General features: G+C 41.1%; 96 protein-coding genes (1 of these 96 running past the window's edge). 46 read left to right on the plus strand and 50 right to left on the minus strand.

The features are described 5' to 3' along the window. A partial coding sequence (locus L4C37_RS12580; RefSeq protein ID WP_429768789.1) for a PepSY domain-containing protein occupies positions 1-742 on the plus strand: 742 nt, incomplete at its 5' end. Positions 743-867: 125 nt separating this feature from the next. Here the strand turns inward: L4C37_RS12580 and L4C37_RS12585 are convergent. Together L4C37_RS12585 and L4C37_RS12590 are read right to left on the minus strand one after the other, a co-directional pair. Beyond that, entirely contained in the window at positions 868-1,797 is a 930-nt protein-coding gene (locus tag L4C37_RS12585) for a LysR family transcriptional regulator (RefSeq protein ID WP_273293752.1), read from the minus strand. A 152-nt stretch (positions 1,798-1,949) separates the two neighbouring features. Further along, on the minus strand, positions 1,950-2,198 hold the full coding sequence (locus L4C37_RS12590; RefSeq protein ID WP_137372134.1) for a hypothetical protein: 249 nt from the start codon (positions 2,196-2,198) through the stop codon (positions 1,950-1,952). 301 nt (positions 2,199-2,499) lie between these two features. On the opposite strand from L4C37_RS12590, the gene L4C37_RS12595 reads away from it, so the two are divergent. Then, positions 2,500-3,267, plus strand: a complete 768-nt coding sequence (locus L4C37_RS12595) for a recombinase A (protein ID WP_429768910.1) — start codon at positions 2,500-2,502, stop codon at positions 3,265-3,267. A gap of 32 nt (positions 3,268-3,299) precedes the next feature. Here L4C37_RS12595 and L4C37_RS12600 read toward each other — a convergent pair whose 3' ends face one another. Then, positions 3,300-4,115: a response regulator transcription factor gene (locus L4C37_RS12600; RefSeq protein WP_273293754.1), complete on the minus strand. Its 816-nt coding sequence runs from the start codon at positions 4,113-4,115 to the stop codon at positions 3,300-3,302. A gap of 297 nt (positions 4,116-4,412) precedes the next feature. Here L4C37_RS12600 and L4C37_RS12605 point away from each other — a divergent pair, with 297 nt between their 5' ends. From L4C37_RS12605 to L4C37_RS12615, 3 genes are all read left to right on the plus strand, one after another. Then, entirely contained in the window at positions 4,413-5,348 is a 936-nt protein-coding gene (locus L4C37_RS12605; protein ID WP_429768791.1) for a DUF3187 family protein, read from the plus strand. Positions 5,349-5,476: 128 nt separating this feature from the next. Continuing rightward, on the plus strand, positions 5,477-6,517 hold the full coding sequence (locus L4C37_RS12610) for a porin family protein (RefSeq protein WP_429768792.1): 1,041 nt from the start codon (positions 5,477-5,479) through the stop codon (positions 6,515-6,517). 219 nt (positions 6,518-6,736) lie between these two features. Continuing rightward, positions 6,737-7,030 carry a hypothetical protein gene (locus L4C37_RS12615; protein WP_137372138.1) on the plus strand — a complete coding sequence of 98 codons (294 nt, stop codon included), beginning with the start codon at positions 6,737-6,739 and terminating at the stop codon, positions 7,028-7,030. A gap of 129 nt (positions 7,031-7,159) precedes the next feature. Here L4C37_RS12615 and L4C37_RS12620 read toward each other — a convergent pair whose 3' ends face one another. From L4C37_RS12620 to L4C37_RS12630, 3 genes are all read right to left on the minus strand, one after another. Further along, a complete protein-coding gene (locus L4C37_RS12620) occupies positions 7,160-9,295 on the minus strand; it encodes a bifunctional diguanylate cyclase/phosphodiesterase (RefSeq protein WP_429768793.1) in 2,136 nt (711 codons plus the stop codon). Positions 9,296-9,324: 29 nt separating this feature from the next. Continuing rightward, positions 9,325-10,320 carry a phosphate/phosphite/phosphonate ABC transporter substrate-binding protein gene (locus L4C37_RS12625; protein WP_429768795.1) on the minus strand — a complete coding sequence of 332 codons (996 nt, stop codon included), beginning with the start codon at positions 10,318-10,320 and terminating at the stop codon, positions 9,325-9,327. A gap of 433 nt (positions 10,321-10,753) precedes the next feature. Further along, positions 10,754-12,319, minus strand: a complete 1,566-nt coding sequence (locus L4C37_RS12630) for an arylsulfatase (protein ID WP_137372141.1) — start codon at positions 12,317-12,319, stop codon at positions 10,754-10,756. A 357-nt stretch (positions 12,320-12,676) separates the two neighbouring features. Between L4C37_RS12630 and L4C37_RS12635 the strand changes: the two genes are divergently transcribed. The 10 genes from L4C37_RS12635 (at position 12,677) to L4C37_RS12680 (ending at position 25,582) form a co-directional block, all read left to right on the plus strand. After that, on the plus strand, positions 12,677-14,224 hold the full coding sequence (locus L4C37_RS12635; protein WP_429768796.1) for an arylsulfatase: 1,548 nt from the start codon (positions 12,677-12,679) through the stop codon (positions 14,222-14,224). Positions 14,225-14,532: 308 nt separating this feature from the next. Then, the gene (locus tag L4C37_RS12640; protein WP_429768797.1) at positions 14,533-16,845 is read left to right on the plus strand and encodes a tetratricopeptide repeat protein; all 2,313 of its coding nucleotides are present in this window, start codon (positions 14,533-14,535) and stop codon (positions 16,843-16,845) included. Positions 16,846-17,069: 224 nt separating this feature from the next. After that, complete coding sequence (locus tag L4C37_RS12645; RefSeq protein WP_429768798.1) at positions 17,070-18,095, plus strand: AAA family ATPase; 1,026 nt, start codon at positions 17,070-17,072, stop codon at positions 18,093-18,095. A gap of 6 nt (positions 18,096-18,101) precedes the next feature. Then, positions 18,102-19,196, plus strand: coding sequence for a DUF58 domain-containing protein (locus tag L4C37_RS12650; protein WP_429768799.1), 1,095 nt, complete (start codon positions 18,102-18,104; stop codon positions 19,194-19,196). After that, on the plus strand, positions 19,196-19,738 hold the full coding sequence (locus tag L4C37_RS12655) for a DUF4381 domain-containing protein (protein ID WP_429768800.1): 543 nt from the start codon (positions 19,196-19,198) through the stop codon (positions 19,736-19,738). Before L4C37_RS12650 ends, L4C37_RS12655 begins: the two co-directional genes overlap by 1 nt. A gap of 61 nt (positions 19,739-19,799) precedes the next feature. After that, complete coding sequence (locus L4C37_RS12660) at positions 19,800-21,008, plus strand: VWA domain-containing protein (RefSeq protein ID WP_429768911.1); 1,209 nt, start codon at positions 19,800-19,802, stop codon at positions 21,006-21,008. Next, positions 21,001-22,725 carry a vWA domain-containing protein gene (locus L4C37_RS12665; protein WP_429768801.1) on the plus strand — a complete coding sequence of 575 codons (1,725 nt, stop codon included), beginning with the start codon at positions 21,001-21,003 and terminating at the stop codon, positions 22,723-22,725. The genes L4C37_RS12660 and L4C37_RS12665 overlap by 8 nt, the downstream gene beginning before the upstream one ends. Further along, positions 22,725-24,182 (plus strand): BatD family protein, encoded by a 1,458-nt coding sequence (locus L4C37_RS12670; RefSeq protein WP_429768802.1) that lies wholly within the window; start codon positions 22,725-22,727, stop codon positions 24,180-24,182. Before L4C37_RS12665 ends, L4C37_RS12670 begins: the two co-directional genes overlap by 1 nt. Positions 24,183-24,266: 84 nt before the next feature. Next, on the plus strand, positions 24,267-25,181 hold the full coding sequence (locus tag L4C37_RS12675) for a LysR family transcriptional regulator (RefSeq protein WP_137372149.1): 915 nt from the start codon (positions 24,267-24,269) through the stop codon (positions 25,179-25,181). 149 nt (positions 25,182-25,330) lie between these two features. Then, the gene (locus L4C37_RS12680) at positions 25,331-25,582 is read left to right on the plus strand and encodes a hypothetical protein (protein ID WP_273295230.1); all 252 of its coding nucleotides are present in this window, start codon (positions 25,331-25,333) and stop codon (positions 25,580-25,582) included. A 168-nt stretch (positions 25,583-25,750) separates the two neighbouring features. Here L4C37_RS12680 and L4C37_RS12685 read toward each other — a convergent pair whose 3' ends face one another. Both L4C37_RS12685 and L4C37_RS12690 read right to left on the minus strand, forming a co-directional pair. Further along, positions 25,751-27,442 (minus strand): alkaline phosphatase family protein, encoded by a 1,692-nt coding sequence (locus tag L4C37_RS12685; protein WP_429768912.1) that lies wholly within the window; start codon positions 27,440-27,442, stop codon positions 25,751-25,753. A 200-nt stretch (positions 27,443-27,642) separates the two neighbouring features. After that, complete coding sequence (locus tag L4C37_RS12690) at positions 27,643-28,314, minus strand: formylglycine-generating enzyme family protein (protein WP_240701698.1); 672 nt, start codon at positions 28,312-28,314, stop codon at positions 27,643-27,645. A gap of 303 nt (positions 28,315-28,617) precedes the next feature. Here L4C37_RS12690 and L4C37_RS12695 point away from each other — a divergent pair, with 303 nt between their 5' ends. Then, entirely contained in the window at positions 28,618-30,000 is a 1,383-nt protein-coding gene (locus L4C37_RS12695; protein WP_429768803.1) for an anaerobic sulfatase maturase, read from the plus strand. A 9-nt stretch (positions 30,001-30,009) separates the two neighbouring features. Beyond that, positions 30,010-31,092, plus strand: a complete 1,083-nt coding sequence (locus tag L4C37_RS12700; protein ID WP_429768913.1) for a HEAT repeat domain-containing protein — start codon at positions 30,010-30,012, stop codon at positions 31,090-31,092. 33 nt (positions 31,093-31,125) lie between these two features. On the opposite strand, the gene L4C37_RS12705 is transcribed toward L4C37_RS12700, so the two are convergent. Beyond that, entirely contained in the window at positions 31,126-31,257 is a 132-nt protein-coding gene (locus L4C37_RS12705) for a hypothetical protein (protein ID WP_429768804.1), read from the minus strand. Between the two features lie 113 nt (positions 31,258-31,370). Between L4C37_RS12705 and L4C37_RS12710 the strand changes: the two genes are divergently transcribed. Next, the gene (locus L4C37_RS12710) at positions 31,371-32,531 is read left to right on the plus strand and encodes an OmpP1/FadL family transporter (RefSeq protein WP_137372155.1); all 1,161 of its coding nucleotides are present in this window, start codon (positions 31,371-31,373) and stop codon (positions 32,529-32,531) included. 86 nt (positions 32,532-32,617) lie between these two features. Here the strand turns inward: L4C37_RS12710 and L4C37_RS12715 are convergent, their stop codons facing one another. The 5 genes from L4C37_RS12715 to L4C37_RS12735 form a co-directional block, all read right to left on the minus strand. After that, positions 32,618-34,183, minus strand: coding sequence for a GGDEF domain-containing protein (locus L4C37_RS12715; RefSeq protein ID WP_429768805.1), 1,566 nt, complete (start codon positions 34,181-34,183; stop codon positions 32,618-32,620). Between the two features lie 5 nt (positions 34,184-34,188). Beyond that, positions 34,189-35,259, minus strand: a complete 1,071-nt coding sequence (locus L4C37_RS12720; RefSeq protein WP_429768806.1) for a BMP family ABC transporter substrate-binding protein — start codon at positions 35,257-35,259, stop codon at positions 34,189-34,191. 238 nt (positions 35,260-35,497) lie between these two features. Next, positions 35,498-36,718 (minus strand): MFS transporter, encoded by a 1,221-nt coding sequence (locus tag L4C37_RS12725; RefSeq protein WP_429768807.1) that lies wholly within the window; start codon positions 36,716-36,718, stop codon positions 35,498-35,500. A gap of 332 nt (positions 36,719-37,050) precedes the next feature. Then, positions 37,051-39,012 (minus strand): TonB-dependent receptor domain-containing protein, encoded by a 1,962-nt coding sequence (locus L4C37_RS12730; protein ID WP_429768808.1) that lies wholly within the window; start codon positions 39,010-39,012, stop codon positions 37,051-37,053. Positions 39,013-39,021: 9 nt separating this feature from the next. Continuing rightward, complete coding sequence (locus L4C37_RS12735; RefSeq protein WP_429768809.1) at positions 39,022-40,698, minus strand: alpha/beta hydrolase-fold protein; 1,677 nt, start codon at positions 40,696-40,698, stop codon at positions 39,022-39,024. A gap of 116 nt (positions 40,699-40,814) precedes the next feature. On the opposite strand from L4C37_RS12735, the gene L4C37_RS12740 reads away from it, so the two are divergent. Continuing rightward, a complete protein-coding gene (locus L4C37_RS12740) occupies positions 40,815-41,816 on the plus strand; it encodes a helix-turn-helix domain-containing protein (RefSeq protein ID WP_429768810.1) in 1,002 nt (333 codons plus the stop codon). A gap of 224 nt (positions 41,817-42,040) precedes the next feature. Here L4C37_RS12740 and L4C37_RS12745 read toward each other — a convergent pair whose 3' ends face one another. The 3 genes from L4C37_RS12745 to L4C37_RS12755 all read right to left on the minus strand — a co-directional run bounded on the left by L4C37_RS12745 (position 42,041) and on the right by L4C37_RS12755 (position 45,284). Further along, on the minus strand, positions 42,041-43,960 hold the full coding sequence (locus L4C37_RS12745) for a monovalent cation:proton antiporter-2 (CPA2) family protein (protein ID WP_273295686.1): 1,920 nt from the start codon (positions 43,958-43,960) through the stop codon (positions 42,041-42,043). Then, the gene (locus L4C37_RS12750; RefSeq protein WP_429768811.1) at positions 43,957-44,577 is read right to left on the minus strand and encodes an NAD(P)H-dependent oxidoreductase; all 621 of its coding nucleotides are present in this window, start codon (positions 44,575-44,577) and stop codon (positions 43,957-43,959) included. The genes L4C37_RS12745 and L4C37_RS12750 overlap by 4 nt, the downstream gene beginning before the upstream one ends. Positions 44,578-44,675: 98 nt before the next feature. Then, positions 44,676-45,284 carry an HAD family hydrolase gene (locus L4C37_RS12755; RefSeq protein WP_429768812.1) on the minus strand — a complete coding sequence of 203 codons (609 nt, stop codon included), beginning with the start codon at positions 45,282-45,284 and terminating at the stop codon, positions 44,676-44,678. 100 nt (positions 45,285-45,384) lie between these two features. On the opposite strand from L4C37_RS12755, the gene L4C37_RS12760 reads away from it, so the two are divergent. Continuing rightward, entirely contained in the window at positions 45,385-46,464 is a 1,080-nt protein-coding gene (locus L4C37_RS12760; RefSeq protein ID WP_429768813.1) for a threonine aldolase family protein, read from the plus strand. Between the two features lie 128 nt (positions 46,465-46,592). Here L4C37_RS12760 and L4C37_RS12765 read toward each other — a convergent pair whose 3' ends face one another. Then, complete coding sequence (locus L4C37_RS12765; protein ID WP_257217071.1) at positions 46,593-46,718, minus strand: hypothetical protein; 126 nt, start codon at positions 46,716-46,718, stop codon at positions 46,593-46,595. Between the two features lie 228 nt (positions 46,719-46,946). Between L4C37_RS12765 and L4C37_RS12770 the strand changes: the two genes are divergently transcribed. Beyond that, positions 46,947-47,381, plus strand: a complete 435-nt coding sequence (locus L4C37_RS12770) for a YccF domain-containing protein (RefSeq protein WP_137372166.1) — start codon at positions 46,947-46,949, stop codon at positions 47,379-47,381. A gap of 102 nt (positions 47,382-47,483) precedes the next feature. Here L4C37_RS12770 and L4C37_RS12775 read toward each other — a convergent pair whose 3' ends face one another. Beyond that, on the minus strand, positions 47,484-48,122 hold the full coding sequence (locus tag L4C37_RS12775) for a DUF2057 family protein (protein WP_429768814.1): 639 nt from the start codon (positions 48,120-48,122) through the stop codon (positions 47,484-47,486). Between the two features lie 163 nt (positions 48,123-48,285). Between L4C37_RS12775 and L4C37_RS12780 the strand changes: the two genes are divergently transcribed. Together L4C37_RS12780 and L4C37_RS12785 are read left to right on the plus strand one after the other, a co-directional pair. Next, positions 48,286-48,909: an HD domain-containing protein gene (locus tag L4C37_RS12780; protein ID WP_372265366.1), complete on the plus strand. Its 624-nt coding sequence runs from the start codon at positions 48,286-48,288 to the stop codon at positions 48,907-48,909. A 154-nt stretch (positions 48,910-49,063) separates the two neighbouring features. Then, on the plus strand, positions 49,064-49,591 hold the full coding sequence (locus L4C37_RS12785; protein WP_429768815.1) for a DUF1294 domain-containing protein: 528 nt from the start codon (positions 49,064-49,066) through the stop codon (positions 49,589-49,591). Positions 49,592-49,689: 98 nt separating this feature from the next. Here L4C37_RS12785 and yiaY read toward each other — a convergent pair whose 3' ends face one another. Together yiaY and L4C37_RS12795 are read right to left on the minus strand one after the other, a co-directional pair. Next, positions 49,690-50,838, minus strand: a complete 1,149-nt coding sequence (gene yiaY, locus L4C37_RS12790; RefSeq protein WP_137372169.1) for an L-threonine dehydrogenase — start codon at positions 50,836-50,838, stop codon at positions 49,690-49,692. Between the two features lie 269 nt (positions 50,839-51,107). After that, positions 51,108-51,251, minus strand: coding sequence for a hypothetical protein (locus L4C37_RS12795; protein ID WP_273296678.1), 144 nt, complete (start codon positions 51,249-51,251; stop codon positions 51,108-51,110). Positions 51,252-51,499: 248 nt separating this feature from the next. On the opposite strand from L4C37_RS12795, the gene yjjG reads away from it, so the two are divergent. Then, entirely contained in the window at positions 51,500-52,177 is a 678-nt protein-coding gene (gene yjjG, locus L4C37_RS12800) for a pyrimidine 5'-nucleotidase (protein ID WP_273296679.1), read from the plus strand. A 104-nt stretch (positions 52,178-52,281) separates the two neighbouring features. On the opposite strand, the gene L4C37_RS12805 is transcribed toward yjjG, so the two are convergent. Continuing rightward, positions 52,282-54,444, minus strand: a complete 2,163-nt coding sequence (locus L4C37_RS12805) for a sensor domain-containing diguanylate cyclase (protein ID WP_429768816.1) — start codon at positions 54,442-54,444, stop codon at positions 52,282-52,284. 145 nt (positions 54,445-54,589) lie between these two features. On the opposite strand from L4C37_RS12805, the gene yddG reads away from it, so the two are divergent. Further along, positions 54,590-55,519, plus strand: coding sequence for an aromatic amino acid DMT transporter YddG (gene yddG, locus L4C37_RS12810; RefSeq protein ID WP_429768817.1), 930 nt, complete (start codon positions 54,590-54,592; stop codon positions 55,517-55,519). Between the two features lie 114 nt (positions 55,520-55,633). Here yddG and L4C37_RS12815 read toward each other — a convergent pair whose 3' ends face one another. After that, entirely contained in the window at positions 55,634-56,530 is an 897-nt protein-coding gene (locus tag L4C37_RS12815; RefSeq protein WP_273294951.1) for a cation diffusion facilitator family transporter, read from the minus strand. A gap of 178 nt (positions 56,531-56,708) precedes the next feature. Then, positions 56,709-57,587 carry a LysR family transcriptional regulator gene (locus L4C37_RS12820; protein ID WP_137372174.1) on the minus strand — a complete coding sequence of 293 codons (879 nt, stop codon included), beginning with the start codon at positions 57,585-57,587 and terminating at the stop codon, positions 56,709-56,711. A gap of 161 nt (positions 57,588-57,748) precedes the next feature. Here L4C37_RS12820 and L4C37_RS12825 point away from each other — a divergent pair, with 161 nt between their 5' ends. The 3 genes from L4C37_RS12825 (at position 57,749) to L4C37_RS12835 (ending at position 61,056) form a co-directional block, all read left to right on the plus strand. Beyond that, positions 57,749-58,348 carry a class I SAM-dependent DNA methyltransferase gene (locus L4C37_RS12825; RefSeq protein ID WP_273294963.1) on the plus strand — a complete coding sequence of 200 codons (600 nt, stop codon included), beginning with the start codon at positions 57,749-57,751 and terminating at the stop codon, positions 58,346-58,348. Between the two features lie 199 nt (positions 58,349-58,547). Next, positions 58,548-60,113, plus strand: a complete 1,566-nt coding sequence (locus L4C37_RS12830) for a YjjI family glycine radical enzyme (RefSeq protein WP_429768818.1) — start codon at positions 58,548-58,550, stop codon at positions 60,111-60,113. A gap of 52 nt (positions 60,114-60,165) precedes the next feature. Then, positions 60,166-61,056, plus strand: a complete 891-nt coding sequence (locus L4C37_RS12835) for a YjjW family glycine radical enzyme activase (RefSeq protein WP_429768819.1) — start codon at positions 60,166-60,168, stop codon at positions 61,054-61,056. 30 nt (positions 61,057-61,086) lie between these two features. Here L4C37_RS12835 and L4C37_RS12840 read toward each other — a convergent pair whose 3' ends face one another. Further along, positions 61,087-62,016 (minus strand): LysR family transcriptional regulator, encoded by a 930-nt coding sequence (locus tag L4C37_RS12840; RefSeq protein ID WP_273294955.1) that lies wholly within the window; start codon positions 62,014-62,016, stop codon positions 61,087-61,089. 218 nt (positions 62,017-62,234) lie between these two features. Further along, the gene (locus L4C37_RS12845; RefSeq protein WP_429768820.1) at positions 62,235-64,274 is read right to left on the minus strand and encodes an acetoacetate--CoA ligase; all 2,040 of its coding nucleotides are present in this window, start codon (positions 64,272-64,274) and stop codon (positions 62,235-62,237) included. Between the two features lie 242 nt (positions 64,275-64,516). Here L4C37_RS12845 and phhA point away from each other — a divergent pair, with 242 nt between their 5' ends. Together phhA and L4C37_RS12855 are read left to right on the plus strand one after the other, a co-directional pair. Then, entirely contained in the window at positions 64,517-65,311 is a 795-nt protein-coding gene (gene phhA / locus L4C37_RS12850) for a phenylalanine 4-monooxygenase (RefSeq protein ID WP_137372179.1), read from the plus strand. After that, a complete protein-coding gene (locus L4C37_RS12855; protein ID WP_273294959.1) occupies positions 65,301-65,630 on the plus strand; it encodes a 4a-hydroxytetrahydrobiopterin dehydratase in 330 nt (109 codons plus the stop codon). The genes phhA and L4C37_RS12855 overlap by 11 nt, the downstream gene beginning before the upstream one ends. Positions 65,631-65,686: 56 nt before the next feature. On the opposite strand, the gene L4C37_RS12860 is transcribed toward L4C37_RS12855, so the two are convergent. The 5 genes from L4C37_RS12860 to yccS form a co-directional block, all read right to left on the minus strand. Continuing rightward, on the minus strand, positions 65,687-68,194 hold the full coding sequence (locus tag L4C37_RS12860; protein WP_429768821.1) for a bifunctional diguanylate cyclase/phosphodiesterase: 2,508 nt from the start codon (positions 68,192-68,194) through the stop codon (positions 65,687-65,689). 336 nt (positions 68,195-68,530) lie between these two features. Continuing rightward, positions 68,531-69,790, minus strand: coding sequence for a hydroxymethylglutaryl-CoA reductase (locus tag L4C37_RS12865; RefSeq protein ID WP_429768822.1), 1,260 nt, complete (start codon positions 69,788-69,790; stop codon positions 68,531-68,533). A 224-nt stretch (positions 69,791-70,014) separates the two neighbouring features. Further along, entirely contained in the window at positions 70,015-70,335 is a 321-nt protein-coding gene (locus L4C37_RS12870) for a hypothetical protein (RefSeq protein WP_372265341.1), read from the minus strand. Between the two features lie 297 nt (positions 70,336-70,632). Further along, a complete protein-coding gene (locus L4C37_RS12875; protein ID WP_429768920.1) occupies positions 70,633-70,797 on the minus strand; it encodes a hypothetical protein in 165 nt (54 codons plus the stop codon). Between the two features lie 255 nt (positions 70,798-71,052). Next, positions 71,053-73,191 carry a YccS family putative transporter gene (yccS, locus tag L4C37_RS12880; protein WP_372265420.1) on the minus strand — a complete coding sequence of 713 codons (2,139 nt, stop codon included), beginning with the start codon at positions 73,189-73,191 and terminating at the stop codon, positions 71,053-71,055. Between the two features lie 207 nt (positions 73,192-73,398). Between yccS and helD the strand changes: the two genes are divergently transcribed. After that, entirely contained in the window at positions 73,399-75,489 is a 2,091-nt protein-coding gene (gene helD, locus L4C37_RS12885) for a DNA helicase IV (RefSeq protein WP_429768914.1), read from the plus strand. Positions 75,490-75,532: 43 nt separating this feature from the next. Further along, positions 75,533-75,889: a VOC family protein gene (locus L4C37_RS12890; protein WP_429768823.1), complete on the plus strand. Its 357-nt coding sequence runs from the start codon at positions 75,533-75,535 to the stop codon at positions 75,887-75,889. Positions 75,890-76,114: 225 nt separating this feature from the next. On the opposite strand, the gene L4C37_RS12895 is transcribed toward L4C37_RS12890, so the two are convergent. Beyond that, positions 76,115-77,353 (minus strand): L-lactate MFS transporter, encoded by a 1,239-nt coding sequence (locus L4C37_RS12895; RefSeq protein ID WP_137372185.1) that lies wholly within the window; start codon positions 77,351-77,353, stop codon positions 76,115-76,117. Positions 77,354-77,948: 595 nt separating this feature from the next. Here L4C37_RS12895 and L4C37_RS12900 point away from each other — a divergent pair. Beyond that, positions 77,949-78,317, plus strand: coding sequence for an NADH:ubiquinone oxidoreductase (locus L4C37_RS12900; protein WP_137372186.1), 369 nt, complete (start codon positions 77,949-77,951; stop codon positions 78,315-78,317). Between the two features lie 90 nt (positions 78,318-78,407). Here L4C37_RS12900 and L4C37_RS12905 read toward each other — a convergent pair whose 3' ends face one another. Then, positions 78,408-80,282: a PLP-dependent aminotransferase family protein gene (locus L4C37_RS12905; RefSeq protein ID WP_429768824.1), complete on the minus strand. Its 1,875-nt coding sequence runs from the start codon at positions 80,280-80,282 to the stop codon at positions 78,408-78,410. 515 nt (positions 80,283-80,797) lie between these two features. Between L4C37_RS12905 and L4C37_RS12910 the strand changes: the two genes are divergently transcribed. Then, on the plus strand, positions 80,798-82,690 hold the full coding sequence (locus tag L4C37_RS12910; protein WP_429768915.1) for a methyl-accepting chemotaxis protein: 1,893 nt from the start codon (positions 80,798-80,800) through the stop codon (positions 82,688-82,690). Positions 82,691-82,900: 210 nt separating this feature from the next. Here the strand turns inward: L4C37_RS12910 and L4C37_RS12915 are convergent, their stop codons facing one another. The 3 genes from L4C37_RS12915 to pdhA are packed head-to-tail and all read right to left on the minus strand — an operon-like array spanning position 82,901 to position 86,263. Beyond that, positions 82,901-84,163 carry a dihydrolipoamide acetyltransferase family protein gene (locus L4C37_RS12915; RefSeq protein WP_429768825.1) on the minus strand — a complete coding sequence of 421 codons (1,263 nt, stop codon included), beginning with the start codon at positions 84,161-84,163 and terminating at the stop codon, positions 82,901-82,903. Next, positions 84,160-85,143: an alpha-ketoacid dehydrogenase subunit beta gene (locus L4C37_RS12920; protein WP_273296394.1), complete on the minus strand. Its 984-nt coding sequence runs from the start codon at positions 85,141-85,143 to the stop codon at positions 84,160-84,162. Before L4C37_RS12920 ends, L4C37_RS12915 begins: the two co-directional genes overlap by 4 nt. Then, positions 85,136-86,263 carry a pyruvate dehydrogenase (acetyl-transferring) E1 component subunit alpha gene (gene pdhA / locus L4C37_RS12925; protein ID WP_429768826.1) on the minus strand — a complete coding sequence of 376 codons (1,128 nt, stop codon included), beginning with the start codon at positions 86,261-86,263 and terminating at the stop codon, positions 85,136-85,138. Before pdhA ends, L4C37_RS12920 begins: the two co-directional genes overlap by 8 nt. Positions 86,264-86,669: 406 nt before the next feature. Between pdhA and L4C37_RS12930 the strand changes: the two genes are divergently transcribed. Together L4C37_RS12930 and L4C37_RS12935 are read left to right on the plus strand one after the other, a co-directional pair. Then, positions 86,670-88,451, plus strand: coding sequence for a sensor domain-containing diguanylate cyclase (locus tag L4C37_RS12930; protein ID WP_429768827.1), 1,782 nt, complete (start codon positions 86,670-86,672; stop codon positions 88,449-88,451). Positions 88,452-88,539: 88 nt separating this feature from the next. Beyond that, positions 88,540-88,863, plus strand: coding sequence for a DOPA 4,5-dioxygenase family protein (locus L4C37_RS12935; protein ID WP_137372192.1), 324 nt, complete (start codon positions 88,540-88,542; stop codon positions 88,861-88,863). 109 nt (positions 88,864-88,972) lie between these two features. Here the strand turns inward: L4C37_RS12935 and L4C37_RS12940 are convergent, their stop codons facing one another. Beyond that, positions 88,973-89,917: a LysR family transcriptional regulator gene (locus tag L4C37_RS12940; protein ID WP_372265416.1), complete on the minus strand. Its 945-nt coding sequence runs from the start codon at positions 89,915-89,917 to the stop codon at positions 88,973-88,975. A 100-nt stretch (positions 89,918-90,017) separates the two neighbouring features. On the opposite strand from L4C37_RS12940, the gene L4C37_RS12945 reads away from it, so the two are divergent. Continuing rightward, the gene (locus L4C37_RS12945) at positions 90,018-91,370 is read left to right on the plus strand and encodes an MATE family efflux transporter (RefSeq protein ID WP_429768828.1); all 1,353 of its coding nucleotides are present in this window, start codon (positions 90,018-90,020) and stop codon (positions 91,368-91,370) included. A gap of 175 nt (positions 91,371-91,545) precedes the next feature. Beyond that, positions 91,546-93,483, plus strand: coding sequence for a tetratricopeptide repeat-containing diguanylate cyclase (locus tag L4C37_RS12950; protein ID WP_429768829.1), 1,938 nt, complete (start codon positions 91,546-91,548; stop codon positions 93,481-93,483). A gap of 99 nt (positions 93,484-93,582) precedes the next feature. Here L4C37_RS12950 and L4C37_RS12955 read toward each other — a convergent pair whose 3' ends face one another. Beyond that, entirely contained in the window at positions 93,583-94,476 is an 894-nt protein-coding gene (locus tag L4C37_RS12955; RefSeq protein ID WP_273295526.1) for a LysR family transcriptional regulator, read from the minus strand. 101 nt (positions 94,477-94,577) lie between these two features. Here L4C37_RS12955 and L4C37_RS12960 point away from each other — a divergent pair, with 101 nt between their 5' ends. Continuing rightward, positions 94,578-94,946: a DoxX family protein gene (locus L4C37_RS12960; RefSeq protein WP_372265320.1), complete on the plus strand. Its 369-nt coding sequence runs from the start codon at positions 94,578-94,580 to the stop codon at positions 94,944-94,946. Between the two features lie 150 nt (positions 94,947-95,096). Here L4C37_RS12960 and fruA read toward each other — a convergent pair whose 3' ends face one another. Genes fruA through fruB form a run of 3 tightly spaced genes read right to left on the minus strand, consistent with a single transcriptional unit; the run spans position 95,097 to position 98,997 of the window. Beyond that, a complete protein-coding gene (fruA, locus tag L4C37_RS12965; protein ID WP_429768830.1) occupies positions 95,097-96,860 on the minus strand; it encodes a PTS fructose transporter subunit IIBC in 1,764 nt (587 codons plus the stop codon). A 16-nt stretch (positions 96,861-96,876) separates the two neighbouring features. Beyond that, positions 96,877-97,854 carry a 1-phosphofructokinase gene (gene pfkB / locus L4C37_RS12970; RefSeq protein ID WP_429768831.1) on the minus strand — a complete coding sequence of 326 codons (978 nt, stop codon included), beginning with the start codon at positions 97,852-97,854 and terminating at the stop codon, positions 96,877-96,879. A 9-nt stretch (positions 97,855-97,863) separates the two neighbouring features. Beyond that, entirely contained in the window at positions 97,864-98,997 is a 1,134-nt protein-coding gene (fruB, locus tag L4C37_RS12975) for a fused PTS fructose transporter subunit IIA/HPr protein (protein WP_429768832.1), read from the minus strand. Between the two features lie 392 nt (positions 98,998-99,389). Between fruB and cra the strand changes: the two genes are divergently transcribed. Then, the gene (gene cra, locus L4C37_RS12980) at positions 99,390-100,391 is read left to right on the plus strand and encodes a catabolite repressor/activator (protein ID WP_273295518.1); all 1,002 of its coding nucleotides are present in this window, start codon (positions 99,390-99,392) and stop codon (positions 100,389-100,391) included. 38 nt (positions 100,392-100,429) lie between these two features. On the opposite strand, the gene L4C37_RS12985 is transcribed toward cra, so the two are convergent. Both L4C37_RS12985 and L4C37_RS12990 read right to left on the minus strand, forming a co-directional pair. Further along, entirely contained in the window at positions 100,430-100,948 is a 519-nt protein-coding gene (locus L4C37_RS12985) for an outer membrane beta-barrel protein (RefSeq protein ID WP_429768833.1), read from the minus strand. 196 nt (positions 100,949-101,144) lie between these two features. Beyond that, positions 101,145-101,699, minus strand: coding sequence for an outer membrane beta-barrel protein (locus tag L4C37_RS12990; RefSeq protein ID WP_167493990.1), 555 nt, complete (start codon positions 101,697-101,699; stop codon positions 101,145-101,147). A 569-nt stretch (positions 101,700-102,268) separates the two neighbouring features. On the opposite strand from L4C37_RS12990, the gene L4C37_RS12995 reads away from it, so the two are divergent. The 4 genes from L4C37_RS12995 to L4C37_RS13010 all read left to right on the plus strand — a co-directional run bounded on the left by L4C37_RS12995 (position 102,269) and on the right by L4C37_RS13010 (position 106,948). After that, positions 102,269-103,312, plus strand: coding sequence for a GMP reductase (locus tag L4C37_RS12995; protein WP_372265313.1), 1,044 nt, complete (start codon positions 102,269-102,271; stop codon positions 103,310-103,312). A 147-nt stretch (positions 103,313-103,459) separates the two neighbouring features. Continuing rightward, the gene (locus L4C37_RS13000) at positions 103,460-104,149 is read left to right on the plus strand and encodes a TnsA endonuclease N-terminal domain-containing protein (RefSeq protein WP_429768834.1); all 690 of its coding nucleotides are present in this window, start codon (positions 103,460-103,462) and stop codon (positions 104,147-104,149) included. After that, on the plus strand, positions 104,142-105,953 hold the full coding sequence (locus tag L4C37_RS13005) for a Mu transposase C-terminal domain-containing protein (RefSeq protein ID WP_429768835.1): 1,812 nt from the start codon (positions 104,142-104,144) through the stop codon (positions 105,951-105,953). The genes L4C37_RS13000 and L4C37_RS13005 overlap by 8 nt, the downstream gene beginning before the upstream one ends. An 11-nt stretch (positions 105,954-105,964) precedes the next feature. Next, positions 105,965-106,948: a TniB family NTP-binding protein gene (locus L4C37_RS13010; protein ID WP_429768836.1), complete on the plus strand. Its 984-nt coding sequence runs from the start codon at positions 105,965-105,967 to the stop codon at positions 106,946-106,948. A gap of 448 nt (positions 106,949-107,396) precedes the next feature. On the opposite strand, the gene L4C37_RS13015 is transcribed toward L4C37_RS13010, so the two are convergent. From L4C37_RS13015 to L4C37_RS13025, 3 genes are read right to left on the minus strand one after another with little or no spacing between them, the layout of a single operon-like run. Then, positions 107,397-107,660 (minus strand): hypothetical protein, encoded by a 264-nt coding sequence (locus L4C37_RS13015; RefSeq protein ID WP_429768837.1) that lies wholly within the window; start codon positions 107,658-107,660, stop codon positions 107,397-107,399. A gap of 2 nt (positions 107,661-107,662) precedes the next feature. Then, complete coding sequence (locus L4C37_RS13020; RefSeq protein WP_429768838.1) at positions 107,663-109,057, minus strand: DEAD/DEAH box helicase; 1,395 nt, start codon at positions 109,055-109,057, stop codon at positions 107,663-107,665. Further along, positions 109,051-109,599: a hypothetical protein gene (locus L4C37_RS13025; protein ID WP_429768839.1), complete on the minus strand. Its 549-nt coding sequence runs from the start codon at positions 109,597-109,599 to the stop codon at positions 109,051-109,053. The genes L4C37_RS13020 and L4C37_RS13025 overlap by 7 nt, the downstream gene beginning before the upstream one ends. Positions 109,600-109,693: 94 nt before the next feature. Between L4C37_RS13025 and L4C37_RS13030 the strand changes: the two genes are divergently transcribed. Next, on the plus strand, positions 109,694-109,900 hold the full coding sequence (locus L4C37_RS13030) for a helix-turn-helix domain-containing protein (RefSeq protein WP_171734093.1): 207 nt from the start codon (positions 109,694-109,696) through the stop codon (positions 109,898-109,900). 458 nt (positions 109,901-110,358) lie between these two features. Here the strand turns inward: L4C37_RS13030 and cas6f are convergent, their stop codons facing one another. From cas6f to L4C37_RS13050, 4 genes are read right to left on the minus strand one after another with little or no spacing between them, the layout of a single operon-like run. Then, positions 110,359-110,958: a type I-F CRISPR-associated endoribonuclease Cas6/Csy4 gene (cas6f, locus tag L4C37_RS13035; protein WP_429768840.1), complete on the minus strand. Its 600-nt coding sequence runs from the start codon at positions 110,956-110,958 to the stop codon at positions 110,359-110,361. A 2-nt stretch (positions 110,959-110,960) separates the two neighbouring features. Next, positions 110,961-112,022, minus strand: coding sequence for a type I-F CRISPR-associated protein Csy3 (gene csy3 / locus L4C37_RS13040; RefSeq protein ID WP_429768841.1), 1,062 nt, complete (start codon positions 112,020-112,022; stop codon positions 110,961-110,963). Then, complete coding sequence (locus tag L4C37_RS13045; protein WP_429768842.1) at positions 112,006-113,928, minus strand: type I-F CRISPR-associated protein Csy2; 1,923 nt, start codon at positions 113,926-113,928, stop codon at positions 112,006-112,008. The genes csy3 and L4C37_RS13045 overlap by 17 nt, the downstream gene beginning before the upstream one ends. Further along, positions 113,929-115,113 (minus strand): TniQ family protein, encoded by a 1,185-nt coding sequence (locus tag L4C37_RS13050; RefSeq protein WP_429768843.1) that lies wholly within the window; start codon positions 115,111-115,113, stop codon positions 113,929-113,931. A 188-nt stretch (positions 115,114-115,301) separates the two neighbouring features. Here L4C37_RS13050 and L4C37_RS13055 point away from each other — a divergent pair, with 188 nt between their 5' ends. Then, positions 115,302-115,343 carry the start of a sigma-54 interaction domain-containing protein gene (locus tag L4C37_RS13055; protein ID WP_429768844.1) on the plus strand. Its footprint extends 1,443 nt past the window's final position, so the window shows 42 of its 1,485 coding nt (coding positions 1-42); its start codon is at positions 115,302-115,304; its stop codon lies beyond the right edge, outside the window.

The following is a 115,343-nucleotide window of genomic DNA, read 5'->3' on the forward strand; positions in this document are numbered from 1 at the left end:
GGGCGGGAAGTTTGCTCAAGCTTGGAGCACTTTCCCTGCTCAAAAGTGGGATGATGTGCCGTTATCCAGCCAAACACATACCAGTTTGAACCATGGTTCTGAGGAAGAAGTGCCTTGGAATTTAGAACAAACCCCTTTACCTGAATCTCATGACCATTCTGCGGTGGGTGATGAACATAGTAGCCATGTCATGTTATCAAATACGGTGAATATCGACTGGCTGGTGGAGCAGAGTAATGCGCTTGGTTTTACGAATTACAAGCTGAACTTCCCACGATCTGAAACAGGAGTTTATACCTTAACAGCGAATACCATGAGTGGTGATATTACTGACCCGACCCAAGATAGAACCACGCATATTGATCAGTATTCTGGTGCAATTCTAGCGGACGTTACATGGGATGATTATAACCTTATGGCTAAAACCATGGCAGCTGGTATCGCGCTGCACCAGGGGGATGTGAGTATCTTCAATAAGGTGCTGAATGTTTTATTTTGCTTGGCTTTTATTTTGGTTTCTGTCACGGGAGCATTCATGTGGTGGGTGCGTCGCCCTGTAGGGAAGGGAACGATTGGTGCGCCAGCAAAGTTTGAACAAGATGGCATTTGGAAAGCGGGCTTAGTAAGTTTAATTATCATCTCACTGTTATTTCCATTGGGGGGACTGACTATAGTTTTCGTATTATTGGTTGATTGGCTGCTGATTAAACGCATCGAGAAGCTGAATTTGGTGATGAATTAGTTGAATCCTAAAACAGGAATTCATAATGAATAGTAAAAACTAAATAGAAAAGAAATAGTAAATAGAAATACAACAAATTGTCGATTACTAGTCAGGTTACTGGCTAGTAATCGTCAGCGATAATTTTATTCATCTGTAGCGAGTTTATCGCTCAAATGCTCCATTGCATAATCAATGAATACTCGCAGCCTAGCAGGCATGTACTTGGTCTGAGCGAACTGCATTGCAATGGCTCCGTGGTAATTACTTTTTATATTCCAGTCTGACAAAACTTGTACGACACTGCCTTCTTCAAGTGCATCTTGAATCACGAAGTCGTGGAAAATACCAATTCCTAATCCACTTTTAACACCGTTTAGACGCATTTGAGAGTGGTTAACAGCGTAACGCCCTTTAACCGCCACAGTATGAAATTCATCATCTTTTAAGAAATCCCAAATATGGTCTCGGTCGGTCTCTGCAAGGTATATACAGTCGTGCTGGATTAAATCGGTAGGGTGAGAAGGTATTGTATTGCTCTCTAAATATTCGGGACTAGCACATAAGACTAAATTGGTTTTACCTAATTCTTTAAGTACTAAGCTTTCATCTGGCTTATCAGTTAATCGAAAGGCTACATCAATTCCCTGCTTGAAAATGTCAATATCGCCGTCTGCTGCTCTTAGCTTGAGTTGAATTTCTGGGTATTGATTGAGGAAGGGCACAACAAATGGTTGAAGAACTGAGTTCAAAAAAGCTTCTGGTGCAGCAACTGTGAGTGACCCAGAAGGTTCACTGTGGTCTGAATTCGAAGATTCAATGGCTTGTTGCGCAGCATTCACCATTACTACGCTTTGCTCATACACACGTTGCCCTGCTTGGGTAATGATGAGCTTACGAGTCGTCCTCTCGAATAACTTTACAGACAAAGCATGTTCTAATCGTGTGATCAGCTTACTTAATGCAGAAGGTGTTACCCCGAGTTGTTTTGCGGCAGCCGTAAAACTGCCTTCATTAACTACTAAGATAAATGCAGCTAAGTCAGGAAGTAATGAGAGAAGTTTCGGGTTGATCATATAAACCTATTGCCGGTGCCTGAGAGCCATTCAATAAAAAAGCACTATCCTATTTATTGGGCAGTGCTTTACTTTTGGTACTTTGGTTATTATAGCAAAGTCATCATTAAGCTAGGGCAAAATACATTAATCAGTATGCCAGAGCTTGCAACTTAATGCTTACGGCTAGGACCGTTGCGTACTAGGTCTTTACCGTTTTCGAAGACTTCTTTTGAAATCCAACGAGCAAGTAAAACTTTATGGCTGCTATTAAATACTGCCACGAAGTGACGACCGTCTGAGTTATTTGTTGCCATACCTACGCCTTCGACACCTTCTAGCCCTAAACCGCCAGCTTCAACGGCAATAAGGAATTTTTCTAGTTCTTCTAGGTTATCAATTACATCTAGTTCGTCGTTCATATGGATACTCTTTTTGTTGTCATGCTCTGAAATAGGTTTGCGTTTGGAATGTACCAGCCGCATTGAAATCAGAGCAGTTTGTATTGTGTTTTCTATGGGGCGTACTTTACAGATCATGGCGCTTTATGGGAACTGTGTTCGAGTATTTATTCATGTCTGTTAGCTGAGTTATTTGTACTGTAGGTTTGGTTACTCCGTATCTAGCTTGTAAGATGAACGTGAATACATGCTGATTAGGATGAAAACAGCAATGAACCAAGACCAAAACCGAGTAAAAAAAGCCACTCGACTTGAAAGTGTTATGAATTCTGCCATGTGGCATTTAACCCAACGTGATATGACAGAAAGTGAGCTGTTGGTTAAGTTACGTGTGAAAACAGATAATGAAGAGTGGATAACTGAAACGCTCAGTAACTTGCGAGGTTACGGCTACCTTAAATCTGATCAAGATTTTGCCGAACAGTTTACAGAACAAGCTTTCGCTGGGGAGTTTGGGTCAAAGTACATTGTAGAAAAGCTCAAGAAGAAAGGCTTACAAGATTCAATCATTCATAATGCGATTGAAAAGGTTAAGCAGGCAAAAAGTATTGATGAACAAGCCATGTTGATAGAGAGAGTCAATAATTACTATCAAACCTTTACCATGAGTAAAGAGAAGGTTGTAGCAGCATTACAAAAACGCGGCTTTACTTATCAGCAGATAAAAGAAGCTTTAGCGCAGCACGAAAATGTTTCAGAGTTGAAATCGAACTTAGAAATAAAAGCAGAAAAGGCCGATTTAGAAAAAGAAGTCTTAAAATACGCGCGAAAAGGGAAAGGTCTTACGGTAATCAGGCAAGAACTTAGGATGCGTAAAATTGATATTGCGGATTTAGAAACCGTGGTAGAGAAGGCGATAAATGAAGACATAATTGATTTTTATTCATCATGCTTAGAGCAGCTACAGAAAAAAAATTATGACTTGACCAGCCACAAAGAACGTTCAAAAGCTTATGCAATGCTTACTCGTAAGGGCTTCTCGTCGGAAGAAGTGAAATTCGCTATTGCAGAAGCCCAAGAAGATAATTAAAGACGGAACTTGTCAGGATCGTGGAATACAAACTAGCTACCTTTAGCTTTAGCTGAAGGTTGTGAATTGGTGTCTTCAGCCATCCCCAAGCCATTTCTAAGTGCAAATTGAACTAGGTCGCTGTGGTTTTCCAACTCAAGTAAGTCAAGCATTCTGTATTTGTGGGATTCAATAGTACGTGAGCTTAGGTGTAGTTTGTCTGCGCATTGCTGGGCGGTAAGCCCTTGTGCAATCAAGGCTAAAACTGTGCTCTGCTTTTTGGTCAGCAGTAATAACTTATCAGCATCATTGACGAGCGAGGTTTCACTTTGTTTAAGGGAGCGAAATAGTGTGGAGTGTTGCCAATAGCAAAGCCACATTTCGCAAACAAGTTTTAGGCGTTGTAAATCTTCATCATTTAACCCTTCAGAGTTATCGAAGAAATTGGTAAACGAAAGTGCGCCCCAGCGCTGCCCAAAAAGCTGTAAAGGAATAATGCAATGCCAACGTCCCCCTTCTTTATACAGTTGCTTTAAAACGACGTTTTGGCTTTTTTCCAGTTCCAAGGTACTAAACGTGAGATGTGGCTTGGATGTTTTCAGTAACTTTAAATAGTCAGTATGGTTTTTTCCAAGGAAGTTCTTCTTATTGATTGGCGGGATGTTTTCACGAGCAGCAGAAGCGGTTTTTCCTTCTTCAAGGAGAACCATTGAATTTGGAAATAAGGTTAACCTATCAATATTAAACCAATTTAATACTTCAAAGCTGGTTTTAGACCACGTGGGGTTAAAGAGTCTTGGGTCACAGTTAATAAGTAAACTGGACTGATTCATAAGAAGTTGTTCAAAACTTAGTTTTTTACCGCTCATTTATTCCTCTTCACTGCCTGCATTTAGTATAACCAATGGTTCTTGGTCTATTTTCAACTTCACACACCTTACCTTGAGTTTCACATATCCTACTATGTTTGTGACGATAAGTGGCATATAAATAATAACGTTTATGAATTTCATTACTGCTTCATATATAAGCCTATCGAATAGGTTATGTGCTGATTGTATGTATTCACTAAGCAATTAATGCAGTAAATATACTGCATGAACTTTCACTTATTTTTAATAAAATATTCAGCTGGTCTTTTAAATTTTATATTTAGCTGAGCATATATGAAGCCATTTATAACCCTAATTCTACTGTCTATTTTGATACCAAGTATTCATGCCGCTCCTGTTTATACTTACGCACAATCCCCAATTCATTCGAATGTCCTTTCGACTCAATTAAGAAAAGCAGAGCCGAACCAAGTTGGTTCTGTTGAATTTAAGTCATCATATACAATCGCCAGTATTTGGGCGCACACCAGTGAGTACTCTCTTGATTATTATCAGAACCAGAGCAGCGTTGCTGTTGAATGGCAAATTTCGCCTATTTGGAAGGCGGAGATAGATTACCGAAGAGTAACTGCTAAAGATAATGGACTAGATAGTTTTGTCATGGGGTTTCACGATCTATTCGGAATTGGTCAAAATGGTCGAGATACCGTTCCTGAAGATCAATTTAGTATCTCTATTCCAGGCGCAGGGGTGCAGATAGATGACTTTGAAGGAGAGACTCTAACCAGTGCTATCACTTATTATAATGAGGTACTAATTTTATCGAGAGGCCCTTCTTCCCTTTCTGCTGGAGCGTCATTGTTTTGGAATAATGTAAGAGACGGGATGTTTGAAAGGAAAAGTTTTGAACAGGGTGCTCAGCTCAATTATAGCTATATCAATGCTCAAAACAGCGTTTTCGTCACGCTTGGAGCCGTGCATCGAAACTCTGATGAAGAGGTGACTTTAGAAAATAGAAGTCTAAGTTGGGCGGTAGGCTACGAATACCGTTTTAACAAAGCACACAGTGTGGTGATTGAGTCACTGAATTACCATGGCTGGGCAAGTAATGACCCTGACTTTTCAGAACCTTCCAATGAGCTTGTTCTTGGGTATCGATACCGCTTTTTACAACGAATCATGTTCGAAGCGTCGATGACAGAAAATATGAGAAATATGGATAACAGTACTGACATTGGTTTTACATTAGGCCTTCGAATGTCAATTTAAAGCTATTTAAATGCCAATAAGCAGTAAAATTACGGTACTGACATCTTTGTAAATGAATAACAATCACTGCCATCCAAAAGGAGGATGTATAAACCTCCCAAATACATGTTTAAAACAAGGTAGTGAAAATGAAAAAGACTCTCGTAGCTATTGCAATCGCAAGTATCTCTTCATCAGCATTTGCAGTAAGTACAAGCAGCCAAAACAGCATAAATGAAGATATGTTTGCATTTGATTCTATGCATAAAGACCAATTCTCTGTATCTGGTCTTTTTGGTGTAGGTGGCTACTACGATACTGGTTCAAAAGCATTTTACGATGATTGGGCTACAGGTCTTACTCTTGCGGTTAACTACCGTAACAATCGTTTCGTAGGTTACTTCGAAACAGATTTCATGCTGAACTACACAACTGATAACAACGTAACTGACGCGAATACTGCTGGTTGGGCTAACGGTATTGATTCTGGTCCTGCAACAGATGTTGATAAAGCTTGGTTAGGTTTTGACACAGGTGTTGGTATTGCTTCTTTCGGTTTCGAAAATGATACAGCTTTAGACAAAGTTGATGGTGCGGGTGATAACACTTACGAGTACGGTGCTTCTGCAAGCGATGCGTCTGATGCATTTAACGTTGTTAAATTTCAAGGTTCTGCTTCTTCAATTGCTTACGGAATTTCATACTTTGAAACGGATGACGACCACACTGACGCCGATAAAGGCGTGAATGGCTATGTTGGTTTTGAGCAAGGTGTTGTGAACATCTACGCAGGTTACGAAACCCGTGATGACGCTGATTACGACGTGTACACAGTGACAGGTAACGTAAAAGTGGGTGACATTAAAATCGGTGTGAATACATGGATTGAAGAAGGTAACACTGTAGTTAAAGGTCACGACGACTACGTTGAAGATGCAAAAAATACAGGTTACTACGTTTCTGCGGGTTACTCACTTAGTGAAGATCTAACATTAGCTGCTGGTTACGCTGCAAACTCTAAAGAAGCTCAAGGCAAGTCAGATGAAGACTTCTCATACATCAACATTGCCGCAATGTACCGTATTGCAGACAATGCAGACATGGGTATTGATATTAAGCAAGAGCTAGACGCTGGCTTTGATTACGATGAAGAAACTCATGTATTCGCAGCCGCTTATTACTACTTCTAAGTTTAATTTAGCCCGTTTATGAGGTTAAACAATTAAGAGGAAAACGGTACTAGCACGGCTCATCTTGTTTAAATGGAAGAGTCGTGAATTAGGTTTGGTAAGTTTGATTTACCAGCCCGTTCTCGAAGCTTTTCCTCTTGTTACACCCTGCATCCACAGTGAGTGAACTTATGGCCACTTTGTCTTTCGAAGTGGCCTTTTTATTAAAAGAGTTGTCACATGATTAAATCGATTACTGCTGAAGGTATTATTTACAACAACCCAGTTATTTTCGAATGCTTACCAAATAAAGATGGGTTATTTGAGTTAGTTATAAAGAAGGGAAGAGACAATAGAGCTGAGCCTCAGGCTCCAAAAGTTAAGCATTATGCGGATTCTCTCGACCAAGCTTGGAACATGATGAAGAAAGGAAATTACTACTTAGTACTAAGTGGAAGCCTAAGTGGTGTTCACCGAAAGTCACTAAGAGGAATTAACTCTCTTGATATTTGTTTTGAAGGGGAATTAGTATAGTTGGCTATTGGCTATTGGCTATTGGCTATTGAATTCGTCTGTTTAGGCAGCTCGATATTGAAATGAATGGGTTGATTAGTATCTTTTCGGTCTAGATAGTTAGCCAACCCACACGTTCATTTTTTGAGACTATTTCATGCTGGATGTGGTGAGCGTTTCGCTCTTTTCTTGTAAGTAATCTTTTTCGAAAAGATCGACAGCCATAGGTCTAGCAAAGAAATATCCTTGTCCATAATCGCAATCTTGTTCTAGTAAGAAATTAGCTTGTTCTTGAGTCTCAATTCCTTCTGCCACCACTCTAATACCTAATTGATGTGCCATTAAAATAATGGCAGAACATAGAGTGTGCGTATTGGTGTTCACTTCTGATCCTGAAATAAAGCTTCTATCGATTTTTAACCCGTCAACAGCAAGCTGTTGCAAGTACATAAGGGACGAAAATCCAGTGCCGAAGTCATCCAGCCATACTTCTACACCTAACTGCCTGAGTGAATCTAGGGTTTTCTTTGCACTTACCTTATTTTCCATTAACGTGGTTTCAGTTACCTCAATCTGTATTAGCTTCGAAGGTATCTGATATTTGTTAAGTTGTTCATCAATGAAATTAGAGACTTGTTGATCACGCAGTTGCCGCGCAGATACATTAAATGCTACGTGGAAGTTATCTAAGCAATGTTCTTTATTCCAAAGCGAAAGGTTACGGATGACTTCTTCAATTACCCACTCACCTAACCGAACAATCAGTCCGTTTGTTTCAGCAATTGGGATGAATTCATCAGGGCCAATAAAGCCTTTTTCAGGGTGAATCCATCGAAGTAAGGCTTCAGCACCAATGACTTCTCCTTTATTCAGGTCGATTTTGGGTTGAAACCACACCTGAAATTGAGAAAAATCAGACATTGCGAGCTGTAAGTCTTGTTCGATAATAACTCTGCGAAGTACTTTTTGTTCCATCTTCTTAGTGAAATGGCGGAATGTGTTTTTACCGCTGGCTTTCGCCGCATACATAGCAATATCTGCTTGTTTCACCAGTTCTTCTGCTGATAATTCATCCTCAGAAAGAAAAGCAATACCGATACTTGCACCAATAAAAACGGACTCATGTAGTTCATTAATCAGTATTGGTGTCGATAGCTCATGTAATAAGGCGTTGGCAATGGTTGAAGTGTCCTCAACACCGTTTACATTCGGGATACAAAGCAAAAATTCATCACCACCAATACGAGCAACTTGCTTATCGATGGGTTCTAGATTATTTAGGGCATTCAAACGCTCAATCACGGATAAAATTCGCTTGGCTACATGCCTTAAAAGGTCATCACCAGCTTGGTGCCCTAAGTTATCATTTACGTTTTTGAAGCCATCAAGATCTATAAAAAAGATAGCCGATTGAACGTTATCTTTTCTGCTGCTTTCGATTAAGCTTTCAATGTAAGTGATGAAGTTAAGACGGTTAGGCAGTTGTGTCAAAGGGTCGTTATAAGCCAAGAATTCTATACTATCACTTCGTTGTTTTAGCTTTTCATCCATTTCATTAAACGCCATGGCTAGCTCACCTAGCTCGTCGCTACGCTTGATGGTGTTATGATTTTGATATTCACCTAAACTGATGTGTCGCGATTGAGTTACCAGTTTTTTAATTGGGTCTACAAACTTATTAATTAAGAATGATAATAAAACTAAGCTAACACAGAAAATAATGATAAAAGCGGCTGTGAGGATTCTAGAGTTCAGATCGTGACTATTTTGCTTAATGTCTAGAACAAGGTTTTTGTGTTCAGTGATATCTCGCCTAACAGCCTCCAAAGACAAAACTAAAGCCACGCCACCCAATAATTTATTGTCTAGGCTTAATGGGTAGGCGAGTGTTAATGATTTTTCATCGATATAGAGGTATTCCTTTTGCTCCGTTAATATCGATGTTTGCAAATCTGGGCGGTTGATTGGCTTCCCATAGTCGCTATTTAGCCCACCGGAATGGAAGATATTCCCCTTAGTATCAAAAACAATGACTTCTTCAATACCTTTACTGTTCGAAATAGGTTCAATAAGGTATTGCACACCATCAAGATCGAAGAAATACATAGGTTCAACAAGAGAATAAGCCAGTGAATCAATAATAATGGTGGCTTGCTCTTGCGCATAAAGTACATATTTCTCTGAAATTATTTCAGATGTGGAGTTCAGAATATTATTTGTGTATTTATGTTTAATATATAGCTGTGACAGAGTAAGACATGTAATCGTGAGGATTATAAATGTCATACTACCTAAAATAATCCTGCCCTTTAATTTCATTTTTGTTTACTACTTGATGTATGACTGACTAAAGGAGTAATAAGCTCGAGTTTAGAACCAAGTTGATCAATGCTATTTCGATCTTGTGGTGTTAATACATCAAACTTACTTGTACTTTTAAATGCCATAAGCGCTTGTTTTCCAGTTGTATTGTTATGCGCATTAAACAGCGTGAGCATAATGGCTTTTTTCAAATCTTCATTTAGTTTTGAACGAGTAAGCATAATGGCACGTGGTTGTGGCTGACTTTTGTGGAAAATCACTAACTGAGATTTAATATTATTTGGAACTTCTTCTACCCAATCTAAGTTGCTGAATACAGACGCCGCCACAATTTTATTGTGAACCCATGACATCATATTTGTTTCATCACCATAGCGTGAAACTTCATCAGAAAAGAAAAAGCCGATAGAGCCAGGCGGTACGTTATCACGTGGCGAGGAAACTTTATGTAAGTCGTAGCCACTTTCAAGCAGTGTGATTGCAGGAATTAAAAAAGAGCTCGTTGAACGGTGATCCTCAAACACAATGATTTGACCTAATAAATCGTCAAAGCTATTGATGCCGCGATCTTTCCGAGTGAAGAAGATGGAATAGTACTCTTTACTTCCTCCTTTCCATTGGCGAGCAATCATATCCGCCAATTTTGCTTCTTTTAGCTCATAAGCTGAAAAGCTTGTTTCAGAAATTAAATCAACTTGTCCTGTTCTGAATAGCTCTTTCATTTGATCTAGGTTTTTTGCCACTTTCACTTCACCTGAAGTGATTCCATAGTCTTGCAAATGATCGGCTAGATAGTCGGCAAGCTGTTGTGAACGCTTAAAAGCTTTTTTCGGCTTCGAGCTAATAACGCCTAAAACAATACTTGAGCGTTGAGGTTCTATCGCGTGCTCTTCGTTAGCGTATGAGGATGAAGTCATCAGCAATAAAGGCGCTAAGGTGACACACACAAGCCCCGTAATACGAATAACTGCACTTAAAATCAGAGTCATATCTTCATCCTTACAAATAGAGTAGCGAAAATATACTTTATCACGACCATTTACTGTTCGTCATTCTATAAATGACACGTTTGCTACTAATTTATGACATCTATTGGCGTAGGAATAGGTGACTTTACAATGTAAATCAGTATTTCATTAAAGAAGGCTACACGCTGAGTTTAGAATTGGACACCATAACTATATCGACTACTAACCTTTATAATTGTAGTTAATTATGATTGGTTTGAGAAATGTAATTAAGAAGAGAAATGTAAGCATAGTGCAAAGTGGGCTAGACATAATAAATTTAGAAAAAAGATGAGGATAGAAGTGAAAAAAGCCACCCTATTAACGAATAACAGGGTGGATTATTTGGCTGGGAGTCCTAAAGTTCAATATTCATAATGATAATATTAACGATTGAACATTAGAGTATGACTCGTTATTTCATACCATCAACTTGCTGTTGTAACTGTTCTAGTTGCTGAAGCTTCGCTTTCAAACCAAGAGATTGAGAGCTGATTGAAGCTGGGTTCAACATAGTACCTGTTTGCATTGGGTACTGTGGCAATGTTTTGAAGAAATCGCCAAGAACGTCTTGAATAGGAACGAATAGCCACATGTTATCTGCCATCCAACGCATGTACATTGTAGATTCGTGCGGTGCTTTTTCAAATGGGTCAGCACGTAAGTGAATGATTTGAGGCCAGTTCGGCGTAAAACGTACGGCGTTAACAATGTTGCCTTCCATTACAGCAAAGTTAAGCTTCCAATCATTCCAGCGTACTGCATTGAGCTCACCGTTTGCTGTAAAGTAAAGTAGCGACTCACGTGGACCTTTATCTTCTTTACCTGCTAGGTAAGGCATGAAGTTGTAACCATCAATATGAACTTTGAACTCTTTACCGTTAGCTTTATAGCCTTTAGTCAATTGTTCTTTCACATCAGGAACACCAGCAGCTGCCAATAGTGTTGGTAGCCAGTCTTGGTGAGCCATCATTTCGTTCATTTTAGAACCAGGTTCAATCACACCAGGCCAGCGTACTAGTTGTGGTACACGCATACCACCTTCCCAAGTTGTGCCTTTTTCACCGTGGAATGGTGTAGCACCGCCATCCGGCCAAGTTGCGGTTTCTGCACCGTTATCTGTTGAATAGATAACGATAGTGTTGTCTGCAACCCCTAAGTCATCTAGCTTGTCTAGCAAAATACCAACTTGGTCATCATGCTCCAACATGCCATCTGCATAGATACTCACGCCAGATTTACCTTGGTATTTCTCTTGTAGACGAGTCCAAACGTGCATACGAGTTGTGTTGTGCCAAATAAAGAAAGGTTTATCTGCTTTAACCGCTTTTTCCATGAAGGCTAGAGAGGTTTCAAGGAACTCTTCGTCTGCATGTTCCATACGCTTACGCGTCATAGGACCCGTATCTTCAACTTTACCGTCTGAGTAAGATTTGATTACACCACGAGGACCGTAGTTTTTTCGAAATTCAGGGTCTTTAGGGTAGTAATACGTTTCTGGTTCTTCTTCTGCATTCAAGTGGTAAAGGTTACCGAAGAATTCATCAAAACCGTGGTTAGTTGGTAAGTGCTGATCTTGGTCACCTAGATGGTTCTTACCAAATTGTGCCGTCATGTAGCCTTCGTCTTTCAACAAGTCAGCAATGGTTGGAGCCCAGTCAGGAATACCGTGATCAGAGCCCGGCATGCCGATGGTCAGTAGACCGGTTCGGAAAGGTTCTTGACCTGTAATGAATGCTGAACGACCTGCAGTGCAAGATTGCTGACCGTAATGATCGGTGAAAAGTGCACCTTCATTCGCGATTCGATCAATATTTGGTGTCTCGTATCCCATCATGCCTTGGTTATAAGCACTGATGTTCCAGTAACCTACATCATCACCAAAAATGGCAAGAATGTTCGGTTTCTCTGCGGCAATGGCAGCGGTTGAAGAGGCAAGTAAGCCAACGCCAACTGCTATCTTGTTTAAGTGATTAGCCATAAGGACTCCATTGTCATTAAATGCTGTTGAAATAAACGCACATGCGTTCCTTGGCAAGTAATGTAATAAGAAGCCTGCTACCTGTCGTCTTATAGCCACTATAACCAAACGTTATAAAGTTCTATTCATCACACTGAAATAGTCGTTAGCCCTCGCTTAGACACAAGATCAAAGCCGTCTGATCTTGTTTACACTTTCATTCGTAGGGTTACTTGTGTCACAAATTTTTAATCTGATGGCATGTATCTCAATCTATGGAATTAAAAATATTATGTGTTTGGTTGAATAGTAATTGTCTGATTTTTGTTCTATAGGTTAATTGCAGGATGCTACTTACTTAGATAAACAGGGGCTTATATGATGTCAATGAAAGGTACCAACTATCGCTTAACTCTACTCGCAGCCATTTTAATTGGGGCATCGGGTAGCAGTATTGCAGCAGAGAAACCCAATATATTGGTGATCTGGGGCGATGATATTGGGCAATCGAACATTAGTGCGTACACCTTTGGCTTGATGGGGTATCAAACTCCGAATATAGACAGTATTGCTAAAGAGGGGATGATGTTTACGGATTATTATGGTGAACAATCTTGTACTGCGGGGCGTTCTACTTTTATTACAGGGCAGAGTGTTCTAAGAACTGGGCTGAGTAAAGTAGGTCTGCCAGGCGCTGATATTGGTTTACAAGCTGAAGATGCCACGATTGCAGAGCTGCTCAAGCCAATGGGATATATGACAGGGCAGTTTGGTAAAAACCACCTAGGGGATAAAGACGAATTTCTTCCAACAGCACACGGGTTTGACGAATTTTTTGGCAACCTTTACCACCTGAATGCTGAAGAAGAACCTGAGAATATTGACTACCCGCAAGATCCAGAGTTTCGTAAGAAGTTTGGTCCACGTGGTGTGATTAAGTCTTTTGCTGATGGAAAAATTGAAGATACGGGTCCACTCACTCGTAAACGAATGGAAACGGTGGATGATGAAACTGTGACAGCGGCTATCGATTTCATGGAGCGTGCTGTTAAAGCAGAGAAACCATTTTTTGTTTGGTGGAATGCCACCCGAATGCATTTCCGAACTCATGTCAAACCAGAGCTACAAGGCTTTACTGGTATTAGTGAATACGCTGACGGTATGGTTGAACATGATAATCACGTAGGGGCAATTCTTAAGTCGGTTGATGATCTCGGCATCAAAGATAACACCATTGTTTTCTATTCTACCGATAACGGTCCTCATATGAACTCGTGGCCAGATGCTGGTACAACGCCATTCCGAAGTGAGAAAAATACAAACTGGGAAGGCGCGTACCGTGTTCCTGCGATGGTTCGTTGGCCTGGTAATATCAAACCGGGGCAAGTTTCTAATGAAATCATGCACCATATGGATTGGTTGCCTACCTTTGTTGCCGCAGCGGGCGACGATAAAGTAAAAGAGAAGCTTTTAAAAGGGCACAGTGCTGCTGGTAAAGATTTCAAAGTTCACCTTGATGGTTATAACTTCTTACCTTATTTGAAAGGGGAAGAAACAGAAGGTCGCCGGGATGAGATTTTCTACTTTACCGATGATGGGGATTTAGCGGCACTTCGTTATAACAAGTGGAAAGCGGTATTCATGGAGCAGAGAGCGAAAGGGACATTACAAATTTGGGCTGAACCGTTTGTGACTTTAAGAGTGCCTAAACTGTTTAACTTAAGAATGGACCCGTATGAAGTAGCAGATGTGACCTCTAATACTTATTACGATTGGTTAATTGACCACGCCTATATGTTTGTACCTGCTCAAGCGTATGTCGCGAAATACCTTGCCACCTTTGAAGAGTTCCCACCTCGCCAAAAAGCCGCCAGCTTTGGGTTAGATCAGGTAATGGAAAAACTCCAAGAGCCGCATAGTAAGTAGCAACTATAAGGGCTCTTCGGAGCCCTTTTTATCTCCTTAAACGTATTTAAAGCCGAACTTTTCTTCTAGTTTCTTATCTCTGAAAAATGACGAGTTGAAAGAAAATGAATCTTAAAGTTCAAACTAGAACACAGATCTTATAGATAAATGAATTACCACCCTCAATTGTCATCAAATTAGCCTACGCTTTAGTAGTAACTTATTGTTATTTAAATAAGTTAGTTATCAAAAAGGTAAGTGTTTTATAAAAGTCTGCCATGCAGAATAATAAGAAAATCAAATAACAGCAGGAAGCAGGTAAGGGAATAATGACAAGGATAAGTCAGAATTTATTGGGTATGGAATCACTGCGAAAAGTATTGCTTATATTGCTTGCTACGTTGGCATTTCAACTGAAAGCGGAGGGTGAGTTTGTAGCTGCAGAAAGCTATGTAGGAAGTGAGCAATGTATTGATTGCCACGCGGAGGAATATGAGCAGTGGAAAGGCTCCGACCATGAAATGGCAATGAAACATGCGACAGAAGAAAGCGTGTTAGCCGATTTCAACAATGCGACATTTGAATTTGAAGGTAAAACGAATCGATTTTTTAAGAAAGGTGATGATTTCTGGGTCAATATTCAGGGATCCGATGGAAAGTTCCATGACTACCAAATTAATTACACTTTTGGCTACGACCCACTTCAACAATACATGGTTGAGTTTGAAGATGGACGAGTGCAGTTAATCCCATTTGCTTGGGATTCAAGACGTGCGGAAGCTGGTGGGCAGCGTTGGTACCACTTGTACCCAGAAATGAAGGTGACGGATGAATTCTATTGGACCAATACAGGGCAAAATTGGAATTTGATGTGTGCTGATTGCCATTCAACAAACTTAAAGAAAAACTACGACCTAGACCAGAATCGTTATAACTCTACTTGGTCTGAAATCAATGTTGGCTGTGAAGCTTGCCATGGCCCTGCAAATGAACATATGACCTGGGCAAAGGCTCAGAACCTTAGTGATACAAGCACAAGCACAAGCTCAAATTCACACGCTATTGCTCATTATGGTTTTGATCGTGACTTATCAAAAGCGGTGACTGAATGGGTCTATAAAGAAGGCTCATCTACCTTGCAGCCGGCGTCTATTGAGAAAACAGATCAAACGACTGTCTGCGCTCAATGTCATAGTCGCCGAACTCAACTGAATGAAGATCAAGCCCATGTTAATGGGCACCTGCTAGATAGCTATTTACTCAGCCTAATTACTCCAGAGCTTTATCATAATGACGGGCAGATTTTCGATGAAGATTATGTCTATGGATCATTCATGCAATCCAAAATGGCAGAAAAAGGCGTAACTTGTACCAATTGCCATAACCCCCATACTTCTAAGTTAGAAGTGCCAGAACAAGCCGTGTGTAGCCAATGTCACCTTGCTTCTGAATACACGCCAGAAAAGCACACGTTCCACACTGCTAACACTGAAGCCTCTCAATGTACGACTTGTCATATGCCAGAAACCACTTACATGGAAGTGGACCCAAGGCGCGACCACAGTTGGCAAATTCCAAGACCAGACTTAAGCAAAAATATAGGCACACCTAACGTGTGTACCAACTGTCATGAAGGCGAAACCAATGAGTGGGCAGATGAAAAGCTAGGTGAATGGTTCCCCAATTCAAAGTACCGAAATCAGCAGCACTTTTCTGTGGCTTTCTATGCGGCAGAAATCAATTACCGCGGCGCAGAAGATGCACTTTCTTACACCGCTCAAGATGCTAAGCAAAGTGACATTATTCGCGCATCTGCCTTACAACGGTTGGGCAGCTTTACTGGTCAAAATACGCTGGTTGCTGTAGGGCGGGCAGTGAAGCATGAAAATGAACTGATTCGTTTAGGCGCAATTCAAGGTTCTGCTGCATTTTCATTCAGCGATCGCTGGCAGATATTACAGCCATTACTCGATGATCCTGTGTTAGCCATACGTGCAGAAACGGCAGGAGCGCTTGCGAACAATTGGCGAGAAGCAAACCCAATGCAAAAAGAGCAGCTTGCTAAGCCATTGGATGAGTACATCATGATCCAAACGTTCAATGCCGATAGAGGGTTTGGACGGACTAACTTAGGCAATTTATATCGTGCCCAAGGCCATTACGATAAAGCGATAGAAAGCTATCAACATGCAATGATAGTAGAACCATATTTTGCCAATAGTTATGTCAATCTAGCCGATTTGTATCGCACACAAGGGCAAGAAAAACTTGCGTTGGGCACCATGAAGAAAGGCATTGTGGCTCAACCTAGCTCTGGTGCACTTCGCTACAGTGCAGGTTTATCATTGCTCAGACAAGGTAATAAAACCGGCGCTTCAAATTACATGCGTCAAGCAACCCAAGTTGAACCTCAGAATGCACAATATTGGTATGTGTATGGGTTATCTATGGAAACGATAAATGTGGATCAGGCAGCAGGCGCATTATTTAAAGCATTTGAATTGAGTGGCGATCCTCAGCAGCTATTTGCTCAGTGCGACATGCTTTTAAAATATAAAAAGCCAACAGCCAGTCAATGTATTCAACAGTTAGAACGCTACGCACCGCCTAATATTATTCAAAATCTAAAGCAGAGGTTATGACCTGAAATCGTAATACAGGCGATAACCGCAGGCATAGAAACTATAAGCATAGAAACTAAAACCATAAGCATAGAAATTCAGACCATAGGCATAGAGAGTATAACCAATAGTTATCAGGCGCTTTAGTAAGATTGAGAATACAACATTGGCTACCCACAGCTCGTATTTGGACTCATTCAGTGCGGGTTAACTGACCGTTTAATTTAGCGTAGTTTGGAGAACATATGAATCAGGCTCAGCAGGCAATTACATCCCTAATTACTCAAGTTGAACAGTCGGTGATAGGGCAAAGCCATGTCGTTCGTTCTTTGGTGATTGGGTTATTAACTAATGGTCATGTGTTATTAGAAGGGTTACCGGGCACAGCTAAAACCCGTTCAGTTAAATCCTTAGCTGATACGTTAAATACCTCATTTGGACGCATTCAATTCACACCAGACCTTTTGCCATCCGATGTAACCGGTACTGAAGTTTACCAGGAGCAAACGGATGAGTTTGGCAAAACAAAACCAAGTTTACACTTCCAACCCGGACCAATTTTTAACAGCATTGTATTGGCTGATGAAATTAACCGAGCACCAGCCAAGGTTCAGGCCGCGTTATTAGAAGCGATGGCAGAAGGCACCATAACTGTTGGCGATCAAACTCATCAATTGCCTGATCTGTTTATGGTGCTAGCCACCCAAAACCCTGTTGAACAAGAAGGGACGTATCCATTGCCAGAGGCTCAAATGGATCGTTTCATCATGAAGATCACGGTGGACTACCCGGAAGACGACGCTGAACTCGATATTATTCGTTTGGTTCGAAGTGAAGAGGTAAGCACGTATGAAGACTCTAAAGAACTATCTTCAGGTTCAAGCCAGCTAGAACATACCTCCATTCAGATTGAACCGGCACTTGTCCTTCAAGCTCGTAGAGAGCTTCCAACCATAGAAGTATCGGAGATTGTTGAGCGTTACATTGTCGGTCTTGTCATTGCGACCCGTAAACCAGAGCGTTACCCAGAATCTAACTTAGCCCGCTGGATAGAGGTTGGTTCAAGCCCAAGAGCGTCAATTGCACTTGATAAATGTGCTCGTGCTTATGCATGGTTACAAGGTCGTGATTATGTAGAACCCGATGATGTAAGAGCAATAGCACATTCAGTGTTAGGGCATAGACACACGCTCAGTTACGACGCTTTAGCGGATGGCGTGAGTCATCAGCAAGTGATTGATGAGTTGTTGGATCACGTTGTTATTGGGTAAGTCACTATGAACCATTCTACATTTCGTCATGCAAGAGCGAATCAATCAGCATCGCATAGGTCTGCATCCCTTCAAGATGAACGCATTCACTGTGAATACAAAGGGCTAGTTCGATTGCAGGCTCAAGCTGAGTCTTTTTCCCTATTGCCACAATTAAAAGCGGGTTCAGCTTTATCTGGTCGACATTCTTCCGTATTCAGAGGTCGTGGTCTTAACTTTGAAGAGCTACGTCATTATCAGCTTGGTGATGACATTCGTAACCTTGACTGGAAAGTGACCATGCGCACCGGTAAGCCTCATGTTCGGGCTTACACTGAAGAAAAAGATCGCAATGTGATTGTCTGTGTAGACCAGCGTTCCAGCATGTACTTTTCATCTGTCGAAGTGATGAAATCCGTTGTGGCAGCTGAACTGGCGTCACTCACTGCATGGCGAGTGCTTAAAGATAGCGACAGAGTGGGCTTTTTAATGGTGACGCCCACCCAAAACTATTGGATGAAACCAAGACGTTCACAAGCGGATCTTTTGCATCGGCTGAAGAAGCTTTCAGAGTTAAACCAAAGCCTCAGTGTTGATACGAAAGACAGTGAGCCTACTAGTTTTAGTCAATTTGTTACTTTGTTAGGTCGGCTGAAATTAAAAGAAGCCACCATCATTATTTTGAGTGATTGGAGCGGAGCAACGCAAGACGATTTAACGCACCTTAAACATCTGCAAAAGCATAATGATGTGCTGGGCGTGTTGATTTCAGACCAACTTGAAAGTGAATTTCCTAACCAAGCAGCCTCTTCATTTTTTGATCTTTCTCAAAGCGAATCGCTATCTCAAGGCAAATCATTATCTGCTTCAAAAAGCGAGCCAATTAGAAAATTTCAAGCGAAGGGAGGACCTGGTTGGGTGGTGGGTAACGGTGAGCTACAACTGAATTTGAATGATGGGAAAAAGCTGGATCTTGCCAATCAAGGGTTAACCGAGCACCAAAGGCTCAAGAAAGATAAGTTGATTCAGTTAATGGCAGCTAAGCGATTACCTTTAATTGAAGTTAATACTTCTGGTCAGCATGTAGAGCAATTCAAACAAGCGGTGGGAGGGCGACGTTAATGGAACATAAACCTCCTGGCACTTATATCTTACGAGAGTTAAATGATGTTGCAGTGCCTGAGCATGTGAGCTGGTTTCCTCAAACTCTAGGCTGGCAAATACTCGCATGCGCTATCGTAATTTATGCAATTTATCGAATGGTGAAATTGTTCCAGAGCTGGTGGGGAAATCGCTATCGCAGAGAAGCTTTAAGGTTAGTTTTGGAGGTAAAGCAATCTCTTTTACTGGATAGCATCACGATTGGAGAACGAACTCAGGTAGGGCAAGACTACTTTCAAATTATGAAAGCGGTAATGGTGTATCTACAACCAGAACTCGCGAATAAGCATGGCAAAGTTTTTCTAGCTGCTTTGGACTGCTTCATTTTGAAACCGACTTTTGAAGCAGAATTAGGATACAAATGGACGGTCTCTCTTCTACAAAAATCGAAGGCATTAACGGCAGCCGAATTGCTCGAATTAACGGCTTTATGCGAGTTATGGATTAGAGAACATTCTCTACAACACGCTTCTGTTACAAGTGAGGTAAAGCAAAATGGCTGATGCTTCTCTCATTCTTGAATCTACATTGTCAGATGGTGGGCTTGTTCTCGATACCAGCCGAATCCTTGGCTCTGCCATTACCTTGTCTCATCCTCTCTGGCTGATAATTCTACCGTTACCCATCATCATTTATTGGTTAATTCCAGCTTATAGAACGAAGCAATCCGCCATTAAAGTGCCGTTTTTTGATGTGCTAGTTAAGGCTATCGGTGAGGCTCCAACTGAAGGGGCAAGCCAACTAACTCCTAATTACTGGCAACGAATTATTCTTGTGCTTTCATGGGTATTGGTTGTATTCGCAATGACCAAACCAACGATTTTAGGTGAACCTCAAACAAGGGAGAATTTAGGTCGAGACATCATGGTTGTCGTTGATTTATCTGGCTCGATGGCAGAAGCCGATTTTACCTCTTTGCAAAAACCTAGTTTAAGCCGTGCAAACGCTGAACCTGTAAAATCCGATATGATTTCACGCTTAGATGCCGCCAAAGAAGTATTGGCTGACTTTGCCCAAACTCGAAAAGGTGACCGCTTAGGGTTAATCCTGTTCGGAGATGCGGCATTTGTACAAACCCCTTTTACTGCCGACCAAGAAGTATGGCTTGAGTTATTAAACCAAACTGATGTAGCCATGGCAGGGCAAAGTACCCACCTTGGTGATGCCATAGGCTTAGCGATTAAAGTCTTTGAAGAAAACCGTCAAGGTTCTAGTTCTATTGGAAATAGAAATAATAAAAATAAAACAAATAGTAAACAGGCTGAACTCTTTCCTGAAGTTGAGAAAGTCGTCATCGTTTTAACTGATGGTAATGACACGGGAAGCTATGTCGAGCCTATTGATGCGGCGAAAGTTGCTGCTGCAAAAGGGGTGCGAATTCATATGATTGCCATGGGTGATCCTGCCACTGTAGGTGAGCAAGCCTTAGATATGGAAATCATCGAGCGAGTAGCGGAAGAGTCTGGAGGCGTTGCTTTCCAAGCAATCGATAGAACAGCGCTTGATAACGCCTATCAAGCAATTGGTGAGCTAGAGCCACAGCTGTATGAAAGTACTACCTATCGACCTAAGAAAAGTATTCATCAGTATCCAATAATGCTGGTGGTGTGTTTGTACTTAATGGCTTTTAGTCTGGCGACTTTACGTCGTTACCGCACTAGACAGCACTCTCAAATCAGAACTGAAGAGAAAGCGGCAACAGAAACAGCGCAAGTAGGAAGTACACAAGCAGGAAGTAAGCAATCAGCGGAAATGGGAGAGTCGCATGTTTGATTCTCAGCTATGGCAACAGATCATATCGCAGTTTCATTTTGTGAGGCCTTTGTGGCTATTAGCTATCATTCCTTTGGCTATTGTTGCGTATTTACGTTGGAAACAAGAGTCATTAGCAGCAATGCATTTAGCGATACCAGAACACCTTCGTAAGGCTTTGACCATAGGTGATCTCGGCTGGAAAAAACAACTGCCTCTTAAGTTGCTAACCGTTTCAATGTTTCTGGCAATTATTGTGTGCGCGGGTCCTACTTGGACAAAAGAACCTTCACCGTTTGGGGAAGATAAAGCATCGCTACTAGTGATATTGGACTCAAGCCAATCAATGTTACAAAAGGATTTAGCACCAAGTCGTCTTGAGCGTTCAAAACAAAAAATTAGAGACTTAGTTACTCTAAGGCAAGGTGGAAAAACAGGGCTGATCGTTTTTTCTGGTAGTGCACATATCGCAATGCCGCTGACTAAAGATAACTCCGTTTTTGCACCATTCTTAGCGGCAATTCAGCCAGATATTATGCCAGTGGAAGGTAAGCAAGCTGAGGCTGCTTTGGCGCTTATTGGTGACCAATTAGGGAATGAACAAGCCGGAACAGTATTGCTGATCACTGATGGAGCAAACCCAGCAACCATCACTGCCTATGAACAATATTTTGAAGAGAGTCCGCATCAGCTTTTGGTCTTGGCTGCTGGTAATTCTAATGCCATAAGTGATAGCCCTATGGATTTGTCTTCATTGAAAGCTCTCGCATCCAAATCAGGTGGTCGATTAGTGGAGGTGACCGTTGATAACCAAGATATCCAATCATTAGATCGCAGTATTGAACGTCATATGCAGCTGAATAATGAGTCGGCAATGCCATGGAAAGACATGGGCTATTTTTTACTGTTTCCTATGGCAATTCTGATGCTGTTTTGGTTTAGAAAAGGTTGGTTAGTCCAGTGGTGTTTAGTTGGGGCTGTGTGTATTTCATCACTTCAACCTTCAACAGCTCTGGCTGAAACCGTGAGTTTAAAAGCAGAATCAGAACCTGTTGTAGTGGAGTCGACCTTATGGAACAAAATCAGCCAAGGTTGGTTGAATTTATGGTTAACCCCGGACCAACAAGGGCAATTGTATTTTGAACGCTTTGAGTACCTAGAAGCGGCAAAACGCTATGAGGACCCAATGCATAAGGGCATTGCTTATTACTATGCTTCTGAATACCAATTGGCGCACAGCTCCTTTCTTCAAGTGAAAAGTGATTTAGGTCTGTTTAACGCCGCTAATGCGCTTGCTAGGCAGCGTGAATATCTTGCAGCAAGAGACATCTACAAACTGATGCTGGAGCATGAACTAGATGAAAGCTTGAGCCCTTTAGTTGAAGAGAATTTACTTGTGATGCAAGGCATTATTGATGAAGTGAATCGCTTTAGTGAAAGCCAAGCGAATACGCCTGAAGGACCTGAAGACTCATTCGAACTAGGTGATAAACCTCAAACCGGTGATGGAGCGGAAGAACAAGTCGATTCTGCCATGATGAGAGAAGAGAAACTGAATGCTAATGAAATTCTGGGCAGCCAAGAGCTTGCAGACAAATGGTTACAACGCGTAGAAGCCGACCCTAAATACTTCTTACGAGCCAAATTTCAGCTTCAACTTCTTAGCCAAAGCCAAGGAGTGAAAGATACAAACGAAACCGATAAAGAAAATGAAACAAATATAGCGGGAGAGCAATAATGAACAACTTTATTCGTGTACTTGTTTATTTTGCGCTTTCTTTCGCTTCGGTATCGTCTTACGGGGCTGATATAGGTCAATTGCTGAAAAATGGTGATGTTGAAATTAAAGCTTGGTTAAGTGACTCTTCTCTTGTAAGTAAGGACAGTCACGTAGATAAAGACAACGAAGTTGATTTAGACAGTATCAATAAGAAGAAATCGTCAGCAAATTTTGCAGTGAATGAGCAAATTATTTTATATATCGAAGTCGCGACACCTCGTTGGTTTACTGGCGGCACGCGCATTTCTTCTATTGAAATTCCAAATGTTGTGGCTAAGCAGCGCAATCAGTTAGCCACTAACTTTACTGAACGCAGAGTCACCAAAGAAAAGGGCGCTCAGACTTGGTCTCATCAACGTTGGGAAATCACGTTATACCCGCAAGATGTTGGTCAATATTGGGTTCCTCAAACCGCAGTTCGCGTACAGGTGTCTGCACCTGATGGTTCAAATGTCACAGGCGAACTTTACACACAACCTCTTAATTTTAATGCTAAACGTCCCTCTGGATTACTAGCAAATGAGGATGTATGGGTTTCTGCGAGTGATTTAAAATTAGAGCAACAATGGAGTCAATCCAATCAGGAAGAAACTCTAAAAGTGGGTGATGCGATTACACGAACCGTGACCGTTTCAGGTTCCGATACTCTGGCCATGTTAATACCGACTTTAATCCCAACGGGATCCGATTCTGGCTACCAACATTACACGCAACCAAATCAGCTATCTGACACTCAAGTTCGGGGCAACTACCGTTCAACTCGTACTGAAGAGAGCGTGTATGTTTTGCAAGATGGTGGAGAGATTTACTTTCCTGCAGTAGATATCATGTGGTGGAATACCCAGACACAACAATTAGAAACTTTGAGTGTAGAAGGACGAACCTATCAAGTTCACCACACGGTACAGTCTTTCATCCAAGCGTATTGGCAATGGTTTGCTGTTGGAATCTGCGCTTTAATACTTCTTTTGATCTGTGTGATATTGATGGTTCGGTATTACCAAACTCATCCATTACCAAGCAAAGTCATGTTTTATCGTGCTTTGAAAGCTGGGAATAGCCCTAAAGCAAGGGTATTGCTGTTTCGTCAATTGAGACTAAAAACTGATCTTTTAGAATTAAAACAATATGAGCTTAATCCGCCGAGTAAAGGTGTCCATCAGAGTAAAGGTCTTCAGCAGAATGAAGCCAATATCCAATGGCAAGGTGATGCTCAAGAGTTCCAATCTAAATCAGTGAGCTTCAGCCTTGGTTGGAGAATTTGGCGAAAGATAAAAACACCAGGTGGAAGAGTCGGAATAGCAGATAATCGAAAGATAGAAAATCGCATCCGTCTCTTGTTTATGAAACATAAAATTTTACCTAGCCTTGATTCATTGAGGATGAGACTAGAAAAAGATCGAAATAAAGAGTAAAGATAAAACTCGGATTGTTTTTATTCCGAACATCAGTCTATGCCGCGAATACATCGCGAGAGTTAAATTGAGAAAAGACAATTAATGAAGAGTACTGAATTAAACTTAATCCCTATTTTTGTTGCCATTTATGAAGAAAAAAACTTATCTCAAGCCGCTGCGCGAATGGAGATAAGCCAACCTGCGGTGAGTAAGGCGCTCAAAAGGCTACGTGAAATTTATGATGACCACCTTTTCCATCGTAATGCTTCTGGTGTAGAACCCACAACATTCTCTCGTGATATTTACCCTGCCATGTCTGTGGCATTAAAGAGCTTCACATCCACCTTATCTGCTTCTAGAGATTTTGAACCAAAAACGTCAAACCGAATTTTTTCTGTGGCAGCGGTGTCTGTTGCGGGGTATTTCTTAATTCCGGAATTGATTAAACAAATGCGAAGTGAAGCGCCGAATGTCGCGTTGGAAGTTCACCCGCTATTTACTGAAGATCATGAAACTGACCTTCGTTTACAGCGCTATGACTTAGTGATTGATATGGCACCGCGCGGTCGTAACTTGCTGAAGTCAGAAGTGATTTATTCAGAGCATTTGAATGTGGTGTGTCGAAAAGATCACCCGAGACTGAAAGACTCATTGAGCCGTGAAGAGTTTTTTAATGAAGAGCATGTTGTTGTATCTCGTTGGCATAGCCGACGCAGTTTACTGACTGCTGATGATATTTCAGAAATTGAAAAACGTAAAATAGTGGTGCGTGCTGCTGGAGCTATAGAAATGCTTCCTATTGTAGGTAAAAGCGACATGATTGGTATTTTACCTAAGTCGACCATTGATTCTTTTGCGGATTTCTTTGATGTTAGATCGATCCCGTTACCCTTCGATCAAAGTGAACTTGATCTTTGCTCCATTTGGCACCCTAGCCGAACAGCAGAAAGTGGGCATAAGTGGTTAAGACAGCAAATTCAAAAGGTTTCGAAGAACCAAGTGATAGCCAGAAAGTGATTCTAGTCAGCGTGCTATCTGAGGCTTATTAGGAGCTTATGTAAGTTCTCCGATTTAGTGGAATGCTTAATAATTTTGCATGCATTATTACACTTTGTACGTATTATTCATTACTCTCGTATTATTAATAAATGAAGAAAAATCAAATAATGTTCTTAGTCTTATATTGTCACAACATTGGAAAAACGGAGTTCTCATTCTTTGAAACGGAAGATTTTGATGTTGAGGAAGGCTATACCGTTCGTGGTAAGTGGCCGAACACTCAAGCCTTTTTAGATTATTTACCTAAAGAGTTTCCAGATCTCACTGGTTTCAAAGTGATTGACTTAACGGGTGAAGGTCCCAAGGCTGAATCCTATTCTCAGCAGCAACTTCAAGAACTTGCCAACCAGTTAGTTTAGCAATAACAGAACCTGATTTTTCAACATGTAATCAGTTTTTTAGATAAAAAAGAGCAGCGAAATCGCTGCTCTTTTTATTTAACTGTATTCGGGTTCAATCAAGGGATCTCTGAATTATTCCTGACATATCCTATAGTTCAAAGCCACCAGCTCGTTATCAGTCATTTTCTAGTCATCAATCACTTCAGAAAGAACCTGGCCGACAGCACCGCTAGGCTGAGTAATCCCCAGTTTGTTAGATAGAGTTGGGGCAATATCGTATGGCGTGATTTCATGAGTGATCTTGTTTGCTTCAACATCGTAACCTGCAAAAATCACGGGCACATGCGTATCGTATCGCCAAGGTGAACCGTGAGTCGAAGCAATGGTTAAACCATCCATATCATTGATATAGGTTCTAGGAGCAAAAACCAGATACACATCACCAGAGCGCTGAGGATGGTAGTTGTTCTTAACCAGTTGCATCACTCGAGTATCGGGTAATTGGTTGTTTTGCACATCGGTACTGGTCACAGCAAACGCAACCCCTTTGATTTTTGATACTTCATCAGCAACTACAGTTTGAACCTTAGCCAAATCGACACCTTTTTTCGAGATTACGTCATGGTTAAGATAAACATAAGGCTGAGCGTATAAACGAATGGCTTCTTTACCTAATCCAAATTCTGATTGTAAACGGCTTATCAAGCTCTCATTCAATAAGGTATTTTTGTCGAAGTAATTGGCTTGATTGTAACCTAAAGCGTTAACCGTTGGTGAGGCTTCTGGTACGCCATGGTCTGCTGATAAAACAATGAGAGTATTCTTTAGACCAACCTGCGCATCCACATCGTTCAGTAATTTAGCGATAGTTCGATCAAGTCGGATAAGGTTATCTTCAGCTTCTAGGCTGGAAGGACCATACATGTGAATGACATAGTCATTGGCTGAAAAGCTTACTGCAAGATAGTCTGTGAACTTGCCTTTACCTAACTGCTCTTCTTTTAGCAGAGTGCTGGCAAAGTTTGCTGTAAGTTCATCGCCTGCTGGGCTTAGAGTGAGCATGGTACTGTAGTACTTAAAGCTTGCAGGGCCATAAGGGTGAGGAAAGGTTCTTTTGAAACCGGCTAAATCGACTTTATGCTCAGGGTCACCTTCTTCTAAAGTGTATTTATTGCTGTCTAAAGCAAGCTCCCAACGCTGACCTGAATATTCATTCGCTAGCTTTTTACTGTTCCAACTCGTTACCCACTCGGGGTACTCCTCGTAATAATAATTGCTGGTGACAAATTCTGATTGTGCTTTAGAAAACCAGAATGCTTTACCAGAATGCCCTGCAAGCGATATCGCCCCACGGTCTTTCACTGAAACCGAGAATATTTTTGAAGCACCGTTACTTGATACGGCTAACTCATCACTAAAAGTGGTAGAAAGAATAGGCTCTGGAGAGCGTCCATCTTTGGTTGCCACTTTCTGAGTCGGATCTATTTCTGTCGCTTGGTTAACACCAGCGCCAGAAGTCAGCATGCTGTATTTTTCATCCTCAACGTTGTAAACCAAGCGTTCTTCATTTCTGTCATACCAGACGTTTCCAACCATACCATGCACACTTGGAGGAGCGCCTGTTGCCAATGATACGTGACCTACAATGGTTTCAGTATTTCCATGTTGGTAATGAGCATTAGTGTAGTAAGCCCCTTCTTCCATCAGGTAACGAAAGCCAGCTTGACCAAAATTAGATTTATAACGTTCGAGAAGATCACCACGCAATCCATCCACCGTGATCTGCAAAACCAATTTTGGTTGCTGATCATTTGCAACCGCTTGGAATGGCGAAAGCAAGGCTCCTGCTAAAACTGCACTAGATAACAGAGAACTCATGAACATAGGCCTAGCTAATACAGAATGAGGCTTTCGCTGAGTATTAGAGGGCTTAGGTACAACTTGCAATTTCATTGCGGTTAATGGATAAAAATAGGTCAAACTCGGTTTGTTCATAATCAAATTCCTTGCCGGAGAACGTTGGGTATCGCTGATTTAGCTTCTGCTTTCGCTGTCTATTTAGCATTGGCTTTCACTGCTTATTTAGCATCTCTTACGAGTCGCAAACCCATGTCTGACATAATTATAGACTGACTTGCAAAGTCTCTTCGGTAATTCTCAGATTCATTAGCGTCGTATGAAAAGCTTCCACCTCTCACTGACTTATGAGCTAGTCCAACTTTACTGTCATTCGCGTTACTTGGATTGTCAGAAGGTGAGTAACGGTAAAAAGTGTCGTCGTAAGCATCAATAACAAACTCGCCGACATTACCTGTCATATCGTAAAGCCCTAGCTCATTTGGTAACTTACTGCCAACAGGTTGCGCTTGGTTATTGGCGTTTTCTGAATACCAAGCCACATCATTAATATTATCTGATCCGCTATAAATATAGCCTTGGCTTAAATTTCCGCCGCGAGCAGCAAATTCCCATTCAGCTTCAGTTGGAAGGCGGTAGTTTTCATTAGTGAGTTCGTTGAGCTTCTCAATAAAGTAATTGGCTTGCTGCCAGCTTAAGTTATTAACCGGAACGTTTGGTGACGGGAAGTAACTAAGGGAAGACCCCATCACTGACTCAAATAAAGATTGAGTGACTTCAAATTTAGACATGTAAAAGCTATCTACAGATACAAGGTGTGCCGGCTGTTCGCTTGATTTCGCTTCCTGCGCATTTGATCCCATAGTGAATTCACCACCTTCGACTTTGACCATATCTTGCTCAATAAGGGCAGCGGTTGGGTGGGGGGCAAAGCTACTACAACCCACTAATGTTGACCCTAAAACTAGTACCGCGCCGATTAAAATTTTGGTTTTAAGTGGTTGCGTAGAAGCTGAAGTTTTACAGTGAGAATGTACTGGATTTGATGTGAACATAGTCGCCTCAATTGCTCATAATGTATGCATCCATAATACCTGTAAACGACTTTCCAAAATGGAATAACCTCTATAACAATCCACAAGCGCAGGAGATGTTTATTATTAAGCGGTCACCATTTTTGAATAGGCAAAACCACTATGATTCTGACTCAAGGCCCTCAATTTAATGGAAAAGCGTCTAAGCGTTTACACGTGATGGCGAAGCCGATTGGAGCGGCTTGTAATATTGATTGCACCTACTGCTATTACTTAAGCAAACAAGATCTTCTTGAGTATAAAAAAGGTTGCTCACCAAGAATGGATGACGAAGCACTAGAGACGTATATTCGCCAATACATCGAAGGTCAAAATACACCAGAAATCATTTTCTCATGGCAAGGTGGTGAACCAACCATGCTTGGTTTAGAGTATTTTGAAAAAATTGTATTACTCCAAAAAAAATACCAACCCTCAGGCATCAAGATTTCTAACGACCTTCAAACAAATGGCACATTGCTCAATGACGAATGGTGTGAATTCCTTGCGACAAATAGTTTTCTTGTTGGGCTGAGTATTGATGGTCCTGAGCTTTTACATAACACCTACCGAACTAACAAAGCGGGTCGCGGCACTTTTAACCAAGTGATGAAAGCTGTCGAGTTGCTTCATAAACATAGCGTGAAATTTGCCACGCTAACTTGCGTGAACAATTTAACCAGCCAAAACCCGCTTGAGGTTTATCGCTTCCTACGTGATGTGGTGAAGTCACCTCAAATGCAGTTCATCCCCATTGTGGAACAAAAAACCTTTAGAACGGATGCGCCTCAAATTGTTGGTGAAGGACAAACTGGGCAGACTAACGAACAGTTACGCCAAGGTGATAAACGTTTAATTCCAGGTCATAAAGATTCGGTGGTGGAGTCTTGGTGCGTGTCAGATGAAGCGTGGGGCAACTTCCTAATTGCTGTGTTTGATGAGTGGGCGCGACACGATATTGGCAAAGTATTTGTGCAGTATTTTGAAGCCAGTATTGAAACTTGGATGGGTCGTCAGAACCCATTATGTACCTTAGGTGAAGTGTGTGGCAAAGGCTTAGCAATGGAGCCAACAGGCGATGTGTTTGCTTGTGACCACTATGTTTACCCTGAATTCAAAATTGGCAATATCAATCAACGCAGTTTGGATGACATGGCGTTTGACAAAAAGCAGCAAGAATTCGGATTTGCCAAATCACGTAGCCTAACCAGTCAGTGCCAAAAGTGTGAATACCGCTTTGCTTGTCATGGTGAATGCCCGAAAAATCGATTCATTCGCACCAGAGATGGTGAGCCAGGTCTTAATTATTTGTGTGCGGGTTGGAAGAAGTTTTTCAGCCATGCTGATCGCTCGATTGCCTATATCTTAAGAGCGATGAAGCACCCTGTTAAACACGGTAAGTACAGCGATTCTGAACTGCAAGCTGCGCGTGAAAAGGCGATAGCTGAAAGAGCATCACTTGCGCAGAATACAAGCACAGCTCCTGCTTACCCTACAAAATTTTAGGCGGATAACATAATGAAAAAACACATCACACTGAGTTTAGCTAGCTTAATTTGTATGGGATCGTTTAATGCTGCTGCTGACACCGATCTGCCCGAGTTAAAGGCTCAAACCTCGTCGCCGGTTCAAGTACCAGCTTCGACCCAAGAAAGTATGCCGCAGCAATCGCAGGCTCAACAATTGGCTTACCAAGCGCAGGATATGCGAGAAGCGGTTAGTGTCCGATCTGATGCATTAAGACAGCTTGCCCGTTACCCAAACCAAAGTAGTTTAGTTGCTGTTGCTAGGGGCTTAAAAGACTCATCGGAAGAGATAAGAGAGTCGGCAGTAATAGGTGCAGAACCGTATCAATTTGCTAACCGCTGGAGAATGGTTTCGCCGTTACTCAAGGATTCGGCTAAAAGCGTTCGGATTACCGCAACCACAAGTTTGATTCGTGACTACGGCAACATGACAGTCGAGCAGAAACAAGCCATTGAAACTCCAGTTGAAGAGCTTATTGCGTATTTAAAAACTAAGTCAGATTCAGCCACAAGTTTGTTGCTTGCTGATGTTTATCGCTGGCATAAAGAGTGGGATAAAGCCGAAACTCTGTATTTATCTTTGCTTAATCCTAAAGATAAAGAAGACGACAGCAGTAATCTAAATGCCCCTCAAATTTGGCTAAGTTATGCTGATAATTTCAGGGCTCAAGAGCAAGATGAACAAGCACTAAAAGTACTCGATAATGCATTGACCTTATTTGCTGATAATGCAGCACTCTATTATTCAAAGTCTCTCACATTAGTCAGGTTAGATAAGAAAAAACAAGCTGCTGATGCAATTCAAATGGCCGCTGAATTAGAACCAAAAAATAGCTACTTCTGGTATTTGAACGGAGTACTTCAAGAGTCATTTGATATCGACAACTCTACACAATCATTTGAACAAGCCTATCTAATCTCGGGCGCTCCAGAGCAGTTGTATGCGGTGTGTGATATCTACACTCGCTATAGCCATCCTAAAACTGATGAATGTTTAGCCGAACTTGAAAAAGTAGCGCCTCCATTCGTCATTCAACAGTTAAAAGAGCAAAAGCCACAAGTTCAAAGCTAAAGCTCAAAGCTAAATCTCCTAGTTAACGACTATTCAGACTAGCTTGTCTGCAGCAAATAAGCAGCCTGTAGTCAGTGTTTTGAGTCGGTAGTTAACGGGTTTAGCACAGCCTTGGCTGGAACCGTGATGCTCAGAAGGTGAACTGGCTGGAATATTCTGAGTCATTGTTTTACTTACTTTAACTCATTGGTTTATTTACCTTAAGTCATGTTTAGAACACAAGGAAAGTACACCGATACACGGCTTAATTTTTATTATTTCGAAAAGCGGAAACAGTAATGAACGCACGATTTTCTATTTTATCCCTTTCTTTAACTGCAGCTTTTTCTGTAAACGCGAGTGGTATTTTCTTACAAGAAGCTGTCATTGCTAATGCAGGTACCGCTGGAGCGGGTGATGGGGTTTACACTCAGTCTGCTGCTGCAATGTGGGTGAACCCTGCCACTATGTCCCATATGGGCAATAGTTTGACCACGTTTAATACGTTAGCGTTTGATATCGAGATGAAGTATCAAGATAGCGCTAATGATAATGGTGAAGCCAGTACATTCATGCCTTCTGCAGGCGCGTTTCATGCGCATCAGGTAAGCGATAAAGTGCATCTAGGGTTAGCATTAGGTGCGGTGGGTGGTTCAAGCTTAAGCTACGGGACTGATTGGGCTGGAGGAGGTCTTTTAGACAGTATTACTCTAACTGCGATGCAATTGAACCCTAGCTTGAGTTACCAACTTAGCGAGCAGTGGTCTTTTGGCGCTGGGGCGCAAATCAGTTGGGCGGCATTGGAGCAATCAACGGACTTAGTAACAGCAAAGCAAGATACTGATTGGGCATATGGTTTCAATCTAGGCATGATGTATCGACATAATGAGACATGGTCGGTGGGGGCGAGTTATCGCTCTAAGCTAGAACATGATTTTAAAATGAAGGTCAAAACCAGTTTGCCGACTTCAGTTTTAAATAACCTAAAAACGGACATTATCGTTCCAGAGATTGTTGATATCAGCGGCAGCTATGCTTACACAGAACGCCTTAATTTACTGGCAAGTGTACAGTTTCATCGTTGGAGTCAATGGGATGCAACGAACCTTGACCTAGAATCAAGCATAGGCTCGGGTGTGGGTGCTGAGATTGAAAGAGATTGGGACGACGTGTGGAAATTTGCCTTAGGGGCGGACTATGTCCTGAATTCAGATTGGCGCTTAAAAGCGGGCGTATCATACGAGACATCACCACAAGATGATCCAAGCAAGCAATGGGTCGACTTACCTGTAGGTGAGCAATATCGTTATTCGGTTGGTGCTTCAACTCAATGGGATCACATCACAGTAGACATGTTTTACGAGTATGCAGACCTTGGTTCTGTTGATATGAATAGGCGGGGAGTCGATGGTAGCTTTGACGGCAGAATCCATTTTGTCGGCATGAGCTTCAGCTTTTAGTATTGTTTTGCTCCCAAGTCTGATCCGTTTTTAGTCTGGATTAAGTATTTAAATGCACTTTCCACCGTTGGCGGAGAGTGCATTTTTTAGTCTGTGTGCTTTGTTCTGCGTATTAAAGGTGTTTGATCTTCAATACAGTGGTGAACCGGAGAATCTAACGTTGATGAAAGAGCTTTTGAGTAAGCCAGTACCGCGCCATTACTTTTGGCCTCGTACATTGCAACGTCGGCATTATGTAAGGTCCGTTCAATCGACATTCCTGAAAGCGATTGATAGTGATCGACACCTATACTGGTAGAACTCGAAAAGTGATTGTTTAGATAGCAAATAGGTGTGGTTACCGCTTCTTGGATTTCTTTGGCTAAGCTTTCTGTTTTGAGTATGTCAAACCTGCCTTCAAGAAGAATCACAAATTCATCACCACCGAGTCGAAACAACTTTTGTGTTTTGTTAGTCAATAATTCACTTAATTTTTTGGCGACTTCTATGAGCAATTGGTCACCTGCTGCATGTCCATAGGTGTCATTAATTTTCTTGAAACCATTTAAATCAAGCATCATGACAGTGAGCTCATCAATCGAGTTCTTTTTGCAGCCTTGAATATACTGGTTGAAACAGTATCGGTTTGAAATTCGAGTAAGAGAGTCGGTTAATAAAAGGATCTCAGCCTCTTGTTTAGCCAAAATAAAATCTGTTATTTCGAGTGCGGAACATTCAATTTCACCATTGATTACTTCACTGCGATTGATCTTATAATAACGCTTTTCATTATTAATGAGCAGAGAGTATTCAAAACTCTCAGTTGACGGGCAATTGATTAAACCATTGATGAATTGCTTTAGTTCAGCGCTAATACTTTTTCGAGGGATCAGATAAAATATTTCTGTAAACTTGCTGTTAGAACGTAAAACTCTTCCAGTTTCAATATCAATTACGAAAAGACTTACTTGGGTAATATTGTAAGTTCTGGAGTGCTTCTCTTCGCTTAACTTTAACTGAGTTATCGAGTCTTTTAGCTTGATTCTCATGGTTTCTAATGACTTGAATATCGTCGTTATTTCTAAGAACTTTGAGTCAGTTTTAGAAGGGGTATAGTAGTCACCATTCGCTATTTGAAATGCAAATTTTTGTAATTGGCTAAATGGTGTTTTAAGGGCGCCTAATATAATACGGTTGAAGACGAGTGAAACAGATAACAGGAGTATTACCAAAATGGCAATGCGCGGGACAATCGTTGTTATGATCCCATTTTTAAACGCGTTGTTATCTTTTACTACGGTAAGAGTACCCACCTGCTGTTGGTGAATATCGGAGATTGGGTACGTTATGACTTCTGTATGTTGAGATTCTATTTGGTCATTAATCACTTCAGCCATTGTCATTGCGTAAAGCATAGACTCGAGCTTTACCGACACAACGTAATCCAACTGAGAAATTTGTGTAGTGACGAGCTCAGCAGCAAGAAGGTCGAATTGAGCTAGTGCTTTTTTTGAATCTAGAATCTGCTGCGAAACGACTCGCTCATACAGTTTACTTTTTACTTCATGTTCAATATAAAGATCTTTAGCGATGTCTAAGCCACCAAAGACAACGATTGGAATCATAGTCAATAGTAAGTAAACGGAGATAACGTAAGAAGATAGTTTTTTCATATGATTTAACTTTGACAATTTTGCGCAATTCTCTGAGAAATAGCGTTATTTTTGCCTTTTAGCTCGATAATTAATTTGTCTACGATTTTTTTATCTTCAGGGCTAAGCTTTGGTGTGTTTGGATTAACTATTACGTTAATGACACCTTGCTTGATACCAAAATGTTTTCTGTTCCCGTTCCAGATTTCATTTTTAAGCTGCATAAGGGCTGCAAATACTGCTATATCGACTTTCTTCTCCAATGAAGCTAATGACGTGTGCGGATACTTGTCCGAATAATTATAATCCACGCCAAAACTGTAACTAGGCTGTCCGTTTTCAGTTCTCTCTTTCACGGCATCCATAACCCCTACGCTAGAATACCCAGCAGCAGGGTAAATAATATCAATCCCGCTATTTAGCATGTCCACACTCATTGAATGAGCCGTATGTGTATCACTCCACGAAAGTGCACCATTGTTAATATATTGTGTACTCAAAATGACCCTAGGATTTGAATCTTTTATGCCCAGTTCAAAACCACATTTAAAGTTATTGATCACTGGTATGTCTAAACCTCCAATGAAACCAACTTTATTGGACTCGGTTTTCATGCCTGCAAGGTAGCCTATAACGTAGCTTCCTTCAGCATGGTTAAAGGTTAATCCCAGTATATTTGGAACATGATAAGAAATATCAAGTGAAATGAATCGAGTAGAAGGATGCTGACGTGCAATGCGACCAAATGAATTAATGGTATTGGAATCTTGAACAATGATTGGGCTATACCCTTCAGAAGCCGCTTTATTAAGTTCTTCTACATAAAGAGCATTATCTCTTTCTATTCGTATTCTTTTAACGGTGACACCCGTTTGTTCTTCAAACCTTGAGATACCATTGTTTATTAACTGCGAATAAGAACCTTTGTAGAGTTCGGCAGGAAATAACACTAAAGGCTTGAATGCTTGAGTAGTGGCTAAGGCTGTTGGAGATGCGACTAAAGCGGATATTAAGATGGTAGGTAGTCGTCTATTTGGAGGACTTTTACATAACCTGTTGACCAAATTTTGAAGTTTTAAAATACCATCTGATTTCATTTTATGAGCATCTATTCTTTATAGTAATTATTGATAATACTTATTGCCCACTGAAATTATGTAGAGGCATTTATGCCACTAGTTTATTAACACTTGCCAGTTATAACAATGATCTATGTCGCATAATTATAATTTACGGGCGCGTATATTGCAAAATAATGTGATCTGTATTCCAAGGGTAAGTCTGGATTTAGAAAAGCGTTACGGTGGTGTTTTTTGCGCTGCACCCGAAATTGTATTATTCCGCTTTGACCGGCTGAATTGTAGTGCCTGATCCCTCTGGCTCTAGTCCCAACTTATTGCTGAGTAAAGTCATACTAATTGTCGCTATTGCAATGACGGCTGCAATAATAATGAAGCCATTCTCTATATTGTTTGTGTGTGCGAGAAAAGCAATAAGAACATAACTCAAACTTTGTACAGAGGTAGCGAACATGCCAAGCCCACCATCCACACGACCTCTTTGGGATATATCTACCTTGTGGTGCATCCAGTTAGTTCGAGCAATACGAATTAAAGCATTAAAGAAACCGAAGCCAAGAGTTAATGCCACAATATAGATTGGCTGCATAAAGCTCGCCATTAATATCAACACCACGGTTAATGACAGCATAGAAAATTGCATGATTCTTGGGTGAGAAGCTATATTCAAAATCTTCGCAACAAAAACACCCGTTAATAAAGACCCTAACCCGAAAGCCATGTTATACCAAGCCACCCAATCACCTGAAACGCTTTGAGCTGCGAACCAAATAGGAACAAGTTTTCCTAAAAATGTGAGAGTTGGGTATGCTAAGCAAGACAGTAAAATGAATGCGTAAAAAGTAAGGTTTTGACTAAAGATAGTTTTACTTTCTTTAAGTTGTTCTATGAAAGCGACACGTTTCGTAGTTCTGATTTGCTTGCGATAAGGGGTAAAGTAATAACAGATGGATGCAATACTGGATGCAATTGCCGCAAATAAAGAAAATTCAAACATTCCCCACATTTCAAGTAATACAATGCCTAGCGCACCAGCACCAAGCGTTGTGCCTTGCATTACAATTTCCTGATAACTGGAGATTTTAGCGTACTCATTTTTGTCGTAGTTTTCCTGTGTGAAGGCATTATTGGTATGCCAAGCAACATTACTCGACACCCAAAAAATGAGTTGAGATAAAGCGAGCAGCCACATATTACCTAGGTCTAACGTATAAGCCAGCATGATTAGGGCAGCAGTAGACGCTTGGACTACCTGAGCTGAAATTAGAATGAGTTTGCGCGATTGTCTATCAATAACAGTGGCAAAAAATGGTGTGACGATAAATGAGATGCTTGTACAGACTAGCGCGGTGAGAGCAACAAATGTTCCCATGTTTGGTTCCTTGAGCATTAACCATGGTAACGCCAGCATGAATAACCCTGAGCTTATCCCATCAAAAAATCGTCCTGTTAAGTATGGTAGTGTTTTATTTTTCATTATTTTCCCTATCAAATGTGACCAACTGGTTTATCCCTTTTATTTAAAATTCACTTTAATACTTAAAGTTAACTTTAAGTAAAGTGATATTTATAGTTTTTGGGAATAGAGGAATACCTCACATCTGACTAATATATTTATCGTGTTTATTTTGATGGAGAGATAAAGAAGCATGTTAGATAAAAAGGACCGCACGTTTACACGTTCAGTCCTTATATTTGGGTAGGTTACCCTCTATTAAATATCCATTTAATACCTTTAAGCTCAGGCGGAAAAATTCAATATCGAGGGTTCAGTTTGGTAATCCTATATTCAAAGACGGGCAGTGAATTCTAAATTTCAAAATCAAACTTTATATAATAAGTTCTACCAATTTCTGTATCTTCATAATCTTGTTCAGACTTATCTAGGCGTTCATCGGTTAGGTTAGTTATACCAGCTTTAACCGTGAAGTTACTGTTGATGTTATATGAACCGCCAAGGGACACGATTGAGTATGAATCTAGGTTGTCTCCACCCGAGTCTTTCTGTTCACCCGTATAGTTCACCCCAGTGAAAAAAGACAGATCTTTACTTGCAGCCCAGTGGATATTTAAGTTAGCTAACCATTCTGGCGTGTATGAAATATCAGAATCATCCTCAGTGTCTTTAGCATCGGTATAGGTAGCATTAGACACTAGAGACCAGTTTTCAGATAAATCGAGCTCACCTTCTAGCTCTACCCCCTTTGTTTCTACACGATCAACATTTTCATACTGAATGATGGTTGAAGAACCATCGAAGAATGGGTCAAGATCTCGGTCTATTAAGTTTTTAACGTCATTGAAGAAGAGTGTTGCTTGAATATATCCACGTTCTGCGTAGTACATACTTGATAATTCATAGGTTTTTGACGTTTGAGCTTCTAAATCTGGGTTGCCGATTAAGGTACAGCGCCCACCACAACTGACGAGTGAGAAGTCTTCAGAAGACTGGAAAATCGTTGGTGCTTTAAAGCCTTCCCCATAACCACCTTTAAAAGTGAAATTATCGATACCGTTATAGACAAGGTATGCCCTAGGACTAAAGTCATTACCAAATTGGTTATTATGAGTAATACGCCCACTTAAGGTTGCGGTGAGATCCTTGGTGACGGATATTTCATCCTGAACATAAATGGCGTTCTGAGTTACTGAGCGGCTGCTTGTGTAATCCCTTTCATTTTCAATGCTGGTATAAGACATCTGCCCACCCGCAGAGATCACTTGGCTATCAAGTTCGGTTAAAACAATTCGACCATCGACGGTATGATTATTCTGGGTCATATCCGCTTCATCGACCATTGGATGGAAGTTGTTTTCACTCACTTCTGAATTCTCATAGAAATAAGAGAGATCGGACTCTCCCCAGTCCCAGTCTCGTTTATAACCAAGAGTAGACGTTAGTTTTTCACTGTCATAGTCACTTTCAAATACAGAGTTTAAATGGCTGTAATAGCTGTACTCTTTTCTATCATCGTCAGCAAAGAGTAGATCAAAATATATCTCATCTTCATAGGTGGGCAGCAAAGTTAAGTTAGCTCGGAGCGTTTTACGATCTTGTTGTGCTTGTGGGCTGAAGTTTGCCCCTGCATTGCTTGGGAACCAAGCATCTTTATCACTAATATCCAATGACATGGTGTAAAGGAGTACGTCAGGAATGATAGAGCCAGTGACAAAAACATTACCACTTTTCAGTTCCCCACTCGCGTCAGGGGCTAGAGTGTTGCCGCTATTATTTTCGGGAGTGCTATAAGTCAGGCTACCAGCAACATAGGTATCATTTTCAGGTTTTTTAAGAATAACGTTAACCACACCGCCAATCGCTTCACTACCATAAAGGGAAGACATAGGACCGCGCACCACTTCTATTTGTTCAACAGAACTCAGTGGGATACTGGACAAATCATATCCTGCACCACGGATAACGGTTTCACTAGAACTGACTCGACGTCCATTCACTAAGAAAAGGGTGTAATTACCATTTGAAGAGTTCTGATTATGCAGACCTCGAATGATAATTTTAGATTCACTGCCGGTGCTTTTGGAAATGTGAACACCAGCAACACTTTCTAACGCTGTTGTAATGTCTGTTGCAGGTAGCTTATTAATTTCTTTATTGGTAATCACTGAAATAGAAGCGGGTGCATCTTTAATGGAGGTTTCATTTTGTGATGCAGTCACGACCATCACATCCACTGTATTTGCGAAAACTGAAAGTGGGAGAGCAGTTGAAAGGCTTAGCGCCACTGCTAGGCTTAATTGATATGGTTTCATAACATTCCTTTAAGAATTATCCTTAGTTGTATTTGTATTTGTATTTGATTTGGATTTCGTAAATAACGAAGTTAACCCTTCGGCTAGCATGACCTGCCAACTGAAGTAGTCATGACCACTCGCGGCTTCTTGTAAATGTACCGAGTACCCTTTCGACTTGAGGGTTTGATAAAGCTGACGATTAGTCTCAAGAATGCTGTTTGGATGAGGCTTGATTTCAAACACTCCAGCAGTTAGATATATGTCGATGTCTTTTTGGGATTGGGAGCGAGCGAGTTGAGCGACCCAATTGTCGTGTTCTTTATAAAGAGCTAGTTCAGATTGAGGAGCCCACCAAAAGGAGCCTGATTGACTGAGCACCTTTCCAAAACGTTCTGGGTGCTGAAGTGAAATGTACATAGATGCCAACCCTCCAAAACTTGAACCCGACAAAATAGTGTCCTCAGCTTTAGGGCAAATATCCCGGCGTAGACATAGCCATGGCATCAACTCATTTGCCATGAACGCGGCATAAGATTCGTTCGGGGTAAGTTCTTTTTCTCGAAGGCTGGGAACAGGAGTGTTAACAAAGATGGCCCTCATTGGTGGGACTTTTTTCTGTGCGATTAAGTTGTCCAAAATGAGTGGCGTAGGCACCTTTTCTAGATAGGCATCCCCATCAAACAAAATCAAAAGTGGTGCATCTTTCGCTGTTTGATAGGTTTCATTCGGTTCATAAAATGTGACTTTTCTCGGTAAACCCCCGTTCTCACTTTGATAGATATGGTTGAAGAATTTTCCTTCAGGGTTTCGTAATGGTTTGGTAATGGCATCACTTGGAGCTTTGGAAAGAGTGACGGTTGACGCTAATCCAAATAAATTGTCATCAGCACCATATATTGCTTGTTGGTTTAGTGGATCGGGTTGGGCTGTAGCAAGTACTGCTCTTCTTTGCTCTCTTCCTTTTTTGTCAATAATTTGAGGGACGTTAGGTGCGATTCGATAAGAGAGGCGAGTGTCGGCTGGTACTTCAAAAGAACGGAACCAAATATTACTTTTACCTAACTGACTTAGGTGCGCATGTCCACCGTAAGGAGAGCCAAGAACTCTGACATTATTGACAGGTCCCTTGTAAAGAAAGGTGACGATAGCCGTGTTGTCTTCCGTATATTCAACAAGCGGTGCGCCGCCATTGGTATTCACGTATTGCCAGAATTTAGTTTCAGTATCGGTTAGATTTTGCTGAATTTGATGCGCCGTTTCCTGAATCTTCGGGCTAACTGAATTTTCCTCAGGTGATACGTATTGACTGTTTTTTAGCGGAATGGTTTTGAGCAGAACTTCGACATTGGTACTGGGTGCACCAGACACTTTACTTGGTGTGCTAAGGTCGGTAGAAGTCTTTTGCGTGACAAACTGAATTTCGTAATTTCCAGGTCTACCAACCAGCCAAAATATTTCAGCCTCTTTCGTCGGCGAGCTGATCAGGGTTTTAATTATTTCTCCATTAGAATCAACCACACCTGCCCAATTTAGACTCTGAGTACTTTTAATTCCTCCTCGATAATAGCTTGGTTTGACAACTTGTAACTTGATGGTTTCATCACTCGTCACCTTGTAGTGCAGTTCTTTTTCTAGGTTTAAGGTATTCGCACTGACACCAGCCATAACCGCTCCCCAAAGTATTGCTGATAAGAAGAATCTCATTAAATTTATCCGTAATGATATTTATTATCATTTATGTTACTTTGAATTTCTCATCATAAGTATCGGATTTGGTTATGATCACCAACCAAACTGTTATGTAAAATCGGCAGGTTAAAATGGTAAATAAGCTCCCATCTTCATTTAATAAGAGTGCATTAATTCGTTGGGTAGAGCATAAAGATCGACATACATTAATGTCTGATTCACCTATGTCGAAGGAGGAGTTATTAGAGGGGGAACTTATTAATTACAAAGTTAATAACAGCTTTTCACTGCATGGTGGAACCTCCGATGAACTGACGGATTTTCAAGTGATCTCTACTGCGAAGAAAGCGCTGATATTCGTAATTTTATTGGAAGGGAAACTTGATTTTAGCTATGACGACATTAGGTTTGTATTTGATGCAGTGGATAAACCTGTTGGAGTGGTTGTTAACTTAAGTAAGCCTGCAACTTTTAGGCGAGTGATCCAAAAAGGGAATCATGTCACTAAACTCAATATTGTTCTGCCGGTTGAATGGGTAGAAGAACGAACTCAGACAGACTCCAATGTTGGGGTGTTTATTTCACAGCATTTAGCGCACTTCAAACTGAAATTAACCGAGCCATTATTGAAGCTGACATCGGAGATTATTCTTAACAGTGATCCAAAAGAAATAACCGGAAAAATCAATTTAGAGTCGATGACTCAAAAGCTTATATCAGAAATTTTTTCGCAAATTAGTGATTGTGATGATTTGAAATATTCTGAATCAGAAGAACCGAATAGTGTCGATTCTCGATCCAGTAGTAACAAAAATGGGCATGCACTGGATTCTCTTGTGACTTACATTGAGGCAAATTTAGAACGTGAATTACCAGCGAAAGAATTAGCTAAATACGCAGCGATGAGTGAATCAAACTTGCAGCGAAAATTCAAAGCAGCATTAGGGTGTAGTGTTCGGAGTTATATACGTCGCAGAAGGCTAGATATTGCGCGTCAGCATTTAGAGCGCGGTGTTGCGAGTGTCACGGAAGCGGCATACAACGCAGGGTACAGGCACCCATCTAACTTTACGATTGCGTTTAAAAAAACGTTTGGTTATCCGCCCGTTGCATCAATGAATCGTGAAGTGTAATTAGGCATAAAATGTAGTTAGGTGTGGAGCGTAAAGTCGCAGAATGAAGAGGGCTATAAGGTGAAGATAGCTCTAGGGAAAGATAGCTCTAGGGCAAACGAGTTCTAGGTTAAGCGAACTATGGCGCTGGGGAATTAAGACACGCAATACGAGACACATAAAAGGCTGAACTTATAAAGTTCAGCCTTTTAGTTTATTCAACATTAATCATCGATTAAAAGAGGTTACTCATCTTCGAAGTTGTCTGCATAGCCTTTCGGTGGTGGCGTCCAACCTCGTTCAGAACGAGAGTGTTTGTCTGAACGATCTTTTTGCATATCTGCTTTCATACTTTCTTCTAGTTGAATGAAAATATCACGGTAGTTATTGTCATAACGTTCATCTTCAGCAGCTGCTGCCCAAGCTTTATAAAGCCTCTCTGATTTACGGCTCTCTACTCTCTTATAAGTTGATTTTTGTTGTTCGACAAAAAATGGGTGATGCCCTAAAGCCCTCAGAGCTTCTGCTCCTACCTCAAGTGCCGAGTGATAGGTTTCAGACTCTATAAAGTCAGCACCTGCTGATCTTAACCTGTAACTATGACCGCGGTCGAAACCACGAGCCAGTATTTTTACATGTGGGTAGGTGTGCTTAACGTATTTCACGAGTTCAACGCTAGAGTCTTGGTTATCTATGGCGACAACAAACAGTGCTGCCTCTTCAATTCCTGCGGTATGAAGCAAGTCAGGGCGAGTAGCATCACCAAAGTATGATTTGACATTAATTTGTCTTAGTAGATCAACTTGGTTTGCTTGGTGATCCAACACCACAGTGTTAACACCATTAGAAACTAATAAACGGTTCACTATCTGACCAAAACGACCAATACCAGCGATAATCACTGTGCCTTTTTCTTCGATTTTGTCTTCTTCACGATCGTTGGAGTTTTGCTCATAGCGCGGCAAAATGACTTTGTCGAATAAGATGAAAAGACCTGGGGTCAGGAACATTGAAAGCGCAACAACCAGTGATAATGTCTGAGCGATATCATTTGGCAGTACATGGTTTTGTACAGAAAAGCTTAATAGTACAAAACCGAATTCACCGGCTTGCGCTAGGCTAAGAGTGAATAACCAACGGTCACTATTCTTAATTTTAAAGATTAACGCTAAAGTGAATAAGACGAAGGCTTTAAGTGCCATGACACCAATAGTAAGACCGATGATTAAAGCAAAGTCATCGAAAAGTATGCCGAAATCAATACCAGCGCCTACGGTAATGAAGAACAAACCTAGTAGCAAACCTTTGAAAGGATCGATGTTTGATTCGAGTTCATGGCGGAATTCACTGTTGGCAAGTACGACACCCGCCAAGAATGTACCTAATGCAGGTGATAAACCCACAAGGCTCATTAATGCGGCGATACCAATTACCAGCATTAATGCAGTCGCAGTAAAGATTTCACGAAGGCCTGAGCTGGCAACAAAACGGAATAAAGGGCGGCTAAGGAAATGCCCGCCAACCACAACAATCGCAATAGAAGCCGTGATGACTAAGCCATATGCCCAACCAGGCAAACCCGCAACAAGGCTTAGCTCATCATGGTGTTCAGCTGCATTAGCAGTGGCATTTTGTGCTAACTCAACAAGCTCAGGTAGTGCTAACAGTGGAATGAAAGCCAGCATTGGAATCACGGCAATATCTTGGAACAACAGTACCGAGAAGGCATTTTGTCCGCCTTCTGTTTTACTCAAGCCTTTCTCATTGAAGGTTTGTAAAACAATAGCCGTTGAAGAGAGAGCGAAAATTAAACCAATAGTCAGGGCGATAGTCCAAGGCTGCTCGAAAAAGAGCGCAATGCCCATCACAATCGCGATGGTGCCACCTACTTGTAAACCACCTAAACCCATTAGTCTGTGCCTCATCGACCACAGCATCTTAGGCTCAAGTTCTAGGCCGACTAAAAACAGCATCATCACTACGCCAAACTCGGCAAAGTGCTGAATTGTTGTGGTTTCTTCACCGACTAAACCAATAATGGGTCCTATCACAACCCCTGCAATCAGGTAACCCAATACAGAACCTAACCCAAGCCGTTTAGCGATGGGCACTGCAATAACCGCAGCTGCTAGATAGATAAACGCTTGTAAAAAATATCCAGTCATTGCTTGTCCTTAACCATGATGTTTTTAAGATAGTGGTTGAGCTTGGCTGCTTTGCCTGCTTCTTTATAGTCCACTTGATCTTCGACCAGTGCAGTGAGCAGTGTTTTATAATTATTTATGTGTTCACTAATACGGTTTTCTTCTAATGCGGTACGTGCACCAAACAGAGCAAAGGGGGCAAGATAATTCATGCCACATAAAGATGCGGTTTGCTCTATCGGGTGGAGCAATTCACGAATCGTAAAGTGATTATAACCGTCTGTTTGGTATGCATCTTCTTTCCCGCCTGCAGTGATGCTACAAAAGATTGTTTTTCCTTCAAGAGAATGGCCATCAGTACCGTAGGCGAAGCCATATTCTAAGACCAGATCTTGCCATTCTTTTAAAATGGCAGGAGTTGAATACCAGTAAAGAGGGAATTGAAAAATGATGACATCATGGTCGAGTAAGCGCTTTTGCTCTCGGTCAATATTGATGTTGAAGGTTGGGTATTCAGCATATAGGTCAACCGCTGTTACGCCGTCAACTGAACTTGCTTGATCAAATAAAGGTTTATTTGCTTCAGAACGATGTTGTGAAGGGTGGGCAAATAGCACCAAAACTTTTTTTTGGGTCATAAGTCCTCTTTGGCTTTCACGCATTAATACGTAGGGTTAATGTATCGACTCATAGGTATACTGACACAATAAAGGATTCATTCTTTAAGAACAATCTGTTAGCTGTATCGTTGAATGTAACTTAATAGGTCATCTAATTGATTAACAGAAAGAGACGCTAAGTTTTCAAATGGCTTCACTTCACCATGTGTGATTAAACAGCTGGGCATATTTGCATTGTTTGCGGCTTCTAAGTCGTATAAATAGTCACCCACATATAGGACTTGATGCGGTTGAAGTTGCCAAAGGTCAGCTAAAGCCGTTAATGCTTCTGGGGACGGTTTCGGCGCGTATTGTTCGCGAGAAATAACTTCTTCAACAGTAACGTTGCAGTGATCCAGTTTGCATTTAGAAGCCTCAGCACAATTACGCGTGACGATACCCGTATGAAAGTGGTTATCTTCTAAATAATTAAGCAAGGTATGACAACCTGAAAGTGATACCGAGTTTTCAGCGTCACTAAGCTCATGATCTAAGATTAGCTTGTGCGCGCTTTCCCTATCAGCAGCCTCAACAAAGCTGTCTGCGTGGGTCAAAATGTCTTGATGCACAGGGCAGTTTAATTGCTCTCTTAGACCTTGAAAGTTTATTTTTGAGCTGATAAGCGTGTTATCTAAATCAAACACAACCGCTTTAATATTTTTTATATTGAGTGGAATAGGCACCACATTATCTCCTCAGGTAACGTATTGATTTAAGTGTAGTCTGCATTTATATAGACTGTATGAGTCTTCATATTAATATTTGAAAATACGAAAGGAACGAATTATGAGTAAGGATTTGCGTGTACAGTGCACAACCACAATTTCAGGGCACCATGAACCTAGCCCCGCAGAGATGTTTGCGCAAATGGCGGCATGGTGTGAAGAAAACGATATTACTCATGATACTTATGGTGAAGGACCTTTCTTACAGGGGTTTGAACAAAAAGTGGCGGATCTTCTCGGCTTTGAAGCTGGTGTATTTGTGATTACCGGCACGATGAATCAGCCAACCGTTTTAGAGTTAGTCTGCAAGGAAAAGAATAACCCGCTGGTGGCGATGCACGAGACTTGTCATATTTATCGACATGAACGTCAGGGCTACCAGTTGCAAAATCGTTTTTCAGTGTTGCCTATTGGTGATGTATTTAGAACTTGGAATGTGAATGATCTAAAAGCCTGGCCGGATACTTTATCTGCGGCATTGTATGAGCTGCCTATGCGCGAAATTGGTGGTCAGCTTCCCACTTGGCAAGAGCTCGAAGGGATCAAACAATATTGTAAAGAGCAATCTATTCACCTGCATTTAGATGGTGCTCGTTTATGGGAGACTGCCGCCTTTTTCCAAAAAGAATATAAAGAAATAGCACAAGGTTTTAATAGTGCTTATGTGTCTTTATATAAAGGTCTCAATGGTATGGGAGGCTCTTTACTTCTCGGAGATAAAGATCTGATAAGCAAAGCCTCAGTATGGATGAAAAGACAAGGCGGTAATGTATATCACCGAACGCCTTATGCCGTATCTGCTGCTATGCAATTTGATCAAAGAATTGAAATGATGCCGCAGTTATTTGAGCGTACAAGGCAAATTTACCAAATCCTTCATGATTACCCCCAACTAAAGGTGAATCCTGAACAGCCGCAAGCAAATATGCTGCACATTTACTTACCGGTAAGTTACGAAAAAGCACTGGAAATCAGAGATAATTTTGCCGCAGAAAAGAGCATCTGGATAGGGCACCCTAGTATTACTGAATTAGCAAATCAGTCAAAAATAGAATGGTATGTGGGGGATAGGTTATTGAACATGCCCGATCATGAGTTTATTGAATTCTTAGATGGATTAGTTTTAGCTTTAGAAGCTTAAGCCATAGCAACTGACTCTAGAGCTACTAGACGATAAACAGGAGAGCATTGGCTCTCCTTTTTTGTGGGCAATCATTCTATTTTTTGGTGTTCAATTTATTGGTTGTTGAACGGCGGAAAGCCTAGGAATTACATGTATTGGTTAATATAAACATCGACCAAAAACATAAATACAGGCACGGTGCTTAGTACACCGAAAAAGACAATTGGAACCCAGTTTTTCACTGGCTTTTTAGGCTGGTTATTATCACTCATCAAATTAACCTCTTACATGTCATATAAAGCTGAACATAGAAAATTGAGCCGCTAAAGAACACGTGATTGACGAACAGCAGCATTGTGGTTTGGATACTATCAAATAAAGTGTAAGCGCTATATCCCTTTTTATATAAACGAATAAGCCTTAATAATTATTTTGAAGTGAACCAATGAAATAGGCTATTGTCGTAGAAGTTAATCGATTAACTTCTTTGGAGAGACAGAGTGAAAACACTCGGTAATATTATTTGGTTTTTATTTGGTGGCGTATTCATGGGATTGGCTTGGTGGTTCTTCGGAATTCTAGCTTTCTTAACCATCGTAGGAATTCCATGGGGACGAGCTTGTTTTGTAATGGGTAATTTTTCTTTCTTCCCATTTGGGCAAGAGGCGATTTCTCGCGATGAACTAACGAACGAAACTGATATTGGCACCAGTGCTTTTGGCATGCTTGGTAATATTATTTGGTTCTTGTTTGCCGGTATTTGGCTAGCGATTGGTCATATTGCTTCAGCAGTGGCTTGCTTCATTACCATAATCGGTATTCCATTTGCCATTCAGCATTTGAAGCTTGCGGTTATTTCACTCGCACCGATTGGCAAAACCGTTGTTGATAAGCACGAAGCAGAAGCGGCACGTGTAAGAAACTACAAAGGCTAACTAAGTTCAGAATAAACAGAGCCCTGCATGGATGCAGGGCTCTTTAGTTTCTAATCAATAAACTGGATTGTTGGTTATTGGTTATTGGTTATTGGTTATTGGTTACTGATTAATGAAGTCTTTGAATCTTTGCTTCGTTTCAGCGTCTGCTTTGCTGTACCAAAAGTGAAGCATTTCTTCAGTAGTATTTGCGGTATCAGTATCGATCTTAGCCGGTAATGTCACAGGTTGAGCTACTGCAACTGAAGCGGTTGTTAACGCCGCAACCCCACCTTTTTTGTTGTAATCAGCCGCTTCTAAAGGGAACTTACGACCAATCTGCATCCCGCCTTTTACTAGCTTGTCTTGACGAAGGTCGACTGCGTTTTGGTTTTCATCAAGTAAGTTCCAATCAAGATTCTTAATACCTGCTTTGGCTTGGTCGATATTACGATAATCAGGCAGATCAAAAGTTAGTGTCGAGTCACTGGCTTCAAATGTCGCAATGATAGTATCGCTATCAATAAATTCTCGCTCATTCCCCTGATCAAACGCCAGTTGATATTGGAAAACGATTTGGTTTTTGCCATCAGGAACGGTCAAAGTTTTATGTGAAGAGAAAAGACCACCAGAGAGATCTGGGCTGGCTTCGTTTACCGCTAAAATATCAACACTTGAAGGGACTTGTATTTCTACGTCAGCGAATACCGCTGGAGCCGCCATGATGGAAGAAAGTAACGCGATGCTTTGTATTGTTTTCATAATCATACAATTGTTGTGGTCAGAGAAATTACAATCTCACGCGGAGAAATGTAATTCAAGTGATGAAAGTGGGATTTAAAAATACTTGCCAAATCTTAACGAAACATTCATGTTCTAAGTCAAAAATGACTCAAAAGAGGGCAGTGACTTGGATACAAAACGCATGGAAAGTTTTGAAAATCAGTTTGAATTTTTTATAGAGCAAACAATGCAGACTGATGCTGCTCATGATCTTAACCATGTGTTACGTGTTGTTAGATCCGCAAAGGAGTTATGCCAGGCAGAAAAGGCTAGACCTGAAATTGTAGTACCTGCTGCTTATCTTCATGATTGTTTTACTTACCCTAAAGATCATCCAGAAAGGAAAAATAGCGCTTTTCTAGCCGCAGATAAAGCCATTGGTTTTCTTGGTGAAATTAACTATCCAACGGAATTTTTTGAGGCGATCCATCACGCCATTATTACTCATAGTTTTAGTGCAAACGTAACACCACAGACATTAGAAGCCGAAATTATACAAGATGCTGATAGGTTAGATGCCCTTGGTGCTATTGGAATTGCGCGTTGTATCCAAGTCAGCGCTACTTTTGGCACTATACTGTATTCAGAGCATGACCCATTTTGTGAGCTTAGACTCCCTGAAGATAAAACCTATACGGTTGACCATTTCTATTCAAAGCTATTTAAGCTAGCCGACACTATGAAAACAACTGCAGGTAGAAAGGAAGCGATGAAAAGAACCAAGTTCATGCGTAGCTATTTAGAACAATTAAGCTCGGAAATCTAATTGTATTGATAAAGTGTGAAGTCTGTTGTGTTTTATTCGGGTGAATATTTAAATATGCAACTAGAATTACTCGATAAAATCAAAAGCCATCAGAAATAAGATGAGCAGCATAGCAATGTGACTAGGTAAACTCGGCAAAAGGGATTAGAAGGGAATGGAACATCAACACGTTCAAGTGAGCCATGACATCGTCATTGAGGCTGAACTTGAAGAACGGAATCAAGCGACTCAAAGTCTCACTAATGCCGCGAATATCGATCAAACTAAGCAGGAAACAGTTCTACCACCTCGCCCTTTGGTGGTGAATTATTCAATGGCGATACCTGTGTGGTTCTTTAGTATTTTGTTTGCGAGTATCTGGCTTGTTTACTACCCAGCAATAATGGTGCTGTTTTACCTGCTGGTTAGTGCGGTGACCTTTTTTGTTTATGCTTTCGATGCTTCTGCTAATAGGAATAAGACTTGGCGAATTGATGACACTTTATTTCATGCGTTATCGTTAATTGGTGGATGGTCCGGTGCTTTATTAGGGCAATGTATTTTCAACCATAAATATTCTGATAAAACGTTTGCCGCCATTTTCTGGTGTACTGCCGCAATGAATTTTTTATTTTTTGTATGGACACTAACCGAGTCGGGAAGCAGGCAGTTAGAGGTTATTCTAGGTTCATTATTGACCTAGCGTAGTGGTTAAGATTTATTAGAAGAATAGAAAAGCCCCGAATGAATCGGGGCTTTTTAGTTTAGCCAGGCTTTAGGTATCTAGAACCTAAGGCATGATTACATTGCTGCTTCGAAGATAGCTGAGATTTCTTCGTGCGTTGCTTGTTTAGGGTTAGTGAAACCACAAGCATCTTTAAGTGCGTTATCAGAAAGTGTTGGGATATCTTCTAGCTTAGCACCAAGTTGTGCGATACCTGCAGGGATACCTACATCATTCGCTAATGCTACAATCGCGTCGATTGCTGCTTCTGCGCCTTTCTCTGGAGACATGCCTTCAATATCAACACCCATAGCTTTAGCTACATCAGCAAGACGCTCAGGGCAAACTTGCGCATTGTAGCGTTGTACGTGTGGAAGAAGAATTGCGTTACAAACACCGTGCGGAAGGTCGTAGAAGCCACCTAGTTGGTGAGCCATTGCGTGAACATAACCTAAAGATGCATTGTTGAATGCCATACCAGCCATGAATTGTGCATAAGCCATTTGCTCACGAGCTTCAATGTCATCACCGTTGCTTACTGCTGTTCTTAAGTGTGCTTGAACAAGCTCAATAGCTTTGATTGCTACAGCGTCTGTAATTGGTGTAGCAGCAATTGATACATAAGCTTCAACCGCATGTGTTAACGCATCCATACCTGTTGCAGCAGTCAAAGATGCAGGCTTAGCTAGCATTAGCTCAGGATCGTTTACAGAAACAAGCGGAGTTGTGTGCTTATCTACAATTGCCATTTTAATGTGACGATCTTCATCAGTGATGATGCAGAAGCGAGTCATTTCAGATGCAGTACCAGCTGTTGTGTTGATAGCAATCAATGGCATCATTGGTTTTTCAGAAACGTCTACGCCTTCGTAATCAGCAATGCTGCCACCATTTGAAGCGACAAGCGCGATACCTTTTGCACAGTCGTGCGGAGAACCACCGCCTAGAGAAATAACGAAATCACAGTCATTGTCTGTTAAAAGCTGTAGACCGTCACGAACGTTGCTCATTGTTGGGTTTGGTTGAGTGCCATCAAAAACAACGGCTTCTACATCGCGATCGCTAAGTAAATCTTGTACTTGTTTAACAACACCGATTTGGTTAAGAATTTTATCAGTTACGATAAGACCCTTTTTGAAGCCTTGAGACTGAATATTGTCTGCTGCGTCTTTCAGGCAACCAGCGCCCATTAAGTTTACTGTAGGGATATAAAATGCACTCGCCATGGGAATACTCCAAGTTAATTATGATTTTTTGTTGGGTTCATATTGGCGAGTTAAGGGCTTTGAATTCTTGATCTGAAGCAATTTTAAAAGATAACTAACACTTTATAGGTACAGGTTGTGATTGCGCGCATATAGCAATCGTTTTTATGGAAGTAAGTGATGTTTGTATAAATAAGGTGTGTATGTTTGATTTGATTATAAATGGAGCAATTCAGTCCGAAAGCTCCATTTAAGGTACAGGCGATTGTTTACTTTATTCTTTTCAATAGTTATTTATCAGTGGTCTCAAGTGCTTCATTATTCTCGTTTTGATCTTCATCAGATGAAAGTTCTGAGTTTCCTTCAGGTTCTTCATCGTAGTATTTAACTAAAAAAGGGGTCAGCATGACGGATGATGGTAAGAAGTGCTTCATAAAACCTCCACTGTAAGTAATAGAAAGTTGAGTGATAATACTTAGGCTTGTCGCTATGGTAGTGTGCTCAAATTAAGAAGGCTTTGCGGCGCATCATAGCTTTCTTGGCTAGCTCAATTATGTTTCATAATTACTAACAAGATCACAGCATCAATGATTAACTTTAACTAAAGGTGGTGCATATCCGATTTAGTTTTACGAATCTTGAAAATGTGTTTAGAGTTGCGCCAAAAAATTAGGAATGATTTATGAAATACGATTGGATTTTCTTTGACGCGGATGAGACCTTGTTTCACTTTGACTCTTTTAAAGGTTTGGCGCTGATGTTTTCACGCTTTGGTATAGAGTTTGGCAAATCAGAGTTTGCTGAATACCAAAAAGTTAATTTGCCTTTGTGGGTTGATTATCAAGACGGTCGTATTACTGCAGAAGAATTGAAGCATACCCGTTTTGTGTCTTGGGCTGAAAAGCTTGAAACCACGACTGCAACACTAAACAGTGCGTTTTTAGAAGCGATGGCGGATATCTGTACATTGTTACCTGGAGCAAAAGAGTTAATGAATGCGCTGCATGGTAAAGTAAACATGGGCATCATAACCAATGGTTTTACAGAGCTTCAGGCAATTCGTTTAGAGCGCACTGGGATGACAGACTACTTCAAGCATGTAGTGATTTCAGAAGAGGTAGGTATTGCTAAGCCTGATTTTGGTATTTTTGACCACACACATAAGATGATTGGCTCACCAGATAAAGCCAAAATGCTAATGGTTGGAGATAACCCACATTCCGATATTTTAGGCGGTATAGATTTTGGCATTGAAACTTGTTGGCTGAATGTAAACCAAAAAGAAACGCCAGAAGGTGTAACGCCTCACTATCAGGTTTCTTCTTTAAAAGAACTACAACAGTTACTGGTGAAGAGCTGATTAAACTGGCTAAACATTTATGGCTGTGAGGTAGATTAGATAAATTATTGGTTTGAGTGATGTAAGAGGGCGGGTCTTGAACCTGCCCTTTAATTCCCAAGCCTTTATATAAAGGGGATGGTAGGCAGCGAAGTTATTTTAGCCGAGTTAGGCGTGATTTTTTTAATAAGAACACCGTTTCTCCCTTTGGCTTTGACGCTATATAGAGCCTCGTCTGCTCGCTGAATTAGCTCTGAATCGAGTAGGGTGTTTTTAAAGTCACTTTCAAACCTTGCACCGCCAATAGATAGAGTAATTCGATCACTACATTTTGATGAATTATGTTCAATGTTGAGGCTGTGTAATTCAGCCTGAAGCTGACTTATTTTCTTTTCTATTTCTTGAAGCTTTAAACACTCCGTAAGAATCAAAAACTCGTCCCCTCCATATCGAAAGACTTTACATATTTCACTTGAAAACGTAGTGCGTAGTAGGTGAGCTAAAGCCAGCAGTACTTCATCTCCTCGAATATGACCATAACTATCATTAAATTGCTTGTAATAGTCGATATCAATCAGCAGTACAGCAAGCTGGTTCGATGTTCTTTCGCACTCTTGTAAATTCTTGATAGAGGATGCAAGTGAAACACGGTTATATAAACCAGTAAGAGGATCTAAATTGACAAGATTATTGAGTTCTTTTTTCTGTTCTTCTAACTGTTTTTTGTGCTGTTTATTTTGCAAATCCACCGCGATGTAAGAGCACAAGTGTTTAATTAAAGACACATGATAATCTTGGTAAGCGTGGCGAAGGTGACTTTGTATCGTCAATACACCAAGAGTTTTGTCATCAAGCACCAGTGGGATCATCATGATTGAAGGGTAGTCTTCTTCAGTTGTACCAACAAAAGCATTCTCAGTTGGTTTCCCATTCAGTAAGTTCTGCAAAACGGCAGGTGAAAAATGACCATGAACGAAAGACTTTTTATTGTTAATACAATAAGTACTTAGGGTTGATTCATCATCACAATTGATTGTGAATGGCTCAAGGAGTTCACCTAAGTCGATGAACTGGTTGTATTGAATCTGCTTCTTTTCCTCGTTATAAAGGCCCAGTGCTAAACAGTCCACATCCATGATTTTGCCTAGGTCGGTATTTAAGCGGAAAACCATATCGGTGAGGTTATTATGCGACCCTAAATACTCGCCAAATGAAGAGATAAGCTTAAGGTTCTTAGCAAGTGACTGTGCGTCTTCAAGTTTTGGTCGCTCAGAATGCAGTTGGTATAACTGAGAAATAGATTCGTTAATATTTTCAGTGTGTATTAACAGTGCTTTCGATTGTAATTCAATCGCATGTTCATAAATGTCACAACGTTGTGTTAGGTCATCAGTTCTACGACCCACTGCTTTTAGTATCTCTGCAAAGTCTCGCATTAAGTTTGCGCTTCCATACTCATAAGCGAGTGAAATCGCTTTTGATAGGTACGAGTGTATGACATCAAAACGTTGATGCTTAGAAGCACAGCGGCAGTATTCGTGCAATGAATCTAGCAGGTAAATGTTGTCATTTAACTTTTCAGCACTATCAATTGCCACCTTGAATTGTTCGAGTGATTCATCAATCTCCCCTAAGATCTCAAGATGTGCACCGTAGGCGTTACCATAGAAGAAACTGCCAAGTAAATTAGGATTTTGGCTTAAATGTTGACGGTACTGGGCGAATTGCTGCTCAGCTATGTCATATCTACCTAACTTAGTATTGCTGTAAGCTAAATTCGTCAGGATAGGCTTGGTCGCAATATTTTCGTTTTGATCACAAGTTTCCCAAGATAGTTCACAGTAGGAGTGGGCTTTAGAGTAATCATGCGTTTCTAGAAAGATGTAACCAAGATTGCCGTATATACGAGCGGCTAACTTTATGTTGTCAAGGTAGGTGCACTCAGTCGCTTGAGTCAGCGCTACAATAGCTTCTGCGTAATTACCCGCGCGAACCAGAGCAATACCGACACCATAATCAATATAGTATTTGAGCGCGATAGATGGAGATGCGGCAGACTTGTGTTTTGCCTCAGCTAATTGCACAAGTGACTCTTGAAGTCGACCTTGCTTAAGCATCAAGAAGCCATGAATAAAGAATTTAACGGCACTTGGAATGGTTTCATCTAAACGAATAGCAGCGTCTTCGATCTCTTGCCTAATGATCATAATATCATTTGGGCTAGGAGCTTCGATTACATTAATTAATCGAACATCCAAATAGTGAGTAAAGCTCTTTGCATAATTCATGGAGACAGATACCTAAAGTTAAGTCTTTATATTGTACGAAGTATTGTTAAGTCTTTAAAGTAAAATGTATCAATTTGTAATCAGCTCGGTATCATCATCTGAATTCATAACCTATTGCAGTGGTTTTACTTAGGAAAGGAAGTTTATGTTACATACTCATCGGTATAGCTTATATGGCTGTATAGCAATTTTACTATGGAGTTGCTTAATGGCGCTTTCACGTAGCGTCTCTGAACAGTTAGGTCCCATTGGTGGTGCTGCCTCGCTTTATACTGTGAGTTCAATTCTGCTCGTACTTATTATGGGTATTCCTAAACTGTCGAAGTTTTCAAAGTCATACCTATTTATTGGTGGTGCACTATTCGTTTGTTATGAAATCTTCTTATCACTGGCATTAGGTATGGCAAATAGCCGTCATCAGGCTATTGAAATGGCGGTTATTAATTACTTATGGCCAGCGATGACCGTATTAGTCGCTGTTATTTTGAGTAAGCAGAAAACCAACCTTTTAGTCTATCCTAGTATCGTGCTTGCCTTTTTCGGTGTGGCATGGAGCATTAGTGGCGATCAAGGTTTATCGGTCAGTCAGATTAGCGCGAATATTGCGACAAACCCTGCGACTTATTCCATGGCGTTTTTCGGTTCGATAATTTGGGCAATTTACTGCAACTACACACAAAAAGTAGCCAATGGTGAAAATGCGATCACTTTATTCTTTATTGCCACGGCTGTGACTTTATGGATTCAATACGCATTAAGTAATGAAACTGGCATGACATACACTCTAGGGGCAAGTCTTGATTTGTTCTTAGCGGGCGTTGTGATGGGAGCGGGATACGCTCTTTGGAATATGGCGATTCTAGGTGGGAACATGGTGCTATTGGCAACGATGTCTTATTTCACTCCAATTTTTTCGACCCTGTTTTCGTCTCTGATTTTGGGACTAACGTTGAGTACCACTTTTTGGCAGGGTGTGGTGATGGTGACAATCGGTTCGATAGCCTGCTGGTGGGTAACGAGAGAGAAAGCGGGATCCAGCGAAGCTGTTGGTCAAATTGAAAAAGTAGAAGGTTAGCTATCGAATGACCTTCTACTATGTTGATACCGATTCAATGGTGATTACATAGCAGAAGGCATCTATAAAGGTGTATTAGCTTGCGATGCTGATTATCTCGCAATAAAGATTATATTAACTCGCGATGTTCAAGTTTAATTGCAGCTCATACGGGAGTTTAGATAATCTGCGCTTTAATTTGCGTCGAGTGCGTTCTAAATCATCGACTGCAATGGTATGGGAGTTATCAGAGTGAACATCCACATTGATACGAAGCTCTTGCCCGACTTTTGTAACGCCAGTGAGTTCTAAACCTTGGTCCGCTTCTTTATCTACTGCATTCACGTTTTGGTCTACTTTGTCACAAATCTCTTGTGTCGCAGACATCATTAACAATTCACGCATGGCTTCTTTCAGCATGTCGAATGGAACTTTGATGAAGTAAAAAGACATCAACAACATCATCATTGGGTCGGCATAAACTGCATACCCAGCAAGTGGTGACCATGTCATCCCCCAAGCCATTACAAAACCAGCCGTGACTGCCACGCTTAATAGTGTATCCATCTGCCATTGTTTAGATTCAGCTTCAATGAGACCTGAAGAAAAGTGGCGACTCTTACGTGCGATATACCACCATGCATAGCTGCAGCCAATAACGTTTACTACTCCGAACAAGGTTGCGATTGAAGCGTCCACTTCACGGCCACCTGTAAATAATGCTTCTATTGCCGAGTAGAGCGAATAGCCGACAACCAGTAAAATCACAATGGCTTTAATCGCGATGACTATAGGTTCAATAATTGCTTTACCGAAAGGGAATTCAGATTGTGAAGGGCGATTAATATAGCGAGAAGCAGCTAGTGACAATAAAGTTAACAGTAAACTGATTAATGAATAGACACCATCAAATACAATGACCAGAGAGCCAACCATTAACCCTAATATCAACCCACCGCCAGCAAAGCCAGAAGCTAAAAGGGCTGAGAAGATTAAGACACGGTTTTCGTTTTGGCTTTTCCTGTCACACATGATGTTTTCCTGATGCTCTTGATAACTTCATTGTTCTCAGAACAGCGTGGTTTTACAAACTTTATCTGTGTGTTAGATAGGTTAAAGAATTGATATTTATTCTTATTCTAATAATTTCAATGTGTTAGTGATTATTTTACCTGTCAATATATTTGACTGTGACTGATTTGTGTCCAATCTAGAAGTCAAATAAGTAATCGCTGAGTTTATCCGCAAGCCAACTCATCCCCGGATGTTCTGTCATACCTGCTGCAATAAACATGCAGTAATCTTCTTGATCAAGACCGTAGGTATGTTTGATCACCGCCAGTTTTTGCTGGCGAAGAAGGTGGCGAATTAAAGGTTCAGGTAATACGCCCCACGCATCATCACGAAGAATGGTATCTAACATGTAGTCAAAGCTAGAAAATCCGATGTAGCGACGTGAAAACGGTTCCAGTTCTGGGTTATCTTTCTCGTTCAAATACACCATAGTGGCTTGCATAGCATTTCGCAGATCTTCGTCCGATACTCGGCGCATAGCACTGAGAGGGTGTTCTTTATTACACACTGACATCATGCGAATTTTACCAAGTGGGTTATAGATCATTTTGGGGTCATCAACTCGTTCGTAGTCGACTCCGAAAGCGAAATCGACTTGCTGAGTTTCAACGAGGTTGGCGAGATCACCGCTAGAAGCCAGTACAAAGTTAAATGAAGTTGAAGGGTAACGGCTGTTTAATGTGTGAGACAAATCTTGCCACATTTCATCTGGGAGGGAATCATCTCTGGCTATCCAAATCTCCGCATTAAATTCGGCAGAAGCTTGTGAACATGTTTGTTTGATTCGAGCTGCAATAGCAAGCATGCCCTCACAATCTTTATAGATGGCTTTACCCGCCTCGGATAACTCTACGTGGTTACCACTTCGAATAAACAACTCAACGTCTAAGTCTTTTTCAAGTGCTTTGATCGACATGCTTAACTTGGTTCGGTTACATTCTAGCTGGCGAGCAGCTTCTGAAACTGAGCCTAAATCGGCTATTGAACAGAATGCTTGAATTTGAGAGAGGTTCATTTCACTTCCGAGTGGGATTGAGTTCGTGAGACATAATACGAATATTGTGCTGACTATCTTAGAATTAGTCCATCATTGAGTGATAAGTCTATGACGAATTGATGGATTTAGTTTACTCTGATGAAGTTCCGAATCTACAAGAAGTAACGATGGAGGCCATGATGGCGAATGAATGGGACGAATACGCACCTAATTGGGAAAAAGACCAAACAACAGGCGTGTTCGCACAATCAGTTTTTGAACAGCTTACGCAGTTGGTTGATCTAGAGGGAACTCGTGTTCTTGATTTTGGTTGTGGTACTGGGTTACTCAGCCAAAAAGTATCCCCTTTAGCAAAAGAGATCATCGCGATGGATATCTCTGAAGCAATGATTGAAGAACTGGATAAAAAAGAGCTAGAGAATGTTGAGCCTGTTGTGGATTATCTTTCCCGTGGTTTAGCTGCTCAGCACCCTGCATTTAGACATCAATTTGATGTGGTTGTCGCTTCTTCAGTGTGTGGCTTTGTTCCGAACTTACAAGATACAGTAAGTTTAATTTACACATTGCTTGAAGAAGACGGTTCATTTATCCACTGGGATTGGTGTGTTGAAAGTGACGATGAAGAGTTTGGTTTGACGATAGAGCGCTCTGAAAGCGTATTATTAGCGGCTGGCTTTTCTTCTGTTGAAGTGTCTATACCATTTTCAATTGATACACCTAAAGGTACTTTCTCGGTATTAATGGGTGTCGGTAAAAAGTCTTCATTACCCAATTTATGACAATAAAATGAGTGCGTGATAGTGGGCTCTGAAAGTTCTCAACATACGCTCACCTGATAGATATTGATAAACATATTACCACAAAGGGTATATTTCCATTATGGAAATGTACCCTTTGTTATATTTCATTAGTGGAAAGGCATTTCACCACCTAAAATAAGCCCATAACGTATCTCTTTCTAGGTAAAAGGGTTTATTCATGAGTCAACAATCTTCTGCTGTACCGCTTTCTACTCTTACTAAACAGCAACAACGATTCAGCGATATTATTTCTGATATGAGTTTGTCTCCAAAACAGAAATCGAGCTATCTAGCGTTGGAAGCTGAAGCAAGCTTACCCTATGTTGAGGTGAGCGATGAGGTGAAATCAGCTTTAGATGAAGGTGTGTTGTGCGACATGTTTGAAGGCCATGCCCCATTTAAGCCGCGCTATGTCTTACCGGATTATTCCAAATACTTGTATCAAGGCTCAGAGTATTTAGAACTTAGTGCGGCGACCAATTTTGATGAAGCATTGAACATGCTGACCATCATTTATCACCATGTGCCATCGGTAACGTCTATTCCAGTTTACTTAGGTCAACTCGATGACGTTTTGATGCCATTTGTCGGTGATTTAACCGATGAACAAATTTATCAAAAATTGAAGCTGTTTTGGATAATGCTGGATAGAACGCTGCCAGATGCATTTATGCATGTGAATATTGGCCCAGCCGACAATATTGTTTGTCGAACTATCCTACGTGTCGATGCTGAGCTGAAGCAAATTGCTCCTAATTTAACTTTCATGTATGACCCAGCAATTACACCTGATGATTTGCTGCGCCAAGCGACCTCAAACATTTGTGAATGCAGTAAGCCTCACATTGCCAATTATCCGCTTCATGCTAAAGCGTACGGTGATAAGAAATTTGGCATTGTAAGTTGCTACAATTCTCTGCCTCTTGCCGGGGGTTCTAATACTTTAGTTCGTATGAACTTGAAAGAAGTTGCTCTCAAATCAGCCGATAGAGTTGATTTTCTTAATCAGGTTTTACCTGCATATAGCCGTATCATGGTTGAACTCATGAATGCGCGATGTACTTTCTTACATGAAGACTCTCATTTCTTCGAAGGCTTTTTAGCTAAAGAAGGGCTTATTGAAGAAAGCCGTTTTGCGCCTATGTTTGGTATATATGGCATGGCAGAAGCGGTGAATATTTTGCTAGAAAAAGAAGCAAAGCAGGGCGCTTATGGCTTGGATGATGAATCGAATCAGTTAGGTCATCGCATTTCAGAAAAGCTTGCTGAGATTGTTGAAATGTCAGATGTGAAGTATGGCTTAGCTGGAAAGGCTTTACTGCATGCTCAAGGCGGTATCAGTTTAGATAAAGAAGTGACTCCGGGTGTGAGAATCCCTTATGGGACAGAACCTGATCCCGTCTCTTATGTTCGTGCAACTGCTGGGCATCATAAATTTTATACTTCAGGCATCAGTGACATCTTAACTATTGATGAAACCGTTAAATCAAACCCCGAAGCGATGTTTAACTTGTGTAAAGGTGCGATTCAAGCTGGTTACCGTGAATTTACCGCAAATGTTGCATCTAATGATTTAGTCCGTGTGACGGGCTATATGGTCAAGCTGTCTGACATTGCAAAATTTGATGATGAAGGTTCTCGAACAAATACGACTTTCTTGGGAGCAGAAGCGGCTAAAAATACCGGTATCCTAGAAAGAAAACCTCGTGTCGCCAGTTTAGAAGTGTCACCCGTTTACGAATAAATAAAAGGTATTTCCAGTGAATACGTTTAACCAATTTCTGATCTAACAACTCATGGCTAGGGTTTATAATAATAAGACAGAAAAACAAGCGAAGGTCAGCCGTGTGCTGACCTTTTCTTGTGTTGACGGGCCTGGTAACAGGCTAGTCCTTTTCCTCCAAGGATGTAACTTTGATTGCATCACATGCCACAACCCCCACACTATTAATCACTGTAACCACTGCGGTGATTGCGTATCAGCATGCCCAAGTAATGCGTTGCAAAAAGACGCCTCAGGTAAAGTCATTTGGAACGTGGCAGCATGCACTCATTGCGATCAATGTATTGATATTTGCAGCTATAAATCCAGCCCGAAGATTACAACAATGACAGTGTCTGATGTGATGGCTGAAATACAAAAAAATCAGTTCTTTTTAAGTGGCATTACTATCTCGGGTGGGGAAGCTACTCTACAGTTGCCCTTTATTATCGAGCTGTTTAGAGAGATAAAAGAAGACCCGCAGCTCGCGCATTTGACTTGCTTTATTGATAGTAATGGCTCATTGCCTATTTCGGGGTGGGAAAGAGTCTTGCCTTACCTAGATGGGGCGATGATTGACCTAAAATCCTGGCAAGAAGAGACCCATCAATGGCTTGTTGGACGAGGGAATCACCGGGTCTTTGAAACAATTCGTTTTTTGAACGAGACAAACAAATTACACGAAGTGCGGTTACTACATATTCCAAACAAGAGCGATTTAGACTCAGAAGTGGAACAGGTCGGGCAATATCTAAAAGCTCTGTCTAGCTCGGTTCAAATTCGTTTAAATGCATTTCAGCACCACGGTGTAGTAGGGCAAGCTTTGCAGTGGTCAAAATGCAGCCGAGAACAAATGGAAACTTTCCACGATAAGCTGCATCTTATTGTTCAGCGACCTATGCTCACTCCTGATGTGTATACGTAATTGTTGTTTTTCGATCTAAACCTGCTTAAATCATGAACTAGCCTTATTACACGACACTAGAAATTGCTCACATAGCCACTTAATTGCAGGGTCGTTCATATTAGGTTTGTTCCATACAAGGCTGTACGCAACTTTCCCGTAATCGAACGGCAAAGGCTTACTGATCAGCCCTTTGGCTTGCAGGGCGCTGTTTGACCAAGCTTTTGAGCAGGTAAACAAGAATGGGGTGTGGTGGCAAAGCACCGCAGCTGCTCCAAAATCCGCTACATTAATCGCAATATCTCGTGGCTTGTACTGCTGCACTAAATTTTGCTCAAAGTATGGCTGTGTCAGCTCGTTTTCTAAGATCCCAATATGCTTATGGTTCAGGTATCCATCTATGGTCAAAGGTTTATCTGCGAGTGGATGGGTAGCGTTCATCAAACAAATCATTTCATCTTCACAAATTGTCTTCCAGATAAGATCTTTGTTTTCGGTTGGGGGTTGTGAAATATCGTGAGGTAAAAGAATACAATTCACTTTCCCGCTTAATAGAGCATCAAATCCTAGTTGCTGTTTTGAATAAATGTTAAGCGTGGCGCTGGGCGCTAGCTCGGTTGTGATATGACTGATCGTTGAAGCAAACACTTCAAAAGTACTTTCACGCATGGAAAGTGAAAAACTGCCTTTGTATTCAGAGGGGCAAAAATTCTGCTGGTGTAAAAGCCCATTCATGCTAGAAAGAATAGCATGGATAGTCGGGGCTATTTTGATGGCGAAGGGCGTTGGAATGAGCTTGGTGCCATCTCGGTAAAATAAGTCGTCACTCAAGATTTCACGAAGTTGAGAAAGCGTTTTACTCACACTTGATGGACTAACACAAAGCTGTTCTGCAGTTTGAGTGACGCTATGAGTATTAAGCATTATATGCAAAGCAGTGAGGTGCTTTAAACTGACACGAGAAAGGTGTAGGTAATCCATTGAAGGCTCAAAGGTGATTATTTTTGTAGTGGGTGCATTATACGTGTGCCCAAAATAAATTGGGCACATAAATTATAAAATAGTTGTTTAATTTCAGTAAAATGGCTATTGCTATTTCTCTTGAATAGCAGTTAATAAGGCTTAAAGGCACCAAGCAATAAAGTCTATAGCTTTACTCTTGTTCTTCCTTGCTTGATGACATGTCTTGTCTTGCCTTGTTAAGTCAGAGATACCGCTTGTTCAAAGACTCGCTGCACTTCATCTAGGGCGGTTGGGTTTGCAATTGCCCCTATGTTTTTGACCGTCTGACCATGAATGATCTGTTTTACGGCTAGTTCGACAAGTTTGCCCGATTTAGTTTTCGGTATATCAGACAGCGGGAGAACAAGCCTTGGTACATGCCTTGGTGAACAGCGCTTTCGAAGCAGGGTTTTGATAGTGTTGACAAGTTCGTCGGTGAGTTTTTGTTTTCCAGTGGTTTGCACAAATAGTACGATCACTTCATCTGTGCCTTGCTGTAATCCTACCGCGATTGAATCGACGATTTCGTCCATCGCATTAACTTGCTGATAAATTTCTCCAGTGCCAATTCTTACTCCACCTGGGTTTAAAGTGGTGTCGCTGCGACCAAAAAAGATCATGCCTTGATTTTCGGTTGGTAAAACATCATCTCCATGGTGCCAAATCCCCTCAAACTTATCCCAATAGCTAGCATGATATTTTTCGCCATTATCTCCCCAAAAGCCGATGGGCTGATTTGGAAAACTGTTCAAGCATGCTAGCTCACCTCTCTGATTACTAAGTGGGCTGCCTTGTTCATCAATTGCTTGAATATCTAAACCAAGAGCACTGCTTTGACATTCACCTCGAAAAACAGGGCTTATAGGATTGCCTAAGACAAAGCAGCCACAGATATCTGTCCCACCTGAAATTGAAGCCAAATGCAGATCGCGTTTTATATTCTGATAAACAAAATCAAACTGCTCTGGGTACAGAACAGAACCGGTGGAACAAAGGGTTTTTAGATGATGTAGGTTATGAGCTGAAGTGGGAATGTAATGCGCTTTTTGTAGTGCTTCTAAGTATTTCGCGGATGTGCCGAATAGCGTGACTTGCTGTTGTTCGGCTAACTCCCATAAAACACTGGGTGATGGGTACATTGGGCTGCCATCATAAATGACAAGGGTGGCCCCGCTTGCTAAAGCTGAAACGTGCCAATTCCACATCATCCAACCACAGGTTGTGTAATAAAACACGCGATCTTGAGGCTTGATATCACTATGAAGTTGATGTTCTTTTAGGTGATTAAGTGTGGTACCACCAACAGAGTGGACAATGCACTTTGGTTTTCCTGTGGTGCCTGACGAGTAAAGAACGAATAACGGTTCATTAAAACCAATACGCTTAAATTCTATGTTAGTGGGCTCAAAAGACCTGACCATCTTTTTCCATAAAAGAGGCGTTACTTCAGAAGTGACTTTTTCATCTGGTTGTTGTGCCGGTAGGCTACCTGAACCTGAAAGCGACTCGGAATTTGGACTTGCTTGATATTGAACTTCTACGCATCGAATTAAACTGGGTAAGCGAGTGGATATTTGATGATTTTTACTCGCCATAGAATGATGCTTACCGTTGAATGAATAGCCATCACAATAGAATAGAACTTTAGGTTTAACTTGGCTAAAGCGCTCTACAACACTTTCAACTCCGAAATCTGGCGATGTTGAGGTCCATACCGCGCCAAGACTTGTCGTTGCCAACATAGCAATTAACGTTTCCGTTAAGTGCGGTAAATAGCCAGCAACAGTGTCACCTTGTTTAACACCTTGAGTGCGTAACCATTGCTGTACAGACGAGACTTGTTCGTAAAGCTGTTGCCAAGTGATTGAGCTGTTTTCGCCCCTTTCATTTGAGAAAATGACGGCTAGTTCGTTTGGGTATTGAGTTGTATATTCGAGCAAGTTTTCAGCGTAGTTGAGTTTTGCTTGTGGAAACCATTGAGTGTCTCTAGCGCCGACAAACTCTTGCCATTTAGCTTTGCCCGCGGCTTTGATGGTATGCCCTTGAGCACCCTTTATATTGCAAAAATCCCAGGTCTCTTCCCAAAAGACAGCGTCGTTTTTTATTGACCAATCATGAAGTTGCGTGAAATTAGTGATGTCTGCATGGTGATGGCAGATTCGCTCAATAAAACGCTGGATGTTCGAGCTTTTAATGCGCTCTGTTGTTGGTGTCCAGATCGGTTGTTGGATCGACATAGTTCCCTCATTTTTTACGAATTCCATTGAGTTATTTTTGTGGCACACGAGCCACTTGTCAAAAAATAGGCGATAAAACATTCAGTTGATTAATAAGGTAAAAAAGTGAAAATGTAAATTATTTGTTACATAGGGTGGCGTGCTGATTTTACTCGTATTATTGGCAGTGAAGCATCAAGTGGGTAGGCTTAATGTAAATAAGTTGTTAACTAAATGGCAATTTTTACAAAGGAGAAGGGGTGATGACTCAATATCATTCCAAGCCTGTTGATGAAGCTGGAATCGTCGATTGGAGCAAGGAAGAAGATCGAATTTGGCATGATTTAGTTGTTCGCCAATTAGACAAGGTTAATGATAAAGCCTGCCAAGCCTATTTGGATGGTTTAGACACGCTAAATCTTTCAATAGATAGGGTACCGCAGTTACCTGAAATTAATGCAGTATTACAAAGAGAAACGGGTTGGAGTGTTGAACCTGTGCCTGCTTTGATTAATTTCGATCGATTTTTTGATTTATTGGCGAATAAAAAATTCCCCGTCGCGACTTTTTTACGAAGTAGGGAAGAGTTTGATTATCTTCAAGAACCTGATTTTTTCCATGAGGTTTTCGGGCATTGCGCAATGCTGACTCACCCTGATTTTGCATCATTTACTCACAAATACGGGCAACTCGGGCAGAAAGCAAGTAGCAAGGAAAGGGCTTATTTAGCAAGGTTATATTGGTTTACGGTTGAATTTGGTTTAGTAAAAGAAAAAGGACAAACCAAGATTTACGGCGGTGGAATACTCTCTTCACCTGGGGAAACCATTTATGCTTTAGGCAACCCTGAACAACTGCATCAACCATTTAATGTTGAGAACGTATTAAGAACGCCTTACCGAATCGATATTATGCAACCCACTTATTTCGAGTTAGGTGATATCAAAGAACTCTATCAATTGAGCCAAATGGATTTAATGGCACAAGTCCATAATGCTATGGAATTGGGCTTATTCACACCACTTTTTGAACGAAAGGAAGTTACACATGCTGGATGAATTACGTTGCGAAGCCTGCAGTACAGACGCTCAAGCTTTATCTGCTGAAGATCGCAGATTGTTGTTCACAGAATTGACTGGATGGGAAATGCTAGAAAGAGAAGGCATTCCGCAGCTAGAAAAAGTATATAAGTTTAAAAACTTCAAGCTCGCATGGGCATTTTCAAATAAAGTCGCAGAACTTGCTGAAGACGAATTCCATCACCCATCAATATTGTTGGAGTGGGGGCAAGTCACTGTTACATGGTGGAGCCATTCGATTAAAGGTTTGCATCGTAATGATTTTATTTGTGCCTCAAAGTGTGATTCGTTGGCTTAGAACCTTTTAGTTCACGACTTTAATTGTAAATAACACTTAGCCTAAAGGTGTTCCTTTTAGGCTATTTTTTTAGCTTTATTATCCTCAACCTCAACCTCAACCTCAAGGCTATTGGCTTTGAACGTATCAGTTTTAAGCGTATTAGATTCCATACTTTTGTTCGACTCTAACGTGTTATTTGGTTCTGCTGGTTTGATAACTTTATGAGTTTCAATGCTCTGCTTGAAGTTGTGAGTTTCAAGCAAATCCGTGAGAACACAAACGCTCACGGGTTTAGACTTTAAGTAACCTTGAATATAGTCACATTGATAGTCAGCGAGTGTCGCTAATTGAGACTTTGTTTCTACGCCTTCAGCAACCACTGGTAAGGAAATCGTATGAGCCATGTTTATGATCGCTTTACATAGCTTGGCTGACTTACAATCAGGGCTGTCGATGTTATCGATGAAACTTTTATCCATTTTGAGTATATCAATGGGGTAATCACACAGCACTGCAAGCGAGGAGTAGCCGGATCCAAAATCATCAAGGTAAATCGAAATACCCAGTTCTTTGATTTGTTTCAGAGCTCTTACTGTGCACTCAGAATTGCTCAGCAGCAGTGATTCGGTTATCTCGACTCCCAGTAGTTGAGGGGGAAAACTGGCGTGTTCCAGAACAGCTTGTAGCGTATGCAGTATATGGTTGGATTCAAACTGTTTTGCCGAGACATTGATATTAATCCGAGGAACATGCTTAACCAAAGGATTTAGCCATAACTGTTCGAGTGTTCGGCAGGCTCTTTTTACCACCCAATCTCCAATTTTTATAATCAGCCCAGTTTCCTCGGCAATTGGAATAAAGTCTGCAGGTGAAATGGGTCCATAGTCTTTATGGGTCCAGCGCAGTAAAGCTTCAACACCAGTAATGGCGTGTGTTTTTTGGCAATAGATGGGTTGATAAGCGAGGAACAGTTGTTGTAACGCCACTGCTTGTGTCAATTCTTGCTCTAAGGTGAACCTTTGCTTGGCTTGAATAAACATCGTATCGTCGAAAAAAACAATTCGGTCATTAGCTGAACGCTTAGCTTTATACATGGCGGTATCGGCTTCACGTAAAATTTGCGCGACAGAATGACAAGGTTCATTGACCATAGAGATACCAATACTTGCACCCACATGGCAAGTACGCCCTTGGATATTGTAGGGCTGAGCAAGCAATTCATTATAGCGTTTTGCAATCATTCCAAGAGATTCAGGGTCAACATTGTTGTACAGGCAAACAACAAATTCATCTCCTCCAAATCGATAACACTTATCGCCGAGCCGTGTACTTTCCGTTAGCCTCAAAGCAACTTGTTGCAAGACGTTGTCACCCACCAAGTGTCCCATAGAGTCATTAATGACTTTAAAACGGTCTAAGTCGATGAATAACACCGCGAACCCATTTTCAGGGTGCGTTTTTAAACTGGCGACTTTATGAGTTAGGTGCAAATTTAGTGCTTGTCGGTTATATAGATTAGTGAGGTCATCACGAATGGCTTGCTGCTCAATAGAACGAGTTTTGTCTTCTACAAGCTTATTTGAAATGGCTAAACGATTAGAATAAAAGCGAGCTCCCCAAGCTACGGAATAAGTCAGTAAAGCGATGAGAAAAACGCAAAATCCACCATAAAGAAATGTGCTATGGCTATTGTCTAGTTGTGAGACTTGTATCTTCCAAGCGGTATCTAAGGTTGAAATATATAACTCTTTGGAACGTGATACTTCTTGCTCAAGACCTGTAACTTTTTTAAATCGGCTATTTATGTGGGATTCAAAAATAGGAACGGAAGAAGAATCATCCGCTTGGAAAACATTAATGTTGAATGATTGAGCGTTAACTTCGTCTTTCCATGCTTTCCCTAAAAATTCATAGAAAAAGATATGCGAAACCACAAAACCTGTCAGCTCCTGTGATTCTAAAATAACGGGAAGAAATAAGCGGCTTCCGATGAAACCATCTTGTATGAAAGGAGCGGCAACAATTTGATTGTTTTTAGCGGCACGATGCATGGCTTGGAGTTGTTCACAATTTCCCGCAACTGGGCTACCTAAGTAATCACTACCTTCAAATTTAGGGGAAACATAAAGTGCAGGAAAAAACGTGTTATCAGTGTTTTCTACACAATCAATAAAAGCAGGGTCATTAGCTTCACGAGTTAAAACAGCATATCCGAGTAAGCCTTGTTGGGCTGCTTCTTGCTCTAGGGATTCAATATTTTGAGATATGACGCTTGGAGCCCAAATTACGGATTGAATTGCTGAGTCGATGCCCGTTTTTTGATCAAGAAAATATTGAAATTGTTCCTGGCTGGGGTTGTTGGCATGGAGGAGAAATGCACGAGTGGAGTACATTAATTCGGAGAGATCTTCGAAAGATGCATTTAATGCTTTAATCTTATTGTTGAACTGTCTATCGAGTTGGTCGTGTAACCGTCGAGATTCATAAAACCCAATGGTAAGGAAGCTCGCGATAGCGGTAAGAATACCAATAGACCAAATTATACGGTTCATCTTTTGATTAATGAAACGAAGCACATCCATAACTCCACTTTATAGAACTGAAATCATAATAGTGATAAGAAAGTTAATTGCAAATGATAATTGTTACTAAAGATGGTCGTTGTATGATTTGTGGTCAGAATAAAGTGCTTATCCTTTAAAGTGCTTATTTTTAGGTGTTTAGCTACCTACCCACCTACTTATCTATCTTGAGTGGGGCACCACGAAGAAGCCATGAGCCAGTGATAGCCGATTTATGAATGTTGGAGATTGTGGTTGAGCGGAAATGTAAATGACTAATAATGAAAGATAGAGCTTATGAAGTACAGCTATCAAGCCTATCCTTATTGCTGGATAGGCATGTTAACTACTGTACTCTTATCGTGCTAATTTATGGTGAGCTCTTGAAAAGTGTCCCGCACAGAAGGCTCCGACAATGGAAAGCTCCCCAGCTAAACACAATGCAGCGCAAACTTCAGCTAAGGCTTGTGATTTACCGTTACCATGTAACTCCATTAAGTCTAAGCAGGCTTTTTGACTAGGCAGAGAAGTACCACCACCCACTGTCCCTAGCATTAAGTTAGGTAAAGTCACGCTCGCGTATAAACCACCTTCATTGTTCAACTCCATGCGAGTCATTCCAATGGCTGATTCGGCAACACAAGCGGCATCTTGACCACAAGCTATATAAAGGGCAGCTAAGGCATTTGCATAGTGTGCATTAATACCAATTGTGCCACTTAATGCTCCGCCTACTGTGGTCATTTGACCGAATTGAACCATCTTTTTAGGCGTCGTATGCAAATACTTTTGAACCAGTTCGGCTGGAATATTCACTTCAGCGGTGACTTTCTTGCCACGGACACTGCGTAAAGTTTGCGTATTCGCTTTTTTATCTCCAGATAGATTACCATCTAAGAAAGCATGATCTGGAGTTACTGGAGTATTTTCTATAATGAATTCAAACACGGCATTAGTGGCAATAGTCACCATGTTTTGACCAGATGCATCTCCCGTTAAAAACTCAAAAACTAAGTAAACGTGGTTACCTTCAATATTAATATTGATGTCTGTAAGCTTGCCATGGGAGGTGGTTGACTCAGCAATATCTTTAAACGTTTGATATTGAGTTACTGCCCAAGCAACGAATTGTCCTGCTTCTACCAACCCTTTAAATGCAAAACCTGGTGTTCGTGTCACCCCTTCATTAAGCAGCATTGCGCTTGCTCCACCACATGCGGTTAAAAGCTTTGAACCACGATTGTACGAAGCAACCAAGGCTGCTTCAGTGGTTGCTAGTGGCACAAGGTAATCCCCTTCAGAAAATAAGCCATTTACTCTTAGTGGACCAGCAATACCAACAGGAACTTTGACGGTACCAATAAAATGCTCAATGTTTTTCTCATAAACCTGAAATTGGTTTTGAGTATGGCTATCGAGAAGCTCGGCTTGTGCTTGGGTGTTACTGAGTTTATCCCAGCGACGTTCAAGGTTTTTTTCTGTTAGGTATGGGCTTGGTGTCAGTTTGTTTGTTGGTTTTTCAAAATGAGGTTCAAGCTTTTTTGCTAAGTCTTCTGCTGAAATATCGCCCCCTAAGATAGAGACATAGTCACGGCGATGCAGATTGAGTTTTGGCATAGTGGTACAAGGTCAATAATTTTCGATGATTTTACCGAGTAAAATCTCAGAAACAAGAGTTGGATATAATGAGTTACAGTTTGTTGAACTTAATCTGTTCTTTGAGCTTTTTATCGTCGAACTTGAGAGCGATTATTTATAAAACTAATCGGTTTAAAGGGGAGTATTTGATGGTTTAGGTTGCTAAATGGGTAGGGTAAATGAATGAATAATGAGCAGGGGTTTTAAATATGAATGTCGAGTAAGCTACCGATCATTTCATTGTTGCGCTCAACGACACTCGCCCCAATTCTGTTGTAGTTAGAGCTCTGGGTTAGTTTCATCATTGCATCTGAGTGGGAAGGAATAGGCTCTGATGGTTTAGCTTCGGTTACTTGGTTTGGTTGCGGTGCTTCAACTTGGTTAAAAGCTAAGTCATTTTGTTGTGGATTATTGAGTTGGGCTTCACGTTGAGATGCTTGGTTTATTTCAACCGCGGCTTCTTCAGCCATCTGTGAAGATTGCTGAATCATTTGGTAGCCAGATTGAATACCTGAAATCGACATATATACCCTAGAAAATAAATGTACTTAGTAATTTTAGTTTGGTGAATAAATGTACGCAAGCTAGATCGTATATCTAGTGCTTAAATTTGTTGGTGAGAACTACATTTTTATGTTTATGCCCATGTTTTTCATGAGATAGCTTGTGTAAAAAGGCTTTCTGGAGGGAGAGCCACTGCTATGGCTTCATTGTGTATCGTATTTTTATAGTTTTGTTTAGTGTTTAGTGTTTAGTGTTTAGTGCTTAGTGCTTAGTGCTTAGTGCTTAGTGCTTAGTCTTGTCGAAATTGGAGTTCTAGGTTAGTTAAACAAGGTTGCGATGACATTGCGTTCTTCATCTGTGAGTAAGTCTTTTTTAGGCTCTTCAATCGAACCGTGAATTTCACCTTGTAGCATTCTAAGCTGTTGTGGTGTGAGCTGTTGTATCTGTTGTTTAAAGTTTTCAAATTGTTGTGTATTCATCATAAGCCTTACGTTTTAATTCTTGTGGGATGTAACAAGTCGAATCTGCAAAAAATTGCGGAACAGACTTTTTGTTTTGCTTTTATACAACTATAAATTTAGGTGGTTGTTTTTTGTCCGAGAATTGTCAGGCTAGGTTAAGAGTAGGTCAATCTGAATGGGCAGTTGTTAGCGGTATTGTTAAATACAAAAAGAGTTGCAGCTTCACTTAGTTACATCGGAAATAGTACATAAGTGAAGCTGATGTAAATTGCGAAGCTATTTTACTCGAACGGCAAATTTGGTCGCAAGAGAATGTAACTCGGGCAGCATTCGATAAATGAGGTGCAGCTGTTGAAGCACCATACGAACGTCACTTTCATCTTCTTCTCGCCACTCATTGAGCCGTTTCTCTAATTCTGGGTCAAAAAAGCTGCTGATCTCACATTCCTCTCGGTGGGCGTGAAGTTGCTTATGTAGCGCGTCTAGATGAAGGTGAATAACGCGGTGAGCATCAAGCACCAGTTTATGAGTCGATTCATCATCAATGCGAGTTCTATGCGCACCAAGTGCAGAAATATAACTGAGTAGGGCATGATTTAGGGTTAGAAAACGGAAGCTTTCATCTGCAGCCATTCGGTATTTCCCGGGTTCGACTAACATACTACTGATAGCGGATGTTAAATTAGCATCGCAGTTATGAGCACCCCGACGAGCAATTCTATAATTCAGGTTATCTTTTTTACCCACTCGGTACTGGCCAATGATTTGCCCGAGATAAACTTTATTAGAATCCAATGCGTCAGCCATTACTTTGTGCAAGCGTTTTGATTGCCAGTCAGGTAATACAAACATTACAGCTAAAACTGCAAGCGCACAGCCAATCAAGGTATCAGCTAGCCTTGGCAGTACCACCGCATAGCCTTCCCCTAGTTGATTGAAACAGAATAAAACTAATAAGGTGATAAACCCCGTTGCAAACCCGTAGTTATTGATGCGGAAAGCAAAGAACATCACGCCACTTACGACAATGAAAACAAGCTGACTTTCTTGTGAAGGGAAGAAAGTTAGCAGTGGCACTCCAATAAGTAACCCTGCTAAGGTTCCAATCACACGAGCAGTAAGCTTTTGCCGTGTAGCACTATAGTTTGGTTGGCAAACAAATAGTGTGGTTAAGAGAATCCAGTAGCCACGTTCAATCTCAAAGCCTTGAATGATTCCGTAGCCTAAAGTCAGCGCTAATGACATTCTGATGGCATGCCTAAAGAGCATGGAATCTTTATTTAAGTTTGCTTTTATTTTATGCCACATCGCTTTGAGCGTGTGAGGATTCGTATCGTCTAGAGTACCTTCTTCTAACTTCTCTGCGTCAGGGTTGCTGATGTTCGATAGCTGCTTTTCTACGGTCGCTAAATTATTAAATAAATAGCCCAGTTGGCTGAGTAGTATTTTCCATTCAGGTTTATTTTGTTCTTTAAGGTGAGCTAATGAAAATTGCAGCTCATCTAATGCTAGGGTGGATTTATCACCATGTTGGTATTCGTTGCCCACTTTTAAAGATGCGGCAACTTCTCGACATGCGCGAGCTTGTGTCTCTAGGAGATACTTGAAGCGAAATAGAACATCCGAACGTTCAAAATGCTTAGCGAGATCTTGATATAAGTAATGGCTTGAACTGACTCTTTCATGGATGTCTTGCGCAATAAAGTAGGTATTAAGAAAGCGGTCACTGGGACCGTCTACATGACCTCGTTTAGATCGGTTGAGCAGTGTAGCTTTGCAAGTATTAAGAGCATTGACCGTACTGGCGTTGTGTTTAGCTTCTATGATGCGATGAGGTTGAGGCGTTAAATTGGCGACAGGATAAAACAGTTCTGCCTTGGATTGCATGTAGGTGCCAATTTGGTCAAAGACTGTGGCTAAGTTTTGCTGTACCGGTTGCATTGGCCAGATGATTTGCCACACCATCGACATGAAATAGTACCAAGCTGCACCGGAAAGAAGCAGCAAAGGTTGGAACCATATATTGGTGCTCTCATGTGCGCCTAGCATTGCATAAATAGCCACGAGTAGAGATCCGAAAGCAATACTCGCATATTTGGGACCTATCGCCCCGAGCATGATGAATGAGAAAGTAGAAACAAATAAACCTAATGCGAAAAATAGGGGAGTATTGAAGAGTAGTTCAATAGAAAATGCGGCGATCGCGAAACATATGAAGGTGAGGGTCAGCGCTTTTAAGCGACCGGTGAAACTGTCGTCACTTTCTGCTAAGGCTGCTGCAATGACACCTAGAATTAGCGGAGTAATTAGTGTGTTTTGCTCAAAATACCATGCAGGGATCACCACACCTAAAAGAGTAATGAGGATTAGAACGCTGTAATTAATGGTTTTGTTTGCCCAATAGAGGCGCAGCATAGCGGGTAATTTCACGGCAATTCATTGATATAGGGAAAACACAATCCTAGCAGAAATCAACCGTTAGGATTTGATACATGTACAGTTTTGTTATCAGGTGGTCATGATTTCATCGATAAGCAGTCGAGTATTATTATTTCCAAGAACATCATGATATAAAACACTCATTCAGAATTTTAAGAGCACTTCCCAATGCAGCACGCTTCAATACAACTTCGCGCGAATAAGACTGCCCAGTTTTTCATCCAAAATGAATATCATCAAGTGGAACTCAACGGGCAGCGCCTGTTATTGTCATCTATTGGTAGTGAAGAGCGAATTCCTTTCACCGTTTGGAATGGAAAAGTGGCATTACGCCGTGGATTATTTTGGGGATCGTTGCAGTTTTTTGCTCATGAAGTAGATGGAAAGCAACAGAGCTGGTTGGTACAAGGGTTACCTTGGGATATGTGCCGTAAATTCGCCCGAACTGCAATCTCAGCTTATCAGCATTGGCATGATACGCAGTGTGAGCAATTGATCACGAATCTACCAGAGTGGGAAGCGGCACTGGCACATTTAGAGCAGCTACCCGCTTTTTTATCTCATTCTAAAGTAAATAAATGGGTCGATTTAGTCACCACTCAGTTAGATACCATGACGATGACATTAGAGGAAGCCGCTCAGCGTATGCCGAAGCGCGTTTCCCGTCTATTACCTTGGCTCACTGATACTGAGAATATGCAGTCTGAGCGTAATCAGAAGTGGTTAGACACGGAAAGAGCTAATTGGGAAGTCTTGTTCGCACAATGTGAATCTTCCCCTTTGAATTTATCACAGCAATATGCAGTTCTGATGAACGATGACCATAATCTGATTTTGGCAGGAGCTGGTTCGGGGAAAACCAGTGTGCTGACTGCGCGAGTGGCTTACTTGTTACAGAGCCACCAAGCTCAAGCTGAGGAAATGCTACTTCTGGCATTTGGTCGAGAAGCCGCTCAAGAGATGAAGCAAAGGTTAGACACCAAAATAGGCATGTCAGCAGAACAAGTTCAAGTGAACACGTTTCATCAGCTTGGGTTGAAAATACTGAACCACGTAGAAAATGAACCTGTGGTCATTTCTCCATTAGCTTTAGATAATAATCAGCGCCAAGCTTGGTGTATTGATTGGCTTAAAAAGCACTGGATGACGCCAACAAACTTTAAGCGTTGGCAAAAACATTTATCTAAGTGGCCAATCGCCTACCTAACTGGTGATGATGAACTCGGTAGCCATGCTTCTAATCCTAAACTGATCAATTGGTTAGAAAATCAACTCGATCAATTGAATGCCTCGGGTTTGACGAAAAAACAGATACAACAAGAGTTGATTGACCATGCGGACTATACTCGACTAAATAGCGAGTTAAACCTTTGCTGGCCATGCGTCACAGCTTGGCAAAAAATGCTTAAAGAGCAAAATCATATAGATTTCCCGACAATGATCAGTCGAGCGACACAGTATGTGGCGAAAGGGCGCTTTGTCCCGACTTGGAAGTTTATTATGATAGACGAATATCAAGATATTTCACCGGATCGACTTGAGCTTGTGGAGGCGTTATATAAACAAACTCAATGTGCGCAAACAAAAGAATCTCATCAGGCGTCTATTTTTGCAGTGGGAGACGACTGGCAGTCTATTTATCAGTTTGCAGGCGCTGATGTTGATTTAACGACAGGTTTTAAAGACCGTTTTGAAAGTTCTACTGTTCACCACCTAGATACTACTTACCGATTTAATAATCAATTAGGTGAAGTGGCTAATCGGTTTGTTCAGCAAAACCCAGCTCAACTCTCTAAAACCCTAAATAGTTTTAAGCAACAAAAGCAGAAATCTGTTTATACCATTCCGAGTAAAGATGTTGAAAAGACGCTCGATAATCTACATACACAAGCAAAAAACAAAGTTCAAAAATCGGTACTGCTACTAGGACGTAATCACTACCATAAACCTGAGTTATTAGAGGATTGGAAGAAAATCTATACAGGACTTAACCTTACGTTTATGACTTGTCATGGCAGTAAAGGTAAAGAAGCAGACTTTGTGATTATATTGGCAGTCGATGAGGGGCAATTCCCGACTAAGAAAAAACAACTTCATATAGACGGTGCGTTAACGGAGTCATCTGATACTTTCCCATACGCAGAAGAAAGAAGGCTGTTCTATGTTGCGATGACACGTGCAAAAGAAAAGGTTTGGATTGCACACAATGGTGATGGTTCTGGCTTTGTACAAGAACTACATGGCGAAAATTATCCGATCATTCGTAAAAAGTAGAGCTTTAATAAATGTAAATATCGCGAGTCTGAGAGGAAAATAAATGGAATTTGAACATGGTTCGATCAATTACATAGAGTTTGCGGCTAGAAGTATCACTCAATCGAAAACATTCTTTGAAACGGTTTTTGATTGGAAGTTTGAAGATTATGGCGACGAGTATTCGGCTTTCACTGCAAAAGGTTTGATGGGTGGTTTCTATAAAGCTGATTTGGAGTGTGTCCAAGGTTTGGGTGGGGCATTAATGGTCTTCTACAGTGCAAATCTTGAATCTACGGAGCAAGCGGTTCTAAAAGCTGGTGGTATCATCAATAGAGAAATCTTTCCATTTCCTGGTGGTCGACGCTTTCATTTCAAAGAGCCAAGCGGTAATGAAATGGCAGTGTGGAGTGATAAATAGCGCTGACTGAAAGCATTCAGTTCGATTTTTAGCTTTAAACCTTAACTTTATTTACTTTTAAAAGTTCAAATATAAAAAAAGAGCCGACCATTGAGGTCGGCTCTTTTTTTATGAGTTATGTCTAGTGATTCGTTATAAATAAGAGCTGGTCATCAAACAACAACTCACTAGTACATAAATAGCAGCTTATAGCTTAATTCGTTTACAGCTTAAGTCGAATATAGCTTATGCGTGAGCAGCTTTAAGTTCTGCAGCTTTCGCTTCGCTGATTGGTTTAGTCACCAATGCAAGAACAATACATACGCCCATCATTACTGCTGAAACTGTGTACGCTAATCCGTAACCACCACCATTTGTCATAGAGAAACCAACAATAGCTGCACCGATTGCACCACCAATACCCCATGATGTGTATAGAACGCCGTAGTTAGTACCGTAGTTTTTAAGCCCGTAGAACTCAGCAGTTAGTGATGGGAATACTGCTAGAAGTGTTCCGTAACCAACAGCTGCAATTGCAGTACCGATGATTAAAGTGATTTCTGTGTTGAATGTTGCGAATAGCACCATGTTCGCGCCTTGCAGGATGAATGCAAGAAGCAGAGTACGTACACCACCAATCTTATCTGAAAGGATACCAGCAGCAACACGACCACCAGAGTTGAAGATAGCCAAGATAGACGCTAAGTAAACTGCGTTTGGTAGGTTTGCTTGAACACTTGCGATGTTCGTGATGTTACCAATAACCATTAGACCAACAGAAGCAGCAAATGCGTACATAACCCATAGAGAATAAAACTGAGGCGTTTTAAGCATGGCTTTCCAGTTAATGTCCGTTGACTTTTTAACTGTAACTGGCGCTTGACCTGCCTTTACTTTTGGTTCAGCTGGAACGTACTCAGAAGGTGGGTTGTTTATCGTGCATGCAAGAGGTACTGCAATAGCTAGAACACCAACACCTAGAATCATAAATGCAGTGTTAATACCCATTTCAGTGATTAGCATAGATGTTAACGGAGCCAAGTAGATAGCGGCTAGACCGAAACCAGCAGCGATAAGGCCGTTTACCATGCCTTTCTTAGAAGGGTGGAACCATTTCATTGCTGATGGAGATAGACAAGCATAACCGAAGCCAATACCTGCACCCGTGATCATACCAAACGTAATGTTTAGCATTAGGGGCGAAGTTGCGAAACCAGATGCGATCATACCTAGACCTGTTAATACAGTACCTAAGATAAGGATCTTACGTGGTCCCATGCGATCTTGTAGGATGCCTGCAACAAGAAGACAAACAGAGAATGTGATAGTTGCGATAGCATAAGGAGAAGAAGCCTCAGCAGCACTCCAGCCGAAATCGGTTACTAACGCTTTGTTAAATACACTCCAAGCATACAGGATGCCAAGACAAAGGTTGATACAGAAACCTGCTAGCAGGATACGCATTGCTTTATCAATCTTGCTCATTTTTATTCTCAGTTTTGTCTTTTCTGAATGTTCATCCATTCAAGTAAAGACGGGTTATTGTGGTGGTTTACTCAAAATTAGTTTGCGTTTTTCAACGGATAGCGCAAAAGAGCGCGGATTATAACCAATATAAATGTGATTGGAATCTCTTTTTCCCATTTAATCTAAATAAAATTTGAAATGTTAAATTAATGTTTGTGTTAGGTTTTTTTTATGTTTTGCCAAGGGGTTTCCTGTGTATGTTTTCAGCAAATCCTCAGGTTTCCTATGGCTCGGATGCCAATATCATGGGCATAAACCTCACTCAAAATATGGAGATCACAGTGTGGAAATTTTTTTAAAATTATTTCCATAGTTAAATTTTTGTAACAAAGTGAATCTGGATAGAGTGTGAACCTCTAGGTGCCTGTCGTATCAGTACCTTTGAAAATTCAACTTGTTAACTTAATGTTAAGTCCATTTTCCTCCGTAATCTTTGTATACATTTTGTACGTTTGTTGGGCTTGTTTTGTATTCAAAAATAAGGAAAATGGCGTGCAATATGAGATTGCAAATTTGAAAGGATGCATTTCTAGTTGATTACGAGGCGAAAATTATGAAATTGTTTTTAATTCTTTTGATGTCCATTTCTGGTGGTGTAGCAGCCGCTGATCACATTCATTCGTTTCTATTTGGTTTTTATGTAGCTTCGCTAGCGGTAGGCAGTTGTTATTGGTTGGCATTCCGCAGTACGCGCTTCCCTCAATTGGCGCTGGTGCTATTGTTGTGTGGTTTCTTTGCTAAAATTGCAGTTACAGTGGCTGGTGTTTCTTGGGGTATTTCAAACGACGCTATCTCTTCACCGTTTGTTTTCTCTCTCTCATATTTATTCTTTTCTATCGTCGCAACCTATATGTGGTTTGCATATAGAGAAAAGATCACCGGAATAAAGAAAAACTTATTCAAAAGTAAAGCCACGGCTTAACGTAATAAATGAATTAAAAAAAGCTCTCTTCGGAGGGCTTTTTTGATTTTATTGCATCAGAAAATAAGATGACATTAAGGCATGTACTCTTTAACGAAAAGAGCGCCCTTTTAGTGGTAACCGTATCTGTTTTAGTGCGTTGTTTTCGGTTTTACGATATGTCCGTATATTAGATAGTTTTTGAAATAGACTGGAGTCAAAAGCATCTTTTTGTTTTAGGTCACAGCACAAATCGTCAATGAGAGACTGAGTGACATCCCACATCGTAAATAAGTGAACATAGTGGCGCACTTGGTCGTCTATTTTTGCGCTTTCTTTTGCTAAAGAATACCTAAATATAATGTCCTCATTGGGTTGGCAGAATATTAGAGAGAGAGAAAGAGGCGTTCTCTGCAACCAAAGACCATTTGGTAGTGTCACATCAGGTTGGCTTTGCCAGAATACAGCAACTTCAGACAGCTTTTGAAAGGCATATTCTGCCATTTTCTGAGCCTGCATTATCATTTCAACCTGTTTCTGGTAGTCGTTTCGCGCAAAATATTCCCACAGTACAAGGGGCGACAAACCATTACGTGAACCAGCAAAGGTTGTATCAGGTGACCCTATGTATTCAGGGTTATCTGGAGGGGAAACCATAAACTTTTGTTTAGTCATATACACACCCGTAGGCCAAGGAGCGCCGGGCCATTTATGACCACTGGTCACTATCGAATGCACCATAGGGTTACTAAAATCAAAATCTGGTCCGCTATAACCAGAATTCTTCTCGAAGACATCATTAAATTGACCTGACTTTTTCGCCATTTTTATGAATGGCACATAACTAGCTCCAAGAGCCCCATCAACATGAATCCAATATCCAGTTCGTTTTTCGAAGCCTTTACTGACATCATTTTTGTCAATTGGGACGGTGCGTTCAAGCATGTTATAAGATTCTAAAACGGTTTTTAGTTGCTCAGTGACCTGCGTGATATTGTCGTATGCGCCTTTAAAAGTGGTTCCACAATTGAGTACAACAAGAATTGGGTAGCCCTTCTGTGCAAAAAACTCGACATATTGAATTAACTTATCGACATCGATGGCTCCAGAGCCAGCTGGAAGTTTTTCTGTTGGGCTTTCAGAAGGGATTTCAGTCGGCCATGGTGCGTTGGGTCTAATCGGGTTTTCTTTGGGATAGAGCCTATTTCCAAGCTCGCCAAATGTGTCAATTTTCTCTACCGCCATCGCTTTCACTATCGAGTAATGCGTGTCTTCTGAAAAAAAAGCAACGGGCGTATAAGCATTTGGGTTGTTGTCTGGAGGGCTAGGGTAATGCGCGTAAATCTGGCAATTTGAAACGGTTTTCCCAGATTCATCTTCACCGCGTATTTCTTCTTCAAGTAACATGACGCCACTGAGGTAATCTCGTGCGTTGAGCATTGCGTAAAGGTTACCTTCTGTACTTCCCATTGTTAAGATATAGCCCCAATAGCTTTCGGGGTCACCTTGTTTAAAATTCCCATCTTCATCTAAATATGGACCTTGAGATGGCCATTTAGCATTCCATAATGAAGCGTAATAATCGAGAACAGACCGTTCAACACATTTTGAGTTAATGGTGTAGTTACCATTTACAAATGGGTCTCCAACATTATTCAAGCTAACATTCAGAAAGGGGGCAAGCCGAGCTTGGTACTCAATGTTTTCTTCGGTTTGATAACCTAAGAAGTGACTCTTTTGTGTATCGACGAAAGCTTGGATTTGTTGAAAAGCATTGTCTTGTTCTTGAGTCGTTTGCCCTGTTGCTGGTAACTCAATATCAAAACCATTAATCGCATGTTCGGTGTGGTAAAAGTCGTAGTTTCTATCTTGATATACCTTGATAGGGTCTGCACTTGGGGGAGAAACTGAACCCTGTGCAAACTTGGGTAATTGCTCTATCCAAGGCACTCTTTTAGGACCGTATTTAATTTCTTTTTTTGTCATATTTAGCTCCAAAAATTAGCATTATTAGTATTCGGAACAAGGTGCAATAACGACTTTGCAACCTAGCCAATGCGGTATGTCCGCATGAAGTGACTATAGTTTGGTAAAAAATCACCATGTGACTTTGCTTCCAAAGTATTGTGTGTATCGCAAAAATTGGCGTTTTTACTGAGTTGTTGATTACTAAGGGGGGTGATTGATCTCTTTTTATAAAATGACATTGCTAATTACATGTATCTCAACTAACTATTATAAGGATTCAATTGCATATATTTGTCGCGTAATAAATTGCCGTCACGTAATCAAATAGCTTTCACGCAAAATATAGTTGTCACGTGATAAATCGCTGTGTGATGCATTCGCTTTGTGATTGAAATCGACTGTTGGCTGGGTGAGTAATTGGTTTAAACCGTATATCTGCGTTTAAAGTTCGTGAGCAAAGATATTCGAGAATAAAAATAAAGCTGAACTCACTCTAGACTTAAAATTCAACTCGCTATTAGTGAGGCTATATGATGAATTTAGGCTTTAAATCAAGGATCTACCTAGGTGTTGGGGCACTTGTTGCGGTTTCATTGATCGTACTTGGTTCTCTAAATATGTTATCGATGAAAGATAATATGATTGACTCTCTTGAGTCTAAAACTGAAGACAAGTTGAGTTTCCATGTCACAGAGCTAGAGCAGATGATGACATTTAAAATCAATGCTATCGCTCAAGGGGCATCGAGTTTTACGAATGAGTTGTCTAATTCGGAAAATAAGAAATTAGTCGATGTTCTTGCTACTAGCGCTTCACTGTCTAATGTCATTATGACCTATGAAGATGGTCGCTCTTACATGTCACTAAGTGGGGATAAGTTCGACTTTAGAGATCGAGAATGGTACCAAAATGCTAAGGGTGCTTCAGGTGTTGTATTAACGGAGATCTATTTAGATCAAGTGACTCAAGAGCAAGTGGTCAGCGTTACTATGCCGGTAAGGAGAAACGGTACGTTAGTGGGGGTGTTACTTGGTGATATTCAGCTCGGTGAGGTTATTTCAACCGTGAGCAATATGCGTTTTGCTGGCGGTGCTGCCACGTTAACGGATAAGAATGCAGTATTTTTTGCTAGTGATGACCCGAGTGATTTGGGGCGGACACCTTCTCAAATCAGTCCGAATTTTAATGAAATGGAACGGATGTTTTCTAGTCAGCAAAGTGGGCACCTTGTTTTCCCGTATTTAGGTATTCAATTCGATGGGTATTTTGAACGTGTAAACTTAACAGACAGTATGTATTGGACATTGATGGTGTTTGTTGATCAAGATACGGCATTGTCAGGTGTTTTCGATGCTATGAATAGCTCGCTAATAACGGGAGTGGTTTTACTCTTAATTAGCTTAGGTTCAATCTCTCTTATTGTTCATTATGCGTACAGACCTGTTCTAAAACTTAAATCGGCAGTTTTGGACTTATCACAAGGTAATGGTGATCTTACTCAGCGTTTAACTGTTGATGGGGATGACGATTTAGCTAAAATCAGCTTGGGCTTCAACCTATTCGTTGAAAACCTTCAGGATATGATGCTGCATATTTCTCATGCGAGTGAAAATATTTCGGTTAGTATCCATCAATTGGGTACTACGGCGAGAGATAACGAATCTAAACTGGTCACGCATTCAGCAGAAACAGAACAAGTCGTTACGGCTATTACGCAAATGAGTGAAAGCGCGAGAACCGTTGCTGAAAACGTTCACCAGTCTAATCGAATTACTGCTGAAGCAAACAAAGAAGCCGACTCTTCCCTAAGCATGGTAAACAATGCCGTGAGCACTGTGAGTGCGCTGGTTTCTGAAGTAGACGATATGTCAAAAAGCATCATACGGATGAATACAGACGCAAATAAGATTAGCAGTGTACTGAATGTGATTGGTGAAATTTCCGAACAAACGAACTTGCTCGCTTTAAATGCAGCAATAGAAGCGGCACGAGCTGGGGAGCAAGGGCGAGGTTTTGCGGTTGTTGCTGATGAAGTGAGGGCACTTGCCGCTCGTACACAAAATAGCACGACGGAAATTTCTGATATGTTGAGCCAGTTACTTGGAGGCACTGAAGGTGTTGTGAGGGCGATGGAAGCGACGAAAAGAAAGTGCCAAGAAACGGCGGATAAAACATCTGAAGTCTCTGATAGCTTAACAATAATGAGTGGTTCGGTGACGGAGATTGATGATGTGAGCACTCAAATTGCGGCTGCAACTGAAGAGCAAAGTACTGTGGCAGAAGAGCTTAGCCGTAATATGCTTTCTATTCGCGATATTGTCGACTCACTGGTCAATAGCGGTCAACAAACGGTTGAAGCAGGGGAAGTGCTTAAGGATTCAAATGAAGATCTAAAAAGACAAGTGGCGAATTTTAAACTCAGTTAGATTAAGTTCAATAAGCTGATGACAGGTGATTAAATCAATAAACGAGTTAAGCAGTACTCACTGATTAATTGATAAAACTAAAATCCAAGAGTGTTCATGCTCTTGGATTTTTTACGCATGTAACTTTCTATACGTAGCAATGCTAAGTGAACATTTATCAGAAAGTCTGTTTTACGGTTCCTATATTTAATTTGTTCACTTCATCTGTCTTTACGCGTTCCCATGCTCACGTTCCAGATGTTTCACTAATGCTTTAACGAAACGAGCAGCTTCTCCACCGGTACATGCTCTGTGGTCAAAAGTGACGGATAATGGCATCGCTTTTACTTCAGTTGGCTTTCCATCTTCCATGATCACTTTTTTAATAATGCGCCCAGCTCCGACTATTGCTACTTGAGGTGGAGAAACCACGGGTGTGGCATAAATGCCTGCGATTGCACCAAAGTTAGATAAAGTAATCGTGGCATTTTGAAGTTGTTCTCTGCCAATTCGTCTATTTCGGATTCCTTTCACCGTTCCATCTAGCCATGTTCGAATATCTTGCGCATTGTAGCTATCAGCTTGGCGTAAAACTGGAACATACAAGCCATGGGAACTGTCAACAGCTATGCCTATGTTTACGGTGGTGTGAACACAGCGAGTCATAGTGGTGGCATCGAACCAAGCATTCATCGCTTTTTCTTGTTGGCTGGCATAACTGACGGCTTGGATTAAGCGGATAGAAATATCTTCATCTTTGTTCCAATGATTTAATAATGCTTCTTCTGTAATCGTTACGGAAGCAACATTATGATGGGATTCCGCCATCGACTTAACCATTGCTCTCCGAGCACCTTTTAATACTTCGGTTCCTGGTTGTTGTTTATCTGCAGCATTGTATATATCTACATCAAGTATTAATCCGCTATCACCGCTACCATCTACTAAGTCAATGCTTATACCTAAACGCTTGGCAAGTAACCTTGCAGAAGGGAGTGCCGAAACTTGATTGTTTGAACGTTCAGAATTTCCTTGTGTATACCCAGCTCCTTCTGCGTAACTTGCCCCTTGTGTAGAACTAGCTTCTTGCGCAGAACTAGCACCGCCAACCCAGAAACTATCAATGTCGACCTGATGGTTTTGGTGAGAAACTTTGCCAACCACGGTTGCCGCATCTTTTGACTGTTCAGCACTAGATTCATATTCATTTACGCTTTCAGCTTCTAACTGACCATGGGTATGGTTGCTGATCTCTGTGGTGATTTCTTCTATTTCGAGTAAAACACTGCCGACGTTAATCACATCTCCTTCATGCCCAAAGCGTTTAAGGATTGTCCCGCTATAAGGTGCTGGGACATCAACAATGGCTTTCGCGGTTTCAAGTGTTACGACAATCTGATCCACTTTAACTACATCGCCAGCTTTAATGTGCCATTCAACGATTTCTGATTCGGCAAGACCTTCTCCAAGATCTGGTAGGGTAAAAGATTTCATTTCCATCCCTCCACTAATTCATGAACAGCAAGTTCGATATCTTGTTGCTGAATCATGAAAAACTGTTCATTTCGGTAATAAGGCATGACGGTATCCATCCCTGTTAATCGTTTTGGTGGTGCTTTTAACAAGCACATGGCGTGCTCTGCAGTCCGAGCCAAAATCTCCGCACCAACACCGCAGGTTTTTGCAGCTTCATGAACCACAAGTAATCGTCCGGTTTTTTCGAGTGATTTGAATATGGTAGCCATGTCTATTGGTTTTATGCTGGCTAAATCGATGACTTCTACTTCAATACCTTGTGATGAAAGGTTGCTTGCTGCCTCTAATGACTCAACGACACATGCTCCCCATGTTACTAGGGTCAGATCTCTTCCTTTGCGAAGCGTGAAACAGGAATCAAGAGGGAGTGCTTCTCCGTTATCGACGACATTCGATTTTACAGTGCGATAAATACGCTTGGGTTCAAAGAACATGATGGGATCGTTACTACGAATTGATGCGAGTAGTAGTCCGTATGCACGTTGAGGTGAGGAAGGAATAACAACTTTGAGCCCTGGAGTATGAGCAAAAATGGCTTCTACACTTTCTGAATGATGCTCCGGGGCGTGAATGCCTCCTCCGAAAGGAGCTCTAAACACCGCAGGGCAGGTTAATCGCCCTCTAGTCCTATTTCTGATTCGAGCAGCGTGGCACATTATGTGTTCAATCGCAGGGAATACAAACCCTTGAAATTGAAATTCAGCGACTGGTCTCAACCCTTGGGCAGCCATGCCAACCGTGACACCACTGATCAACGCTTCAGCAAGGGGCGTATCAATCACTCGCTTTAATCCAAAGCGATCTTTTAGCCCCAGGGTTGCTCTAAAAACCCCTCCGTTATCACCTACATCTTCTCCTAATACCACTACATTCGAGTCTTGGTTCATTTCATAGTGTAAAGCAAGGTTGATTGCTTCAATGATTGTGATTTCAGCCATTATCATCTCCTTGACCTTGACCTTGACCTTGCATGCGCATCGCTTTATTGATTAATTCATCACGTTGTTTATTGAGTTCAGGGTCAGTCGATTCAAACAAAAAATCAAAGGCACTCTCAGGAGAAGGGTTCGTGAGCTGCATATAGTGGGAGACAGCAACTTCTACTTTTTCTTTGCATTGCTCTAGCCAATCTTGATCTTGTTCCTCAGACCAAATCTTTTGCTTGATCATGTATGCTTTCATTCGGGTTACTGGGTCAAATTGCCAAGCTTCTTTGAGTTCATCACTACTACGATATCGAGTCGCATCATCTGCCGTGGTATGGTCACTTAAGCGATAGCTGATGGCTTCAATTAGGGTAGGACCTTTGCCTTTCTTGGCTTTATCTAATGCGTTACTGATTGCATCATATATTGCGACTATGTCATTACCATCAACCGTTACTCCTTCAATACCTGCTCCTTTCGCTTTTTCAGACAGCAAACCTGCTGCGCATTGTAAGGAGCGAGGTACAGAGATCGCCCATTGGTTATTATTCACGACAAAAACTAATGGCAAATTCCAAACACCAGCGCAATTTATGGATTCGAGGAAATCCCCCTTTGATGTCGCTCCATCACCACAAGTTACAACTGCGGCATTGTGAAGCCCTTCAATTTTTAATGCTGACGCAATACCAACCGCATGGGTGCATTGAGTCGCGATGGGTACACAGAAAGGAAAGTCTCGGCAGTATCCAGAATTAGGCAAGTCTTGCTGATCGGGTGTTCTGAAATCACTGCCTCTTTCATCACCGCCCCAGTATTGGAGGTTTTTTTCCATGGAAATGCCGCGTGCCCACATGGCGGGCATGTCTCGGTAGTAGGGGACAAATACATCTTGGGGGGCCATCGCTCGACCAATCGCAATGCCAATCGCTTCTGCTCCTAAATGAGACGGGTATGTTCCTAGTTTTCCCGTACGTTGCAGCGCGACTGCTTTGTTGTCGTAGGTTCGAGTTAAAAGCATGTCACAGTAATACTGGATTAATTTTGAAGGTTTAGCCCAGTGAGGCAGTGGGCTAATGAGATCCCCATTGTGATCAATAAATCGATACATAGGTAATGCCTGAACATTCATCTCACGCTCCTTTTGACAAGGATCTTCTTACAAGATCGTTATCACCGAAAGGTTGATAGCTATAATGAGAGAGTCTTTTCACTATGATCAAGTTATGAACTTGAGGCAGCATTGATTAAGCAGTAAAGGTTCTATTCAAAATGCTGTACTAGAGACTTGCTATGTCATGATGCATTTAGCTACGCAAAACAAGCTCTTCAGTGATTGATCTCGATATAGCCGATACACTAAGTGTAATCAAAGTTGTGTATTTTGCTTAGACTATAAGAAACTTTGTCATTTATTGCTCTAGGTTATGATAGTGTTAAGTTTCATAATGCTGGTGATTGCCTAGTGGTTTTTTGTTACTCATGGAAATGATTAAGCGTTTCAAATGTAGGTTCTTAACCTCAGTTGTGGAGTGAATATGAGTAGACTTCGAGAACCTTTCCTAATTCCCCTTTTCTTCGCGATTGTTTTCTTTATTGGTCATCGTGGGTTGTCCATCATTGAAAATGAACATCGCTTGTCTGTTGGCGAATCCCTTAATACGGTTATTCATACGATTGAAGAAGCGTTATCTTTATGGACAAACAACCACCGCGCAAAAGTTGAAACCATTGCCCACCGAACAGACCTTATTGATTTAACCCAGCAGATTTTAGATGCAAAAGATGTGCACCAGTTCGAGTTTGTACAAGGGAAAATCCGAGATTTACTTAATCCTGAAATTATTGCATTTGGGTATAAGGGCTTTTTTATTATTAGCCCAGAAGCGATTAATATGAGTTCAATGCGGGATACCAATATTGGTCAAGCAAACTTAATTGCTCACCAAAGAAGGGATCTATTTGAAAAGGCGCTTGCGGGTGAAACGCTTATTGTCCCACCGATTTTCTCTGATGTGCCACTGCAGTATCGCGATAGTCGATTTAAAGTATTACCACCAACTATGTTCGCTGTTTCCCCAATCAGAAATCATGAAAACTCGATTATTGCCGTCCTTGCGATTCGAATTGATTCCGTTAATAGTTTTAGCCGCTTAATGCGTTTAGGCCGAATTGGAAACAGTGGCGAGACCTACGTGTTTGATCATCAAGGGGTTATGCTTACGGAAAGTCGCTTTGAAGATCAACTACTCGCACTGGATCTGATTGATTACAAGGAGGGATCAAGCTTGAATATACAGTTACTTGATCCCGGCGTTGATCTCACAACAGGGGCTGATGCGGTCTATCCTCCTTCCCAACAACCTTTTACTTATCTAGTTCAAAGTGCCTTAAATCAAGTCGATGGCGATAATGTAAATGGGTATCGGGATTATCGAGGAGTAATGGTGATAGGAAGCTGGAAATGGTATGAAGAGCTTGGTGTAGGGATTGCTACTGAAATCGATGTGTCGGAAGCGATGAAGTCATTCGTTATTTCACGAAACGCCATTTTCGGGATTTTGTTCCTCACAACGGCATTAGCGGTCACGCTGACTTCGATTTTACTAAGAAATCGTTCTAAAGCGGTGGAGTTATTGGAACAGAATAAGCTGTCATTAGAGGGGAAAGTTGCTGAACGCACTGAAAGTTTGTTGAAAGTGAATTCAGACTTGCAAAGCCAAATTGTAGAAAGAGTTCGAACCGAAGAAAAGTTGAAGCTTGTACAAATGGATTTGGAAAACACAAACCAAAAGCTGACAAGGTTAGCGTCTACTGATGGCTTAACGGGGATTTCAAACCGCAGAACATTTGACATTAAGTTAAGTGATGAGTGGCAGTTAGCTTTGAAATTAAATACGCCTATATCTTTATTGTTGATGGATGTTGATGACTTTAAAAAGTACAACGATACATTCGGTCACCAAGCCGGCGACCTATGCTTAAAGCAGGTTGCTGAGATTTTAAAGTTAAGTGATCAGCAAGCACTCTCAAATGATATTGTTGCTCGTTATGGTGGTGAAGAGTTTGTGATTGTTTTAAGGAATACCAAGCTTGAAGATGCAAGAATAGTTGCGGAAACCATTCGTTCTAACCTACTATCAGCTGCACTTCCGTACAGTAATTCGGGGGTAGAAGGGGCGCAAGTTGTAACCCTGAGTATTGGTGTTGCGACAGTGACACCTAAGTTTGGTCAAAGTTTTGAATCTTTGGTAAAGCAAGCTGATGAAGCACTTTATCGTGCTAAAGCGTTAGGCAAAAATAGAGTCGTTGGCGGTTAGTTCATTGCCTAATGACTATTAATGGATTATCAATAGTTTTAAATTGTCGTTACACTAGCGCTAATAATGATTAAAAAGGTAAAACCCAATGTTTCATGGTCACGTTTATTTCGGTTTACGTAATGCTCAGTTAGCAGAAGATTTTCGTCAAAAACTGATTCAGGAAAGAAAAGATGCGATTGAAGTGTTCCCTCTGGTTCAGCGCTTAGTCGGACCTCATAAAATGCCGATGTTTGAAATTCATTTTAAAAATAACGACAACAATCTAATTGAATGGTTAGAGGCTGAACGTGGCGATATGTCAGTACTTATTCACCCTGTGACTGGTGGTGAAGAGTTACTGGATCACACTGAACGAGCGATTTGGCTTGGTCGTGAATTAGGTGTATTTGAAGAAACGTTATCAAGTTAATTCAGTCTATTTCTTTTATGTACCATTCTTTAATAAAGCGCTGTTTTTCAGTGCTTTTTTTATGGGGAAAACTCAGTCAACTAGTTATTATATCGTATGACTTTATTACCTATTTAATACCTAGCCAATGGTATTGGTTAGCCAACTTTCGAAGTACATCAATCTCTTTTTCAGTTTCTTCCTTGAGCCACTCAATTAAATCATCAATAACAGGGGTATGAGTTTGTTGGTGACCATAGTAAGTCCAAGCACTCCGCTGAATTTTCGCGTTCTCAGGGCAATACAAAAAATCTCTTTCAAGTTCCTGCAATACTAAAAGTAAATCCGTTACAGTGACACCTTGACCAGATAAGCATGCACTTAACGCTAAATCTAAAGAGTGGAAACTGGTGTTTCTAACCACTTGTTGAGGAGGGTATTCGACTGCTGATAACCACACTTTCCAATCATGATGGTCAAGCGTGGGGTGCAGGCGTGGCATCGTTAGAATTGAATTTAAGTCTGTGGTGTCTTCCGTTAAAATTTTTGCACAAACTGGAGCCATGTATTCATCTCTTAAGAAGAAAACATTGGGCTTATTATCGTAATGTTTTTTTAAACGGGTATGAAAAATGAGTAAGTCATAGTCAGCCTTATTAAGCGCTTCGTCCTCTTCAATTACAGGAATAATCGCGATTTCGTAATCTGGGTAACGCTCATTCAGATCGTGGACCTTATTAATCATCACGCGAGTAGCAAAACTTAACGCCGCTTTTATCACAATACGTTTTTGCTTTGGTTCTTTCCACGAAGCAACAACGGCCTCAATCGAGGTGTAATTATCTCTTAGTGCTAAATAAAGCTCTTGCCCTTGAAGTGTCAGGGTTATCGTCCTGTGATGTCTCATAACTAGCGATGCGTTGAGGTCATCCTCAAGCTGTTTTACCTGACGACTTATTGCACTTTGGGTCACGTTTAGCTCATCCGCTGCAAGGGTAAAACTCATAAGCCTTGCCACGGATTCAAAGGCTCTAAGTCCGTTATGTGAATAAGGGAGGTTTGGATAAGGAGTCATCATTATTTCTCATGAGTTTTTGGAATGCCAGATTGGCAGATATATCAATTGAATGCTAGTTCGATAAAGCTTATTTTGTGCGAAATATCTAGAGGTTCCTATGAAAAAAATTCTCGCACTTGCATTCCCACTCATCATCTCACAGCTTATTTCTATGGCATTGGTATTGACTGATGTTTGGATGATGTCACGAATCAGCGTATCTGCATTGGCTGCGGGTGGTTTAGGTGCCTCTATTTATTTCTTCATCTTCATTATTGCAGGGAGCACGGTAGGGTGCGCCGCAAACTTAATCGCCATTGCTTATGGGCAAAGAGTCAGCCGCCCTGAGCACGGTAATAAGCAAATTAGGTTAGCGGTAAAAGGTGCAGTGATGTTGTCATTTGTACTGAGCGTATTACTGATGAGCAGCTTTTGGATAGCTCCGTGGGTTCTTGAAACCGCAAAACAACCGCCTGAAGTGGTGACTCTCGCAATGGAATACGTACATGCTCTGAAGTGGGTGATGTTTCCATCTTTGATATTGTTGGTGCTTCGTGGCTTAACCAGTGCGTTTGGACAAGTGCGCTCTATTTTAGTTATGTCTGTTGTGACGGTCATACTTAATGTACCTGTGAGCTATTTACTGACCTTCAAATTAGATATGGGATTAACCGGCTTAGGCTTAGGAACTGCCATTGCTGCATTAATTGTTATGGCTTGCTACACCATCTGGGTCTTTAAACGCGATGAATTTAAAGCATTCTCTCCTTGGCTAAATATTGATGAGTACTCATTCAAACTAATGAACCCACTACTGCTTATGGGATTACCGATCGCAATGGCAGCCATACTGGAACACGGGTTGATTTATGGCGGAACATTAATGGCGGGGACGATCAGTATTGCTTCATTAGCATTGCATCAAATATTACTTCAATGCTTAAGCTTCACTTGGAACTTTAACTTCGGTTTCTCTCAAGCAGCCGCAATATTGGTGGGGCGTGACTACGGCGCACAAAATTATGAAGGGATTAAAAGAACCTCTATTCAAAGCTTTATTTTAGTCACACTGCTGAGTGTGGTTTTGTCTGCTATTTTCATTCTTTGGCCAGATTTTATAGCGGGCTTGTTTAAGCTAGACGAAGGCGCTGAAGGCATGTCTTCTTTACTTGCGTCAGTGATTTGGGTGGTAGCGCTGTGCTTCATTGTTGATGCGTGGCAATTACTCGCAATCAACCTATTAAGAGGAATGAAAATAGTCTCAATGCCAACTGTGATGACAGCCATTGGTTATTGGTTGTTTGGTCTTCCAGCTGCTTGGTATCTAATGCTTGAATATCAGCTAGCTGGAATTTGGGGTGGAATTGGTGTTGGTTTAGGTGTGACCGGAATTTTATTATTGGTTAATTTAATGTTCGTTATTCGCAGCACTAATCGTCATGTTAACCCAACAGGGCTATGCCAAGCGTAAGGCTAAACGTGTACGGCTTGGATAAAATTTATTAATTCACCTCTAATTTCTAGATTACTCTATGGCATGTGCTAACGTTACAGTATGATGGTAAGCATAGTTAGAGGTGGATTTATCAGGCTGTGACCTTATAGAAATGCTTCAATGAGCATATTTTCCGGAAGGTTATCTCTGCATGAGAAAAAGTAGTTTACTTTCGTTTTTAGTGATTGGACTGTGTATTTGGGCTGTTGTTACGGTCGATATCCTCGTTTTCCAAACGGAGACAGATACTGTTGATCATCCAGCAGCATCTTCACACCCTGAAATTGAATTAAGCCAATCAGACATTGGTCAGCAGCTTATTTCTATCTTTGATCAAACAAAGGTAGATCCTCAAACATCTTCCAGCCGTTTCCAGGCATTAGAGTTAACTAACTTATCTAAACTGACCCCCACAGAAAAAGCGTATTGGCTGAAAATACAAATCAAGCTTGCAAAGAATATGAAAGATAGCAGGACGGTTGATGAACTTACACTGCAATTAAAAAAACTAGCGGATAATGAAAAACTGACTTGGCTAACCGTTTCACTTTTGATTGATGAAGCCGTAAACCATGCTAGGCATAGCCGTATTCCTCAAGCTGAAACCCTGATCAAGCAAGCCATCATGATAGCGAGAGAGCACCATATTATTTACCAGCTCCCAAGAGCCTATAATGTGGCTGGTTTTATCAGTAATTCGTCAAATGAACTTTTAAAGTCGCAAAGGTTCTTTTCTGCGGGGATAAAAGTTGCCACCGAATTAGGGGATAGTCTGTATAACAGCACCATTCATAATAACTTGGGGCTCTTATATCTACATATAGAAAGGTGGCACAAAGCTCTAGAATACATGCAAAAAGCCCGTAAGCTCTTGAATGAAAGTGGTGTGATTAATAACCCCTTAATGCATACCATTTATCTTAATGAAGCCTTTATCTACAATCGATTAGGTGATGTGGAGAATTCTATTGCTGCGTATTCTGAAGCTCAGCTGTATTTTGAGGAAGAGAAAGCTTCTGTGCGGGATAATTTGATTCAATTGAAAGGCAAAGCTGAAGTATTACTGTTATTGAAGGAATATGAAGAGGCTCGAAAGACTGCTACCCACTGCCTTAATTTTCCTGGCAGTAAAGAATACCCATTGGAATTCGGTCAGTGTTATTTGTTATTGGCGAAAAGTTTAAATCAACTGAAAGAGTTCCAATTAGCTTTGAATATGGTTGATGAAGCCATTGCAATATTTACTGATATTGACCATGAAAGATGGGTGATACGCTCATACAATCAAAAGGCTGAAGTGTATAGCAGCTTAGGGGATTTTGAATCAGCGTTGGACATGTACCGTATTTTTTATCAGCAAGATAAGCAACAGCTTTTAGGCAAGGTATATAACCTTGAAAATGCTTTTGCTACTCGCCGAATTGAGCAAGAGCGTGATTTGTTAGATGTCGAAAAAAAACTGACAGAGGCAAAACTGGCGAAAGAAAGGCTTCGCTTTCAGATTGCTTGTATCTGGGGGATCATTGCTATCGTTATTATTACTTTAACGATACAAAAATCGGTATTAATGCATAGGAAAAATAAGGAATTAGAGAATCTATCATTCATCGATCCATTAACTGGTTTGAATAACCGCCGTTACTATAACTATCAAGTGAAATCCGGAAAAATCCTTTCAAAAACATTATTTTATCGGATTGCTTTATTAGATTTAGATTACTTCAAACAGGTCAATGATCAATATGGTCATGACATCGGGGATGTGGTTTTGAAAGAATCCGCTAAACGAGTGAGTAAGCTATTGGCTGATAATGAATTATTTATTCGCTGGGGCGGTGAAGAGTTTTTAATGGTATTGATTGACGATCAGTCAGTAGAACAACGTATTCAACTAATTCTAGAAACCTTCAATAAAACAAAATTTGAAACCAGTGCTGGCAATTTGGATATCACAACCTCTATTGGTGTAAGCCACCCTGCGTTGCCTACTGAACTCCATTATAACGATGAATACTTTAGGAAAGCGGACCAGAACTTATATGAGGCGAAACGCTCGGGTCGAAATCAAGCCGTTTATTCAGACAGTTAAGTCTCAATGTAATATAAATATCGATGTAAATTTAATATCACTGTAAATATGGGTTCGTACCTTTAAAAAGATTCGAACCTATCTATTCATAATAGTAAGTTAGAGCTCGTTATTTTTAAAATAGTCGGCGACAAAATCAATAAAAGCACGAATGCGTTGGGGCTGATGGTCGCTGTCTTTATAAACTAAATACATCGGCAGTTTTTTCTTTGTGTATTGTTCGAATAGTGAAACTAGTGTGCCTGACTTTAGCTCTTTTTCTATCATCCACCTTGGCATTGCAGCAATACCTTGCCCAAGCTTAGCCATTTTAACCAGCATCTCTGGGCTATCACTTCGTAATTTTTCTCTTACTTTTACTCTTATTTCCTTGTTCCTATCATTAAAACGCCACAAGTTTGATGGTGATATAAGAGAATAGGTTAAACATTGGTGCTGGCTTAATTGGTCCGCTTTTAAAATTGGCGGGCGTGATTCTAAGTAGCCAGGCGATGCAAAATAGACTAATTCATTGTCTATTATCCATCTTGCTTTTAATCCAGAATCTTTGAGGTATGAAGCTCGAATAGCGATGTCGATGTCGCTTTCAACTAAGTCGACAAACTTATCTGAAACCGATATATCAACAAGTAAATCTGGGTGTGAATTCATGAACAGATTCAGTGGCTTTGACAGTAACTGAAGACTAAATGCGCTGGGTGCAGATAGCTTTAATACACCAGTGACTGAAGCTTGTTCTTCTCTGAGGTGAGATTCGAATACATCTATTTCACTGGTTAGTTTTAATGATAAATCCAGATATTGCTTTCCACTTACAGTGAGACTGATGGCACGGGCATGCCTGTGAAATAAGGTCACACCAACGTCTTTTTCTAACCAAGCAATTTTTTTGCTTACGGCACTTTGAGTGAGGTTGAGCTCATTTGCCGCAGCGGTAAATGTACCAAGTTGAGCAACATGTATGAACACTTTTAAGCAATCGAATTTATCCATTAGGTATTCCATTTTGGAATCACAATGAGTCAAATGTTAGCCTACTTATAAATTTTTTGGAATGCTTAAATAAAGACACTGATTACAGAGGAGTTCAGGTTATGTTGTTTATCCAGGGGCTATTAATTACGTTCTTTCTATTTGCCAGCTCAGTTAAATTGTTTGGTTGGGTGAAGGTAATTTTTGAACCTCAGTTAGCATTTTTTCACCGTTATGGACTTAACCGGTTAGCTATGTTTCTGGTTGGAGTGATTGAAGCGACGGGAGCGATTGTTATGTTTGTAGGTTTGGTAACGCAAAACCCAATTTTAAGTGTTTCAGGGGCTGGGTTGATTGCAGGTACATCCATTGGAGCAATGTTCTTTCATTTCCGTTTTGATACATTCAAAGATGCCATACCATCTATCATCACGTTAGGGTTGTCTACTTACGTTATGACACCTGCTATTGAAGTACTTATTCGACTCTGAGCGAATTCATTAGATACTGTTCGAGCCAAAATAAGAAAGCCCCTTGTGGAGTTATCCAATCAGGGGCTTTGAGGTTTTTAGTTGATGGCTAGGCTTAGATAACTAGGTTTAGCTAACTAGGCCTAGATAAACAAGGCGTGATTACAAATGTTAAGCAGTGACTGCTTTTTTGTCTTTGCTATCACCCATCTTTTTCAGTGCTGCGTAGCCGAAGCCTGTTACTGCTGTACCTGCTGCAATCGCTACTAGGTACATAAGTACTGGAGAGATAGCACCTGGAATCAGTAGTACAAACAAACCGCCGTGTGGAGCCATAAGTTGCGCGCCAAACATCATTGATAAAGCGCCAGTTAGTGCACCACCCGCCATACAAGCTGGGATAACACGCATTGGATCTTTCGCTGCGAATGGAATCGCACCTTCAGAGATGAAGCATAAGCCAAGAACAAATGATGCTTTACCTGCTTCACGTTCGCCTGCTTCAAACTTGTCTTTCACTAGGAAAGTCGCAAGACCCATACCCAGAGCAGGAACCATACCAGCTGCCATGATAGCCGCCATTGGCGCGTAAGTTTGCGAAGCCAGTAGACCAACACCGAATGTGTAAGCTGCTTTGTTTACAGGACCACCAAGGTCGAAACACATCATTGCGCCTAGAATCACACCCAGGAGAATCGCGTTAGACGTACCCATGTTGTTTAGGAAATCAGTCATTGCGGTCATCACGCCAGAAACTGGACCACCCACGATGTACACCATCACAAGACCAGTGAACAAACTCGCAATAAACGGGATTATCAGTATAGGTTTTAGTGCTTCCATTGATTGTGGAAGCTGAACTTTGTCGGCAATGAATTTCGCTGAGTAACCTGCAATGAAACCTGCCGCGATACCACCTAGGAAACCAGCGCCAGTTGAGCTAGCTAGCATACCGCCGATTAGACCTGGAGCCAGACCTGGACGGTCAGCAATTGAGAATGCAATGAAACCAGCAAGTACAGGGATCATCAGTGCGAATGCCGAGCCACCACCGATAGTCATCAATGCAGCTGCTAGTGTGCCTTCTTCTTTAAACGCCTCGATACCGAATACGAAAGACAATGCGATGATCAGACCGCCCGCAACTACCACAGGAAGCATGTGAGAAACACCTGTCATTAGGTGCTTGTACACGCCTTTCTTCTCGTCAGCAGGTGCTGAATTTGAAGAAGCAGTATGTTGGTATGGCTTAGCTTCTGCGAATGCTTTTTCCATCTCTTGCTTCGTTTTCTTCAAAGCAGGACCTGTTGTCGTTTTGTATAGCGTTTTGCCGTTAAAACGATCAAGAGGAACATCGATGTCTGCTGCGATGATAACAAGATCAGCGTCTGCGATTTCTTGGTCTGTCAGTTGGTTCTTCGCGCCTACAGAGCCGCGAGTTTCTACTTTAATTTGGTGACCTAGACGTTTACCTTCTGCTTCAAGCGCTTCAGCTGCCATAAAGGTATGTGCAACGCCAGTTGGACAAGCGGTAATCGCTACGATCTTTTTGCTGCCTGTAGTTTCTGTTGAAGCATTTGTTGAAGTACCAGTAACTTCCACTGCAGTCTCAACTTGAGAAGCGTCTAATACTGTTGCTTCTGTTACTGCTTTCTCTAGGAATGATTTTGCATCAGTTGTGCACTCAGAGATAGCCGCTTGGTACACTTTCTTGCCCACAAAGCGCGCTTTATCAACATCTGTATTTGCTGCGATAATCACAACATCTGCAATTTCAATCACACCGTCGGCTAATGGTGTATTAGGAAGCACGCTTGACTGACATTCAATTGATGCGTTCCATTCAAGGGATTTAGCCGCTTGTTCGAGCAACCCTGCTGCAATGATGCTGTTTGCTACGCCACTCGGGCAAGCTGTAATAATGGCAATATTCATAATAAACCTTCTGTCCTTATTTGCTTATGTCTAACTGGCTAGTTGGAGCACTAAGCGACTGTAATTGGATATTTTGTAGTACTGAATCCAGCTCTTGTTGGCTGGTTACGCCAACGCCTACCTGTGAAACTGCTAGGGCAGATAGGGCGGTTGCAAATTTAATAAGTTCTGTTTTTGGCATCTGTTGCATGTGACCCCAACATAGACCAGCGACTAAAGTGTCACCTGCTCCTACCGTGCTTACTACTTGCATGCGCGGTGGTTGAGCGTGTAACCATTCACCTCGGTTAAGCCACATCACGCCCTCTGCTCCAAGTGACACCACGATGTTCTCAATACCTTTTTCACTTAATACTTGACCTGCTTGTTGGCATTGGTCACGAGTGGATAATTCAGCATTGAATAGCTGAGATAGCTCTTCATCGTTTGGTTTGATTAACCAAGGTTGCGCATTAATACCGGCTTTAAGTGCGTCTCGGCTGCTATCAAATAGCACCTTCTTACCTAAATCGTGTAAGCGCTGAACCCAAGAAGCGCAGAGCTCAGGTGAGATGCCTTGTGGTAAGCTGCCTGCAATCACGAAGTAATCGTGCGTTTCAGCAAGCTCTAACAAGGTTTCTTCAAACGCTTTAATTGCGTCAGCGTTAACAGGAACACCCGGGAAATTGATGTCACTTACTTGGCCTGAATTCTCTACCAATTTAACGTTGATTCGAGTTGCGCCGTCGACACGAATAAAGCGGTCGGTTGCGCCCAGCTGTTCGAACAGTTGGCAGAACGGTTCTTCATTGTTACGCCCAAGGAAACCAGTCACGGTCACTTGCGCGCCAAGCTCTGAAAGTACTTTGGCTACGTTTACGCCTTTGCCTGCTGCATGAAGTGAACCCTTGTTCACTAAGCTAACTGAACCTACGTTTAGCGCATCGATGCTACCAGTCAGATCCAGAGCAGGGTTTAGCGTTACGGTAACGGCTTTGATTTGTTTATCAGACATGTCGATTCCTTAACCTTCACCAAGACCAGATGCGATAGCTTTACCAATTGCTTCTATTGCTTGTGGAGCATCAATACCGTCTGCGATGAATTGAAGCTGGTGGCCGTGTTTAACACCAAGTGCGATAACTTTCATTAAGCTCTTCGCGTTTACTTCCTTTCCGTCACCATCTAAGTTTGAAACGCGGATAGTTGATTCGAATTTTTTCGCTTCAGCAACTAACATTGCACCTGGGCGTGCGTGTAGGCCGTGTGCGTTTTTGATTTTGAATACCGCGCAGTTGCCATCCTTTTGAGAAGCTGCAGAAACTACTTCACCTTTTAGAAGGCCAATTACTTGCGCTGCGTCAGCGGTTAACAGTTGTTGCTGCTTACCTTCAAAAACCATTTTGCTTAGGTTTGCCAGAATAGATTGATGAGCGCTATTACAAGCGGCGAAGGCGACAAGTGCTTTCACTGGTGTGCCTTCGTATTCACAATCGTTCGCTGTTGAAACATACGATACGCCAGTACGTGCCACGCCTTTATCGCTGCCTAGTAGCCACAGTCCATTACCAAGGTGTGTAGGCGACTTAGTTACTAGATCCGCTACGAAAGTGTTATCAGTGCAGCCTGTGTTTTTTAGTAGACCTCCCGCAACAGCAGACATTTGAATCATGTCACTTGCAGGGAACAGTAGTTGAATTAAAGAAGCGTCTAGGTCGGCTTCAAGCTGAACTTCACCGTTAAGTAGGGCGATGATTTCGTCTTCTGATTTCGCTTGCTTTAGCTTATCTTCAACACCGTCAGCTGCTAGCACTTTAGTCAGTTGCTTAAGAATGCCTAGGTGCTCGTCAGATTTAGCTGCGATACCAATCGCCACGTACACACGGTTACCGTCCGCCCAATCAATGCCTTCTGGAAAATGGTGAACGACTACGCCTGTCTCTTTTACTAAGCCACGAGTATCCGTCGTCCCGTGAGGAATCGCGATGCCGTTACCTAGGAACGTCGAGTTCTGCTTTTCACGGTTCAGCATTCCTGCAACGTAGCCTGAATCAACTAAGCCTTTCGCGGTTAGGTCGCCAGCAATGTTCTGGATAGCTTTGAATTTGTCATCGGCCGTTTGACCAAGAGTGATGTCAGATTTTGATAATTTAAGCATGGTGCCTCTTTAGCATATCGCTTGAGAATTTGTGTATCGCTACGATTCAGTCTAGAGCAAGTGTTAGTGAACTTTACTCGTTGCTTTATAATTGCTGAATCGGTTCAGCATTTGATGTAAAAAAATTCAGCAAAGCCGATTTTAGTTTTCAAAACAGTTTTGCTGCGTGTCGTTTATTCAGTTTGATTCATGAATCATAAAAAGTTAGATCATGAAAATTCGATTAACGACAAATGACGCTCAATTCATTCAAAAGGATGATTAAAGTCACTTTTCAGATTTTGCTGAATCCTTTCAGCTTTTATACTGAATCGATTCAGCATATAATTCAACTAATCCGAGGATCAGATCATTGGTTATATGATCCTACGCACAAAATACAGGTCACCCATATGACACTTGATGAAATTGCTAAATTGGCTGGCGTTTCAAAAACTACAGCCAGTTATGTCATCAACGGCAAAGCGCAGAAATACAGAATCAGTGAAAAGACTCAGCAGAAAGTAATGGCAGTCGTGGAAGAGTATAACTATCGACCAGACCATGCTGCTTCGTCATTGCGTGCCGGTAATAGCCGTTCATTTGGACTGATTATTCCTGATCTGGAAAACAGCAGTTACGCACGTTTAGCTAAATTGATAGAGCAAAACTCACGTAAAGTGGGCTATCAAATACTGATTGGCTGTTCAGATGATGATGCAGAAACAGAACGTAAGGTGGCAGAAGCTTTGGTGAGTCGTCGTATTGATGCTTTGCTTGTTGCGAGCTCAATGCCAGATGCCAATGAATTTTACTTGAAGCTACAAAATTCAGGAACTCCAGTAATAGCGATTGACCGTCCTCTAGATGATGAGCACTTTGCCTGCGTGATCAGTGAAGATTTCGAAGCCGCATTTGAACTTACACATTCAATTCTTGATAACAATATCCAAAGCGTGGGCTTGATTGGCGCATTACCCGATTTGAATATTTCACGTGAACGTCAACTTGGATTTGAAGCGGCAAACAAGGCTCATGCGCAACAAACTGATCTCAAAGAGAACAAGCCAATGGTTGTTGGATATGGTGAACACTTTGATCGTGAATCAGGTAGAGAAGTGTTTGAAGAGTGGATTGCAAAAGGCACGGTGCCCGATGCGATTGTGACCATGTCATACACTTTGTTAGAGGGGGTGTTAGATGTGATGGTCGAAAAGCCAGAATTGATTAACCAAGTAAAATTAGCAACTTTTGGTGATAACCGTTTATTAGATTTTTTACCATTCAAAGTACATTCGCTGCCACAGCAGTTTGAAGTGATTGCAGACAGCGCTTTTGCATTGGCGATTAATGCTTCAGCAAAGCGCTATCAAGCTGGGATTGAATTAGTACCGAGAAAAATAACTCGCAGGTAGTTCTAACTTAAGTAGTCCCAGCCTAAAGTTGTGATTTTTTATTTGAATTGGTAGTCGACACCAACAGTAAATGCAGAAGCGGTAGAGCTGCTATTCAATAATTGGAAGTTATAGCTGGCATTGAATTTAAAGTTTTTCATTGGTGTTAGCATGTTGACCCCTAGGGACCCATACGGATATATACCAGTATCTTCAGTTCGGATATAAGTTTGGTTAGCTTGATCCCATGACTTCTCAGTAATGGTTAGGTGAGATGCTCCGCCTTTCGCATAGACAGAGAAACGCTTACTTAAATGGTGTTGAAATTTAACTCCAGCTCCAAGTCCTTTATAACTGGTTACTAAGTCGTCACTGGTCGGGTTATTTTCTGGATCATCCAACGCTCTTGAGTCCGTATAACTTAGATCTAGTGCCATAAATGGTGAAAAATAGTAGTTATAACCAAATCGGTGATACCAGCCCTGCGATGTAGATTTACTATTTTTGGTCGAAGAAAGACCTATGTCGGTGTAAAGATCATGTTTAGATGATGCAGCATAAAGGTGGGTGCTCGTCATTAGAGTTCCACCCACAGCAGCAAGTATTAGATATGTTTTTTTTAGTCCGATCATTAAAGTTACAGCGCCATAAAGTTATAGTTTCAGCAAAGAAAAAATTATAACATACAGCGTTCTGTTTTGTTAATAATATTGGGCTAAATAATTTTCTATATTATGTACTCGACTAAGCAGCTTAATTGAGTAAAGGCTAAGATCAGAATGTTAAATACGCACCAGCGAATAAAGATGCAGCACTTTCATTGTTTGGTAGCCACTGATAAGACACACCGGCATCTAGTAGAAGAGGAGAGCCCTTTGGAGCGAATTTTATTCCGGCACTCGCATAAGGTTCAATGCTGCTTTCTTTAGTTGTTTCAACCGCACTATTAGCAACACTCCAACGCGAGACTTCAGAATCTATATAGCTTGCTCCGCCTATACCGTATAGATCAAACCAGCCAATTCCTTGTTCTAACTTCAGCCCTAATCCGTAAGAATTATATTTTGAAGCAAAGCTTGTACTGTTCGCAGCAACGCTACTGTCTAATGTGGCGGTATGGCGATAATTCAAATCTAAAGCAACAAATGGAGTGAGGTAATGATTATAACCAGCTTGTGCAAAGTAAGCTGTTTCGGAGTCAGACCCATCTGAAATCATCGTGGCTCCAACATTGGTATAGAAAGAACCAGGTTGAGATTGGGCGATAGCGCTGCCACTTGAGATAATCAACGCTGTAGTGAATGCGAATAAACCCAGTGATTTGTTCATGTTTACCTTCCTAGTCATGTAATTTCCCGATTTCTAAGTGGCAAATTAATGCCTTTAATATTTATTAAAGCAAAATGTGCTCCAACATATTGAGTTAAAGATAAAATAATTGATCGAAAAAAGTGATTATTTAAAGGTAATGATGATTATTTTTAATAAAACTTGGACTGAATCAATTTAAATTGACTGAGTTTTAACCGGAATTTTAGTGACTTAATGCATGGTTTAAATAATAAATGTACCCGAGTGGGAATTTTAGGTTAGTAGCTCGTATGTTATTTGCGCAAAGGTTTGCGTCATGGATTCGGTTAAGTAGTTAATTTGCTTGGAAAAGTAATGAATAGAGGCTTTGTAGGGAAGTGGCTGGTATGCAGCTTTTCCGAATGGTATCACAAATAAAATTTTAATATCAGGCTTGTAGATAAGAAATCGCAGCCTATAATGCTGAAAACCGGAGCGTCTGCCAACGCTCCGGTTTTTTTGTGTCCGAAGAAAAGTAAATCCGTCTGCCAACGAATTTACAACGCATTTGCGAGTGACACATATATTTATGAATCAAGGAAAACACTATGCGTATCGAACAAGAACTTAAGTTAGGTTTCAAAGATGTATTATTTCGCCCGAAGCGTTCTACTCTTAAAAGCCGTTCCCAAGTAAATTTAACCCGCGATTTTACATTCAAGCATAGTGGTCGTCAATGGTCAGGTACGCCTGTTATTGCGGCTAATATGGACTCAGTTGCTACTTTTGAAATGGCAGCAGCTCTCGCTGAACACGGTGTGATGACGGCTATCCATAAGCACTACACAGTAGAGCAATGGGGTGAGTTTGTTAAAACTGCAGATAAAAACACGTTAAACAATGTGTTTGTTTCTACGGGTACTTCTGATGCTGATTTTGAAAAAATCAAAGAGATCATGTCATTCAGTGAAGATTTAGTCTTTATCTGTATTGATATTGCCAATGGTTATTCAGAGCACCTAGTGGACTACGTAGAAAAAGTGCGCGCTGAATTCCCAGATAAAGTTATCTCAGCTGGTAACGTTGTAACTGGCGACATGGTTGAAGAACTTATCTTAGCGGGCGCTGACATCGTTAAGGTTGGTATTGGTCCTGGCTCTGTGTGTACTACCCGTGTAAAAACAGGCGTTGGTTACCCTCAACTTTCTGCCATTATTGAGTGTGCAGATGCTGCCCACGGTTTAGGTGGAACAATCATTGGTGACGGTGGCTGTTCATGTGCGGGTGATGTATCTAAAGCGTTCGGCGGCGGTGCTGACTTCGTAATGCTAGGCGGCATGCTAGCAGGTCACTCTGAGTCTGGTGGTGAAGTTGTAGAGCAAGACGGTAAGCAATACATGAAGTTCTACGGCATGTCTTCACAGTCGGCTATGGACAAGCACTCAGGTGGTGTTGCTAAGTACCGTGCTGCGGAAGGTAAAACTGTTTTACTTCCATACCGTGGTTCAGTTCACAACACAATTTCTGACATCCTTGGTGGTGTACGTTCAACTTGTACATACGTAGGCGCAGCAAAGCTTAAAGAGCTAACTAAGCGTACGACTTTCATCCGTGTACAAGAGCAAGAGAACAACGTATTCGGTAAAGAATAACATTTAAAACGATTGTTTGATGTTGATACAACCATAAATTGATATTTACAATCATATATTGATATTTGGTACAACCATAATTTGATATTGCCTTTTCATGGTCTAGACTTATGTAAGTTTACGACAAAATCGTGAAGAGGCAATATTATGTCTGCTCTACCTTCCCTTTCTACAGCCACTTTGATTGCACTTGAAAGTGCATTTGATACCCCGGCTCGAAACTTAACTAAGTCACGTGGAAAAAACATACACCGTTACGTCAGTGCTAAGATGGGAAAAAGAGTTACGGTAGAATCTTTTTTAGAATGTGCCGCTTGTTATCATTTTGACTTCGAGGCCAGTATCGTTCGATTTTGTTCTCAGCCGATAAGATTTTCATACTGTCTAAATGGAAAGACTCATACTTATGTTCCAGACTTTCTAGTTCAGTTTGATAGCGGTGAATACACGCTGTATGAAGTAAAGTCCGATATGGAAAGATCAAAAGCGGAATTTCAAAGTGAATGGGAAGCAAAAGTGCTAGGTGCGTTTGAGTTGGGTTTGGAACTAGAACTGGTTACAGAGGAAGAAATACTGGATGAGATCATCTTTCGCAATCTTAAGCTTTTGCATCGATATGCCTCAAGAGATAACTTGAACCACTTTCATCAAAATCTCCTTACCACGTTAAAACTGAATGGTGCGCAAACAGCACAAAGTTTAGGACTCCAACTCGGCCTAAATGGAAGAAAAATATTTCCATTGCTGTGTAATTTGCTCTCTCGAAACTTACTCCAAACAAGCTTAGAGGTACCATTATCACTCGAGTCTGAATTTGAGCTGGGTTGTTATGCCTAAAAAAGGTTTTTCGAGCTTCCATAAAAAACCAGTTTCGTCGGTAGTAGAGCTTGAACCCAATGAGGTAATCACTGCTACTAGCAGTTTAGAAGACGTGACGTATCAGGATATATCAGCATTTCCTGAGAAAATTGGTGTAGAGATTACTTTTCGGTTAAGCATTCTTCGTTTATTAGGGCGGAAGTGTGAAAAGATTGTCCCCAAATCAATTGAACCACATCGCGTAGACTTACAACGGAGCCATGATAGAAAAATTCCCAGTGCAATTACAATTTACCGATGGTGGCTTACTTTCCGAGAATCAGATTATAACCCAGTTAGCTTAGCACCTGACTTCAAGAGTCGAGGTAACAGAGACCCGAAAGTTGCACCTATTGTTGATGCTATTATGAAACAAGCAGTTGAAAGAGTTATTTCAGGTCGAAAAATCAATATTAACTCGGCGTATAGACGGGTTAGGCGCAAAGTTCGACAATATAACTTAACGCACAGCACGAAATATAAATATCCCGAATACGAGTCTGTGCGGGTACGGGTCAAAAAGAAAACACCTTTCGAAATATTAGCTGCAAAGAAAGGCGAGCGAGTCGCTAAAAGAGAATTCCGTCGAATGGGGAGAAAGATCATTACGTCTAGCGTACTTGAGAGAGTCGAGATTGACCACACTGTCTTGGATCTTTTTGCGGTACACGAAGAGCATCGAATCCCTTTGGGTAGACCTTGGCTTACTCAGTTAGTAGATTGTTATAGTAAGGCTGTTATTGGTTTTTATTTGGGTTTTGAACCTCCAAGCTATATGTCGGTTTCTTTAGCTCTCAAAAATGCGATACAACGCAAAGACACTCTTTTAGCCTCATATCCATCAATTGAAAATGAATGGCTTTGTTACGGAATTCCTGATTTATTAGTTACTGACAACGGTAAAGAGTTTCTGTCAAAAGCCTTTGATAAAGCGTGTGAATCTCTGTTGATCATTGTGCATCAAAACAAAGTAGAAACGCCCGATAATAAACCGCATGTTGAACGTAATTACGGCACTATCAACACTTCGCTGCTAGATGACCTACCTGGTAAAGCTTTCAGTCACTACCTTCAGAGAGAGGGCTACGACTCAGTAAGTGAAGCAACTCTTACATTAGATGAAATTAAAGAAATCTACTTGATTTGGTTGGTAGACATCTATCATCGAAAGCCTAATCAAAGGGGGACTAATGGCCCTAATGTTGCTTGGAGACAAGGTTGTCAAGATTGGGAGCCTGAAGAGTTTTTGGGTTCTAAAGATGAGTTGGACTTCAAGTTTGCTATTGAAGCTCATAAACAGCTAACTAAAGCAGGTATAACAGTTTATAAAGAACTGACATACAGCAGTGTACGTTTAGCTGAGTATCGAGGTAAGAAAGGAGATCACAAAGTTCAGTTCAAATATAATCCAGAATGTATGGCTACCATCTGGGTATTGGATCAAGACGAGAATGAGTACTTTACCGTCCCCGCTATCCACTATGAATACGCAAGTGGTGTTTCACTTTGGCAGCACAAGTATAATATGAAGCATCAAGCTGATTTATATTCTGAATATTATGATGAAGATAAGGAAATTGACGCAGAAATAAAGATTGAAGACATTGCCGACCAATCAATTGTTAAGACGAATAAAATTCGAGCTCGGAGACGGGGCGCTAGACACCAAGAAAATAGTGCTAGGGCAAAGTCTATTAGTGATACTAAGCCCACCCCGGTACAAAAACACGAAGAAGAAATTGTGATTGTTGATAATGAAGATTGGGATATTGATTATGTTTGAGAAATCATCAGATGGATGAAGATCGAGAAACACGCATCTCAAAAGCCAAAAGAGCATTTGTATCAACGCCAAGTGTTACGACAATTTTGGGCTATATGGATAGGTGTAGAGAATTATCTGACTTTGAATCTGAGCCGACATGTATGATGGTCTTTGGAGCATCGGGAGTGGGTAAGACGACAGTTATCAAAAAATATTTAAGTCAAAACAAGCGAGATTCAGAAGCTCGGGGAGACGTAGTTCCTGTCCTGCATATCGAACTACCAGACAACGCGAAACCAGTTGATGCAGCACGAGAGCTGTTGCTTGAAATGGGAGACCCACTAGCGCTTTATGAGACTGATTTGGCAAGATTGACGAAAAGATTAACCGATCTAATACCCGTGATTGGTGTTAAGTTGATCATTATCGATGAATTTCAGCATCTAGTTGAAGAGAAGTCAAATCGTGTCCTCACGCAAGTAGGAAATTGGCTCAAAATGATACTCAATAGAACTAAGTGCCCAATCGTTCTTTTCGGCATGCCATATTCGAAGGTTGTATTGAAAGCAAACTCACAATTACATGGACGATTCTCAATTCAGTTTGAATTGCGACCGTTTAGTTACCAAGACGGGGAAGGTGTGTTCAAGACATTCTTGGAACACTTAGATAAGGCGTTACCTTTTGAAAAGGAAGTTGGCTTGGCTGAACAAGACCTTCAGAAGAAATTATATGCTTTTTCTCAGGGCAATATGCGCTCTCTGAGAAATCTCATTTATCATGCTTCGATTGAAGCAATCAATAATGAGCAAGATAAAATTGCTTACCAAGACTTAGTTTTTGCATCAGAACTAACGCGTGGTGATAAGCCAATCAAGTGGAAAAACCCTTTCAGCGTTGATGTTAAGGTGACGGAGGCGATGTTGCGCCCACCACCTAAAGATATTGGATGGGAAGACTACTATAGAGGAGCAAGTCGAAAAAATAAAAAAGGTCCCAATATGTTTGAATAAGGGCTTGCTTTGGTCACTTATTGGGAGAGCAGAAATTACCAATTTGTGGCTCTGAAACTCATAATTGGACATTTTCGTGCTTATCAGTAAGCCTACGGACAGGTACACCTTAGAAGCATCTAAGGCAAGTTACCCGCCATTCATCTTTGGAGCATAATTACCCATTAATATTAGCTGTTAGTAACTACTGAATCTGTTGCCTTTTTTAGCATATCAACCATCTCGGGATTAAATGAGAGTTCTAGTTCGCGTTCTGAATTTTTAGGTATGCAGAGTTGTTTATAAAGAGAGACAAGGTTCAGTACGTTAGTATATAAATTACCGTTAGCTCGGCAAACTAGTATAAATGACTTCACAGCTTCACTTTCAAGCCCAGCGTGCCTAACTAGTCTATTATATTGAGTCTTAAGGGTACCTTTATAAGACCGAATCATTTCAGCTGCGTCAGTTAGCTCTCTCCAATAGACTTGGCGTCAAAAAATTCTTCAGGGTGCTGAGAATCTTCAATAACGGAATATAGTTTATTGAGGGAATCTGCCCTACTAGTTATAGATTTCGTAAATTGTACTATCGCAAGCTTAACGTCATCACTAGAAAATTCACGAGTTGGACCAACCAGTTCTGTTCCAACTTCAATGTTAATGGCTTCTGTTATTTGACTACCTATACCTACAACAGCGTTAGTTTGAAGCACTGTAATAATTCTACTCATGACTACACATTCGATTGGCGGTCATAGTGAAAGGCTTCAATGACTCTCTGGTTGAAGTCTTTTAACGATAGTTCCTCGTTGGTCGGAGTGCTGTTACTGTTGAATGGTGGGGTAGAGTTTGTATCGTCGCTAAAATCTATCGATATTTGATTGCTAGTTTGAACTGCGACGGGTGACTCTGAACTGAAGCTACTCAAATTTGTATGTGTGCTCAATGTTTCTGATTCTTCTCTAAGAAACAGGCAACTGTTAGGAATGTCGTGTTCAATTTCTTCAGCAAATTGAATTAGCTTTGGGGCGGCAAAGGTGTATAGCCAGGCCTCTTGGTTCCTTGATGAAGTAGTGCGTAAAATGCGACCTAGTATTTGTCGGAAATAAAGTTCAGTTTTTATGTTGCTAAGATGACAACATACCTGAAGCCTTGGAATATCGGTTCCTTCGCTTACCATCCCTACACTAATAATCCATTCGGTATTTCTCGATTTGAAGTGTTCAATACGAGCATGCGAACCATCCTCTTTGTACGTAACGGTCGTAGTTGTTTGGTTGAATGTGGTTTCAAGCAATGATGCAATTTTTTTCGCATGACTGATTGAAGACGCAACAATTAAACCTCCAGCAGAAGGAGATTCAGTACGGATTTGTTTTAGGCGAGATACTGCCGTTTCTAAAATGTGGATTAGCGCAGAGTCATTGTGCAGTATCGCTGAGTAATTGATATCACCATCAGTAACTAACTCGTGTAGTGAATTAAATGATTCAACATGATTGTTAGCTTTAATTGTTGAATGTTCGCAGTCCACAAGAGCAATGGTTGGCCTGCGGCACACACCATCTTTGACTGCTTGAGCTAATGAATATTGATAGTCACAAATAATCTCACCCTCTGGATCTGTATATGACGAGAGTACGACAGGTGTTAAATTTGAGCGCCAGGGCGTTCCTGTAAGTGCGAGGGTGTAAGTTGATGCTTTCTGTACCTCACAAAGGATATGGCGCCCCCAGGAGTTGGTGTTAGTTTCATTATCTCCTGCACAGTGATGTATTTCATCGAAAATACAAAGTACACGGTATTTTGAAAGTGTTTCCCAAAAATGTTCTCCAAGGTACCTAAGTGACTGATAAGTAATGGAGCTACCTAATGTGCCGAGTTTCCCATCAAAAGGGCAATTTAGTTCGGCGGAAAAACACGCGGCAATACTTTTAGATACAGTTTTAGATGGCGAGAAACAGATAACAAAGTCAATCATTTGGTTATCGAACATTCTTTTGGCTAAATTCGCTGCCATAAAGGTTTTTCCTGCACCAGGTGTCGCTTGAGCGAGAAAGTGATGTTTATGGTTATTGAAACTATCGAATGCTGAATCGATACATTGCTGTTGCCACGCTCTTAGCATGTAGCTGACCTACTGTTTTTTATGAGCTCTATTGCGTTAGACCATACGTTAAGTTTCGCCATTAACACCGCTGCTTTTTGAGTGGTGACAGAATAGGATGGCTTTAGTAGCTTTTTTAATTCCCTCGACCGCGTCATAAGTACTTTGTACTCATCAACCTCAGCTAATGTGATAGCGAGTTCGGCTTCAATGCCTGTTTTTTCATTCTCAAGATCAATTGAGATGGGCTCATGTTGCTTATCCTTAGTACTGGGGGTTGGCCTAGTTCGCTTCTTTTTTTGAATGAGCTTAAAATTGGATAGAACGAACTTTTCTGTTTTCGAATAATGCTTTTTGTGGCCAATGAGCTCTGATTTTATAAAGCCAGCGTTTTCTAATACTTGAATTTGCCTAGCGACGAATAGCCTCGCCGTGTTTTTGTTACCGTATATGTCAGAGATTTCTAGAATCGAATTTCTTACTTCAACGACTGTAAATTTAGTGACGTCTGTTCGTGAAATTGATTGATAGATATCGCTATTTATTCGTTGCTGTGTGCGCATTATTTCTAGCCGTTTTTGAAATTTATGCGGATTATAGTCCGTGGTAATGTTTGCATCAAGAGTAGATAGTCTTTCATTTTAAGAGTTAAATAAAATGAAAGACTTAGCAAAGATGTTTGGTGCTAATCTACGTGGTGTGCGTAGAGATAAATCGATTTCACAAGACAAGTTGGCTCTGTTAGCTGATATTGATCGAAGCTATGTTGGTAGAATCGAGAGAGGAGAAGTCAACATCACACTCGAAAAAGCCTATCAGCTAGCACAAGTGCTTGAGTGTGATGTGAGAGAGCTATTACCTTAAAATCAGCGTCGCCCTAAGATATCTACTTATTCAGCAGTATATTGATCTTGAACTCGAATAAATGTGGTTCGTTTATTATCAGCTACTGTTTCAGTAGTGGTGAGGATTATAGTCCTCTTTTATGGGTAATACAAACAGCCATTTGGCTGCTTGTGATTAAAACTACAGTGTTGATTCTTTGTTAGATGGCTACCTATTCGGCAGTAAACATGGCGATATTAATGGGTGGCGTACTTTGGGTCTTATCAGCTACCTATTCGGCAGTACACTTAAGTTTATCAATTTTAAGTTTTGCCTGATTCTTATCAGCTACCTATTCGGCAGTACACTGTAGCTAAATAAAGAATAGTACAGTTTTATCAGATAGTTAATTCATAAAAGGCATTTTGCCCCTATTTTTAGGTGCTAGATAAAAATGACGCAATTTCAATGCGTTACGTTCTTGCTGTGAAAAAGGGTTAAATAAGCGGCACGGTTTGAAATGTGTTTTCAGTATTTGCAAGACCATAACTGCTAAATAGAGCATCGCCGTCTAAGCTAGACTCTTTGAACATCCTTATATTGAGTCGGAAACTATCGTCACGACTTTTACTATCCTCTTCCAGTGAGTGGTAGTGGTGGAGTGCTACAATCTCTTGCGGTTTGATTGAAGGTAAGTCAAATTCTTCTCCTCTTGCTTCAGCGCGCTTTTGTAATCTTTTCAATTTTCTAGCTTGTCCAGCAGGTGTTGCTTTGTCGATAGACTGACAGCGCTTAAATGAAACATACTCGCAGCCGTCAGGGACAACCTTTGTATTTGATATATCAAAATAGTGCAGATCTTTCATTTGGGTGAAGTAGTGCTGTTTGAGTAGCAAATCGAGTTCGATTTTATTTGTGCTCACAAAAGAAATTTTATTTCCGATGGTATCGTCACTCCAAAGAGGAAATGAAACGCCTATATTTCTTGTTTCATATTCATAGTTAAAGCCATGAAGAATCTGAAGGCACTTAGCGGCTAATGATTCATTGTTACAACGCGCTGGCAGAAAAGTGACCGTTTTGTAGTACCACGTCATACTTAATCCCCCTTATGTTGGAACATTCCACCCTTGATGATGTTTGCGACCAAAAAATGCAGGTCGTTTATGGTCTCTTGATTTGTTTTATCTGAAGACGTGAGTGCTTCAATGTAAGACTCTGTTTGCTGAAGTATAGAAAAGAAATCTTTTTGCGTAGAAGGGTGACGGTAGCAAGTGACATCTTCTTTATGAACCCCAAACCGACCGACACGCAGTGCCTCAGTTGCATCGGGGTACCAGTCGTCTATGGTCGCAATGGCGGCACCGGTTTTATAAATACCCAATATTGGGCTCCGTTCACCATCAACCGTTGTGCTTTGAAAAACTCGTCCCTTGCTTTGTTTCTTAGATTTATTAGTGTTGTTACTTTCTTTTTCGGTGAATGCTTGGCTCGGGAAAATCTGTTTATTGGTTGGTAGCCGCAAGGTGGCTTTCACTTCAAATATGGCCAAACCATTAGAATGAGAAAAAGCATTTCTGGTCATTTGAGCAATAGCTTCCCAATCTTTATGGTTCTCAAAGTCACTTCTTTCAAGGTAGTTAGCCCTTATGTCTTGAAATTTGACAGCACCTCCCGCCCAGGGCCAAGGGGTTAACTCTATATCCCAGCAATAGGCTTTTTTAGTATTTTTCCACAGCCATGAGCCATTACATATATTGACTAAATATCGAGAAACCAATTCATTCCAACCAATATTTTCTTCATACGCTTTGATTAGTTGCATTAGTGTGTGTTTAACCGTAGACGAATTACACTTGTAAGGTTTGCGTAGCTCAGAAGAAAAAGAGACCGAAAAGTAGCATTCAATGTGGCTAGCACCGAAAGGAGCATGACAAAAATCGACTTGATGTAGGTTACCTTGAGCCAGTGTTTCAGCCGTTGCACTTTCTTTGATCTTCCCAGACGGGTCATAAGCTAAGGCTGCGCTTTCCATTTGTCCTAGTACAGTACGAGAAGTGTAGGTTAAGGGGGTCTTTCGCCCATCTGGCCACACAACTAGAAAGCACACATCAGAAGGATCAATAGAACGTTCATAGGCTAGGTTAGTCGGTAGTTCCATGATAGGTACTCCTTGGCTGCACAGAAAGGTAGTTTTGATAGCACTTGTGATGCCACAAAATAGTATTTATGTCGGTGTTTTGATCAAAAGTGATGGGCTCAATCAGACCAATGATGCACTCAGAAAAAGCATGTTTATAACCTCGAAGAGAGTTAGGTTTGTCGGTCGGCTCTTCAAGAAAATGATACCCAACACAGCTTGGGGTTAATTTTCGGTTCTCTTTAACTTCCGATAAAATATCACCCATGTTTTTGATAGGTTCAGTATGCATCGATAGCCATTTGCCGGTTTTCTGAGGAAAGGATTGAATCGTCTTTTCTAACGTTGAAAATGACCGGATGTATTTGAAATCTGCAATGGCTATTTTAGCGGAACCTCTGGCAAACCGCCTCGGCAGAGCTCGAACAATCGTACTTTCATCATCGCTCAAGCTACGATTAAACTTAATCACCAAACTAAAGACCAAGTCACATTGCCAATCATCATGTGTAGCGGGGGGCGATATGGTGTGGTTTGCTTTTTGTATACATTCTTTTGTTAAACCGCGTTTTTCAACGTGTAGTTGATGGACACAGATGGCAAACGAATCAATTGTGAGCGTAGGAAAAGACTCATTTAAGTTACGTTCAAACGCGTGAGTAAACCCCAAGAAAGCAGTGAGTGATGGAAGACCGACCGTGACAGGTGAGCTCAATGCGGTTGCTCCGCTAACTCTTATATTGGGAATAAGTAAGAATGAATCCTTATCAGCAGGGCTACTAACATTAGTTGAAAAAATTTTAGATTCGTTTAGCTCACTCTTTAAAAGCTCAAGTAGGAGTTTTGTGATCTTGGGTTCATAGGCAAAGCATTTAGCTGATTTTAAGCAGGACAGGTCATGGTTTAGATGTTGGACAAGAGTATTCACATCCATGGCCCTGTCCTGTGTAAGCAACCAAGCCTTAACCATCCCTTGTATCTCATTTTTGACTGTTCTTCGGTAAGCCACTCGCTTGTTTTCTGGCATTAAATATCGAGTAAACTTTTGGTATTGCTTTAACGATTGAATATGATTTGGGGTCAGCCAAGATTTTCCAATGTTAATCTGAGAATGAGGAGTAAAGGAAAAGTTAGGGACAGCTTTCAACATCTTCAAAGCACCACCACATGTCATAGGTAATACTCCCATGTTAGTACTGCGGCTGTAACGGGTTAACGCTGTATAGCGATACTCATTTTCTAGCGCTTGATAACAGTGACTTTGCATCGATTGAGAAGCCACTGGCGAGAGTGAAATATAAGAACTGTCGTTATCAGGCAAAGATAGTTGAGTTAAGTAATTTGGAGCGAGACTGACGTTAATCGTGGTTTGAGCAATCTGAACCAATTTTTTAGCGATAGCCTTACGTGTTTTTTGGTAGCAGCCAAGCGTATTGAGTTTTTGCCACAACGGGTGTTCTACATCTTTAAGTAAATCCCCAAGGCATGAAATCACACCATTCCAACTAAATTCATTGGTTAATAAGGCGCTTTTGTTAACATCACTCGAATCATGGCTGTACGCCCAGTGGTGTGGTTCTAATTTAGAAGATGAGAGTAAAAATTCAGGTAGCAGACCCAAAGGAGTCGCGCGAATAACACCTTCAGAGCGTATGTCTGGAAATTTTAGGTTGTGGCTTTGTCTATATTCAAACGTTTTTAGACAGCGAGCCCACCATTTTTCATCTCTTAACTTTTGCTTGCCCTTTACACGGTCGAGTAGGTCTTTTTGATCGGCGGTTTTATCGGTTAAATTCACCAATATAGTGAGTGCATCAAGTTCTTTCCCATCAATCTCTATATGTGGTGTTAAAGGTCGGAATGCGCGTTTAAGCTCGATGTTTAAATCATCAAGTTTGGATTGCATTAGCTCAGCTAAAGTCGGCATCTACCACCTCGATACATAGAAAGAGCGGTTAAATTCATCAGTTTGAAATTCGGCTAACCAAAGGCAGAAGATGTCGCCGAAATAAAATAAGTAGTCGTTAACCGCCAGAGGCATGTTTGGCTTAGTTTTACGATTTGGCTTTAAGATGCGCTGTTCTACCATTGAAGCTACCTCATCCATACTGCAATTGAGGAATACAGCAGCCTCTAAAGAGTTCATGCGTAGGTCAGCGATCAGACCGTTGCTATCCCATAAATGCATCTCTGTATGGCGTAGAAGCTCTCCTAGAACGATATTGTGCTGCAGGTTGCGTTCTGGTAATCGAACAGAACTAAAAAATATCCGCCCTAGAAGATCTTTTATCCGTAATTCTCTTCTTCCAACAATGGCGTGCTCTAGGTTGAATTCGATCTCATTATCGATCATAGAATGAAACGAGCTAGGCCACTTTGAGAAAAATTGGATGAACGAAACGTGATCGAATTCATTTTTGCTGATATGGACCCACCAATGAATCAAACCCCAACGATAGCTTTTGGGGACGTCAGGTAGATCTTTAGACTCATTGCCGGCGAGCCAACTTGAAACAGTGGATGTTGCTTTATGGCTACTCTCTGAACTTTTCGTACTGATAGTTTTTTTGCATTCCCCGCACATTCCACTTAAACCAGACACTCGATAGTCGTACTCAGTGCCACAGCGACAACTGTTGAGCAAAGGTGCATCATGAATATGGCAGTGATCGTAACCCTCAAAATGCCAAAGGTAGGAGGCGTAGCCATTTTGTTGTAAACACAATGGGCAGCAGGGGATGGATTTAGTTCGAAGTAAACTACGAGGAAAAACTTCAGAACCTCGTATCAGAGCACTGGTGGATGGAGAGTATTTTAAATTTGTTCTGTTTATTGCTAACCCAAGCAGCTCGGGCGGTTCATTAAACGTCAATTGAGCGAGCTTCAGGAGTGAAGCTATTCGGGCACTGGAACTGCTTTTGGCTGACGCAGGATTCATCTTGCAGATGTTAGTAGGGAAGGTCTGGAACCCTGAGAAGTAGATATCTTGAAGGTAACGTTTCGTGGCCATAAGAAAACGGTTCACATCTTCATAGCCATTTTTATTTGCAACTCGGATAAAGAAGCTCTCCAAGCTTTCGTGACTGTGTGGTTTGGGTCTTTGTAAAAGCATTAAGCTCCTCCTAATCCAAATATAGGAGTTACCAGCATGATTAACCGAGTTTTACTTCAGATTGAGACGCTATAGACAAGTTTCTATTTTGTGTAATCTGGATCTGCATTTCACTCAATTGAATATCAACTAAGGGACTATTGCTGTAAAGTATTTATCAATAAGTAAAGATAATTACGGAAGATAGAATGGCAACCTTGCTTAGCTGGCTTGGAAGAACAGACCTGGAT

It is taken from the genome of Vibrio kagoshimensis, assembly GCF_050337535.1.
GTDB classification, from domain to species: Bacteria; Pseudomonadota; Gammaproteobacteria; order Enterobacterales; family Vibrionaceae; genus Vibrio; species Vibrio gallaecicus.

What these genes read in the sequence shown, in the direction of transcription:
- L4C37_RS12585 (WP_273293752.1), bottom strand. Translation starts at nt 1,797, where the DNA reads ATGATCAACCCGAAACTTCTCTCATTACTTCCTGACTTAGCTGCATTT.
- L4C37_RS12590 (WP_137372134.1), bottom strand. Translation starts at nt 2,198, where the DNA reads ATGAACGACGAACTAGATGTAATTGATAACCTAGAAGAACTAGAAAAA.
- L4C37_RS12595 (WP_429768910.1), top strand. Translation starts at nt 2,500, where the DNA reads ATGAATTCTGCCATGTGGCATTTAACCCAACGTGATATGACAGAAAGT.
- L4C37_RS12600 (WP_273293754.1), bottom strand. Translation starts at nt 4,115, where the DNA reads ATGAGCGGTAAAAAACTAAGTTTTGAACAACTTCTTATGAATCAGTCC.
- L4C37_RS12605 (WP_429768791.1), top strand. Translation starts at nt 4,413, where the DNA reads ATGAAGCCATTTATAACCCTAATTCTACTGTCTATTTTGATACCAAGT.
- L4C37_RS12610 (WP_429768792.1), top strand. Translation starts at nt 5,477, where the DNA reads ATGAAAAAGACTCTCGTAGCTATTGCAATCGCAAGTATCTCTTCATCA.
- L4C37_RS12615 (WP_137372138.1), top strand. Translation starts at nt 6,737, where the DNA reads ATGATTAAATCGATTACTGCTGAAGGTATTATTTACAACAACCCAGTT.
- L4C37_RS12620 (WP_429768793.1), bottom strand. Translation starts at nt 9,295, where the DNA reads ATGACATTTATAATCCTCACGATTACATGTCTTACTCTGTCACAGCTA.
- L4C37_RS12625 (WP_429768795.1), bottom strand. Translation starts at nt 10,320, where the DNA reads ATGACTCTGATTTTAAGTGCAGTTATTCGTATTACGGGGCTTGTGTGT.
- L4C37_RS12630 (WP_137372141.1), bottom strand. Translation starts at nt 12,319, where the DNA reads ATGGCTAATCACTTAAACAAGATAGCAGTTGGCGTTGGCTTACTTGCC.
- L4C37_RS12635 (WP_429768796.1), top strand. Translation starts at nt 12,677, where the DNA reads ATGATGTCAATGAAAGGTACCAACTATCGCTTAACTCTACTCGCAGCC.
- L4C37_RS12640 (WP_429768797.1), top strand. Translation starts at nt 14,533, where the DNA reads ATGACAAGGATAAGTCAGAATTTATTGGGTATGGAATCACTGCGAAAA.
- L4C37_RS12645 (WP_429768798.1), top strand. Translation starts at nt 17,070, where the DNA reads ATGAATCAGGCTCAGCAGGCAATTACATCCCTAATTACTCAAGTTGAA.
- L4C37_RS12650 (WP_429768799.1), top strand. Translation starts at nt 18,102, where the DNA reads ATGAACCATTCTACATTTCGTCATGCAAGAGCGAATCAATCAGCATCG.
- L4C37_RS12655 (WP_429768800.1), top strand. Translation starts at nt 19,196, where the DNA reads ATGGAACATAAACCTCCTGGCACTTATATCTTACGAGAGTTAAATGAT.
- L4C37_RS12665 (WP_429768801.1), top strand. Translation starts at nt 21,001, where the DNA reads ATGTTTGATTCTCAGCTATGGCAACAGATCATATCGCAGTTTCATTTT.
- L4C37_RS12670 (WP_429768802.1), top strand. Translation starts at nt 22,725, where the DNA reads ATGAACAACTTTATTCGTGTACTTGTTTATTTTGCGCTTTCTTTCGCT.
- L4C37_RS12675 (WP_137372149.1), top strand. Translation starts at nt 24,267, where the DNA reads ATGAAGAGTACTGAATTAAACTTAATCCCTATTTTTGTTGCCATTTAT.
- L4C37_RS12680 (WP_273295230.1), top strand. Translation starts at nt 25,331, where the DNA reads ATGTTCTTAGTCTTATATTGTCACAACATTGGAAAAACGGAGTTCTCA.
- L4C37_RS12685 (WP_429768912.1), bottom strand. Translation starts at nt 27,442, where the DNA reads ATGAGTTCTCTGTTATCTAGTGCAGTTTTAGCAGGAGCCTTGCTTTCG.
- L4C37_RS12690 (WP_240701698.1), bottom strand. Translation starts at nt 28,314, where the DNA reads ATGGTCAAAGTCGAAGGTGGTGAATTCACTATGGGATCAAATGCGCAG.
- L4C37_RS12695 (WP_429768803.1), top strand. Translation starts at nt 28,618, where the DNA reads ATGATTCTGACTCAAGGCCCTCAATTTAATGGAAAAGCGTCTAAGCGT.
- L4C37_RS12705 (WP_429768804.1), bottom strand. Translation starts at nt 31,257, where the DNA reads ATGACTCAGAATATTCCAGCCAGTTCACCTTCTGAGCATCACGGTTCC.
- L4C37_RS12710 (WP_137372155.1), top strand. Translation starts at nt 31,371, where the DNA reads ATGAACGCACGATTTTCTATTTTATCCCTTTCTTTAACTGCAGCTTTT.
- L4C37_RS12715 (WP_429768805.1), bottom strand. Translation starts at nt 34,183, where the DNA reads ATGAAAAAACTATCTTCTTACGTTATCTCCGTTTACTTACTATTGACT.
- L4C37_RS12720 (WP_429768806.1), bottom strand. Translation starts at nt 35,259, where the DNA reads ATGAAATCAGATGGTATTTTAAAACTTCAAAATTTGGTCAACAGGTTA.
- L4C37_RS12725 (WP_429768807.1), bottom strand. Translation starts at nt 36,718, where the DNA reads ATGAAAAATAAAACACTACCATACTTAACAGGACGATTTTTTGATGGG.
- L4C37_RS12730 (WP_429768808.1), bottom strand. Translation starts at nt 39,012, where the DNA reads ATGAAACCATATCAATTAAGCCTAGCAGTGGCGCTAAGCCTTTCAACT.
- L4C37_RS12735 (WP_429768809.1), bottom strand. Translation starts at nt 40,698, where the DNA reads ATGAGATTCTTCTTATCAGCAATACTTTGGGGAGCGGTTATGGCTGGT.
- L4C37_RS12740 (WP_429768810.1), top strand. Translation starts at nt 40,815, where the DNA reads ATGGTAAATAAGCTCCCATCTTCATTTAATAAGAGTGCATTAATTCGT.
- L4C37_RS12745 (WP_273295686.1), bottom strand. Translation starts at nt 43,960, where the DNA reads ATGACTGGATATTTTTTACAAGCGTTTATCTATCTAGCAGCTGCGGTT.
- L4C37_RS12750 (WP_429768811.1), bottom strand. Translation starts at nt 44,577, where the DNA reads ATGACCCAAAAAAAAGTTTTGGTGCTATTTGCCCACCCTTCACAACAT.
- L4C37_RS12760 (WP_429768813.1), top strand. Translation starts at nt 45,385, where the DNA reads ATGAGTAAGGATTTGCGTGTACAGTGCACAACCACAATTTCAGGGCAC.
- L4C37_RS12765 (WP_257217071.1), bottom strand. Translation starts at nt 46,718, where the DNA reads ATGAGTGATAATAACCAGCCTAAAAAGCCAGTGAAAAACTGGGTTCCA.
- L4C37_RS12775 (WP_429768814.1), bottom strand. Translation starts at nt 48,122, where the DNA reads ATGAAAACAATACAAAGCATCGCGTTACTTTCTTCCATCATGGCGGCT.
- L4C37_RS12780 (WP_372265366.1), top strand. Translation starts at nt 48,286, where the DNA reads ATGGAAAGTTTTGAAAATCAGTTTGAATTTTTTATAGAGCAAACAATG.
- L4C37_RS12785 (WP_429768815.1), top strand. Translation starts at nt 49,064, where the DNA reads ATGGAACATCAACACGTTCAAGTGAGCCATGACATCGTCATTGAGGCT.
- yiaY (WP_137372169.1), bottom strand. Translation starts at nt 50,838, where the DNA reads ATGGCGAGTGCATTTTATATCCCTACAGTAAACTTAATGGGCGCTGGT.
- L4C37_RS12795 (WP_273296678.1), bottom strand. Translation starts at nt 51,251, where the DNA reads ATGAAGCACTTCTTACCATCATCCGTCATGCTGACCCCTTTTTTAGTT.
- yjjG (WP_273296679.1), top strand. Translation starts at nt 51,500, where the DNA reads ATGAAATACGATTGGATTTTCTTTGACGCGGATGAGACCTTGTTTCAC.
- L4C37_RS12805 (WP_429768816.1), bottom strand. Translation starts at nt 54,444, where the DNA reads ATGAATTATGCAAAGAGCTTTACTCACTATTTGGATGTTCGATTAATT.
- yddG (WP_429768817.1), top strand. Translation starts at nt 54,590, where the DNA reads ATGTTACATACTCATCGGTATAGCTTATATGGCTGTATAGCAATTTTA.
- L4C37_RS12815 (WP_273294951.1), bottom strand. Translation starts at nt 56,530, where the DNA reads ATGTGTGACAGGAAAAGCCAAAACGAAAACCGTGTCTTAATCTTCTCA.
- L4C37_RS12820 (WP_137372174.1), bottom strand. Translation starts at nt 57,587, where the DNA reads ATGAACCTCTCTCAAATTCAAGCATTCTGTTCAATAGCCGATTTAGGC.
- L4C37_RS12825 (WP_273294963.1), top strand. Translation starts at nt 57,749, where the DNA reads ATGGCGAATGAATGGGACGAATACGCACCTAATTGGGAAAAAGACCAA.
- L4C37_RS12830 (WP_429768818.1), top strand. Translation starts at nt 58,548, where the DNA reads ATGAGTCAACAATCTTCTGCTGTACCGCTTTCTACTCTTACTAAACAG.
- L4C37_RS12835 (WP_429768819.1), top strand. Translation starts at nt 60,166, where the DNA reads ATGGCTAGGGTTTATAATAATAAGACAGAAAAACAAGCGAAGGTCAGC.
- L4C37_RS12840 (WP_273294955.1), bottom strand. Translation starts at nt 62,016, where the DNA reads ATGGATTACCTACACCTTTCTCGTGTCAGTTTAAAGCACCTCACTGCT.
- L4C37_RS12845 (WP_429768820.1), bottom strand. Translation starts at nt 64,274, where the DNA reads ATGTCGATCCAACAACCGATCTGGACACCAACAACAGAGCGCATTAAA.
- phhA (WP_137372179.1), top strand. Translation starts at nt 64,517, where the DNA reads ATGACTCAATATCATTCCAAGCCTGTTGATGAAGCTGGAATCGTCGAT.
- L4C37_RS12855 (WP_273294959.1), top strand. Translation starts at nt 65,301, where the DNA reads ATGCTGGATGAATTACGTTGCGAAGCCTGCAGTACAGACGCTCAAGCT.
- L4C37_RS12860 (WP_429768821.1), bottom strand. Translation starts at nt 68,194, where the DNA reads ATGGATGTGCTTCGTTTCATTAATCAAAAGATGAACCGTATAATTTGG.
- L4C37_RS12865 (WP_429768822.1), bottom strand. Translation starts at nt 69,790, where the DNA reads ATGCCAAAACTCAATCTGCATCGCCGTGACTATGTCTCTATCTTAGGG.
- L4C37_RS12870 (WP_372265341.1), bottom strand. Translation starts at nt 70,335, where the DNA reads ATGTCGATTTCAGGTATTCAATCTGGCTACCAAATGATTCAGCAATCT.
- L4C37_RS12875 (WP_429768920.1), bottom strand. Translation starts at nt 70,797, where the DNA reads ATGATGAATACACAACAATTTGAAAACTTTAAACAACAGATACAACAG.
- yccS (WP_372265420.1), bottom strand. Translation starts at nt 73,191, where the DNA reads ATGCTGCGCCTCTATTGGGCAAACAAAACCATTAATTACAGCGTTCTA.
- L4C37_RS12890 (WP_429768823.1), top strand. Translation starts at nt 75,533, where the DNA reads ATGGAATTTGAACATGGTTCGATCAATTACATAGAGTTTGCGGCTAGA.
- L4C37_RS12895 (WP_137372185.1), bottom strand. Translation starts at nt 77,353, where the DNA reads ATGAGCAAGATTGATAAAGCAATGCGTATCCTGCTAGCAGGTTTCTGT.
- L4C37_RS12900 (WP_137372186.1), top strand. Translation starts at nt 77,949, where the DNA reads ATGAAATTGTTTTTAATTCTTTTGATGTCCATTTCTGGTGGTGTAGCA.
- L4C37_RS12905 (WP_429768824.1), bottom strand. Translation starts at nt 80,282, where the DNA reads ATGACAAAAAAAGAAATTAAATACGGTCCTAAAAGAGTGCCTTGGATA.
- L4C37_RS12910 (WP_429768915.1), top strand. Translation starts at nt 80,798, where the DNA reads ATGAATTTAGGCTTTAAATCAAGGATCTACCTAGGTGTTGGGGCACTT.
- L4C37_RS12915 (WP_429768825.1), bottom strand. Translation starts at nt 84,163, where the DNA reads ATGAAATCTTTTACCCTACCAGATCTTGGAGAAGGTCTTGCCGAATCA.
- L4C37_RS12920 (WP_273296394.1), bottom strand. Translation starts at nt 85,143, where the DNA reads ATGGCTGAAATCACAATCATTGAAGCAATCAACCTTGCTTTACACTAT.
- pdhA (WP_429768826.1), bottom strand. Translation starts at nt 86,263, where the DNA reads ATGAATGTTCAGGCATTACCTATGTATCGATTTATTGATCACAATGGG.
- L4C37_RS12930 (WP_429768827.1), top strand. Translation starts at nt 86,670, where the DNA reads ATGAGTAGACTTCGAGAACCTTTCCTAATTCCCCTTTTCTTCGCGATT.
- L4C37_RS12935 (WP_137372192.1), top strand. Translation starts at nt 88,540, where the DNA reads ATGTTTCATGGTCACGTTTATTTCGGTTTACGTAATGCTCAGTTAGCA.
- L4C37_RS12940 (WP_372265416.1), bottom strand. Translation starts at nt 89,917, where the DNA reads ATGACTCCTTATCCAAACCTCCCTTATTCACATAACGGACTTAGAGCC.
- L4C37_RS12945 (WP_429768828.1), top strand. Translation starts at nt 90,018, where the DNA reads ATGAAAAAAATTCTCGCACTTGCATTCCCACTCATCATCTCACAGCTT.
- L4C37_RS12950 (WP_429768829.1), top strand. Translation starts at nt 91,546, where the DNA reads ATGAGAAAAAGTAGTTTACTTTCGTTTTTAGTGATTGGACTGTGTATT.
- L4C37_RS12955 (WP_273295526.1), bottom strand. Translation starts at nt 94,476, where the DNA reads ATGGATAAATTCGATTGCTTAAAAGTGTTCATACATGTTGCTCAACTT.
- L4C37_RS12960 (WP_372265320.1), top strand. Translation starts at nt 94,578, where the DNA reads ATGTTGTTTATCCAGGGGCTATTAATTACGTTCTTTCTATTTGCCAGC.
- fruA (WP_429768830.1), bottom strand. Translation starts at nt 96,860, where the DNA reads ATGAATATTGCCATTATTACAGCTTGCCCGAGTGGCGTAGCAAACAGC.
- pfkB (WP_429768831.1), bottom strand. Translation starts at nt 97,854, where the DNA reads ATGTCTGATAAACAAATCAAAGCCGTTACCGTAACGCTAAACCCTGCT.
- fruB (WP_429768832.1), bottom strand. Translation starts at nt 98,997, where the DNA reads ATGCTTAAATTATCAAAATCTGACATCACTCTTGGTCAAACGGCCGAT.
- cra (WP_273295518.1), top strand. Translation starts at nt 99,390, where the DNA reads ATGACACTTGATGAAATTGCTAAATTGGCTGGCGTTTCAAAAACTACA.
- L4C37_RS12985 (WP_429768833.1), bottom strand. Translation starts at nt 100,948, where the DNA reads ATGACGAGCACCCACCTTTATGCTGCATCATCTAAACATGATCTTTAC.
- L4C37_RS12990 (WP_167493990.1), bottom strand. Translation starts at nt 101,699, where the DNA reads ATGAACAAATCACTGGGTTTATTCGCATTCACTACAGCGTTGATTATC.
- L4C37_RS12995 (WP_372265313.1), top strand. Translation starts at nt 102,269, where the DNA reads ATGCGTATCGAACAAGAACTTAAGTTAGGTTTCAAAGATGTATTATTT.
- L4C37_RS13000 (WP_429768834.1), top strand. Translation starts at nt 103,460, where the DNA reads ATGTCTGCTCTACCTTCCCTTTCTACAGCCACTTTGATTGCACTTGAA.
- L4C37_RS13005 (WP_429768835.1), top strand. Translation starts at nt 104,142, where the DNA reads ATGCCTAAAAAAGGTTTTTCGAGCTTCCATAAAAAACCAGTTTCGTCG.
- L4C37_RS13010 (WP_429768836.1), top strand. Translation starts at nt 105,965, where the DNA reads ATGGATGAAGATCGAGAAACACGCATCTCAAAAGCCAAAAGAGCATTT.
- L4C37_RS13015 (WP_429768837.1), bottom strand. Translation starts at nt 107,660, where the DNA reads ATGAGTAGAATTATTACAGTGCTTCAAACTAACGCTGTTGTAGGTATA.
- L4C37_RS13020 (WP_429768838.1), bottom strand. Translation starts at nt 109,057, where the DNA reads ATGCTAAGAGCGTGGCAACAGCAATGTATCGATTCAGCATTCGATAGT.
- L4C37_RS13025 (WP_429768839.1), bottom strand. Translation starts at nt 109,599, where the DNA reads ATGCGCACACAGCAACGAATAAATAGCGATATCTATCAATCAATTTCA.
- L4C37_RS13030 (WP_171734093.1), top strand. Translation starts at nt 109,694, where the DNA reads ATGAAAGACTTAGCAAAGATGTTTGGTGCTAATCTACGTGGTGTGCGT.
- cas6f (WP_429768840.1), bottom strand. Translation starts at nt 110,958, where the DNA reads ATGACGTGGTACTACAAAACGGTCACTTTTCTGCCAGCGCGTTGTAAC.
- csy3 (WP_429768841.1), bottom strand. Translation starts at nt 112,022, where the DNA reads ATGGAACTACCGACTAACCTAGCCTATGAACGTTCTATTGATCCTTCT.
- L4C37_RS13045 (WP_429768842.1), bottom strand. Translation starts at nt 113,928, where the DNA reads ATGCCGACTTTAGCTGAGCTAATGCAATCCAAACTTGATGATTTAAAC.
- L4C37_RS13050 (WP_429768843.1), bottom strand. Translation starts at nt 115,113, where the DNA reads ATGCTTTTACAAAGACCCAAACCACACAGTCACGAAAGCTTGGAGAGC.